This window comes from Meridianimaribacter sp. CL38, assembly GCF_004328055.1.
Taxonomy (GTDB): Bacteria; Bacteroidota; Bacteroidia; order Flavobacteriales; family Flavobacteriaceae; genus Gaetbulibacter_B; species Gaetbulibacter_B jejuensis.
Window position 1 is genome coordinate 807,400 of sequence record NZ_QKWS01000001.1, and the last position, 115,343, is coordinate 922,742.

A 115,343-nucleotide genomic window follows, 5' to 3' on the forward strand; every position below is an offset into this window, starting at 1 on the left:
TTACAGAGCAGACTGTAACTGCTACTCTACTGACACCTACTTCAATGATCACTTTAAACTTCGTAGTGAAATATCTTGGAATAAAACCAACCTACAACATCATGGTGAATGGGTAGGACCAGATAACGTAAGTGATAATGCTGATAGATTAAGAGCGCAACGTGGTGTGGCTGAAAATTTTGATGTTGGTATGCAGTTAGAATATTTCCCACTGAGTATTCGTTCGTTTCAAGCGTTTAGTTATAGGTTTGCTCCCTTTATAAGTTTAGGAGCGCATTATACCTCATCTAGTCCACAAGGAAGTACTGATTATGGTGACGGAAACATCTTTAACCAAAACAATATTTATTCCTATTGGTTTGATCCTGCAACTGATACTGAATATCCTATTAATTTAGATAAAGTCAATGCGTGGTCTGTTGTAACTAGTGTTGGTGTTAGATATAAATTAACCGAATTATCCGATTTAATGCTAGACCTTCGTTGGCAATACTATTTTAGTGATTGGATTGACGGTTTAGACCATAAACTAGACTACAACAAATACAACGATTGGTTAGTATGGTTAAACTTTGGATACATTTACTACTTAGATTAATCATTTTAAGATATATAATAAAAAAGACCAACAGTAATTGTTGGTCTTTTTTATTCTTGAAAGTTCAAACTATCCTATAGCCTGTTCTAAATCGGCAATTAAATCGGCTTCATCTTCAATACCAACGCTAAGTCTAATTAACGAATCTACTACTCCTGTTTTTTCGCGCTCTTCTTTTGGTATACTAGCATGTGTCATACTTGCTGGATGTCCAGCTAAAGATTCTACACCTCCTAAAGACTCAGCAAGCGTAAACACCTTTAATTTCTCAACAATTTTTATAGCTTCTTCATAATTGTTCCCTTTTGTGGTAAACGATACCATTCCTCCAAAATCCTTCATTTGCGACTTTGCAACTTCGTGGTTTGGATGACTCGTAAACCCAGGCCAATATACATTTTCAATTTTAGGATGATTTGCTAAAAACTCAGCAACTGCTTTACCATTTTCGCAATGACGTTGCATACGTACATGTAGTGTTTTTATGCCTCTTAATACCAAAAAGCTATCTTGAGGACCACAAACTGCTCCACTTGCATTTTGTATAAAATACAATTTTTCAGCAAGCGCTTTATCTTTTACAACTAATGCTCCCATAACAACATCGCTATGTCCACCAAGATATTTAGTTGCCGAATGCATTACAATATCAGCTCCTAAATCTAAAGGTTGTTGTAAATATGGTGTAGCAAAAGTATTATCAACTGCTAATAGCAAATTGTGCTTTTTAGCAATTGCTGATACTGCTTTAATATCAATAATATTCATCATTGGGTTAGTAGGTGTTTCAACCCAAATAAGCTTTGTGTTTTCATTTACGTAGTTTTCAATGCTAGACGCATTTTCCATTCCTACAAAATGAAATTTTATTCCAAAGCGTTCAAAAACACTTGTAAACAATCTATAACTTCCGCCATACAAATCGTTAGTTGAGATAACTTCATCTCCAGGATTTAAAAGCTTAATTACTGCATCAATAGCTGCCAAACCAGACCCAAATGCTAACCCATGATTTCCATTTTCTATACTTGCAAAAGCATTTTCAAGTGCATTACGTGTTGGGTTATGAGTTCTTGAATATTCATATCCTTTATGTCCTCCAGGAGTAGATTGTGCGTAAGTAGATGTTTGATAAATTGGAGGCATAACCGAACCATAAGCAGGATCGTGTTCTTGACCTCCATGTATTGTTTTAGTATTAAATTTCATAGTACTGAATGTCTTTCTATTTTTATAATTACAACAAATTTAACCTTTAATTCGTTGTATTCAAATCTATGTAATACCTTTATAGTATGTTTAACAAAATCCTTTTCCCTGTGAAAAAACTTAGCCTAATTATAGTAATATTCACCCTCTTTTACAGCTGTAAAAATGAAGTAACTCCTATTGAATTTTCTGAAACAGCTATTGAAAACCAAGAGCATGTTAATATTGAAATTATCTACCCAAAAGTTACATCCAAATCAGATATTGCTTCAAAAATAAATTCTGAAATAGAGCAAACCATTTCAAAAAACATAGCCTTTTTTGAAGATGATACCGAACAATTATCATTAGAAGCTTCAATTAAAGATTTTGAAAACAGATATATAAATTTTAAAAAAGAATTTGAAGACAGCTCAATTAAATGGGATGCAAATGTAAGTGGCGAAGTAGTTTACAACTCTGAAAACGTGATTACCATTGCAATTGACTCTTACACGTTTACTGGTGGAGCTCATGGCAATAGTGTTATTACTTTATTGAATTTTAACCCTAAAACTGGAGCATTATATAGTTTTGATGATATTTTTAATAATCCTACAAAAGTTACTGAACTTGCTGAAACTTATCTTGAAAAAGAATTGAATATCTCTAAGAACCAAAATACTGATGATTACTTTTTTGACGAGTTTTTTAAAATGCCTGAAAATATTGGTTTTAGCGATGAAGGCATCATCTTTTTATACAACACCTACGAAATAGCTGCTTATGCTCAAGGTGTTACTGAGTTTACTATACCTTACAGTGAAATTAGTGAGTTCTTAAAACTCTCAGAGTAATTAAATAGATTTCTTTAATGCCAAAATATAACCTAAATGCAAGCCTTCGTGGTAATTGTTAAAGGCAATGGCTTCCTCGACATTTGTTAACCTGTTTTTTGTGGTTACTGTATATTCATTAAAGGTTTGAAAGATTTTGTTGTTATAATCTTCCTTGGTTTTTTCAATAGTTGAGAAAAGTAATCCTTTTATTTCGTCAACTTCGGCTTGTGTTAAATCGCGTTCAGGTTTTGTACCTTTTCTAAACGCTTCAACAAAATCATCGTTAACAATCATTGGTAAACCCGATAGCTTATACACCAACAATTGTTGAGTAGCAATGGTGTGAGCTATATTCCAAATCATATTGTTTTTAAACCCTTTAGGTACTTTATTAAGCTCTTCTAAGGAGTAATTCTCAATAAAGGTTTTAAGAACAGCTCTGTTTTTTAACGTAATATCAAAATCCCATTCCATAGTTTAAATTTTATTTAAAAGTAATTAATTTTTGCTTCAAATCCGTTTACTTTGCAGTGTAAAACTATTAACTCATGAATAAAGTTTACTACCTAAAAACTTGTAGCACTTGCGTGCGAATTTTAAAAACGCTTAACCTACCTTCAGGTTTTATCTTACAGGATATTAAAACCGAAGAAATAACTGTTAAGCAACTCGACGAAATGAAAGCTCTAGCTGGTAGTTATGAAGCGTTGTTTAGCAAACGTGCAAAACTTTATAAAGAAATGGGCTTAAAAGACATGAGCCTTTCTGAAAAAGATTATAAACAGTACATCCTTGAGCATTACACCTTTTTAAGCAGACCTGTGATACTAGCAAATAATCAGATTTTTATTGGTAATAGTGCTAAAACTGTTGAGGCTGCAAAAAAAGCAATACATGAATAGCCGAATTTTGGCTTTAATAGCCGCTTTTATAGTTCAAGTTATTTACGGTCTTACTTTTACATTTGCTAATGATGTTATTGATGAAGGACATGTAAAACCGTTTGGATTTATCTTACTTAGAGTATTAGGAGCTGCTGTGCTTTTTTGGATTTTAAGCATCTTCGCTCCTAAAGAAAAAATTGATAAAAAGGACTTTTTAACCTTCTTCTTTGCCTCTATTTTTGGTATTGCTCTTAATATGCTTACCTTTTTTAAAGGTTTAGAATTTACAACACCTATACATGCATCAGTAATTATGACTGTTGTACCTATTGTGGTTTTGGTGCTGTCTTCTTTTTTGCTGAACGAAAAATTAACCTCTCTTAAAATTTTAGGCGTTATACTTGGGTTTGCTGGAGCTATTGTACTATCGGTTTATGGACGGTCAAAAGTTGTTGGAGACAATATTTTGCTAGGTAACTTTTTAGTATTTATTAATGCTGTGTCTTATAGTATTTACTTAATAATCATTAAAAAACTAACCAATAAATACCATCCGTTTACATTTATAAAATGGTTGTTTTTATTTGGTTTTATTTTGGTATTACCTTTTGGATATAACGAAGTATTAAGTGTTGATATTAGCACATTTACACCTTACATCTATTTCTCAATACTATTTGTTATTGTAGGCGCAACTTTTGGTACATATCTTTTAAATCCGTTAGCACTAACAAAATTAAGAGCATCAACAGTAAGTACATTTTTGTACATACAACCTGTAATTGCTGGTATTTTTGCAATACTAATGGGAAGCGATACTGTAAACACTGTAAAAATATTAGCTGCTGCTTTAATTTTTACTGGAGTGTATTTGGTTACCAAAAAGCCTAAAGCATCAGCTTAGGTTTACTGGCTTTTTACCGAACTTTCTAGTATCTTCTTTTGTTAAAACCTTAAAGTTTTTGGACTTAGGGAAAGTGTCCATTTCCTGTTTAAAGTTTTCAGGAAGTGGTGTTAACGATCTTGTTTTTAAATTAATCCAAGCACCTAAAATTTCACAATTAGCTAAGTTTTCACCTTTATGATTGTAAAAATTGTGCTCTATTTGAAAAAACATACCATCATCACTTAAGCCCATAATTTCTAAGCTTACAGTAATTGGCGTGCCTAAAAACGCTTCTTTAAAATAATAGATGTGCTCATAAAAAATTACAGGACTAATATCATACTTAGCTAAGTTTGAAAGCGAAAAGCCATGATCTTCAAAAAAAGCCACTCGAGTATGACTCATAAAGTTTACATAAGCAGAATTTGCCAAATGCCTATTAGCATCAACATCACTCCATCTAATTTCAAATTGTTTTTTATACATAACATAGGTTTTTAAGTGCTACAAATTTATTGATTTTTATTATGCAAGCATAATAGTTATTCCGCTTTTTATAATAACCCATAACTATATGTTTTTCCTTACCTTTGCTCAACTTTTATATAAATGTAGGTTCATGATACAATCAATGACAGGATATGGGAAGTCTGTAATTCAGCTTCCAACAAAAAAGATTTCAATAGAGGTAAAATCCCTTAACAGCAAAAATTTAGATTTAAATACTCGCATGCCTTCGCTTTACAGAGAAAAGGAACTTGAGATAAGAAAACAAATCGCTTCTAAACTGGTAAGAGGTAAAATAGATTTTTCGTTGTACATGGAAATTACTGGTGAAGAAACCTCTACTCAAATCAATAAAACAGTTGTGCAACAGTACATTAAACAACTTAAAGAAGTTGTTGATGGTGATGAAACCGAAATGCTTAAAATGGCTATTAGACTTCCTGATGCAGTGGCTACTGAACGTGATGAAATTGATGAAGACGAATGGAGCCAAATTGCTAAAGAAATTGATAGCAGCCTAGAAAAAATTTATCAGTACAGATTAGATGAAGGACAAGTTTTGGAAGCCGATTTTATAGAACGTGTCAATACTATTTCAAGCCTATTGGAGCAAGTTATAAAAATGGATCCTGAGCGTATTGAAGGAGTAAGAGAGCGTTTGCAAAAAGGAATTGCCGATATAAAAGAAAAAGTTGACGAAAATCGTTTTGAGCAAGAACTGGTATTTTACATAGAAAAATTTGACATTACTGAAGAAAAAGTAAGATTAAGCAATCATTTGGACTACTTTTTGAAAACATTAAAATCTAGCGATTCTAACGGTAAAAAATTAGGGTTTATCAGTCAGGAAATGGGACGCGAAATCAATACCATTGGATCAAAATCTAATTATGCACCAATGCAAAAACTGGTAGTTCAAATGAAAGATGAGCTCGAAAAAATTAAAGAACAACTCTTAAACGTATTATAATGAAGCAAGGTAAACTTATTGTGTTTTCAGCGCCTTCTGGCTCAGGAAAAACCACTATTGTAAGACATTTGCTTAAACAGCAAGAGTTGGATTTAGAGTTTTCTATTTCGGCTACTTCGCGTGCAAAAAGAGGTGAAGAAGTACATGGTAAAGACTACTATTTTTTAAGTTTTGAAGACTTTAAAAAGAAAATAAAAAACGATGAGTTTTTAGAGTGGGAAGAAGTATATCGTGATAACTTTTATGGCACTTTAAAAACCGAAGTGGAGCGTATTTGGGCCAAAGGGAAACACGTTATTTTTGATATTGATGTTTCTGGAGGATTACGCATTAAACGAAAATTCCCAGAAGAAACACTTGCCATTTTTGTAAAACCTCCAAGTATTGACGAACTTAAAATAAGACTTAAAAAACGTAAGACCGAAAGCGACGACAAAATAAACATGCGTATTGCAAAGGCATCTGCTGAATTGGCAACTGCACCATTGTTTGACAAAATTGTAATTAACGACGATTTAGATAAAGCTTTAGACGAAGCATACAAACTAGTTTCAAACTATTTAGGTATCGATAAAAAATGAAAATAGGTCTTTATTTTGGTACGTTTAACCCTATTCATGTTGGACATTTAACCATTGCCAACCACATGGCTGAATATAGTGATTTGGACCAAATATGGTTAGTAGTTACGCCTCACAATCCGTTTAAAAAAAAGAACTCTTTACTAGATAACCACCAACGTTTAGAAATGGTATATCGTGCTACTAAAGACTATACCAAACTAAAACCAAGCGATATTGAGTTTAACTTGCCGCAACCAAATTATACTATAAATACGCTTACATACTTACAAGAAAAACATCCTGATTATGAGTTTGCTTTAATTATGGGTGAAGACAATTTAAAGAGTTTCCATAAGTGGAAAAACTATGAATTGATTCTTCAAGGTCATGATATTTATGTGTATCCTCGTATTTCTGAAGGAACTGTTGAAACCCAGTTTGATGGTCACCCAAAAATTCATCATGTTGCTGCTCCAATAATGGAGCTCTCTTCTACATTTATTAGAAAATCAATAAAAGCAGGTAAAAACATAAGGCCAATGCTTCCTGAACACGTTTGGGAATATGTTGACGAAATGAATTTTTATAGGTAAAATTCCTGCGTAGGCAGGAATCTCTTAGCTTTAAGACTTATTCCATATACCTTTTGAAATTACTGGTATTACTTTAATGAAAATCTTGCGTTAATTTTTGAGATTGCCACTTTCGTGGGAATTAAAAATGAAAAAATGCATTTTCTAAATGCTCTATCGTGTAGTCTTTTTCGTTTTTTACAATTGCAATAATATCAAAACGCACTTCTACCTCTAAACCATTTACGGTTACGTATTCATCTACTGCTTTTACCAGGTTTTTAATTTGTTTTGGTTTTACAAAATCTTGCGGATTTCCAAAATCGGTAGTAGAGCGTGTTTTCACTTCAATAATGGCAAGAATAGCTTCTTTTTGGGCTATAATATCAACCTCAGCCTTGTCAAAACGATAATTGCGTTCCACAATTTCATAGTGATTTTGCAACAAAAAATCTACTGCTAGTTGTTCGCCTTTTTTACCAAGTTCGTTGTGTTGTGCCATCTTATTTAATAATTAAAATGCTATGAATCTAAGACTTCCAACTTATATCCAACACCATGAATGTTGGTTATTTTTATAGAATCGTCCTCCTGTAATTTTTTTCTCAGTTTAGAAATATAGGTATCTAAACTCCTACCAACAAACACGCCTTGGTCTTCCCAAACTCGTTTAACCAACTCATCTCGTTTAACTACAGTATTCAAGTTTTCATAGAAAATTTCAAGCAGTTCGCACTCTTTTTTGGAAAGTTGAATTTCAGAAGCTGACTTTACCAATTTATTTTGGTCAGGGTAAAACTCATATTTTCCAATAATGTAAGATTCCAACGTGTCTTCCTTGAGCTTTGGTTTTCTAAGTTTCATTAAAAACCATAAAGCCAAAATTACTCCACCAAAAAGTAATACATAGATTACCCAAGAAGTTTGTTTAAGCTCAGTAAATTGCACTTGAATTATATAACACCCAACAGGTAATGCTCTACCCATACAAGGTATAATACTGTTCTGCTCTTCATTTTTCATTTCATAGCTATACGCTACTTCATTATCTGAGCAATGCAATACTTCAATTCTATAATTATCAGGCAAATTGGCTTTTGCAAAGCTATTCTTTACTGCATCTACTAAACTATCTGGAACAATACTTAGTTCTTCTTGAAAGGTTAATTCAAATTTGTTAGTATCAATATTAGTAATTGGTAAAACCAAAGAGGTAGAATCGTTTTGAGACAGTAAAAGTGAATTCCCTACATCTCGCAATGCAATTTTAGTGATTTCAGAAAATGAATTTTCATCGCCACAAGACATTGAACAACTCAACAACAAGATAAAAAATATAGAATAAATAGTCCTTTTCATATGTTTTGTAAATAAAACATAAATATGTCAATTACTTGAGCGTTTGACACTTCTTTGACACTTTTTTTACATTCTTTAATGATAAAAGAAACCTACTCAAAAACCACTGTCGACTGCTCAGTACCAACCGTCAACTGTACTGTTCGACCCAAAAACATTGCTCTGTTATCATCTTCGTGTCCAGCAGGCATATTAAATGCAATCGGGAAATTGTAATCAGCCAAAGCATCTAAAATAAGTTGCTCAATGGATGTTCCCCAAAGCGTTGTGTTTTTACGAAGCTTGGTCATATCCCCAACAATAACGCCAGCACAATTATCAAAATAACCAGCGCGTTTTAAACTTTGTAACATGCGGTCTATATGATATTTATACTCACCTATTTCTTCAATAAATAAAATTTTTCCTGAAGTATCAATACTAGTTTCTGAACCTAACATAGTGTGTAACATGGTTAGGTTTCCTCCTACCAATTCACCTGATGCTGTTCCTACTCTGTTATAATTAGTTCCTGTTAAAGTATAGGTCAAAGTCTCTCCAAAAATTGCCGACTTAAATGTAGCAACGGTTTGTTCAAGTCCTTCAAGATCTTTTGTTAAGCTCACACACATCATAGCATGTATAGTTTCAAATCCTTGGTTATGAAACAAACTATGTAAGGCAGTAATATCACTATAACCTATAAGCCATTTGGGTTGTGTTTTAAATTTTGTGAAATCGAGTTTGTCTAAAATCCTTACAGCACCATAACCACCACGAGCACACCAAATAGCACTTATAGTTGGGTTGTCCATCGCATTTTGAAAATCTTCACAACGCTCGTTATCAGTTCCAGCAAAATGATTGTCTTGACTAAACACATGCTTGCCAACAACCACATTTAAACCCCAACTTTTAAGTAAATCGCTAGCTTGTTGAACTTCACGTTGTCTGTTTTTTAAAATTCCTGAAGGTGCTACAATAGCCACTGTATCACCTACTTTTAAATATGGTGGTTGTGTCATTTTTTGTTGAGAATACATTTCACCTGCTATAATACACAAGAGAAACAATGTTATTTTTTTTAATGCCATATTAATATTTTTTATGCCATCCTAAACCTAAGTTTAAACCTACACCAAAATAATTGAACTCTCCTAAGCTACCAAATATTTTAACCCCAAAACTTCTACCAAATGCAGTTGGTTGCCCTACAGGGATTATCCCATACAATACTCTAAACCGCTTTTTTTTAGCTTTAAAAAAATTAAAATTTAACTCAAAAGGAACAGCTATATATGATTCATTATATCTAAATTTTTCACCATCTACAGTTCTACTATACCTTAACAAATTAGAAGATACACCTGCTGAAATACTAATAGCAGAACCATTAAAAACAAACCGTTTTCCATAGAGTAAGGCAAACTCATTCAATGAATCTCCTCCAATAAATAATGGAACGATTAAAACACTAGCTAATCCTGCATCAGGGTTTGTCTCAGCAATATATGTGCTTCTAAAAGTAAATAGATCTTTATTTATTTGATAATTTGCACTAAATCCAAAAGTTAATCCGTTTACTTCATTTCCGCTATTTGAGGCGCCTACTAAAAAGTCAACATAAACTATTGGATTAGATTTTACCTCGGTAGAATCTTTTTCTTTTTGGGCAAAACTATTGCACGTAAAAAAGAATACTAAAATTACATAATAGTACTTTTTCATAGCTTTTTCTATCAAATCTAATAAAAAATAGCCCTCAAAACTCAATTGAAGGATTAAGAATTGAGAGAATAAAAAACTTAATAGTTATTTTTGCCATCAAATTAAACCTTGATATGTCAACAAATCCTAAACGATATACAATTACTGCAGCATTACCTTACACAAACGGTCCAATTCATATTGGGCATTTAGCTGGTGTGTATGTTCCTGCTGATATTTATGCGCGTTACCAACGCTTAACAGGAAACGATGTGGCCTTTGTTTGCGGTAGCGATGAGCATGGTGTTCCTATTACTATAAAAGCAAAAAAAGAAGGTGTATCACCTCAAGATGTCGTTGATAAATATCATGCCATTATTAAAAAATCTTTTGAAGATTTTGGAATTACCTTTGATAATTACTCAAGAACATCAGCGCAAATTCACCATTTAACGGCTTCAGAGTTTTTCTTGGAGTTGTATAAAAAAGGTGAGTTTATTGAAGAAGTTACCGAGCAGTTATATGATGAAGAAGCTAAACAGTTCTTGGCAGACCGTTTTGTGATTGGGACTTGCCCAAAATGTGGTAATGAAGAAGCTTATGGTGATCAATGTGAAAAATGTGGAACCAGCCATAATGCTACCGATTTAATTAACCCAAAATCGGCTATTACTGGCAATGCGCCAACACTAAAAGAAACAAAACACTGGTTTTTACCATTAGATAAGCACGAAGATTTTTTAAAAAAATGGATTTTAAAGGGTCATAAAAAAGATTGGAAACCTAATGTTTACGGACAAGTAAAATCTTGGATTGATGATGGTTTACGACCTCGTGCTGTAACGCGTGATTTAGATTGGGGAATTCCTGTTCCTGTTGAAGGTGGTGAAGGCAAAGTACTTTACGTATGGTTTGATGCGCCAATTGGTTACATTTCGGCAACCAAAGAATGGGCTGAACGCGAAGGAAAAGATTGGGAACCATATTGGAAAGACGAAAACACCAAATTGGTTCACTTTATAGGAAAAGATAATATTGTGTTTCACTGTATCATTTTCCCGAGTATGCTAAAAGCAGAAGGCTCATATATTTTACCAGATAATGTGCCAGCTAACGAGTTTTTAAATTTAGAAGGCAATAAATTATCTACGTCTAAAAACTGGGCAGTTTGGTTGCCAGAATATTTAGAAGATTTTCCTGATAAGCAAGATGTATTGCGTTATGCATTAACAGCCAATGCACCAGAAACCAAAGACAACGATTTTACTTGGAAAGATTTCCAGGCAAGAAACAATAACGAGTTGGTAGCCATTTTTGGAAACTTTATAAACCGTGTTGTTGTTTTAACCAACAAATATTACAATGGTATTGTTCCTGAGCCAAGCGACTATTCTCAAGTTGACGAAGAAACACTTGCTGCTGTAAAAGCTTATCCAGATGTTATTGCAAGCTCTATTGAGCGTTACCGTTTTCGTGAGGCAAGCCAGGAATTGATGAATCTTGCACGATTGGGTAATAAGTATTTAGCTGATGAAGAACCTTGGAAAGTCATTAAAGAAGATGAAGCACGTACAAAAACAATTATGTTTGTAGCACTACAAATAGCGTCTGCTTTAGCAACTATAAGCGAACCGTTTTTACCGTTTACTTCAGAAAAATTGAAATCTATCCTTTCTCATTCCGCACTTGATACGGAATCTTCTTGGGAAGATATTTCAACTAAAGATATTTTGCTTCCTGCAGGACATCAAATAGGAAAAGCTGAATTGTTGTTCAATAAAATTGAAGATAAAGACATTCAAGCACAATTAGATAAACTAGAAGCGAGTAAAAAGGCCAATGAAGCTGCCAATAAAGCAGCCGAACCTCAAAAAGAAGAAATCACTTTTGATGATTTTACAAAGTTAGATTTACGTGTAGGAACGATTATTGAAGCCGAAAAAATGCCGAAAGCTAAAAAACTTTTAGTTTTAAAAGTTGATACAGGTATTGACACCAGAACCATAGTTTCTGGTATTGCTGAAAGTTTTACTGCTGAAGAAGTCATAGGAAAACGCGTTACCGTTTTAGTGAATTTAGCACCAAGAAAATTACGTGGTGTTGAAAGCGAAGGTATGATTTTAATGACCGAAAGTCCTGAAGGCAAATTGGTGTTTGTAAACCCTGATGCCAACCAAGACGTTGCGAACGGTTTACAGATAAGTTAATTACACCTAATAACAGATTACAAACCTCATAGTATAAGACTATGAGGTTTTTTATTTTCAGTTAGGATGTCAATTTAAAACGCAGTGCAAATGCTCTTATGAGCAAAAAAGGTAAAATAATAATTACCGAACCCCATAAATTATTGGGTGTGAAAGTTTCAGGGAAATTTCTAACCACAAAAAGCATTAAAACAACACCTAATATTATTGACACATGAAGGATAAGCATGTTAGGTGTGAAGTTTCCAAAACTTACTTTTAAAGGCTGCTGAGTGCTATGTAACAGTATACGTTCTACAGCCACAAACACTAGGTTAATGTTAAAAAACCAATTCTGGAAAAATAAAATTCTCATGTTAATTAGTATAAGCGTATCATTGTTCCAATTGGCCATAAATGCAAAAAATACCACTATAAACACAAAATACACACCCATTTGGATAAAGGAACCGAATACAGATGTTTTTCCTTGACTTATATTCACCGCATTTTTGTTATGCTTAAAGCAAATTCTGTCAACCATAATTCTAATAAGTTCATTCCACCAAAAAAAGTAAATAATATAAAACACTGTAGTTTGCCCACTCCAAATGGATAAAGCAGTAAGCAAAATAAACACTAAAAAGTCCCATTGGGAATAATGTTTAAGTGGTTTATCTATAAGAGATGAAAAGTTATTCATTGGGTTTATTTTTCTGGATGGTTAATTGTCATAATCAAAACTCACTTCAAACAATAGATCTATAAATGAGGCTTTGTGTAAATTTATGACTTGAGAAGCCTGCACTTGATTATAAATATGCTCTGAAACATTAATATTTCCGTGATTAGTTTCAATTTGAAATTTTGTAGAACTTCGATTAGACGTTGCTTTCAATTTATCAATCACTTGAACCTTAGTAATCGTTTTTAAATAACCATTACGATTAAACTTTGCATATCTATTGTACTTAATCAACAGTTTAAATGAGTAGTATATAAATGCAATAATTAACGGAATTAGAAATATGAATATGCCTTTCCAAAGTACAAATAGTAGAATAATTATTGGGATAAGATACATTAGGTCTTTTCTAATCGTTTTAAAAAACATTTTTTTGACTAATTCAATCTCTTTAATTGTCATAGGAAAAGACTTCTCATCACGTTCGTAACGCTTTTTACTTATTGTATAATGAGACAAGGTTGTTGTGTCATTATTTTTTTCTAAAACCTTAAAGTCTAAAACTTCCTTCTTTTTAGGGCTAATTTCAATAGAAACTTTATCACCTAATCTAGCTTGGGAATACTGCTTGTAAGACACACTGTGCTCTATGTTTTCTATACTAATGTAATAGTAGGTTTGAGTACTTTTTCGTGAAGAACCATAGACATGAGAACCACCTCTACTGTGTCTAGTAGAAGATGATGTGTGTTTGTTTACCCGCTTATCATTAACAATACCCGTATAACATTGTTTTACTCCTTTTTTCAAATCGATATAAGTTCCCCAGAAAAAATAGGATATAAAGGCTCCAAAAATTAGAGCAAAAGCAGTAAAAACAAAAACAGGAATATATCCCATTTCACCAGTTGGCAACACAAATTTAAAAATGAAGAAAAAAATAGCTCCAACAAAAACACCAAATGCAATTAAAAACAAAAATTGTCGCCTGAGCATTTTTCTGTCTTGCAATGTTAGTGGCTTAATTTCATATTGATTTTGAGGTACCATAAGCTTATTAAAACGAATTTATAGCCGACAACATATCTTCAAACTTTGCTTGTACTTCATCATCATATTTGGTATCACCTATAACTTCTCCATTAGATAAGGTTGTTTTATAAAATCTAATACCTGCAATAGTATTTGTGTTTAAATCGATATCAGCTTCGGCATAAGCAATTTTATTTCCTTGCGCATCGGTTTTATAATCAAACAACAATACTTGTGTAAGTGTTAGTTTATCCTTGTGTTTTCCATAAAACTGTGTGGTTTGATTTGAATACTGCTCTAAATTAAAAGGTAAATTATCTAAAGGCGCTTCTTTGTCAAATCGTTGCATACCTTTCATGAGTCTTTTGGTTGCATTTTCGTTGTCACTTAAATCAAACTTTAGTATAAAATTCTCTAAATAAGAAGTCACTTCAAAACGTTGTTCAGATGATACATACGAAGTAATTTCTTTATTTTCAAGATAATAGTAGTTTGTAGTTATCTCTGTTTGATTTTCATTCTTTTGAGTTCTAATAGCTTTATAAAGTTTCCCTTTATTAGAGTAATAATATGTAGTGACTGTGTTGTTTTCTATAGATGTCGTTTGGTATAGTAACCCGTTTTGGTAGCTAAATGTATTATGACTACTACCATTTTTCAACTTAATGGTTTCTTCCACAAGCTGCCCTTCTCCATTGTATTTGTAAGTATGTTTTCTGTTTTCTTTTGAATTACTAAACTCAAAAACACGTTTATGTAGCTTACCTTTTTTATAAGTGTTTTTTGATGTTGACCACGTATTATCTTTTAAATTCTGAATGTGATAATTGTCTATAAATCCATCCTTACTGAATCGATACGTTGATTTCCCTATTGGTTCTTTATCAAGATTATAGCTAACAGTTTCTACTATATTAACAGGTTGTAAAAACCCATAATCTTGAGTAGTAACTTTTGGTAGCGATTGCGCTTGCAGATGATTTAAAGAGATTAAAAAAAAGCTGAAAGTCAGCAAAATGTGTTTAAGTACCATAATTTTTGTATATAATCTGTAAAAATATATGCTCAACTTATTTGTTACAATACGACATTTGCCCTACTTCTATCATTATCTTTTATATTTTTACAGCCTACAAAAAAGAAAGTCATTTTATGTCTCTACTCTCATATATTACCAAAAACACTAACCTTCCAGAATTATCAGTAAAAAACACCATTAGCTTGCTCAACGATGCGTGTACTGTTCCATTTATTTCACGTTACAGAAAAGAAGCTACAGGAAATCTGGACGAAGTTCAAATAGGTGATATTGTAAAATACAAAGAACTCTTTGAGGCGCTTGAAAAGCGTAAAGCAGCCATTTTAAAGTCACTTGAAGAACAAGATGTTTTAACATCAGAATTAGAACAAAAAGTAAACAACGCTCAAGATATTACAACACTTGAAGATATTTACTTGCCATACAAAAAAAGCCGAAAAACAAAAGCTGATATTGCTAAAGCTAACGGATTAGAACCTTTAGCTAAAATCATAATGAGTCAAAACGCTCACGATATTGAAAGCATTGCATATAAATATGTAAAAGATGCTGTTGATTCTGTAGATGATGCTCTAGAAGGCGCTCGACATATTATTGCCGAATGGATTAATGAACGTACTGATGTAAGAAACAATATTCGTTATCAATTAGAACGTTTTGCAACCATTGCAACTAAAGTTGCTAAAAAGAAAGCCACTGAAGAAGACGCTCAAAAATTCCGTGATTATTTTGATTGGAGCGAGTCGTTGAGTCGTATTCCTTCACATCGTTTGCTAGCCATTTTACGTGCCGAAAACGAAGGCTTTATTCGAGTGAAAATTGAAATTGATGATGAACGTGCTTTAGATAAAATAGCACAACGTATTATAAAATCTGACAATGCGTGTTCCGACCAAATCGAGATTGCTATAAAAGATGCATACAAGCGCTTATTGTTACCATCATTGAGCAATGAAGCATTGCAAAATGCCAAAGAAAAAGCCGATGAAGCAGCGATAACTGTTTTTGCCAAAAACCTAAAACAATTGTTGCTGGGTTCACCATTAGGCGAAAAGCGCATTTTAGCCATCGATCCTGGTTTTAGAACCGGTTGTAAAGTAGTGTGTTTAGATGCGCAAGGGCAACTTAAACACAATGAAACCATTTATCCGCATGCACCTAAAAACGATAGCACAGGCGCAATAAAAAAAATAAGCACACTTGCCGAAGCATATAATATTGAAGCTATTGCTATTGGAAACGGAACCGCTTCGCGCGAAACAGAATCACTGATTAGGCGTATTCGTTTTAAAAATGATATTCAAGTATTTGTGGTAAGTGAAGCAGGAGCTAGTATTTATTCGGCTTCAAAAATTGCTAGAGACGAGTTTCCTAATTACGATGTTACGGTAAGAGGCGCTGTTTCTATTGGTCGTCGTTTACAAGATCCGTTGGCAGAGTTGGTTAAGATTGATGCAAAATCTATTGGTGTTGGTCAATATCAGCATGATGTTGATCAAACCAAGCTAAAAACCGAACTAGATACTGTTGTAGAAAGTTGCGTGAATGCTGTTGGTGTTAATCTAAATACAGCAAGTAAAAGTTTGTTGAGTTATGTCTCTGGAATTGGCCCTAAATTAGCCGAAAACATTGTGAGTTATCGTGATGAACATGGTGCATTTTCATCAAGAACCGATTTAAAAAAAGTACCACGTTTAGGAGATAAAGCTTTTGAGCAAGGATCAGCATTCTTAAGAATTAAAGATGCAAAAAATCCGTTAGACGATTCTGCTGTGCATCCTGAAAGCTATAGTATTGTAAAAGCTATAGCAAAAAATGAAGGAAAACGTGTTTCTGAACTTATAGGAAATTCTGCCGTTTTAAATGGTATTGATTTAAAACCCTATTGTACAGATACCGTTGGTTTGCCAACACTTAAAGACATCGTAAAAGAACTTGAAAAACCAGGATTAGATATTAGAGAACAAGCCAAAGTGTTTACTTTTAATCAAAACATAAAAACCATCAATGATGTGCAGGAAGGTCAATTGCTTCCCGGAATTGTCAATAATGTAACCAATTTTGGAGCTTTTGTTGATATTGGAATTAAAGAAAGCGGCTTAATTCATATTTCAAACTTATCAGATGGTTTTGTAAGTGATGTTAGTGCGCATATTAGTTTACACGAACAGGTCATTGTAAAAGTTTTAGAGGTTGATATTCCGCGTAAGCGCATTCAATTAAAACTACATAAATCATGAATTGGATTATTTTAATTATCGCAGGATTATTTGAAGTTGCCTTTGCTTTTTGTTTAGGAAAAGTAAAAGAAACCTCAGGAAACACGTCTACCTATTGGTTTTTAGGGTTTTTATTATGTTTAGCTATTAGTATGTGGCTTTTGGTAAAAGCCACCCAAACCTTACCTATAGGAACTGCTTATGCGGTTTGGACAGGTATTGGTGCTGTAGGCACTGTTTTGGTTGGCATTTTTGTGTTTAACGAACCTGCTAATTTTTGGCGTGTCTTTTTTATTTCAACCTTAATTATCTCTATTGTTGGACTAAAATTTGTGTCTCAACATTAAGTTCTAATTTAAAATTATTCTAACATCTTTAACGCTTAAAAATGCTTAACTTTACGTAAAAAGAAAGACATTATGTTATCAAAAAAAATAGAAAAAGCGTTAAATGATCAAATTAGAGTTGAAGCCGAATCTTCTCAAATCTATTTAGCTATGGCTTGTTGGGCTGAAGTAAAAGGACTTGAAGGAGTTGCTGGTTTTATGTACTCACAATCTGATGAAGAACGTGCTCATATGCTTAAACTAGTTAGATATGTAAACGAACGTGGTGGACACGCTCATGTATCAGCCTTAAATGCACCAAATGTAACCTTTAAATCGTTTAAGGAAATGTTTGAAAAACTATTTGAACACGAAGTATTTGTATCAGAAAGCATTAATGAGTTAGTGCATATTGCGTTACAAGAAAAAGACTATTCTACTCACAACTTCTTACAATGGTATGTAAGCGAACAAATAGAAGAAGAAGCAATGGCTCGTACAATTCTTGATAAAATAAATATGATAGGAGACGATAAAGGTGGCTTGTACTTATTTGACAGAGATATTCAACAAATAACAATAAGCACAGCTGCTTCTGAAAGTCCTGAATAATTTTTAACAGTTAATTTTATTTAGAATTAATTAAAATAATTTATTTTTGCCTCATATTCTACAAGTTAGTAACCGTTGGGCAAGAAGAAAAAAGAAAAGAAACAACAGAAAAAAGCTTTAAAAACCTTACATAAAGCAGGTATTATTAATGCTAACAAGGTAAAAAGCAAATGTTGTGAAAAATATAAAAAAAGTGAAAACAAGCGTTGTGGCAAATGTCCTTGCTTTGATTTACTTAAAAAAGTTGCATAAAAGCCTCATAATAATAATGAGGCTTTTTTTATTTCTAATTCTACTTAATTCAAAATAACATTTCACACCTTATTGTAACTAACGAAACACTAATTTTTGTCTAAAAAAATCTGCTTTACTTTCCTTTTATAAACAGCAAAAAATATCTTTATGTTGATAAATTGTTAAGAAGAATATTTAACACATTTCATTTCATTTAGAATAATTTATCACTTTTACATTATCTTATTAGATACACTATAATTCGTTATTACTTATGGAAATTTTACACATTACTAAAAGAAATTTTAGCCAGAAACCTTTTGAATTAAGCAAAATCACAAACGCTATTTTAAAGGCAATGAAAGCGGTTGAAAATGGAGAATTTGGAGACGCTCAACTTATAGCAAATAACGTTTATGACGTATTGTTACAAAGGAAAAATCAGGATAAAGATTATTTACCTACGGTTGAGGAAGTGCAAGATGTTGTAGAAGATAAATTAATGGAAAGTTCTTTTCACGATGTTGCAAAAGCTTACATTTTATACAGAAACAAACAAGCTTTAAGTCGTAAGAGTAACATTTTTGAAAAACGTGTAAACTTAAAACCTTACGAGTATCCTCAATTATACGAATATGTTCCAGCAATTCGTCATTCATATTGGATACATACCGAGTTTAATTTCACAAGTGATATACAAGATTTCAAATCAAATCTTTCTGAAGTAGAAAAATCTGCTATAAAAAATACGATGCTTGCAATTTCTCAAATTGAGATTGCAGTAAAAACTTTTTGGGGAGATATTTACCATAGAATGCCAAAGCCTGAAATAGGATCTGTAGGTTCAACATTTGCAGAAAGTGAAGTAAGACATGCTGATGCATACTCGCACCTTCTTGAAATTTTAGGACTAAACAAAGAATTTGAAGAGCTAAAGAAAAAGCCAGTAATCATGAAGCGTGTGCAGTATTTAGAAACTGCATTAAAAAACGCTAAAAGTGAAAACAATCAAGAATATGCAGAGTCTGTATTATTGTTCTCATTATTTATTGAGCACGTGTCTTTATTCTCTCAATTCTTAATCATTATGGCATTCAACAAGCATAAAAATATGCTTAAAGGTATCTCTAACGTGGTTGAAGCAACATCAAAAGAAGAGCAAATTCATGGAGATTTCGGTATAGATATCATCAATATTATCAAAGATGAGCACCCAGAGTGGTTTGATGCAAGCTACAATACCATGATTCAAGATATGTGTAAAGAAGCCTATGTTGCTGAAAGCAAGATTGTAGATTGGATTTTTGAAGAAGGCGAATTAGATTTCTTACCAAAAGCAGTTGTAAACGAGTTTATTAAAAACCGTTTCAATAAATCTTTAGAAAGCATTGGTATTGAAAAAGTATTTGATATAGACGAAACACTACTTACACAAACCGAATGGTTTGATGACGAGATTATTGGTACAAAACATGGCGATTTCTTTGTAAAACGCTCTATCAATTACAGTAAAAGAACACAAAGTATAACAAGCGACGACTTATTTTAACCAGACTATTTTTTATAACCTATGGAGAACAAAACAATACACCAGCCGCAACTACAAGATCAAAAAAACACAACTGATGAACTAGTAAATGCCCGAAAAGAATTTTTAACCAACACGAAAAAGGAGGAAGGATTTGAGTGGTTAAATGAATACAGTCAACAGTTTTTAGAATCAGGATACTTAACCGAAGGTGTAACGCCCAAGCAACGTATTAGAGAAATTGCTGAACGCGCAGAACATATTCTTCAAATTCCTGGATATGCAGATAAGTTTTATCACTATATGTCTGAAGGATTCTTCTCTTTAGCATCTCCTGTTTGGTCTAACTTTGGTAAAGAACGTGGTTTACCAATAAGCTGTTTTGGTTCTCATATTGATGATGACATGGGTAATATTCTTTACACACAGTCTGAAGTAGGTATGATGTCAAAATTAGGTGGTGGTACTTCTGGGTTTTTTGGTAAAATTCGTCATAGAGGAGCTCCTGTAAAAAACAATGGGCAAGCATCTGGTGCAGTTCATATTATGCAGTTGTTTGAGTCTATGGTTGATGTGGTTAGTCAAGGTTCTGTACGTCGTGGTCGTTTTTCTCCATATTTACCAATTGAGCATCCAGATATTAAAGAGTTTTTAGAAATAGGTACTGAAGGTAACCCAATACAGCAATTAACACATGGTGTAACAGTTACCAACAAATGGATGGAAGAAATGATTGCTGGTGATGTTGAAAAACGTACTATTTGGGCAAAAGTATTACAAAGTCGTGGCGAAATGGGTTACCCTTATGTATTCTTTACAGACAATGCTAACAATGGTAAACCAGAAGTTTATAAAGATAAAAACCATAGCATACACGCAAGTAACTTATGTACTGAAATTATGTTACCATCAAACGATGATTGGTCGTTTGTATGTGTACTTTCTAGTATAAATGTATTACACTACGATAAGTGGAAAAGCACAGACGCAGTAGAAACTATGATTTATTTCTTGGATGCTGTAATAACAGAATTCATTGAAAAACTAGAAGTATATCGTGATTCTGATAACAGAGATGACCGTCAAACATTCTTGTTTATGGAGCGTGCTTACAACTTTGCAAAAGAAAACCGTGCTTTAGGATTAGGTGTTTTAGGATGGCACTCTTTATTACAGTCTAGAATGCATGCCTTTGATAGTCAAGAAGCATTTAACTTAAACCGTGAAATCTTTAAAACTATAAAAGAGCGTTCATACAAAGCTTCAGAAGAGTTGGCTGTAAAATTTGGAGAGCCTAAAGTATTAAAAGGTTACGGTCGTAGAAACACAACATTAAACGCTGTAGCACCTACAACATCTTCTGCGTTTATTTTAGGACAAGTATCTCAAGGTATTGAGCCAATATGGTCAAATATTTATGTAAAAGATATTGCTAAAATAAAAACAACAATAAAGAATCCTTTCTTGGAAAATTTATTAGAAGAAAAGGGACAAAACACAACTGAAGTTTGGAGAAGCATTAGAGATATGGATGGTTCTGTACAACATTTAGAGTTTTTAACAGAGCAAGAAAAAAACGTGTTTAAAACGTACTCTGAAATTGACCAATTAGATGTAGTTTATCAAGCATCAGCAAGACAAGAATTTATAGATCAAGGACAATCTGTAAACATTATTGTGCATCCTGAAATGCCTGTAAAAGAAATAAACAACATTCATGTTACAGCTTGGAAACTTGGTTTAAAATCATTGTACTACCAACACAGCATGAATGCTGCACAAAAATTCAAACAGAAAAAAGAATGTACAAGCTGTGAGGCTTAATCAAAATATTGAATAATAAAAAAAACCGCTCGATTGAGCGGTTTTTTTATTTTAAGATTATTTACTCAACATCAAAAGTTCATTACAAACTATTTCAGTAGTATAGTGTTTTTTACCTTCTTTGTCTTCCCAAGAGCGATTGGTAAGTTTCCCTTCAACCGCAATTTCTTGTCCTTTAGAAATATAATTCTCTACTACTTTTACAAGACCACCACGAACAATAATATTATGCCAGTAAGCGCGTTCTACTTTGTTTCCGTTTTTGTCTTTATAGCTATCATCTGTAGCTAAAGAAAATTTGGCAATTTTATTACCATCATCAAAATTTACAATTTCAGGATCTTGTCCTAATCTACCAATCAACTGTACTTTGTTTCTAAGCGTGTTCATAATTTTAATTTTTTAAATGTTAAACAGTTAATACTATCGAGTTCTTATGTTACTGAAGTGCATCCAGTATTAATTCGACACTGCAAATATGAAACAGACACCAAAATTTATTCGGTTATTAACTGTTTAAATTCGTTTGTAAATGTTTGTAGTCGTTTGTAAACGAATAATTTGTATATTGTATACAAGCTAAATCGCTATTAATAATCACTTATAAATGAAAGCATTATTAGAAACTGAACGTTTAATTCTAAGAGAGATATTACCTACTGATATTGTAGGTATGTTTGAATTAGATTCTAACCCAATAGTCCACAAATACTTGGGCAATAAACCTGTAAAGACTAAATATGATTCAGAAAAAATAATACAAAACATTATAAAACAATACGAAGAAAGAGGAATTGGTCGTTGGGCTGCTATTGAAAAATCTACAGGAGATTTTATAGGTTGGTCAGGGTTAAAACTTAATACAGGTGAAAAAGATTCTTTAAACGGAAAACAAGATTTTTATGATATTGGTTATCGCTTTATTCCTCGATATTGGGGAAAAGGTTACGCAACCGAATCGTCTATTGTTGCATTGAATTATGGCTTTAAAGTAAAACAATACGAAACCATTGTAGGAGTTGCTCTTACAGATAATATTGGCTCAAATAAAGTACTTCAAAAAATAGGATTACAACATATTGAAGATTTTGACTGTGAAGGTGAAAGAGCTTCTTGGTATGAATTAAAACTAAACGATTATGAAAAAAACTTGTCCTGAATGTGGTGAGAAAATAGTTGGCAGAATTGATAAAAAATTCTGTAGCGATGCTTGTCGGAATTCATATAATAACAGAGTGAATAAAGACAGTAAAAACTTAATACGAAACACCAACAACCGACTTAGAAAAAACTACAGAATTCTTGAAGCATTAAACCCTGAGCAAAAAACTAAAACCTCTAGAGCAAAACTTATTGAAAAAGGGTTTGACTTTAATTACATAACAAGTATTTATACAACCAAAGCAGGTACTGTTTATTACTTTGTTTACGACCAAGGCTACTTACCTATTGAAGGCGACTATTACGCACTGGTAAAGCGAGAAAGTTAAACTGTAACATTTAAAGTAAATGTCCAACTAATAGTGTATTCAACAATTAAATTTTCATGCTTCCATTTTTATCAACCTCACCATTTCTGATTATAGGTATTGTTATTCTTATTCTTAGTATAATTGGAATAACATCATACTACTTCAGTTCAAAACAAACTATACTACGAATTTTAGCAAAGACAACATATAAACCTGTAAGTAGTTTTAAAAGCAATGAATTTGTTAAGGTAAGTGGTAAAGCGTTACATGTTCAAAATCCTTTGATTGCTCCACTTAGTAAAAAAGAAAGTGTATTTTCTATTATATTAAAATTGAACAGAAGAAAAGCAATGGCAAAAATTCGTATTGGAAAACCTTAATTGAAGAAGAGCGATTTCAGGATTTCTTTATTGAGAGTAATGGCAATATGGTTATTATTAAGCCAACTCAACATCCAAAAAACTATAAAAGTCATTTAGTAATTGACAAGAAAACATCTTCAGGTACTTTTAACAATCCTACTCCAGAATTTGAATCTCTTTTAAAAAAGTATAATATAGACTCAACAGGGTATTTTGGATTCAATAAAACGCTTCGTTACAAAGAAGGTATAATTGAAATTGGAGAAACCATAACGGTTGCTGGAATAGTAAAATGGAAAAACCTTAGCGAACCTATTCCTGAATATAACTACTCTAAAATAGCAACTTTAGAAAGTGATGTTAAACAAAAAATTATAATTACAGATTTGCCTGAAACCGTTAACTTTAAAAGACATTAAGCTACTTCCAGTTATGTCCTTTTAACTGCATTGCTGCTTTTAAAATATCCTTTTGGCTAATTTGACCTACTAGCTTACCGTTTTCAACAATAGGAAAACGACGCCTTTTAGAATTTAAAAATTTATTAGCAGCATCAAACACGTTCATGTTGCCATCTATAGTCTCAACATCTCTTATCATGCGCTTTTCAACATTGTCTTGAGCCATTGGCATATTGTAATATCTGCTATCACTTATTTGCTTTAGGCAATCTCCTTCTGAAATTATACCTACAAGTTCGTTTTTATCATTAACCACAGGTCCTCCAGAAATCTTATTTCGTATTAAAGATTCAATAACTTCTTCAACTGACTGTTCTGGTTTAAAAGTTATTAAACTGGTTGACATGTAATCGCTCACTTTTAACTGTGTGCTTTCAGAAGCGTTAATTTGTTGCTTTCTGGCACCTTGAAAACTCTTAATTCCCATAACTAATTATTAATAATGTTAGTCTTAAATTTACTGATTTAAAACGACTTAACCTAACTATATTTTTATAGGAAATAATTTTGTAAATTTAGAAGACTAACTAACACGCTTTCCTATGTTTAAAAAAATTATAGCTTTTTTACTTATAATTATTGCTATTTATTGGAGCTTTTCTGCCCTAATGCCTAATAAAATAAGTCAGCTCGATGCCGATGACAATACCTTTTCTACTCAACGTGCATTGGTTCATTTAAAAGAAATTTCAAAAGCACCACATTATGTTGGTTCACCCGAACACGAAAATGTAAGAAACTACATTGTAAAAGAATTAGAAAAATTAGGTTTAGAAACTCAAGTTCAAGACGGTTACAGCTACAATAAAAAATGGGGAAGTTTAACCAAACCTAAAAACATTTTAGCACGACTAAAAGGGACTGACAACTCCAAAGCGCTTATGCTGCTTACGCATTACGATAGTAATCCGCACTCATCAATTGGGTCAAGTGATGCTGGATCTGGTGTGGTAACAATTTTAGAAGGATTAAGAGCTTACTTACACGAAGGTAAACAGCCTAAAAATGATATTATTATTTTAATTTCTGATGCTGAAGAATTAGGACTTAATGGAGCTGAACTGTTTGTAAATAATCATGCTTGGGCAAAAGACGTTGGTTTAGTATTAAATTTTGAAGCTAGAGGAAGTGGAGGACCAAGTTACATGCTTATTGAAACCAATGGAGGCAACCAAAATATGGTTAAAGGTTTTATTGAAGCAAATCCTAAATATCCTGTAGCAAACTCCCTTGCTTACAGCGTTTATAAAAAACTGCCTAATGATACTGATCTCACTATTTTTAGAGAAGATGGAGACATTGAAGGCTTTAATTTTGCATTTATTGATGACCATTTTGATTACCATACCGCTTTAGACAATTATGAACGCTTAGATAGAGAGACACTGGAGCACCAAGGTAGTTATTTAATGCCTCTACTCCACTATTTTAGTGATACTAACTTAAATAATTTAAAAAGTGATGTAGACGATGTCTATTTTAATGTACCGCTATTTAAAACTGTAAGCTATCCTAATACATGGATTTTTCCAATGCTTATTATTGCTATTGTATTATTTATTGCATTGGTATTTTATGGCATTAAAAAAAGAATGCTTAACTCAAAACATATGCTTATTGGTATTTTACCAGGAATTGCTGCTTTAGTTATTAATGGAGTAATTGGGTACTTTGGGTGGAGTGTTTTAAAAGCAATATATCCTCAGTATAATGAAATACTACATGGTTTTACTTACAATGGTTACATCTATATTTTAGCATTTACCTTCCTTTCGGCTGGTGTGTGTATGTGGTTGTACAACAAAGTATACAAACCCGAAAACACTGCAAGCTTGGTTGCTCCTCCTCTACTGCTCTGGATAGTTATTTCAGCAGTTATGGCTTTTGAGCTTAAAGGTGCTAGTTTCTTGATTATTCCTGTGTATTTTGGTTTAGTGAGCTTATTTATACTGGTAAGACAAAAACACCCTAACTTATTTTTAATGGCACTATTGCTGTTTCCTGCATTAATGATTTTATCGCCTTTTGTGAAAATGTTTCCTGTAGGATTAGGCCTAAAAACTATTATTGCTACTACTCTTTTAGTGTCGCTTATATTTTCACTTTGTATCTCGCTATTTGGGTTTTCTAGATATAAAAATAGATGGTCTTACTTATTGTTTTTCTTAGCTATTTGTTGCTTTATTTCAGCACATTTAAAATCTGATTTTAATGAAGAGCGTCCAAAACCAAATAGTTTGGTTTACATCTTAGATAGCGACAAAAACGAAGCTGTTTGGGCTACTTACGACAATATTTTAGACCCTTGGACTGAAAGCTACCTTACTGACAATCCAGACCATATAGATTCACTGTCAAAATTCACCATTGCCAGTAAGTATAAAACTCAATTTACGTTTACTAAAAAAGCTAACATTAAACCCTTAAAACACCCTTACATTGATGTTAAAAAGGATACTATTGTAGATGGTAAAAGAGAAATAAAACTATTTATTTCACCTCAACGAAATGTGAACAGGTTGGAACTTTTCTCTGATTCTACCAACGTGTTTTTATCCTTTAACGTTAACGGTTACACTATTCCTAAAGCTGAAAGTGAAACCTATGTTTTTGAAAACAGAAGGTTCAATAGGCTATTTAGTTATTTTGTTGCAGATGATAAATTTTTAGAACTTGAGTTTACTGTTCCTGAAAATCAAAGCACAAAAATTGATTTACTTGAAGCCTCATTTGATATGTTAGATAATCCTCTATTTAGAGTTCCAAAACGTCCAGCAGACATGATTCCAAAGCCATTTGTATTAAATGATGCTGTGGTTATTAAAAAAACCATACAAATTGATTAAATATTAGCAAGTTTTTAAGACCTATTCCCATATATTTTTATAGTTTTAACGCTTTAAATTTTATGACATGAAAAAGTTTTTACTTCTATCTATAACAATGATTACTCTTAGTGCAAGCGCGCAAACTAAGTCTGAGCTTGAAAAACATTTTGAAAAGTATTACAAGCAAATGACAGCACAAGGTGATATTCAAGGTATTATAAATGCCATGACTCATTTGGACGTACTTAACCCTACTCAGGCAAGAAAAGACACATTGGCATACGTTTATGCTTCTGAAGGAAGACACCTAGAAGCATTAAACACTATTGGTATTGATAAAAACCCAACAGACTCTAATATCAATGTAGAAGTAAAAGCATTATCCTTAAAAGCACTTAATCAACCTAAACGCGCTTTAGAGCATTATGAAGTCCTTTTTCAAAGACAAGCAAATGCCTATTTAGCTTATGAAATTGCCGATTTAAAAATTCAGTTAAACGATTTAGCAGGAGCAAAAACAGCTATTGAATATGGGTTAACCAATGCAACTAGCGATATGAAGCGCACTTACTACGAAATGCAAACACCTTATCAAGTATCATTAAGTGCTGCTTTAACTTACTTAAGAGCAATATTAATTTTTAACGAAGACAAAGAAGCGAATACTAATGAGGCTGTAGCTGTATTAAACAGAGCTTTAGCTACTGATCCAAACTTTAATTTAGCTAAAATTAGTAAAGAGGCTTTACAAGCAAGAGCTGCTAAGGAGTAAATAAGCTTTATTAAAGCGGCTTCTCAATATTATTTGCATCCAGTTCAAACTTCTTGTTGATTTGAAAGTTGAGATTGGACATAGCAACCAAAACCTCTTTAATATTCATTAAAACCTCTTCCTTTGGGATATTTGTTAATTCAATTGTATTGTTAAGCTTTAGAATTTTTGTTTCCAAAGCAGTAACTCTAGATTTTATAATATCTGTATCAACATTTTCAGGTGTTTCTTCTTTAAGTTGAAATACAAATGATTTAACTATAGAATCGTTAGCTGAAAAGAAAGACAAATCACCTTTTTTTAAAAACTCAACTTGCGTATTAAGCTCATGAAGTTTTTGCCAATCCATGATTTTAGTTTTAGAAGCATTACTTAAAATATAATCATCAAAAGCTAATGCTTCAATGTCATTTGAGCTTATTTTATTTGTATCTTCTGTTTTTACATCATCTGTTGTTTGTAATTCTTTTTTTGATCTAGAATTACAACTAAGCATAATAACACAACAAATGAGTAATAGTATATGGCTTAAAGCACGCATAGTATTTCTTATAGGTTTTAATACAACAAGGTGTAAATATAACTAAACTTGATGGTTTAAACATTAGTATAAAATTAGAGAATAATTTTTTGTTTTAAGTTTTAGGTACTCTTTATTCTTATTATTTTTGAACGAACAAATAATTTCAAAAAAATGCCAAAAATTTTAGTAATTGGTGCATGTGGACAAATTGGTTCTGAGTTAACTTCAAAACTAAGAGAAACCCATGGAAACAATAATGTTATTGCTAGCGATATTAATTACAACAATTTAGATGTTGTTAACTCTGGTGTTTTTGAAATTGTCGATGCCCAAGATTATGCTTCAGTTAAAATTTGTGTTGAAAAACATCAAATAGACACCATATATCTTATGGCTGCTATGTTGAGTGCTACTGGAGAAAAATATCCTATGAAAGCTTGGGATTTAAACATGAACTCACTGTTTCATGTATTAAATCTTGCTAAAGAAGGTTTTATTAAAAGTGTATTTTGGCCTTCTAGTATTGCAGTTTTTGGACCAACGACACCTAAAGACAACACACCTCAATACACAGTAATGGAACCAACAACAGTTTATGGTATTACAAAACAAGTTGGTGAGCGTTGGTGCGAATATTATAATAGCAAATATGGTGTTGATGTTAGAAGCATAAGATACCCTGGAATTATTAGTTGGAAAACATTACCTGGTGGTGGAACAACTGATTATGCCGTTGAAATTTACCATAAAGCAATTACTGACAAAACTTACGAGTGTTTTTTATCTGAAAACACAGAGCTTCCAATGATGTTTATGGACGATGCTATTGAGGCTACGGTAAAATTAATGCAAGCACCTGCTGAAAACATCAGTATTCGTTCTTCATATAATTTAGCAGCTATCAGCTTTACTCCTAAAGACATTTATAGCGCAATTAAAAAACATATTCCTGATTTTGAAATATCATATAACCCAGACTTTAGACAACAAATTGCTGATAGTTGGCCAAAATCTATTGATGACTCTGAAGCTAGAAAAGACTGGAATTGGAACCATACCTTTGATATGGAAAAAATGACTTCTGAAATGATTACCCAACTACAAAAGAAGTATCAGAGTTCTGAAAAATAATTATTAAGAAATAGCATTAAATAAAAAATCCCATCGATATCGATGGGATTTTTTTTGCTCCTCCTCTTGGGCTCGAACCAAGGACCCTCTGATTAACAGTCAGATGCTCTAACCAACTGAGCTAAGGAGGAGTGTTTCTTTTCGCTTTTGCGAGCGCAAATATATGTTATTTTTTAATTTCAACAAATTTATTTGAAAAATATTTCTATTTAAATAATGCTTTAAAGATATCGTTACCGTTTGCAAATAATACTAAAGCAATAAGAATGAAGAAACCAACCATTTGAGCACGCTCTAAAAACTTTTCACTTGGTTTTCTTCCTGATATCATTTCATAGAGTAAAAACATTACATGACCTCCATCTAAAGCTGGTATTGGCAATAAATTTAATACACCCAACATAATTGATAGAAACGCTGTAAGCGCCCAAAAATCTTGCCAGCTCCAAGTGTCTGGGAACACGTCGTAAATAGCCTTAAAACCTCCTACACCTTTATATGCTCCTGTTTTTGGATTGAATATTTTTTTAAGCTGTTCGCCATAACTAGCAACTTGGTCTTTAAACTTTAATAGTCCTGCTCCAAAACTTTCACCAAAAGTGTAATCGGTCTTAACAATATCATAATAGCCTAAGCGTTCTAAGTCATTAAGATCGCCTCCTGCTTTAATTTCAAATTTACCGTCTTCAACCTTAAGTGTCTTTGTTAATTGTTGGCCATCTCTTAAAATACCAACATCAATTGTCTTGTGTGTTGCAGTTAAAGAATCCATTATTGCATCATACTGGTCATAATACTTTAAGGATTTTCCGTTTAAAGAAACAATAACATCTTTTGGTTGTAAACCTGCAGAAGCGTTTATAGATGTATCAGGAATTTTTTCTAAGATAAAAGGATAGCGTAATGAGAAAAAACTCTTGCTTTCACTAGAACTGAATTGACCTAAAAAATCTTCAGGAAGCACAACTTCTTTAGTCTCGTTACCACTTAAAATTGTAAGTTTTTCCGCAGAAATAATTTTTCTTCTTATTTGTGATACGGTTTCAATCTCTTCGTCATTGATAGCTATAACCTTATCTCCTGTTTTTATACCTAAATCTTTCAATATTGGGTTAGTCACCATGTAACCATCCTTCACACTACTTGATGTAATATCAATATCACCATAAGCAAATGAAATAAATACATAAATAACGTAAGCCAAAATAAAGTTAACCGTTACACCACCAAGCATAATAATTAAACGTTGCCATGAAGGTTTGGACCTAAACTCCCAAGGTTGTGGTGGTTGTGCCATTTGCTCCTTGTCCATGCTCTCATCAATCATTCCTGAGATTTTAACATAACCTCCTAGTGGCAACCAACCAATACCATAAACAGTCTCTCCTATTTTCTTTTTAAATAACGAGTATTTTACATCAAAGAATAAGTAGAATTTTTCTACTCTGGTTTTAAATGCTTTTGCTGGTATAAAGTGTCCTAATTCGTGAAGCACGATTAGAAGTGAAAGACTCAATAAAAATTGAGATATTTTAATTACAAACTCCATGTATCTCTTAAAAAATTAAGCCACAAAAATAACTTTTTAACCGCATTTTGAAAACATTATGTAAACTATTCATTAGTTTTTTAACACAGATTTATTAATTATTCCTTCGTTGGTTTGAAGTTGAACAAAAAGTAATCCTGTTGAAAAAGGAGTTGTGTCAATTGTGGAGGTCCATTCGCTATTGTACAATAGTTGACCCAAGGCATTATAAACCCTTACTTCTTCTACTTGTAAAAAGTCAGGTTTTTTTATGTTTAACGTTTCAGAAACTGGACTCGGATAAATAAGTAGTTTATTATTGAATGCTTCTTCGTTAATACTCAATGATACTGTGTTGTTTCTTGAAATTAAATCGGCTTCAGGATCAAAAATAACAGTATCTACAATAAAATTAACGTTCTCATTGAAGACCTGATTGTTTGTTGTGTTATCCAATACTAAATCTAGCGTCTCACCTTCAGTCCCAATTAATCGAATAGGTACTGGAGCTTCAAAAAACGATACAGATGCATGACTTTGGGTTTGGCTTATTTCAATATCTATTTCTGTAGGTGACTGTTGCGTACAGTTTATGGTATAACTAGGATATCCTTCGTTATACAACCAATCGCTAAAAAACTCTGTTAGATCTTGTCCGCTAGTAGTTTCGATAATATTAATAAACTCTTCTGTTTTTGCATAGTCGTAGGCATGGTCTTCATCTACTAGATAAGTTTGAAGACCGCCAAAAAACTCAGTATCTCCAAGTTTTTTACGTAGCATATGCAAAACCATTGCGCCTTTACTGTAAGATAATCTATAATTAAATATTCTACTTACGCTTAGAGTATCAGCATCTGATAAATACACTGCTCCATCTGGAGCAGAAGTAATTGTATTTATGTTTTGTTGCTTCCAATTTATAAAGGCTTCGTTTCCGTCTAATTCTTCGTAAACAATACCTGACAAGTAAGTTGCGAAGCCTTCGTTAAGCCAAATATCCTTCCAACTACCACAAGTTATTTTATTTCCAAACCATTGATGTGCTAGTTCGTGTGCAATAAGATTTCGGCTAAAATTTCCCATAAATGAAACCGTTGTATGCTCCATTCCGCCTCCCCAACCAAATTGAGCATGACCATATTTTTCATCAGCAAAAGGATATTCTTCAAATAAATCAGAAAAAATATTCATTATATCAACAGTAACTGGAGTACTAGCTTGAGCGCTTGTTAAGTTTTCAGGAAACACATAATTGACAATATCAAATGGGTTACCATTGTTGGATACAGTATGCGAATACACTTCATAATTAGTAACCGCAATTGCTATTAGATATGCAGGAATTGGATGACGATGCTTATATCGTGTGGTTTTATCGCTTCCGTTTGTGGTTTGACTTATTTCCAAACCGTTTGACACAGCAACATATGCTTCGTTTGAAGGGTTAAATTGAGGCGTTGTTAAATACACATCAACAGAGTCTATCTTATCAATTAAATCTTGTTTACAAGGCCACCAACCTTTAGCTCCATAAGGTTCGGATAATGTCCATATTATTGGGTCTCCATTATGAGTTGTTTGTTCAAAAGAACCAAACCCAGAACTTATGGGATTACCAGAGTAACTTATAGTCAAAGAATCTAGCACACCTGCATTTTGTACAGCAGGAAGTGTAATTACGAGTTCGTCATCAGAGTTTTGTGTATATGATAGTGTATTACCATTATGTAACACTTGCGAAACGGTCATGTTATCAGCAAGGTCAAAAGTAATTTCGGTTAACGCTTCTTTAGCTTCAAAATAAGTAGTGACATCTCCTGAAATAAATGATACTGAAGGGTCAACATTTAACTCTAATCTATGATATTTTAAATCATAATTACCTGTATTGAGATTTGCTCTGTAGAACATTTGGTTGAGCGCTGCTTTGGCTTCAGCTTCTCTAATAGTGTTCAAAGTTTCATTAAAATCTTGCCCAAAAGCAGTAATTGAAAGGACAAAAAACAGGTAAGGTAAAAATGTTCTCATAGCTTTAATTTATCATGTTAAAAATACCACTTTTATGGGTATTGTGTCGTATTTTTGCATTCAAATCTTACGTTTTCACCTCAAAATCAAGCAAAATGCTGTCTTTTTTTAAAGAATACAAATTTTTCGGAATTGTTTTATTAATCGTTTCGGCAATTATAATTTCAATATTCTATTCTATTCTAAAACCTAAAAAAGTACTTCCTATTTATCAACCTGCAATGGTGAATTATGAAATGGTTGACAGCACTATTCAGCACCAAAAAAAGTATCATAAAATTGCAGACTTTTCCTTAACAAATCAAAACGGACAAACCATAACCCAAAACGATTACAAGGATAAAATTTATGTGGCGGATTTCTTTTTTACAACCTGTCAAACCATTTGCCCAATAATGACAGACCATATGTATAAAATACAAAAGGAAATAATTGATGATGATGAAGTAATGCTATTGTCGCATTCGGTTACTCCAAAAATTGATTCTGTTGCGCAGTTAAAACGCTATGCAAAACAAAAAGGCGTTAATGACAAAAAATGGAACTTGGTAACAGGTGACAAAAAGCAAATTTACGAGCTTGCTAGAAAAAGTTACTTAGCAGTTAAAACCGTTGGGAGTGGTGATGAGTATGATATGATTCATACCGAAAACTTTATGCTTATTGACAAAAAACGCCAAATAAGAGGTTTTTATGATGGCACAAAACCTGAAGATATTACACAATTATTAGAAGACATTGAAACATTAAAACAGGAAAAACCTTAGATTTTTGTTAAGCATTTTTTTACCCTGAATATTTCTCTTATTTTTGCTTCTTTAAAATCAATCTAAATAAGCTTGCAACACACTATAGCACATTTAAAACGTGGTCAAAAAGGAATTATAAAAGATGTTTCATCTGTTCATATTCCTTTAAAATTATTGGAGATGGGTTGTTTACCTGGTAATAGTGTAGAGCTGTTACATGTTGCGCCTTTTTCGGACCCAATGTATTTGAATATTAATGGATCGCATTTAGCTATTAGAAAAGAAACTGCTGTTCATATTTTAATTGATATTGTAATATGAGTAAGCAAATTAACGTAGCGCTTATTGGTAATCCCAATACTGGAAAAACATCGGTTTTTAATGCCTTAACAGGACTCAACCAAAAAGTTGGTAATTATCCAGGAATTACTGTCGATAAAAAAGAAGGTGTTTGCAAGTTACCTCGTGGTGTAAAAGCCCACATTATTGACCTTCCTGGAACTTATAGTTTAAACGCCTCTTCACTAGATGAAAATGTAGTTATTGAGCTACTTTTAAACAAAAACGACAAAGATTTTCCTGATGTAGCTGTTGTTGTTAGCGATGTTGAAAATTTAAAGCGTAACCTTTTATTATTTACCCAAATTAAAGACTTAGAGATACCAACTATTTTGGTAATTAACATGTCTGACAGAATGGATTATAAAGGTATTTCTTTAGATATTGAGTATTTAGAAAAAGAGCTTAACACAAAAATAGCACTAGTGAGTACCAGAAAAAATACTGGTATTTCTGAGCTTAAAACGCTCATTTCAGATTATAAAAAGCTATCTACAAAAGGATGTTTAAACGCTTCTGAAATTGACAAAGCCTATTTTGAAAACCTTCAAAACGCATTTCCAGACCAACTGTTATACAAACTTTGGTTAGTCATTACACAAGATGTTAATTTTGGCACTGTTGAAAGACAAGAGTTTGATAGTTTAGAAGATTTTAAAACCAAAAGTAAAGCCGATTTAAAACGACTTCAGCAAAAGGAAACCATTAAGCGCTATCAGTTTATAAACAATGTGCTTAAAAAAGGACAAACCATAGACCTTAAAAACGCTAAGGACCTTCGTATTAAACTAGACAGGATTCTAACGCACAAAGTTTGGGGTTATGTTATTTTCTTTGCCATTTTACTATTAATGTTCCAAGCGGTTTATAACTGGGCAGCTTACCCAACTGATTTGATTGATGAAGGGTTTGCTACTTTAGCCGATTGGGTAAAAAACACCTTACCTGAAGGCGTATTCACAAATTTATTAGCCGAAGGTATTATTGCAGGAATAGGTGGTATTATGGTATTTATCCCACCAATTGCATTCCTCTTTTTCTTTATTGCTTTACTAGAAGAAAGTGGTTACATGAGTCGCGTTGTATTTTTAATGGATCGTGTAATGCGTCGTTTTGGACTAAGCGGAAAAAGCGTAGTGCCTTTAATTTCAGGAAACGCTTGTGCTATTCCAGCTGTTATGGCTGCAAGAAATATTGAAAGCTGGAAAGAACGTCTAATTACCATATTGGTTACACCTTTTACAACGTGTTCTGCACGATTACCAGTGTATGTTATCATTATTGCTTTGGTTATTCCAGACGGACGTTTCTTAGGTTTAAGCTATCAAGCATTAACCCTAATGTCTTTATATATTATTGGTTTTTTAACTGCTATATTTTCAGCTTATATATTAAACAAAGTACTGAAAATAAAGAGCAAATCCTACTTTGTGGTTGAAATGCCTAGTTATAAATTTCCTTTGTTGAAAAATGTAGGGTTGACCGTTTTGGAAAAAACTAAAACCTTTGTGTTCGAAGCTGGTAAAATCATTTTAGCCATTTCTATTGTATTGTGGTTTTTAGCTTCGTATGGTCCTGGAGAACGATTTAACGACGCTGAAAACATAGTAAAAACTGAAAGTCCTCAACTTTCTGAAGAAGAATTGAATGATAAAATTGCTGCTCATAAACTAGAGTATAGCTATATAGGTATTGTTGGTAAAACCATTGAACCTATAATTAAGCCATTAGGTTACGATTGGAAAATTGGTATTGGACTAGTCACTTCTTTTGCAGCTCGGGAAGTTTTTGTGGGTACACTTGCCACAATTTACAGTGTTGGTAGCGCCAATGATAACGAAGATGAAGACACCATAAAAAACAAAATGGCTGCCGAAACACACAACGATGGCACAAAGGTATTCACGCTAGCTTCAGGGATTTCTTTATTGTTGTTTTATGCCTTTGCAATGCAATGTATGAGTACATTAGCTATAGTAAAACGAGAAACTAATTCTTGGAAATGGCCAATGCTACAACTTATAACTATGAGTGCTTTTGCGTATATTGTTGCTTTATTGGCATTTCAATTTTTAAAATAAGATGAACGATACTATTCAAAACATATTGGTTTTTGTTACATTAGGAATCGCAATATTATTTTTGGTCAAAAAATTTATTTGGAAGCCAAAAAAAGCGACAACTAAATCTTGTGGCAACAGTGATTGTGGCTGCAGCTAAAAACCTAAATTGGCTATAATAATTATTCTTATTGCTTATTTTTTTGACTACAAATCAAGACCTGACACTTTTATATCAGATTTAAAGTCTGGATTAATGATTTTTGGTTGTTTCGTCTTGTATGCTTTAATTTTAAGATATCAATTCAACATAAATATGTTATACATCATATTTTCTATTGGAATTGAAATAATACTCTTATTTACTATTAAGGGTTTTATAAAAAAATAGCTATTACTTATTATACTTCTTCAACCACGCCAAAGTATGTGCTACTTTACTAATCAAGTTACTAGGCTTTGCAGCAATATTGTGATACGATTCAGGAATTTCAACTAAAACGGTTTCTATCTTACGTAGCTTTAAAGCATGATATAATTGTTTAGCTTCACTAGGTGGTGTTCGTAAATCATTCATTCCAACCATAACCATTGTTGGTGTTTCAATATTTCCTACTAAAGAAATTGGTGAAAACTTCCAATAGTTTTCAAAGTTTTCCCAAGGATGTCCTGGATAACGTGTGTCTTTGTAATAAAAATAATTATCAGCAACCAACGTTTTACTAATCCAATTCATTACAGGTTTTACCACAACTGCTGCCTTAAAACGATTGTTCATTCCTATCATCCACGCAGTCATAATTCCTCCTGCACTTCCTCCAGTTACAAACAATTTGTCGTTATCTGCAATGCCTTTTTCAACTAAATAATCCACACCATCCATCACATCGTTATAGTCTTGTCCTGGATAATTGTTCTTCAATAGATTCCCGAATTCCTCACCATAGCTAGTGCTTCCTCTAGGGTTTGGATAAAACACCACATAACCATCAGCTGCATACAATTGAATTTCAGCTGTAAAACGATCTCCATAGTTTAAAATCGGCCCTCCATGATTTTCAACCAATAACGGATAGCTTTTAGAAGCATCATAAAAAGGTGGCTTTACAATCCATCCTTGAATATCTCTTCCATCAAACGTCGATTTGTACCACACTTCTTCTACTTCACCAAGTTGTCTGTGTGCTAAAACATCAGCATTTAAACTGGTAATAAGTTTTGGCGTTTTTTTATTTTGAATTACAGCCAATTCTGCAGGATATTCTGGTCGTGTTTGCGTGTAAGCAATAACACCTTTATTTGATACCGAATACGACCCAGACGCATAAGGTCTTCCTATGGTTGTGCCTCCAACATTATCAGTAAGTTTTGAAATTTTTCCTGAGGTTGTAATGTAACCTATTTTGGTATTTCCTTTTTCGTCATACATAAAGTACAAGCCTTTTCCTGAAGTGTCCCAAGTAATATCTGAAACGCTTTCATCCAAGCCAGAAGAAATAATTCTTCGGTTAGAACCATCAGTATTCATTAAATGCAAAACCGTATTTTGATGGTCTTGAACTTTGTCTAAATAGCCTAAAAATGCAACTGTTTTTCCATCTGGTGATACTTTTGGCGAATAATCTGGTCCATCTTGAGTAGTTAAAGCGATTATCTGTTGGGTATTCACATTCACTTTATAGACTTCGCTATTTCTAAATCTATATTCCCAATCGTCTACTCTATTTGCGGAGAAGTAAATCTCTTTTCCGTTAGGTGAAAACGACAAGCTTCCTCCATGACTGTAATCTCCTGATGTTAATTGACGTGCTGTTCCGCCTTCAGCAGAAATCATAAAAATATGTGTAAAGCCTGTTGGCATATAACCTCTACCATCGGCTTCGTGTTTTAGTCTATCTGTAATTCGTGCTGGTTCAGCCCATTTAGCGCCTTTAGGTTTTGATGGCATTTGTGCTACAACAGGTGGCTTTTCATCAACAAACATGGTAAATGCTATTTGTGAACCATCTGGTGACCAAGTTAGGTTTCCTGGTGATTTTTCTAATTGTGATAATTTGGCAATTTGACCAGAACTTACCCAATACATATAAATTTCGGCACCTTCATTGGTAGAACTTACAAACGCTATACGATCTCCACTTGGCGACCATGTTGCTTTTGACTCACCTACTTCTCTAGAGGTTAATTTTCGATGTGATGTTCCGTCAGTATTAATAATCCAGAGGTTGCCTCTAGAATTATCTTTCATGATATCAAATCCGTTTCTTCGGTAAACAATTTGTGTACCATCAGGTGAAATTTGAGGGTCACTAACCCATTCTAATTCAAAAACATCTAAAGGTTGAAATGGTATTTTTTCGTTTTGTGCGGTTAAACATCCAAAACTCATAACACTAATTAAGAAGACTAAAAAACGGTTCATTGCGTGTATTTAAATATTAAAAGCGAAAGTTACTAATTATTAAAATCTCTTCCTAAATTAAATATTTTAGCTATCTTTGAAAAATATTTAAGTATACTTAAATTTAATTTAAAGCAATTATAAATGTCTGTAGCTATTGAAAATTTTGTAAAGGCCATTTACAACAACAACATACAAGATCATCATGATACCAAACCTGGTAACATTGCTAAAAAACTTGGAATATCTAATGCTGCTGCAACAGATATGGCTAAGAAATTAGCCTCTAAAGATTTGTTGAAATATGAAAAATACCAAGCACTTCAACTTACCGAAGCTGGCACAAAAATGGCTCTTAACGTCGTGAGAAAGCACAGGCTTTGGGAAGCATTTTTGTTCAAACTTTTTGACATGAGTTTACATGAAATTCATCGTGAAGCAGAATTGTTGGAACACGAAACCTCCGATTTTTTAGCAAATAAAATCAGTGCTTATTTAGGCAATCCAAAATTTGATCCTCATGGTGATCCAATTCCAAATGAACGTGGTGAAATAACTACCGAAGATCATTCTATTTCGCTTTCAAATGCTGAGGAAGGAAAATCATACATTATTTCACGTTTGATGAGTGACGACAAAGAGTTCTTTGATTTTTGTGCATTAAATGGCTTAAAATATGGCAACGCTATAGTCGTGACAAAGCAGTTCAGTAAAAACAAAATGACACAAATTACCATCAACACTAACACTATTCTTTTAAATGAAGATTTTACAAACATTATCTATGTCAATGAAGCGTAATACAATTATAACAGCCTTGTTTTCTGGTATGTTATCATGTGCTGTCTATTCACAAAATGATAGTTTAAACATTGTTTCTGCTCTAGAAGGGAAATTAATTAGCTTTTCCGATGAACCATTAGTAACCGACAGACCAGACGCAACCGAGTCGTCTTCAACCGTTGGCAAAGGTGTTTTACAATTTGAAACTGGCGGAATTTATGAATCTTACGAAAACAACAACATAAAAAACGAAAACTATACCTACAACACCATGTTGATTCGTTATGGAATTCTCGATAACATGGAATTGCGCTTGGGTTGGGATTTTGTAGAAGGCATCACCAAAGTAAATGGCAACAAACTGGATAATATTACTAGCGGATTTTCGCCTTTGTTATTGGGTGTGAAAGTGGATATTACTGAAGAAAATGGATTAATGCCTGAAATTGCACTTATTGGTCATGTGTTTCCTGTTTTTAGTGCTTCAACTGACTATAGACCAGAACATACAGGAGTAGATTTTAGATTTTCATTGTCACACACATTAAGTGAAAAATCAAGCTTAGGATACAATATTGGTGCAGAATGGGGAAATGATTCTCCTGAAGCCGCTTGTGTTTACACTTTAGCTTATGGTTACAGTATCACAGACAGGTTTGGAATGTATGCTGAAGTTTATGGCGATTTACCTGAAGACCATTCGGCAAATCACTATTGGGATGCTGGCATGACCTATTTAATGTCTAATGACTTGCAATTAGACGCTTATGTAGGCACTAGCATTACTGAAGGACAAGACATTTTATTAGGCATAGGATTTAGTTACAGAGCAAAAAAATAAACCATGAAAAAAATACTATTTGTTGTAATAGCAGTAACATTGTTAGGCTGTAAAAAAGACGAAAAAAACAATAACAAACTCAATGTGGTTACCACAACAACCATGATTACCGATTTGGTTAAAAACATTGGTGGAGATAATATCAACCTTCAAGGATTAATGGGAAGTGGTGTCGATCCTCACCTTTACAAAGCAAGCGAAGGCGATGTTACCAAACTGGTAAATGCCGATATTATTTTTTACAACGGATTGCATTTGGAAGGTAAACTCGTTGAAGTCTTTGAAAAAATGGAACGAAGTGGAAAAACGCCAATTGCCTTGACTGATGTCATTGACAAATCTACCTTAATAGGTTCCGATTATTTTGCTTCAAATTACGATCCTCACATATGGTTTAATATCGATTATTTTATCAGCTTTGGAAGTGAAGTCTCTAGAGTTTTACAAGAAAAAGATCCTGAAAATGCGCAACTGTATGAGGAAAATTGGCAAAACTACTACAAGCGTCTTTTAAGCTTAAAGTCTGATATCACATTAAAGATTGAGGAATTACCAAAAGAAAAACGCATTTTAGTGACAGCTCATGATGCGTTTAATTACTTTGGAAGGTCTTACAATTTTGAAGTTGTTGGCCTACAAGGACTCTCAACAGCAACTGAAGCTGGTGTTCAAGATGTTCAAAAATTATCGGCTTTTATTATTGAAAAAAGCATTAAGGCTATATTTGTAGAAAGTTCAGTGCCAAAGCGCACAATTGAAGCACTACAAGCAGCAGTAAAATCTAAAGGTCACAACGTTGAAATTGGCGGAACTTTATATTCTGATGCGCTTGGAAATGCAGGAACTGATGAAGGCACTTATATTGGCATGTTTGAGTATAATGTAAATACTATTGTTAATGCGTTGAAATAATGAAAAAAATAGCTGTACAAGTCGATGATTTAACGGTTGCTTATAACTACAAACCTGTACTTTGGGATATTGATTTAGAAATTCCTGAAGGTGTTCTTATGGCTATTGTTGGACCAAATGGCGCAGGAAAATCGACACTTATCAAAGCCATATTAGGTATTTTAAAACCCATTGCTGGTAGTGTTTCCATTTATGGAAAACCTTATGACAAGCAACGTGCTTTGGTTGCTTACGTACCTCAAAAAGGAAGTGTAGATTGGGATTTCCCAACAACAGCTTTGGATGTTGTCATGATGGGAACTTATGGCAGTTTAGGCTGGATAAAACGTCCTGGTCAAAAAGAAAAAAAAGCAGCTCTTGAAGCTTTGGAAAAAGTGGGTATGTTGCCTTTTAAAAACAGGCAAATCAGCCAGTTATCTGGAGGACAACAACAGCGTATTTTTTTAGCACGAGCTTTGGTGCAAGACGCTTCAATATATTTTATGGATGAACCTTTTCAAGGCGTTGATGCCACTACTGAAATTGCCATTATCAATATTTTAAAGGAATTGCGAAAAGCTGGAAAAACCGTTATTGTCGTACATCACGATTTACAAACTGTTCCTGAATATTTTGATTGGGTAACTTTCTTGAATGTGAAAAAAATTGCCACAGGTCCTGTCAAGGATATTTTTAATGATGACAACCTGACTAAAACCTACGGCATTAATTATAAAGTGAGTATACAAGAGTAATATTAAAAACTGTCATCCTGAACTTGATTCAGGGTCTAAAATTAATGGATTCCGCATCAACACTTTGACAAGCTCAGTGTGATATTGCGGAATGAAAAAAAACAAAAACTAATGTCTAACCTCTAACAACAAAATCCCAATAGACTTTCTAGAATACATAGAACTCGTAATTAACGATTACACCTTAAGAACCATCACACTTGGAACCGCAATTCTTGGTGCTGTTACTGGTATGTTGGGTAGTTTTGCTGTACTCCGAAAACAAAGTTTACTTGGAGATGCTATTTCCCACGCTGCCTTACCTGGAATTGCAATCGCTTTTTTAATTACTGGAGCAAAAGACAGCAATACGCTCTTGTTAGGTGCTTTAGTAAGTGGGTTACTTGGCACGTTCTGGATTAGAGGCATCATTACCAAAACACATTTAAAATCGGATACTGCTTTGGGCTTGATTTTGTCCTTGTTCTTTGGTTTTGGAATGTTATTGCTCACCTTTATTCAAAAACAACCCAATGCCAATCAAGCTGGATTAGACAAATACCTGTTTGGTCAAGCGGCAACCTTAGTGGAAAGTGATGTGTGGTTAATGGCTATCGTGACTGGACTGTGCTTATTGGTGCTTTTACTCTTTTGGAAGGAATTCAAAATATTATTGTTTGATAAAGACTATGCAAAAACATTAGGTTTCAACACCAAAACCATTGACATCCTAATTACGAGTTTTATTGTTTTAGCTATTGTTTTAGGCTTACAAACTGTAGGTGTGGTTTTAATGAGTGCTATGTTATTAGCACCTGCTGCTGCTGCAAGACAATGGACCAATAGCTTGAGTAAGATGGTGCTTTTAGCTGCTATTTTTGGCGCCTTTTCAGGAGTGTTTGGTACTGCCATTAGCGCAAGTCAGAACAACCTATCTACTGGTCCTGTTATTGTTATTGTAGCATCAGTGTTTGTTGTTGTGTCTTTTATCTTTTCTCCAAGCAGAGGATTACTATTTCGACAAATCCGATTTATTGCCAATAGACGCGATTTGGAACAGCAAAAAACCCTAGCCTTTATGTACCATATCGCTGAAACCCATGAAGATATTTCGCATCCTCATACCATTAAAATCTTAAATAACTTCCAAGGGTTTACACGTAAAACCTTGCAAAAACTGGTTGATAAAGACTATGTCACCATTGATGGCACGATGTGGAGTTTAACCCAAAAAGGTTTTGAAAAAGCTGCTAACCTGTATAACCAACAACACAAGACCGATGAATAGCGCTCAAATTGAAATACAGCTCATTGCCAGTTTGGTTGCTGTGGCTTGCGCCATTCCAGGAACGTTTTTAGTGCTTCGAAAAATGGCAATGATTAGCGATGCTATCAGTCATTCTATTTTACCAGGAATTGTAATTGGATTTTTCATAACGCAAGACCTCAACTCGCCATTGCTTATTTTATTAGCAGCCATCACAGGAATTATTACAGTGGTTTTGGTAGAGCACATTCAAAAAACAGGCTTGGTAAAAGAAGATACTGCTATTGGATTGGTATTTCCTGCATTGTTTAGTATTGGTGTGATTATGATTGCTAAAAATGCCAACGATGTACATTTGGATGTAGATGCTGTACTTTTGGGCGAATTGGCTTTTGCGCCTTTTGACAGACTTTTTATTGCAGGAACTGATGTTGGTCCAAAATCGTTATGGATTATTGGCGCTATTCTACTTATTACCTTAGGGTTACTTTTTGCTTTTTTTAAAGAACTAAAAATAAGCACCTTTGATGCTGGATTAGCAGCTTCACTCGGGTTTTCTCCTGCTTTAATTCATTATGGACTAATGACTGTGTCTTCGGTAACTACTGTTGGTGCTTTTGATGCTGTTGGTGCTATTTTGGTCGTAGCTTTAATGATTGCACCTGCTGCAGCTGCCTATTTAATAACTACCGACTTAAAGAAAATGCTCTTACTCGCTATAATATTTGGTGTATTTAGTGCTATTTCAGGCTATTGGTTTGCGCATTGGTTGGATGCCTCAATTGCAGGCTCAATAACAACTATGGTAGGTTTACTTTTTTTAATCGCGTACTTGTTTGCACCAAGTAAAGGTTTAATAGCAGTAATGTACCGAGAAAAACAACAACGTATTGAAGTGTCTTTACTTACATTTTTACTGCATTTAAAAAACCATGACGATATTGAAGAACGTCATGTCAATCACCTCAACGAACATATCAATTGGCAAAAAGTGCGCAGTAAAACCGTATTGGATTTGGCTCAAAAAAATAACATGATTGAAATTGACAATAAGATTGTGTCACTTACCGAAAAAGGCGACGAGTTTACTTCAAAAGCAATAGATTATATTATCACAAACGAAGATGCCCAAATTGAAGACATGAAAGATGATTTCTTTTTGTTTAGAGGTTGATTATCATTTAGAGCGTAGTAAAAAATTACTACTTAAAATCGAAACCGAAGACGAAATCGCTCTTCAATACATTTAAAATCGTTTTTCCTTTTGTAGCTTTTCATACGCTTCCTGTACACGTCTAAACTTCTCTTCAGCTCCTTTTTGGTGTTCTTCTCCTAGATGCGCTACTCTATCAGGATGGTATTTTTTTGCCATTTTACGATAGGCTGCTTTAATTTCATCAACAGTAGCATCTTTAGTGATTTCAAGTATTTTATAAGCACTATCGGTACTGTTGTAAAACATGGCCTTAATACTTTCAAAATCGCGTGAACTAATACTTAAATACCCTGAAATGGTATAAATTTGTCTTACTTCATCTTCAGTAACGTGTCCATCGGCTTTTGCTATTCCAAATAAAAAATGAAGTAGTTGTAAACGCGACGCATGATCCATCATACTGCGTATTTGCATACAAACTTGTCTTGTAGAAATATTCTGCTTACTAATACTTTTAAAGAGTCTAAAGGCATTATTTGCTCGGTCTTTACCATACATATTGGTAAACTGTTGCCTTACAAAATCCAGTTCTCTTTGGTCTTGGTTACCATCGGCTTTTATAACTATAGACGCTAAAATGAGTAGACTTACTTCAAAATCGCCAGATTGTGTTTGTTTTGGTGCCTTAGTTGGTCTTGAGCTATAACGACCTTGTCTTGTACGTTTTGGTTCACTTTGTCCTAAAAGCGGACCACCATTGCCATTGGTCATAGCATCAACAATACTACCTAAAGCTAAACCTACAATTGCTCCTATTGGACCTCCAACAGACCAACCAATTGAAGCTCCAATCCATTTTGAAAAACTCATATGTGTATTTTAATTTTATAAGGGACTCAAATATACTATAGTTAGTAGTTTTTTAACAGCTTTTGTTACTGAAATTACCCATTGAAAACCTAAATGGTTCTATTTATTCTAACAACTACAATCTGTCGATTGCCTACTATTTTTCCGTATCTTTGCACAATAAATTATTAATCTTATAAAATTTACGATATATGTATCCAGCAGAATTAGTAAAACCAATGCGCGAAGATTTGACCAATGTTGGTTTTGAAGAATTACATACTGTTGAAGCTGTTGATGCTGCTTTAGCAAAAAAAGGAACAACTTTAGTAGTTGTAAACTCGGTTTGTGGTTGTGCTGCAGCAAATGCACGTCCAGGAGCAAGAATGAGTTTACAAAATGCTAAACGTCCTGATCACTTAGTAACTGTTTTTGCAGGTGTAGATAAAGAAGCTACTGATAAAGCTAGAGCTTACATGGTTCCTTTTCCTCCAAGTTCTCCAAGTATGGCTTTATTTAAAGATGGTGAATTGGTTCATATGTTAGAGCGTCACCACATTGAAGGTCGTCCAGCTGACATGATTGCTGACAACCTAGTTGATGCTTATAACGAGCACTGTTAATTTGCTACAACATTAAAGAATTATGAAAAAACCACGATATAGTCGTGGTTTTTTTGTGCATACATTTCATTGAATTACTTTTGTAATATGACAAAACTTTTAGCTTACCCTTTAACGGTTATTTACTTCATATTGTTTGGATTAACGCTAGTTATTTTTCATCCAATACAATGGCTGTGTCTTAATGTATTTGGGTATAAAGCTCATAAGATAAGTGTAGATTGGTTACAGTTTTTTATTATGCGATGCCTTAATGTTTTAGGTACTCGTTTTTCGTTTTCCAATCCGTATCAAATTAGCAGTAACCAACCAGTTATTATTATTGCTAACCACCAAAGTATGTACGATATTCCTCCTTTAATTTGGTACATGCGAAAACATCATGTAAAGTTTATTAGCAAGAAAGAATTAGGTAAAGGCATCCCAAGTGTATCGTTTAATTTACGTCATGGTGGTTCTGCATTGATTGACCGAAAAAACCCAAAGCAAGCCATAAAAGCTATTGAAGATTTTTCGCACTATATTGAAACCACCAAGCGTGCAGCTGTGATTTTTCCTGAAGGTACAAGAAGTAGAACTGGAACACCAAAACCTTTTCAAAGAAAAGGACTACTTACCTTGTTTGAGCATATTCCTTCTGCAACCATAGTTCCTGTAACCATAAATAACTCATGGAAAACCTTGCGTTATGGTAAATTTCCAATGGGACTTGGAGCTCATATTACGTTTACCGTTCATGAACCTATAATTTTAAGCGACAGTAAAGACCACATTGCACTTATTAACAATATTGAACAGACCATAACTTCTTCAGTAAAATCATGACTAATCAACAAATAATTGACGCTACTAAAGCTTATGTAAAAGAAACTCTTAAAAATGCCGAAGGAGGTCATGATTGGTTTCATACCTTAAGAGTTTACAACAACGCTGTATTGATTTCTAAAAAAGAACCTGTTGATGATTTTGTAGTACAACTTGGAGCATTACTACATGATATTGCTGATAGTAAATTTCATAATGGAGATGAAACTGTGGGTCCTGAAATGGCAAGAGTATTTTTGTTTGAACTAAATGTTGATTCCTTAATTATTGAGCATGTTGTAAATATTATAAAACACATTTCCTTTAAAAACTCCCTAAGTGGAAACACTGAATTTACATCTAAAGAATTACAAGTTGTTCAGGATGCTGATAGGTTAGATGCCATTGGAGCTATTGGTATTGCACGTTGTTTTAATTATGGTGGTTTTAAAAACAGACCGTTGTTTGATCCTTCAATACAACCCAACATGAACATGACCAAAGAGGAATACAAAACCTCAGCGGCACCTACGATAAATCATTTTTATGAAAAGCTATTGTTGTTAAAAGACAAAATGAATACCAAAACAGGACAACAAATTGCCTCTAAAAGACATCAATTTATGGAAACCTATCTAGAGCAATTTTATGCAGAATGGGATGGAGAACGCTAAATTTACTTTTAAAACACTAGAAGGCATTCCTTCTAAAAACAACTTAAATGCAATTTTAACCGTTTATAAATCTGTTTTTGAAGACTATAATATCGATTTTTTTAACGACCGAATTCAACAAAAAGAAGACCTATTAACTCTACTTTGTTATCATCAAAAGCAATTAATTGGTTTTAAAATTGGTTACAAATATAATGCTAGTACTTTTTACAGTTGGGTTGGTGGCGTTTTACCAGATCACAGAAAAAATGGTATTGGAAAACAACTATCGCAATTGCAAGAACAAGTTATAAAGCGCAAAGGTTATAATACGTTAAGAACCAAATCCATGAATCGTTTTAAACCTATGATGATTTTAAACCTTAAAAATGGCTTTGACATTAAAAGTGTTTACACAAATGAAACTGGTCAAACCAAAATAGTGTTTGAAAAGCAGCTAAATTAATTGTGGATAATACGTTTTACTTCGCCTCTATATTTTGATGCACTTTTACCTGTTACTTCCTTAAAGACTTTATTAAAGTGTGAAAAGTTATTGAATCCGCACTCATAACACACATCAGTAATACTAATTTGACTTTCAGAAAGTAGCTTGGTAGCATGCACTACTCTATACTCATTAACAAACTTAGTAAAGGTTTTTCCTGTTACCTTTTTAAAGTATCTACAAAACGCAGGTACTGTCATACTCACTTTATCAGCAATTTCATCTAAGCTTATGTGCTCAGTAAAATTTTGATTGACATGTTTAAAAATAATGTCAATTTTTGCACTATCCTGAGCTTCAGTTTCAAAAGCAAACCCATCAGCATTTAAAAGTGTATAATCTTCGGCTTTAGCTAAAGTGTGTAAAATTTCAAGTAGAACCAGTATTTTTTTAAATCCTTCTTTTTTAGCAAACCTTTCAATTTTATCGCCTAACTTTTTCTTGGTTTTAACTCCAAACAAAATACCTTTCTTAGAACGTTCAAACAAATTATTAATACGTTCCATTTCAGGAATATTAAAAAAATGTGCTCCTAAAAAATCAGGTTTAAATTGAATTAAAGTTTGCGAACCGTTAATGGTTAAACGGTCAGTAAATCCATTATGAGGTAAGTTGGGACCAATTAACAGTAATTGACTATTATTAAAATATGATAAGTGATTACCTATGTGACGTTTTCCTTTTCCTTTGTTTACGTAAATCAGTTCAATTTCAGGATGAAAATGCCAAAACGGTTTTACTTCTTCTTGAAACGTGTAGTTTTCATGTCGTCTCACAAAAATGGAACTTCCAAATTCTGGACTAATTTTTTCGAGTGTAGGTTTTCGTGTTATCATACCCATAACTTTCAATGCAAAATTACAAGTAATGAAATTAAAAACCTATTTAAAATTACCTCAATTATATACTATTTTAACAACCTATAGTTATAGTATTGTTAATAGAGTTAATTCTGTATATAAATTGGGAAAAATCGATGTTTTTAAACCTTGCGTTTCAGTGTACTTTTGAAGTGTCCAAAATTATTAACCTAAATATTTATATGTCATGAAAAAAGCAATTAAAAACAGTATCGTTATGGTAGCTATTATTGCTGCCATGGTAACCAACGCAAATGCAACTGCTACTTTAATAGTTGGTAAGGAGAAAAAAACAATGTTAGCATTAGACGATGTTAAACAAGGACAGCAACTATTAATAAAAGATGTTAATGGTATTATACTATATAAAGAAACCATAAACGCAACAGGAACATACAATAATTTGTTTGACCTTACTCAGCTTCCTAATGGAGACTACTTTTTTGAGTTGAACAAGGATGTTGAAATTAATGTCATTCCGTTTAAAGTTGTAGAAAACAGAGTAGAATTTAATAAGAGTTTAGAGTCTAAGGTCTTTAAACCAATTTTGAGAATGGAAGATAACCGTTTGTTTGTATCAAAGTTCTCGTTAAACAATGCGCCTTTAAGTTTAGAAATTCATTATGCAAATAATGAAGCTACTCATAAAGATTTTGAATTAATCTATTCTGAAAACATAGATAGCACTTCTCAAATTTTTGAACGTGTTTATAAATTAATGAAGGGTAACACAGGAGATTACAAAGTTGTAATAAAAACAGATGGAAGAGAGTTTACCCAAACCGTAAAAATGATTTAAATTGATTATTTAAATAATGTTAGAATGTTAGTTAGTAAAGCGGCAAACCAAAGGTTTGCCGCTTACTTTTTAAAACAACTTTAACTGTCCGTCTTTATACTGCTCATGCAGTTCAGTATTCAACTTTGGCATTGCCTTGTCTTTAAAGTATTTTTTACGCGCTAATCGCACTAGCATATTTATTTGTTCAGCAATTTTACCTTCTCCTCGCATGCGTGTCCCATAACGCGAATCGTTAAGATTACCACCATGACAACTTTCAATTTGGTGCAATACTTTATCTGCTCTGTCTGGTAGTGTTTTTTTAATCCAATCGGTAAAAATCTCACCAATAGCACCATTTAATCGTACAATAGTATGCGCTATAGATAATGCTCCAGCGTCAGACACTGCTTTTGCCAATGGTAAAATTTCATGACTATTTATGGACGGAATTATAGGTGCCATCATCACATTTACAGGAATGTTGTTTTGCGATAACACTTTTACTGTTTCTAACCGCTTTTTTATTGTTGCTGTTCGTGGTTCTAAAACGCGTCTTGTAGTTTCAGACAATGAGGTAATGGATATATTAACGTTGATAAGATTATCTTTTGCCAAGGCTTTTAAAAGCTCCAAATCTCTTAATATTAATGCGTTTTTAGTAATGATTGCCACAGGATGCTTGTATTTTAAAAACACCTCTAAACACTGCTTTGTAAGTTCAAACTCTTTTTCAGCTGGTTGGTAGCAATCCGTATTACCAGACATAACAATAGGATGCGCTTTCCAGCTTTTCTTTTTTAGTAGTGCTTCTAGAAGTTTAGGAGCATCTTTTTTCACCAAAATGCGACGTTCAAAATCCAATCCTGCACTATAACCCCAAAACTCATGACTGTTTCTGGCATAGCAATAAATACAACCATGTTCACAACCTTGATACATGTTCATGGAATACGCCATACCAACATCTGGACTCTCAACTTTATTAACGATGGTTTTAGGAAATACAGGTAAATAAAGTGTTTTGTTTTTATCGGCTTCTTCGCCTTCTTTAGCACAATATTCTAAAAAATCGTCTCGTATTTCATGACTGAGTTCAAAGAATTTATTGTGCACGTTTAGTTGCGCACCACGTCCTTTTATGGTAGGTTTTGGGTTCATAACCGTAAAGTATAAAGTGAGTACTTAAAAAAGTGGTGACTTAAAATTAGGAATTAATTGCCCTTAAAACTGTTAAAACCAAAATGGGTTATTAACAAACGTGAAAAAGAGCATTAAATCACTTATACTCTTGAATTTAAAAAATAAATAGTCGAAATTCGTAGGGAATGGATAAGAGAACGTGGGCTTACCTAAGATTTGTAATGCCTTTAAAAGAAACTAAGTGAATAGAAAAGCAATATTGAAATCTATATGCGGAATACTTGCGTTGATTATAGTTCTGAGCATATTAGTATACTTTTTTATGCCAAATTTTCAATTCAGAACTTTTGAAATGAATAGAACGTTCAGTATGGTTTTCGGATTAATTTCAGCCATACTCTGTATACTACTATTTATTTTAATAAAAAATACTGAAAACAGAAAAACACATAGTATTTTGAGTTTTATAAATATACTTGGACTTATTGCTTCATTTTTGACATTATTTGTGTTTTATAATAATATCGATCCTGATGTGCAGTTTAGAGATTCAGAAATTCTATTTATAAATAGACAGAATCCGAATGAAAAGATTATTCGTCAATCTTACGTGAATTGGAAAACTAATGAAAAAGAATTTATTAATAATCATGTTAAGGATATTGGAATCTTTAGAGTTTACAAATCATACGGAATAGACACTCTTAACTTGGATAAAAAATGGAAATAAAGTACGTTTCCAAAAATATTTGCCCATAACCCTTAACCAAAGACCATTTTACCCAATTAAATAGTATGAAATACATAATCTACTTTTTCGCTTTTCTTCTTTTCTTCTCTTGTAATACTAAGAAACAGGAAAAATTATCTGAAACAAAAGCTAATTTTAAATCATCAATACCTGAATCTATTGATTCAACCGCAAATAACGAAGTATCCACAAAAAAGTTTTTTACGCTTGATTTTGAGAAAACTAAAGAAAAGGTAGACGCTACTGTTATGATATTTTTCAAAGAAATTGCTCTTGGAAATATTAGTCCTGAATGGACTATTAATAACAAAGGGTATTATCAAGTAGATATGTCAAGCTATTTTAAAAAGTTAGACTCCCTAAATATTTTTGATTCTAGCTTTTATGAAGATGAATCTATCAGAATGAAACCTTGCATTGATGATCTTGAAAAAATGAAAGTAAAAAAGGACGATAACTACGATGGTATTTGGGAACCTGAAAGTTGTTTTGCCGATTACATGTATTGGCTTAATGCTCAAGAAGAACCTGAATCTTATGAGATTACCAAAGGAAAAATTGATAATGACACAATAAAAATAGAAGTTAAATATGTGAGCATTTATGGAGCAAAAACCACATATTGGGATAATGTCCTACTCAATATAGAACTAATTGAAAAGCGTAATAGACTGTTAATCTCTAAAGCCTCCATAGTAAATTTAAATAAGTAACAAGTACTAGAATGTGCCTCAACCTTTAACCAAAAACTATTGTATATTTATCAATAACCACTGGTTGTGAGTAATGCTCAAAACGATTACGGACAAAAATAAATGACAAAAAAACGAATTGATACAACTCTGCATTATATTCAATATATAGGCGCAAGAATTGCTCTTATTGGTGGAATAGGATTTCTGATTTATAGCATCTGGATTAAAGAAATCGGAGCAATTATTTTTTGTTGTTTATTTGTGATTTATACGCTGATTCTAATGAAAAGGGTTTTTGACAAACCAAATGAAATTGAATTTGACGACAGTTATATTTATTTGAAAAATGGAATTGAGCGGATTGAATTAGATAAAATTATTGAAATAAAAAATAATCGGATTATTTACAAATCAGGCGGAATTGAATCAAAATTAAAACTACCAAATTTTCATTTTATGGATAAAAAATGTGTTGAATTAAAGGAATTAATAAAAAAGAAAAAGTACTAAAACACAAAAATGTGGATAGCTCATTCTAAACTACTTCCCAGGGAAATCAGCTTTACGCTTTTCTAAAAATGCGGTAGTTCCTTCGGTAAAATCTTCGGTTCCAAAGCAGTTACCAAATTCTTCAATTTCAATAGCAAAACCATCAACACCATCTTTAAAATTGGCATTTACGGCTTTAATAGCTTTACTAATTGCCACAGAGGAGTTTCGCATAATTTTACCTGCAATTTTTTCAGCTAATGGCAATAAGTCGTCTTGTGTAGTGACATGGTTTACCAAACCATAGTTTAAGGCTGTTTGCGCATCAATCATACCAGCAGTCACTACCAACTCCATAGCACGACCTTTACCTATAAGTTGCGGTAAACGTTGCGTACCACCATAACCAGGAATAACACCAAGAGAGGTTTCTGGTAAGCCCATTTTTGCATTGTCGCTCGCTACTCTAAAATGACAAGCCATTGCCAACTCTAGTCCACCACCAAGTGCAAAACCGTTAACTGCGGCAATAACAGGAGTGGATAGGTTTTCAACAAAATCGAACAATAATTCTTGTCCTTTTTGTGCCAATTTGCTTCCGTTTTCAACATCAAAATGCGCAAACTCACTAATATCTGCTCCTGCAACAAATGCCTTTTCACCACTTCCTGTAACAATAATAACTTTAACTGCTTTGTCTTTATCAGCAGTATCAAAAGCCTCGTGAAGCTCTTGTATGGTTGCTTTGTTTAAAGCGTTGAGTTTGCTAGGTCTGTTTATGGTTATTTGTGCAATACTGTTATTGACTTGAAAAAGAATATTTTGGAAATCCATGGTTATTGTTTTGGAAAAGACACTTTAAAAGTAGTGCCTTTATTTTTTTGTGTTGTAAAGGTAATATTTCCTTTATAAGTTTCCACAATGTTTTTTACCATTGCTAATCCAAGACCCATTCCGCTTGACTTAGTCGTGAATTTTGGTTCAAAGATTTTCTCTTTATTTTCTTCGGAAATACCTACACCATTATCAGATATTGTGATAAGCACTTGGTCTTCAACCTCTGAAACATTCACCACAATTTTTTTATCTTCTTGCTCTTCAGGAATGGCTTGTGTGCCATTTTTTACAAGGTTAGTAATAACTCTTATAAGTTGGGTTCTATCAAATTTAGCTTTAATAACTTCTTTATCATAACTAAAATGAATGTACTCTTCACTAAAAATATCCAATGCTAGCTTAGTAATTTCAACCACATTAAGTACTTCATTTTTTTGAGCTGGCATTTTAGCAAAGTTTGAAAACGCCGAAGCTATAGAACTCATGGTATCAATTTGCTGAATAAGTGTTTTGCTGTACTCATTCACTTTTTTATCGATATCAGGATCGTTGGCATCAAACTTACGTTGAAAACTTTGTACGCTCAGTCGCATTGGTGTTAGCGGATTTTTAATTTCGTGAGCTACCTGTTTTGCCATTTCTCTCCAAGCTTGTTCACGCTCGCTAGTGGCTAGTTTTACTGCACTTTCTTCGAGTTCGTCAATCATACTATTGTACGATTTTACAAGCGTTTCAATTTCTTCGCTAGAGGACGCTATTTCAATTTTCTTGTTTCGCTTTTCCAGTCGTGTTTCATTCATTTTATCACTTATGGTTTTAAGTGATTTTGTAATGTATTTTGACAGCAAATACGCCAATCCAATAGCAATAAGCAACATAACCAAATACGCATACGACAAACGCTCTAAAAACTCTCTAAGCTCTTTGTTTAAGAAATCGTCATCTTCAAGATAAGGTAAATTCAATATAGCTAAAGGCTTGAACTTAGTGTCTGTAATGTACGAGTACGACGATTGATAATTCTTTCCGTTTTCAACACGTTTAATTACATATCTATGTTCGGCAGTATTAGAAATAGCATTCAGTATTTCAACATCAATGCATTTAGTTATGGTATCGTTTTTTGAAAAACTTTCTTTAGAGCTTTTTAGTATAGTTCCATCTAAATCATAAAGGTTAATTTGCAATTTATGAATGGTTGCAATCTCATGGATTTTTTCCTTAAATATCAACGGAATATTCTCAGTATTTACAGGATAAGTAGTTTCCTTTATAGTAAAGTCAATACTACTTTTTATGTTTTCTTCTTTACGCTCTAGTCGTTCTTTGTGATAGTCTTGAGCTTCTTCATTATACTGATAAATGGTAACAATAGCTATTAAAATAGAAGCCAATAATACCAATAGTATCATGGCTATAAAAATTCTAAATCGTAAGGAGAGTTTTTTTAGTTTCATGTAATAGCTTGTGAAGCTAAAGATAACAATAATCGCACCAAACCACCTAAGGTGTTTTAAAAAACAGAAAAATGCATTTAAGGCCTCTTATTTTTTTCTCTAATGCGCTTGTACATTTTAAATCCTAGCATTAAAAGTATTGCTAAAACCACCAAACCTATAACACCAAAAACCCATGAAATAGCGTTTTTTAAAATGACTAAAAACACCACAGCAAAAAGGATAAATGTTGCTCCTTCATTCCATAATCGCATAAAGTTAGAGGTCTTCCTTATATCGTCTTGCTGCAACTGTTTGTAAAACACATGCGTTTTATAATGATAGATAAAGAGTAACACTACAAATGTGAGTTTTACATGCATCCATGGTTGTTGTAACCAACTTGGTATGAGTATAAGCAACCAAACCGCAAAAATGGTAGCTAAAATAGCTGAAGGCCATGTAATGATAGTCCATAATCGTTTGGTCATTAACTTGAGTTGTTCAGAAAGAATTTCCTTTTCAGGAGATGGTTTTTGAGACGCTTCAATATGATACACAAACAACCTAGGAATGTAAAACAAACCTGCAAACCAAGTGACCACAAAAATGAGGTGTAATGCCTTTATGTAATTATAATATTCCATTAATCTTCAACAAATAGATAATTTAATTGTTTTTCGTTAAACGCTGTATTAAAAGCCCTGATTTCAGTATTTATTAATTGATTAAACGCATCTAATTGTACATTGATTTTTTTAGTCAATTCATTTTTTACAGCTACATCCTGATCAGTTGGTGCAAAATCTCCCATACCAACTAAGGCATTAAGGTGTCCCAGCTTATTTGTTAGTCTTATTGGGAAGTTTAAAGGGTCTTGTCCACTTCTATTTTGAGTTTGATATAATGCTTCTTCAATTTTAGTAAAGTCTTCTTTTAGTTTTTTGGCAGCTTCTAGCAACTCTTTTAAATCGTCATTCCCTTTATATTGCGTTTCAAAGGCTGTGAGCTGTTCTTTTATGTTTCTTATTTTTTTAATGGACTTATGTGCTTTGTCCATAGTTTTATTCACATCAGTAATAAAATCAAACTGTTTTTGCATATCTGCCTGAGAACTTTCAGCTCTTGGGTCAGCAACAATATTGAATGTTTGGGAAGTAACATTGCTGTTTACATTTAAGCTTACCTTATAAGTTCCTGGTATTGCTCTTGGACCATCAAGACTTGCCCACCATAAAATCATATCATCTAGTTTTTCGACTCCATCGTATGTCATGTCCCAAACAAACTGGTTCATTCCTTCTTTAACTTCTAATGTATTTTTCTTTTTGTTTTTAGTAGAAAACGAATTGATAGTATCTCCTTTTTGATTGAAAAACGTCAAAGACACCTCATCGTTTTCTTTATCATATTTGTTTAAATCAAAATAGGTCATTACTCCATTAGGATGATTGGTTCCTGCTGTTTTACTTCCTGTTCTATAACCAGCACTCATCCTGTAGGTGTCTTTTGGTTTGAATAATTTATTTCCTTCGGAAGAAGAACCATACAGTTGATGTAATACTGTTAAATCATCAATAATCCAAAGGCTTCGTCCTTGAGTTGCAACAATTAAATTATTATCTTTAATCGTCAAATCTGTAATAGGAACAATAGGAAGATTTAACTGAAATGGTTGCCAGTTTTTTCCATCATTAAACGAAATATACATTCCTGTTTCTGTTCCTGCATACAGCAATCCTTTTTGTTTTGGGTCTTCTCTAAGAACTCTGGTAAAATGTTCTGAATTAATTCCATCAGTGATTTTTTTCCAAGTTTTTCCGTAATCGGTTGTTTTATACAAATAAGGTGTGAAATCTCCTGTTTTATACTTTGTACCTGCAACATAACATGTACCAGCATCAAAAGCACTTGGTTCAATACTGTTAATCATCATCCATTCAGGCATTCCCTTAGGTGTAACATTTTCCCAGCTTTTTCCTCCATCTTTGGTAACATGAATTAATCCATCATCACTACCAACCCAAAGTAAACCTTCGGTAATTGGAGATTCTTGAGCAGCAAAAATGGTACAGTAATATTCTACCGAAGTATTATCTTGAGTAATAGGTCCTCCTGAAGATTTTAATTTTTCAGGATCATTTCGTGTTAAGTCAGGACTTATAATATCCCAAGATTGCCCTTCATTTTCAGTAACATGAACATGTTGAGAAAACGTGTATAGTCGGTTAGGATTATGCTTAGAAAACAGTATTGGAAAATTCCATTGAAAACGATATTTCATACCTTCAGCTCCATGTCCCATTGGGTTATCAGGCCATACGTTTATAGCTCTTACAGTACCTGTTTTGTGATTTAATCGTGTTAAAAATCCGTCATAACTTCCACCATAAACTATGTCGTTATCTTCTGGGTCTACTGCAATATGAGCCGATTCTCCACCAGCAGTTGACTCCCAATCATCTTCAGTAATATATCGTCCATCTGTTCTATGCGAAATTCTTACTGTAGAATTGTCTTGTTGTGCTGCATAAATACGATACGGAAAATGGTTATCGGTTGTAACACGATAAAATTGTGATGTTGGCTGGTTGTGATAGGTGCTCCAGGTTTCTCCACCATCATAAGTTACCTGAGCTCCTCCATCGTCTCCAATAATCATTCTATTTGGATCTTCAGGTGCTATCCATAAATCATGATGGTCTCCATGTGGTGCATTATGCGAACTAAACGTTTTACCTCCATCAGTACTTTTATGGTATCTTACGTTTAGCACATATACCACATCTACGTCTTTGGTATCGGCATAAACTCTAGTATAATACCACGCTCTTTGTCGCAAGTTTCTATCACTATTAACTTTAGTCCAAGTTTCTCCTCCATTATCACTTCTATACAAACCACCTTGATCTTTATTTTCAACCATAGCCCAAATACGTTGATTGTTTATTGGCGATACTGACACTCCTATAATACCTAAAGTACCTTCGGCAAAGCCTTTATTGATTGATATTTCTGTCCAGGTTTCACCTCTATCAGTACTTTTCCAAAGCGCAGATCCTTCTCCACCTGAACTTAAGCTGTAAGGTGTTCGTTGTACATTCCATGTGGAAGCATATAAAATTCTAGGATTGGTTGGGTCAATCAATAAGTCGACAACTCCTGCTTGGTTGTTAGCAAATAAGGTTTTTTTCCATGTTGCTCCACCATCTGTACTTTTATAAACACCTCTTTCTTGGGTTGGTTTATAGATGTTACCCAACACACCTGCATAAACGATATTATGGTTTGTTGGATCTACTGCAATTCTTGGTATATGACGAGACGTTTTTAATCCTGAAGATGTCCATGTTTTTCCTGCATCAACACTTTTCCAAATACCATATCCTGAAGATACATTACCACGAACGGTTTTTTCTCCTCCACCAACATATATCACGTTTGGGTCACTTTTAGATACTGTAATGGCTCCTATACTTCCACCAAAAAAACCATCGGAAATATTTTCCCAGCTTCGTCCTCCATCTTTTGTTTTCCAAATTCCTCCTCCTGTTGCTCCAAAGTAATATAGATTAGGTTGGTTTGGCACACCTGTTACTGCTGCACTTCTTCCTCCTCTAAAAGGACCGATTAAACGATACTCTAAAGCAGAAAAATCAGATTGTTCAAAATCTTGAGCATTAAAATTTAAGGTTGTAAAAATTAGACATAGCGAAAACAGAAAAGAGCGTTTCATTTTGGTTGGTTTTAATATCAATGTGGACTAAAAATAATAATTAAATACGGTTAATTAGATTCTGACACCAATTTTAACTTGACTTCACGATGTAAAAAGTAGGCTGTAACCAAGGTAGATAACACATCAGCAATTGGAAATGACATCCACACACCTAATTCTCCATAAAACTCTGGTAAAATAAATATCAAAGGAATAAAGAAAAAGCCTTGTCGTGTTAAGGTTAATAATAATGCTGGAGTCGCTTTTCCTATAGCTTGAAAATACGCTGCTCCTATCAACTGTACTGCAATTATTGGTGTTGCAGCAAATACCCAACGCATTGCACTAGGTGTTTGCTTAATAACTTCAGCATCGTGCGTAAATAATCTTGTAATAAACTCAGGAAACACCATAAGCAACACAAAAACCATTGTTGCTAAAATTACAGCATATTTAATAGCTGTATTAATGGTTTCTCTAACTCTACTATAAGCTAATGCACCATAATTATAGCCTGCAATAGGTAAAAATCCTTGTGTAATACCATACACAGGAAAAAGCGCAAACATGAGCATTCTACCAACTATAGCATAGGCTGTTACCGAAGTTTCTCCTCCTAAATTGAATAATATGTTATTCATAAATAAGTAAGTAATACTCACCACAGCTTGTCTTGCTAAAGTGACAAATCCAAGCGAACCAATTTCTGAAATTATACTTTTTTGCAACCTAAAATGTGATAGGTTTATTTTTAATTCGGAGTGTTTAGAAAAGAAAAACCAAATAATAAATCCTAAACATAAAACATAAGATCCAGTAGTAGCCCAAGCAGCTCCTTGCATGCCAAAATCTAAAACATTAATAAATACATAGTCTAGAATAAGGTTTCCAACTGAAGGAATCATCATTGCATACATGGCAAATTTAGGTTTACCTTCTGCTCTTATGACAGTGTTTCCCATCATGCTCAGTGCTAAAAATGGCACTCCATATAGCACAATTGTGTAGTAAATTTTAGCAGGTTCAAAAATAGCTCCTTTACCTCCAAAAGCAGGAATAATACTATCTACATAAGCTAATCCAAAAACTGCTAAAGTTGAAGTAAATAAAAGCGTTAAGGTTATTTGGTTACCAAAGGTTTTTAAGGCTTTTTCTCTATTATCAGCTCCTAACGCTCTTGATATTATTGAAGAACCTCCTACTCCAATACTCATTCCTAGAGCTGCAATAAAAAATGATACAGGCAATACTACATTAATGGCAGCAATAGCAATAGAGCCAATCCAGTTTCCTACAAATATGGTATCTACTAAAATATTTAAAGACATTACCAATATACCTATTGATGCTGGTACAGCTTGTCTAATCAATAGCTTACCTATAGGTTGCGTCCCTAAATCTGTAGCTTTTATTTTAGCCATTCATTGCTTTAGTTTTTACTTACCCAAGTATTAATCCATTTAGCCAATAGCTCAACAAACTCTTTATCATCGTTTAAACAAGGAATTGTAGTAAATTCTTCGCCTCCCATTTCATGAAAAATCTCTTCGCCTTCCATAGCAATTTCTTCAAGAGTTTCTAGACAATCACTAACAAAGGCAGGTGTAACAATAGCCATATTTTTAGTGCCTTGTTTTCCCATTCTTTCAATAGTTCGGTCAGTATAAGGTTGCAACCATGGGTCAAATCCTAATCTCGATTGAAACGATGTAGAGTAAGTACCTTCTTTAAGCTGTAATTTTTCAGCAACTAATCGTGTAACTTCCAAGCATTGATGTCTGTAACAAAACTCATGCGCTTTTGATGGTGTAACACAACAGCTTCCATCAATTTTACAATGTGATTTTGTAACATCCCTTTTTCTAATATGACGTTCAGGAACACCATGATAAGAAAACAATATGTGTTCAGGATTTTTATCTTTTAAATGAAATTGAATAGAGTTTGAAAGTACCTCAATATAATCTGGCTTATTATAAAATGCAGGAACAGATTCAATCTTTAAATTTGGAAAAAATTCCTTTTGAAGTTCATCAACCAAAACCGTAATTGTTTCGGTAGTTGCCATTGCAAACTGAGGATACAAAGGAAATAGTAACACCTCATCAACACCTTTATCTACCAACTCTTGTAATCCTTTTTTTATAGTCATACTTCCATAACGCATTGCTAATGCAATAGGAATATCAGTATGCTGTTGAATTCCTTTTTGTAAACGTTCAGAAATTACAATAAGTGGAGAACCTTCTTCCCACCAAATCTTTTTGTAAGCAGCTGCCGATGCCTTTGGTCTTGTTTTTAAAATAATTCCTTTTACTAAAGCTGCTCTTGCAGGATAAGGAATATCAATAACACGTTCGTCCATTAAAAACTCACCCAAATACTTTTTTACATCTTTTGGGTTTGGACTATCAGGAGAACCTAGATTTACAAGTAAAACGCCTTTCATAAATCAATTTTAATTATTTAGCAATTGTGTTCTAACGGTTTCTGGAACAATTTTGTCCACTAACATTTTAAGTGCATCGTCATTGCCTAAAAACTTCCATCCTTGATATTGAGGATCCTTAATCGCATACATTGTTGCACTCATTTTTATAATTAACGACATCGTGTCTAAATCATCAGTAACATTATCTTCACCAAATTGGGTTTGCATGGTGGATTTCATAAACATTAAAAATCCTTTTTTGTCTTCTTGGGTTTGGTTGTCTTCTGTTAAGAAGGTCATTTTCATTTTACTATCATAAAAAACGGCTGCGTATGCAATATCATCCACTTCCATTTTATCTGAAATTTTAGTAATATCATTAGCCAAAAATTCAATACGCATATCCTTTGCGTTAAACATTTGTTCCATACCTAATTTCATTTGAGCTCTTGGAGCCATATCAAATATTTTTGGATACATGTAGTCTAAAACACCATCAAAATTTTGAGTTGTCATATTGTTGAAATACACATTGACTTCTTTGGTGATTACCTCTTTATGAGATTGAGAAAATGTTGAAAAAGATATAAGGTAAAAAAGGGCAAGCGTTAAAAAGTGCTTCATTATTAAATTTGTTTTTAGCAAAAATACGACAGTATTATTCAAGTTTTAGGTTAATGACATTAAATACTTTTTTGGAGTTGTTCCATACTTTTTCTTGAAAGCTGAAATAAAATGGCTTGCAGTACTGTACCCAACTTTAAGTCCTACTTCGTTAACATTATTGTTTCCAGACTCTAGTAATTTTCTAGCAACTTCCATTTTATAATCAAACAAAAAACTAAAAACTGAATCGCCATAAATTTCTTTAAAACCTTCTTTTAGTTTCTTTAAGCTAAGTTGAATTTCATCAGCTAACTCTTGCAGTGTTGGAGGCTCTGTCATACGAGCAATAATGATATCTTTAGCTTTTCTAATTTTTATCACATTGGTTTCATCTACCAAAAATGGACATTGTTCAATATTTGCATCTTCACTTCTATTGAAATACAAACTTAAAAGTTCATAAGCTTTCCCTTTAAAGTAAAGATTTTTGATTGACTTATTAAGGTTGTAATGAATAAGTTGAGTTAACACAACAGCCATTGATGGTGTAATTTTTCCATCTTTATAATATTTTTTATCCTTGTTATCATCACTTAAAAACGTAATATAATCGGCTTCTTGAGAAAACAAGCTATGGAATTTTTTAATAGAAATTAAAACCGAAACCAACCAACTATCAGGATTACTTTTAAGGTGAATAGGCAAATCGCGTTGAGGATTGTAAAGCAACAACGAATTTTCATCTTTAATCTCTAAGGTGTAATTTCCGTTGTTAAAAATAAAATTACTTGAGCCTTTTAAACAAAAGTGAAATTGTATAAAACTACTATCTATTTCTCGCTCAAGTGTTTCAACCTCATCATTATTGTTTTGATAAGTAAGCACATAAAAATCTTTATCAATTTCAACTTCGTTAAAAGACCCTTTAGCGATATTTTTTATGGTATTAAAACTTGAATTCATTTTAATATTATTTAGATTGATTCTAAACTAAAAGCTTTAAAAGCACTGTTAATTCTACAAAAATATGACAATTATCACATTTTATTAAAAAACTACGTTAAAAAACCACAAGCGATACTTATTGTTCTTTGAGCGTTATTTTTTTGTCGATGATACTTATATTTTTGTTTTCATATTTTTCCAAATAGATTTAATGGAATACAATAATAAATCAAAGACGACCTACTTTTATGCTATTGGCTTAAGCTACAAAAAGGCTGATGCTGAAATTAGAGGACATTTTAGCTTAGACGAACAAGGTAAGCAAGCCTTGTATCAACAAGCTAAAATCAATGGAGTTGAAAGCTTAATAGTTATTTCTACATGTAACAGAACCGAAATTTACGGTTTTGCTGAACATCCATACCAATTAATAAAATTGCTTTGCGACAACACAAAAGGTACTGTTGAAGAGTTTCAAAACGTTGCCTATATCTACAAAAATACCGAAGCTATTTCTCATATTTTTAGAGTAGGTTGTGGACTGGACAGTCAAATTCTTGGTGATTTTGAAATTATAAGCCAATTAAAAGTTAGCGCAAAATCTGCTAAAAAAGAAGGGTTGCTTAACGCCTATTTAGAGCGTTTGGTAAATGCAGTAATACAAGCCAGTAAACGTATTAAGACCGAAACTGATATTTCTTCAGGAGCAACATCGGTTTCTTTTGCTTCAGTTCAATATATTTTGAATAATGTAAGTGATATTTCAAACAAAAATATATTGCTTTTTGGAACAGGAAAAATAGGTAGAAACACTTGCGAAAACCTTATTAAACACACCAAAAACGAACACATTACATTAATTAACCGAACAAAAACCAAAGCCGAAGAAGTTGCTGGAAAGTTTAATGTGTTGGTTAAAGATTATGCTAATCTTCAAGAAGAAATAAACGCATCTGACATATTAATTGTAGCAACAGGAGCACAAAACCCAACGGTTGACAAACACTTAATACAAAGCAAAAAACCTTTGTTAGTTTTAGATTTATCTATCCCAAAAAATGTTGACAGTAATGTAAAAGACTTGAGCAATATTACATTAATACACCTCGACGATTTATCTCAAATTACTGACGAAACGCTTGAAAAACGTAAAGGTCAAGTTCCTTATGCCGAAACCATTATAGAAGAGATTAAAATTGAATTCAATAATTGGCTAGAAACAAGAAAATTTGCACCAACCATAAAAGCATTAAAACACAAGCTCAACGATTTTAAAATTGCTGAACTAGATTCGCAACGTAAAAAATTAGTCGATTTTAATGAAGCACAAGCTGAACTCATCAGCAACAATATTATTCAAAAAATAACCAATCATTTTGCACATCATTTAAAAGATGATGGCATTTCTACCATTGAAAGCCTTGAATTAATTAAAAAAGTATTTCAGTTAGAAGAACCTTCAAAAAACCATGTCTAAACTCATTAGAATTGGAACTCGCGATAGTGAACTTGCACTCTGGCAAGCCAAAACTGTACAACAACAACTAGAACAATTAGGACACAAAACTGTACTTGTACCTGTAAAGTCAACTGGCGACTTAGTGCTTGACAAACCATTGTATGAGCTAGGAATCACTGGTGTTTTCACTAAAACATTGGACATTGCTATGCTTAATGGAGATATTGACATTGCTGTTCATTCTCTAAAAGATGTACCAACAATTTTACCTAATGGTATTGTACAAGCTGCTGTTTTAAAACGTGGTAATACTAAAGACCTTTTGGTATTTAAAAACAATGAAGAGTTTTTATCACAAAGAGAAGGTGTTATCGCAACAGGAAGTTTACGCAGGAGAGCGCAATGGCTTAACCGCTATCCAACTCACAACGTTGTAGATTTAAGAGGAAATGTAAATTTAAGACTTCAAAAACTTGAAAACAACGATTGGAATGGAGCCATTTTTGCTGCTGCAGGATTAGGACGATTAGGGATAAGACCTGAAACTTCAATCAATCTAGACTGGATGATTCCAGCTCCAGCACAAGGTGCGATAATGGTAGTTGCATTAGACGATGACGAAGAAACTAAAACCATTTGCCAACAAATAAACCACGAAGATACTGAAATATGCACCACTATTGAACGTCAGTTTTTAAGACTACTAGAAGGTGGTTGCTCTGCTCCAATTGGCGCATTAGCAGTTATCAAAAATGAAGAAGTTCATTTTAAAGGTGTATTGTTAAGTCCTGACGGAAGCAAAAAAATTGAAGTTTCACGTTCAGAAAAATTAGGCAACCATCATGACATTGCACAATATGCAAGCGATTATATTATTGAGCGTGGTGGCAAACGTCTTATGGACGATATTAAACATTCAGGCAAACCTACAAACATCTATTCTACCAAGTCTTTAACCGAAGACCAACGTTTTCTGTTTAATGAAAATTTAGTGGTCGAAAGTAACGATGCCATTAAAATTAGCTTGAATAGAATTCCGCCTACTGTTTTAAAATCACCAATAGAAAACGTGATTATCACTAGTAAAAATGCAGTAGAAGCTATTTTAACCAATTGTCCAGCTGAAGAATTAAAATTTAAAAACATTTATTGTGTTGGTCGTCGTACCAAGCGATTAATAGAGCAAAGAATAGGAAAAGTTACCCATTCTGAAAAGAATGCTAAAGCTTTAGCTGAATATATGGTTGAATTTATGGATGGCACTGAAGCTACATTTTTTTGTAGTGACATAAGACTTGATGATTTACCAAATATTTTAAACGAGCACCAAATAAAACTTAACGAAGTTGAAGCCTACCAAACAAAATACGATGCTTTAAAAGTTGATAATGCTATTGAAAGTGTCATGTTTTATAGCCCTTCAACAGTAGAGAGTTTTATACAGCAAAACAACGCTGAAGTTGTTGCGTTTTGCATTGGAGAAACCACAGCTAAAGAAGCACAAAAGCATTTTAAAGATGTTCGTGTTGCAAAAGTGCCAACTGTTGAAAGCGTTATTGAATTGGTGAATGAGTATTTCCTGCGAAAGCAGAAATCTTAAAACATAAAGTTACAATTAAACTAAATTCCTGACAATCCAGGAATAACATAAATATGGAAAACAACATTAATAAGATACCTTCTTCCGAAGGTATTCGCAACGATTTATTCTTAAGAGCATTAAAAGGAGAAACTGTTAACCGTCCTCCTGTATGGATGATGCGTCAAGCAGGACGTTATCTTCCTGAATTTATGGAAATAAAAGCTAAGTACGATTTCTTTACACGTTGCCAAACACCTGAGTTAGCAAGTGAAATTACCGTACAACCAATCCGAAGGTATGCTATGGACGCTGCAATTTTGTTTTCAGATATTTTGGTTATTCCTCAAGCTATGAACATTGAGGTACAAATGAAACCTAATTTTGGTCCGTATTTACCTAATCCGGTTCGCTCTCAAAAAGATGTCGATAATGTTATTGTTCCTGACGTAACCATTGCATTAGATTATGTTTACCAAGCTATAAAAGCCACCAAAGAAAAGTTAAACAATGAGATTCCTTTAATAGGTTTTGCGGGTTCTCCTTGGACCATTTTATGTTATTGTGTACAAGGTCAAGGCAGCAAAAATTTTGATAAAGCTAAAGAGTTTTGTTTTACCAATCCTATTGCTGCGCATCAATTACTTCAAAAAATTACCGACACTACTATTGCTTACTTAAAAGAAAAGGTAAAAGCAGGTTGTAATGCAGTTCAAGTATTTGATTCTTGGGGAGGCATGCTGTCTCCTGTAGATTATCAAGAATTTTCATGGCAATATATTCAGCAAATTATTGATGCATTAAAAGACGATGCTCCTGTTATTGCCTTCGGAAAAGGTTGTTGGTTTGCGCTTAATGAAATGTCAAAATCTGGTGCTTCGGCTTTAGGAGTAGACTGGACATGTTCCGCTAAAAATGCACGCTACCTAACAGGTGGAAATATTACACTACAAGGAAATTTTGATCCTTCAAGATTATTGTCTCCTCCTGCTGAAATTAAAAAAATGGTGCAGCAAATGATAAATGAGTTTGGAAAGGATAAATATATCGTAAATTTAGGTCATGGTATACTACCAAACATTCCTTTAGATAATGCTAAAGCGTTTGTTGATGCAGTAAAAGAGTATCATGTTTAAAAACATAGCAAAAGGCATACAAGCATACTTTGGAGCTTTGGGTTTAATTTCAAAACTTAAGCTCTGGAAATATTTTGCTATTCCTATGGCTATTAGCTTATTTACTGCAATAGTTATAGGACTTTCTGCTTATGGGCTTTCTGATAATTTAGGGTTTTACATCTCAAAAATTTGGGTTTGGGATTGGGGAAAAGAAACTTTTACTACAATTAGTAATGTTATAGGTGGTCTTACTATTATTGTCTTAGGGCTTATTTTATACAAGCATATTATTATGGCATTGTCTGCGCCTTTTATGAGTCCTGTGTCTGAAAAAATTGAAGCTTACTTACTTAATATTGAGGAGCATTCTCATAGAAACACTTCGTTTAAGGAGCAACTGTGGAGAGGTATTAGAATTAACCTCAGAAACCTATGTATGGAGCTCTTACTTACCATTCCTATTCTTCTTATAAGTTTTATTCCTGTAATAGGGTTCTTGTCTAGTATTATATTGTTTTTAGTACAAGCCTACTATGCTGGATTTGGAAACATGGACTATACCTTAGAACGTCATTTTAAATATGCCGAAAGTTTACGTTTTGTTCGTAAAAATAGAGGTGTTGCCATAGGTAATGGTATTGTGTTTATGCTGTTTTTGTTAATTCCTGTTTTGGGAGTTATTTTGGTATTACCGTTTTCGGTTACAGCAGCTTCAAAAGAAACCGTTTCTATTTTAAAAGCCAATAATCATATTTCATCAAACGCTTAAAAATGGTATTGGTTACTGACATATTTAGATTAGAAACATTACAACCCTCAGACGCTTCAAACTTAAGCAGATTAATGATTTCTAACGGAAAACGATTTCAAAAGTATTTACCAATAACACTATCTCAGAATATTTCTGAAGACGCTTCAAAAGACTATATCAAAAAAAAGAATAGTGAAATACAGAATAAAACCGAATTCACTTTTGCCATAAAAGATAAAGACTCCAATGCTATTGCTGGCTTAGTGATTTTAAAACACTTGGATTATCAATCTAAATTAGGTGAATTCGCATATTGCTTAGGAAGCAAATATTCTGGTAATGGCTGGATGACCAAAAGCATTAAAGCAGTAACAAATTTTGCCTTTTCAGAATTACAATTAAACACGTTGCAAATAGTAGTACATAAAACTAATACCGAAAGTGTAAATGTCGCTGAGCGTTCTGGATTTACTTGGGTTAAAACCTTACCAAAAGAGTATGTTTCTGGGAAATCTACTCTAGATATGGAACTTTATGAATTGCATAAAGAAGCCATTTAAAACAATAATTATGAAAGATAAATTCTATCAATATATACAAGATTTACAAAACACTATCACCTCAAAACTCGAGACTATTGATGGTGTTGCTCAATTTAAAGAAGACCTTTGGAAACGACCTGAAGGTGGTGGAGGACGCACTCGTGTTATTGAAAATGGAGCTGTTTTTGAAAAAGGTGGCGTAAATATTTCTGCTGTTCATGGTGCTTTACCAGAGAGCATGCAAAACTATTTTGGTGTAAAAGATGCCGACTTTTTTGCTTGCGGATTGAGTTTAGTGCTTCACCCAAAAAGCCCAATGGTTCCAACGGTTCATGCCAATTGGCGATACTTTGAAATGTATGACCAAAACGGAAATATTGTTGACCAATGGTTTGGTGGCGGACAAGATTTAACACCATACTATCTCTTTGAGGAAGACGCAAAACATTTTCACCAAACTTGTAAAACGGCTTGCGACAAACACAATGCAGAGTTTTACCCAAACTACAAAGCACGATGTGATGAATATTTTTACAACACACATCGTAACGAAGCACGTGGTATTGGTGGGTTATTCTTTGATTATTGCAAAGCAACAGATGAAATGAGCATGGAAAATTGGTATGATTTTGTAACCGAAGTTGGCAATAGCTTTTTAGAAGCTTACGTTCCAATTGTTGAAAAACGCAAACAGCTTCCATACACTGAAACTCAAAGAAATTGGCAAGAAATAAGACGTGGTCGTTATGTAGAGTTTAATTTGGTGCACGATAAAGGCACGTTGTTTGGACTAAAAACAAATGGTCGTATTGAAAGCATCTTAATGAGCTTACCACCTCATGTGCAATGGATTTATGACCATCATCCTGAAACAGGAAGTGAAGAAGAAAAACTAATTAAAGTATTACAAAACCCTAAAAATTGGGTTTAAAGAGCTTAAAACTTATACTTATGTTCCCACTAAGAAGAAACCGAAGACTTAGAACCAACGAAGCTATTCGAAGCCTAGTTAGAGAAACTATAATTTCACCAAATGATTTTTTAGTACCACTTTTTGTGGTTGAAGGTAAAGGTGTAAAAGAAGAAATTGCTTCTATGCCAAATTACTTTAGGTATAGTTTAGACCTTTTGGAAAACGAGGTTAAAGAACTGTGGCGTTTAGGCTTAAAATCAGTATTGTTGTTTGTAAAAGTTCCTGACAACCTTAAAGACAACAAAGGTACGGAAGCGTTAAACCCTAACGGACTTATGCAACGCGCTATAAAAACAGTTAAAAACGCTTGTCCAGACATGTTGGTAATGACTGATGTTGCTTTAGACCCTTATTCTGTTTATGGACATGATGGTATAATTGAAAACGGTGTTATTCTTAATGATGAAACTGCTGATGTTTTAGCTGAAATGAGCTTATCTCATGCTGAATCAGGCGCAAATTTTGTAGCACCAAGCGACATGATGGATGGTCGTATTTTAACCATTCGCGAAGCTTTAGAAGATAATGGGTTTACAGATACTGGGATTATGAGTTATTCTGCTAAATATGCTTCGGCATTTTATGGACCTTTTCGTGATGCTTTAGATTCTGCTCCTGTGGATATTCAAAATATTCCAAAAGACAAAAAAACCTATCAAATGGATCCTGCTAACCGTTTTGAAGCCATTAGAGAAACCGAAATGGATATTGATGAAGGTGCAGACATAGTCATGATAAAACCAGGTTTATGTTATTTGGATATTGTTCGCGAAATCAAAAATGAAGTAGATGTTCCTGTAGCTGTATATCAGGTTTCTGGTGAATATGCTATGCTTAAAGCAGCTGCAGAAAAAGGCTGGTTAGACCACGATGCTGTTATGATGGAGCAAATTACTGCCATAAAACGCGCTGGTGCTGATGTTATTGCGTCTTATTTTGCTAAGGATGTTGTGAAAATTTTGAATAAGTAATATTATTCTTTTGAAAATATAGCTTTACCTAGTTTTTTGTATTCAGCTTCTTGCATGAGTTCGCCTTCAACTGGTTCTTCTATAATTTCATATTCATTGTTTTCTAAATCAATGCTTGTGGCTTTAATTAAAAACCTATTTCGTTTTGCTTCCAAAACCAATCCAGGTAAACCATTAATTCCTTGTGGTCCATGTTTTACATTAAGTTCAGGAGCATACCATACTTCAAGTTTAGAGTCTTCTGATACAGCTTTATAACAAACATATCCTAAAATTTCCTTAGTCTCTTTTGTGAGTTCCCAAGGCTTTTCTTCGTACTTAATTCGTTTACGCTCAAAATACACATCTTTCTGTGAAATATTCCAATCTCTACTCCAATCGGTATAGTATAACGATTCTCCTCCTGCAAAAATCCAAGTTAAGTTTAAGTTAGCCTTTGAAATAGTTATTTGACCATCAGTAGTATTCCATCCAGGAATTTCAATTTTAGGCTCTACAGAGTATAACGCAAGACTATCGTTAAATACTAAATACGTTTCAACAGGATGCGACCCATGAATGAGTTGTAATGCATCATATTTAGCTTGGTCTTTTATGTCTTCAGTAGGTTTTTTAATACTATCTTTATTCATACTAGCCAAATAGGTAATCTTCCCTTTGGTTTGAGATACTATTGCTCCTGAAGTCAAAAACAATAAAATATAAAACAGGTTTTTCATACTTCAATTTATGAAAAATAATTTAACCCTTAATTTAAATATTCTATTTCGTAACTTCGCATTAATCAAACTAAAACACACTAATGGGTTTACTCATACTTTACGCTCTCGTATCTATTTTCTTTTCCTTTTTATGTTCAATACTAGAAGCTGTGCTTTTAAGTGTAACACCAACGTTTATTAATATTAAAAAGAAAGAAGGCAAAGCCTATGCGCTTACTTTAGAAACCTTTAAAAAAGATGTTGACAAGCCTCTTATTGCCATACTTACGCTTAATACTATTGCACATACTGTAGGTGCAATTTTAGTTGGTGTACAAGCCAAAGTTGCTTATGCCGAACTTTACGGAAGCAACCCTAGTACTGTTTTTGGACTTACAATTACCGAAGATGTAATGGTTGGTATTGTATCTTCTATAATGACGGTTTTAATTCTTGTAGCTTCTGAAATTATACCAAAAACCATTGGTGCAACTTACTGGAAACAACTTGCAAACTTTACCGCAAAAGCCTTAAACGTTTTAATTTTTCCATTAAAATGGACAGGAATTTTATGGTTATTACAACTTACCACAAAACTTATTGGTGGCAAAGGCCATGGTAGTGTTTTAAGTAGAGAAGGGTTTCTTGCAATGACTGATATTGCGCACGAAGAAGGCGTTTTTCATGAATCTGAAAGTAAAGTAATTAGAAATCTTTTGACCTTTAAAAACGTAATGGCAAAAGATGTAATGACGCCTAGAACTGTGATTAAAACAGAAAATGAAAACACGACTATCTCGTCTTTTTTTGCTGAAAATCATAACATTCGCTTTTCAAGAATTCCAGTATACACTAACGATCCTGATAATATTACAGGATTAGTTTTAAAGGACGATGTCTTTAAAGAAATGGCCTTTGATAATGGCGACAAAAAGCTGTCTGACATTAAACGAAACATTATTATAGTTGGTCGCAGCCTACCAATTCCTGATCTTTTTGAAAAACTTATTGAAAGTAAAAACCATATGGCATTGGTAGTTGATGAATATGGAAGCGTAAGTGGTTTAGTAACCCAAGAAGATGTTATTGAAACTTTACTTGGTTTAGAAATAATGGACGAAAGCGACAATGTTCCTGACTTACAACTACTTGCCAGAAAAAGTTGGGAAACAAGAGCAAAACATCTTGGGCTTTTTGAAGACACTAAAGACGACAACCAATAATGGAAGCATGTATCATCAAAACACCTTTGGGTTACACCAAAATAACTGGTGATAATGATGGTATTGCAAGTGTAACGGTTTTAAATTCTAAAGAGCAAATCTCTGATATTATTCCTGAGCCTTTAGAGGACTGCGTGTATCAGCTTAACGAATATTTTGAAGGCAAACGACAGGTTTTTGATTTAAACTTAAATCCTCAAGGTACCGATTTTCAAAAAACAGTTTGGGAAGCCCTTTTAACTATTCCGTATGGAAAAACGATGTCTTACCTTGAACTTTCAAAACAACTTGGAGACGTCAAAGCCATTAGAGCTGTGGCTAATGCTAATGGTAAAAATCCATTATGGATTATTGTTCCATGTCACCGAATTATAGGAACTGATGGCAGTTTAACAGGTTATGCTGGAGGACTTCATAGAAAACAATGGCTTTTAGAACACGAAAGTCCTTATAAACAACAATCGTTATTTTAAATTTTTAGTTATATTTAAATATTAAATAATCACTGAATGAAATTCCTCAAAAAACTCCTTAAATGGGTTGCTATTCTATTTGGTTTACTCATAATTACACTTTACGTCACTGATACTGATTATCTTTTAAAAGCTGTAAGAACCATTTATATGAAAGGTCATACAACTGCTTATCTAGAAGATTATAAACATTTTGACAATAAACCTCTAGATACTGGAACACCTCAGCCTTGGCCAAATCACAAAGACTATAACTCAGTAAAAGAAACTGAAACCCTTAAAAATGTTAATGCTCAAAACGGTACGATTGCTTACGTTATTATAAAAAATGACAGTATTTGGTTTGAAAACTATTATGATGGTTTTGATGAAGATTCTAAATCCAACTCTTTTTCTATGGCAAAAAGTTATGTGTCTGCTCTATTAGGAAAAGCGATTATGGATGGTTACATAAAAAATCTTGACCAACCTGTTTGCGATTTTATACCAGAATTTTGTGAAGGCGAAGCTGCAAAAATGACCGTTGGCGACTTATCTAGTATGGCTTCAGGAACCAACTGGGACGAACGTTACTACTCTCCTTTTTCAATAACTACTCGTGCGTATTTTGACGACGATTTAACCAAAGTTATGACAGGTTTAAAAGTAGTTAGAGAACCTGGTACATCTTATAAATATGCCAGTGGTGATACTCAAATGCTAGCTATTGCAATAGAACGTGCATCTGGAAAAAAATTATATGACTATCTAACCGAAAGTTTTTGGGAACCTTTAGGTAGCGAAAACCAAGCACTTTGGCAAGTTGATAGTGAAGACCATGATTTAGTAAAAGCCTATTGTTGTATAGCAAGTAATGCTAAAGACTTTGCAAGAATGGGTAAATTGTATAAAGACCATGGTAAATGGAATGGGAAGCAGTTATTGGATTCGGCATTTATAGCTAAATCCATTACGCCTCGTTTTGCTGAAAGCCCAGAGTATGGATATGGATGGTGGTTAAAAACAGTTGGCGATAAACACTTTTTTATGATGCGTGGTCATCTAGGACAATATGTTATTGTTGAACCAAATGACAATGTTATTATAGTTCGTTTAGGACACTCTAAAGGTCCTGGAGATGCTATAGCGTCTTTTACACCTGATATTTCAGCGTATATTGATGAAGCCTATAAAATGTTAGAACAATAAATTATGATTAGTAAACTAAATCTTGAAAACATTCTCTTTTTGGATATTGAAACTGTTCCAGAGACACCTCGTTTTTCAGATTTAGACGATACTAAGCAAGCTCTTTGGGAAGCAAAATCGAGATACCAAAGACAAGACGAATACACTGCTGAAGAATTTTATGATCGCGCAGGAATTTGGGCAGAGTTTGGTAAAATAGTTTGCATATCAGTAGGCTATTTTAAAATGCAAGGAGATGTTAGAACCTTTAGAGTAACCTCTTTTCATGGTGATGAGATCAAAATTTTAAAAGATTTTAAAAACTTATTGATTACTCATTTTAGTCAAAATAAGCATTTGCTTTGTGCTCATAACGGAAAAGAATTTGATTTTCCTTACATAGCAAGACGAATGATTATTCATAATATAGAATTACCTTATAAACTCAACCTTTTTGGAAAAAAACCTTGGGAAGTACCTCATCTTGATACTCTTGAACTTTGGAAATTTGGTGACTACAAAACCTACACTTCTTTAAAACTTTTAACCAATGTTTTAGGTATTCCTTCGCCTAAGGATGATATTGATGGTAGTGAAGTTTACAGAGTGTATTATGAAGAAAATGATATTGACCGAATTGTCACTTATTGTGAAAAAGATACGATTGCAGTAGCACAAATATTACTTCGATTACGTGGTGACGAACTGCTGCATGATAATGAGATTATTCATATTTAAAAATTGTAAAAAATAAAAAAGTCCGAATTTTAAATTCGGACTTTTTTGTTGGTACACTTATTTTACTCTTTAATAAATCGTTTTACAACAATTTTATCTTCAATAGTAAACCTAACTTGATAAACAGCTCCTTTTAAATTTGAAACGTCAATTTTATTGTTGACTACCTCTCCTTTAGCTACTGTTTGACCAATAGTATTGTAAATTTCATATGCAATATTGTTATGACTAGTTTGAATATTTAACACATTACTTTTTACTGGGTTAGGATACAATTTAATATCATCAAAAACATCTGCTATATCTTCTCCTTTTGAAGTCTCAGTTTTAGCACTTGTTGCTGTTGTTAAATTAATAGCATCTATTGCTAAATCGGCTTGCCAAGTACTAGCTACAAATCTGTTAAAGCGTAATTGAATACTTTCACCAATATATGCAGATAAGTTTACCGTTTGTGATTGCCAAGAGTTACCTTGATTACCTGATTGACTCCATAGACTAGTCCAACTAGCTCCATTGTCATTACTAACTTCTAAGTCAATAGTTCCCATATCAGCAGCTCCATACATGTGATATTGAAAACTAAACGAAGCTGATACAACTGCACTTAAATCAAAACAAGGTGATGTGATAATTGCTCGTTTATTAGGGTAACCCGTATTTTGACCCGAAGCCTCAACATAGATATAGTAAGACCCTTGAGCAGCACTTGATGGTCCTGTACCACTAGATGGAGTTCCATTTGCATCAACTGTCCAATCTAAATCGTCAGAAGAAGATTGACTCCAAGCTCCAATTGTGTTTTCAAAACTTTCAGAATAAGGATAAGAGCTAATACCACTAACACAACCGTTACCTCCTGTGCTTCCACTTTCAGATAAACTAATATCATCAACAGCAACATCAGCTTGCCATGTTCCGCCTACAAAACGATTAAAACGTAATTGAACTGCTGAACCTACATAACTTGAAAGGTCTATACTAGCAGTTTGCCATGCATTTCCTTGGTTTCCTGATTGATTCCAAATACTACTCCAAGAATTTCCACTATCAGTACTAATTTCTAAATCAAGAGTTCCCATATCAGCAGCTCCATACATATGATATTTAAAACTAAACGTAGCATCAGATAAACTACTTAAGTCAAAACAAGGTGAGTTTAATATTGCTCGTTGATTTGGATAATTAGGGCTAGAAGCCTCAACATACACATAGTAAGATCCTTGGAAAGCGCTTGAAGGTCCTGTATTGCTTGATGGTGTTCCATTTGCATCTACTGTCCAATCAACATCATCGCCAGTTGATTGTGTCCATGCACCTAAAGTATTTTCAAACCCTTCGGTATAAGGGAAAGACGTAATTCCTCCTGAACAGCCATCAGGTGCTTCGGTTACAGTAACAGTTCTAGTAACTTCTGCAGCGGCATTACCTGCAGCATCACTAACATTATACGTTACTACATAAGTACCAACAGAACTTGTATTTACCACATCTCCTCCAATAACAATATTTGCTGTAATATCGCCATCAACATTATCAGTAGCAGTAGCTCCTAACTCACTATATGTTGAACCCTCTACTAAATTAATTATTGAAGCTCCATTAAGTGTTATAACAGGCGCAACTGTATCTGGTCCTGAACCTTGAATCACAACTGTATAATCTTCAACTTCACCATAGGTAAACGACTCACATGCAGTTGGAACTCCATTATATTTCATAGACACGCGCATTCTTGTTGCGTTTTCTACTGCATTTGTTGGAATAGTAAATGCTCCAGAAACTGGTGTTGTTTGTGTTGGTGATTGTGTCCACACTTGCTCTCCTGCATCATTAAAATCTCCATCTCTATTGTAATCTATCCATACCGAATATGCTTCGTTATAGGTTGTTCCTGTCCAAGTTGGTGTTACAGTAATTGTATATTGACTTCCCTTAGTTAAGGTAGTTGAAATACTAGTAAAATCTGAATAGAACTGAGCACCTGAGCTATTGTCAATTGTGTTTAGCTGTACTCTACTTATGTATTCATCGTTTACATTTGTACTTGCAGAGGAACAGTATGTAATCTGTACATCTTGAGTAGTAACATTAACTGTATTACTTTGCGAAGACATATTTCCAGCTGCATCTAACGCAGTAACATAAAACGCATACGTTGTGTTAGGACTCAATCCATTTGCTTGATAGCTTGTTGAAGGCGTAGATGCTATTAAGCTTCCATCTTGATAAACATTATACGCAGTTACACCTACATTATCTGTTGAAGCATTCCAGCTTAAATCTGTTGATGTATCTGTTGTATTTGATGCAGTCAAACTTGTAGGTGCTGTTGGTGCCTGAGTATCTGGTGGGCTTAAAGTAGTTACATTTGCTGTATTACTAGCACTAGATTGATTACCTGCTAAATCAAAAGCAACCACATAAAATGCATAGGATGTACTCGCTGTTAAACCTGTTACTTGATAGCTTGTACTAGTAACTGTAGCTATTACACTTCCGTCTTGATACACATCATACCCTGAAACACCTACATTATCAGTTGAAGCATTCCAACTTAAGTCTGTTGTAGTTTGAGTTGTATTGGACGCTGTTAAACTTGTTGGTGCAGTTGGTGCTTGGGTATCTGGTTGTACTAACGTTGTTACATTAGCTGTATTACTTTGTGAAGAGGTGTTACTTGCAGCATCAAATGCAGCTACATTAAAACTATACGATGTTTCTGGTGATAAGCCTACAGCTTGATATGTAGTTCCTGAAACTGTTGCAATATTAACTCCGTCTTGGTATACGTAATATCCAGCAACACCAACATTATCTGACGAAGCGCTCCAACTTAAATCTGTTGTGGTTTGTGTTGTATTAGACGCTACTAAATTTGTTGGAACTGTTGGTGCTTGTGTATCTGGTGGGTCTAAGGTAGTTACGTTAGCTGTATTACTATTATTCGATTCATTTCCTTCAGCATCAAAAGCAACCACATAAAACGCATAAGTTGTACTAGCCGTTAATCCTGTAACTTGGTAATTTGTACCAGTAACTGTTGCTATTACACTTCCATCTTGATAGACATCATAACCTGTAACTCCAACATTATCGGTTGAAGCATTCCAGCTTAAATCTGTTGTAGTTTGAGTTGTATTTGAAGCAGTAAGACTAGTTGGTGCACTAGGAGCTTCAACATCTGGTCCTGAACCTTGAATAATAACTGTGTAATCTTCAACTTCACCATAAGTAAACGACTCACATGCAGTTGGAACTCCATTATATTTCATAGACACACGCATTCTTGTTGCGTTTTCTACTGCACTTGTTGGAATAGTAAATGTTCCTGAAACTGGTGTTGTTTGGGTTGGTGATTGTGTCCACACTTGTTCTCCTGCATCATTAAAATCTCCATCTCTATTGTAATCTATCCATACCGAATATGCCTCATTATACACAGTTCCTGTCCATGTTGGTGTTACAGTAATTGTATATTGATTTCCCTTAATTAAGGTAGTTGATATACTAGTAAAATCTGAATAGAACTGAGCTCCTGAGCTATTGTCAATTGTGTTTAGCTGTACTCTACTTATATATTCATCATTTACATTTGAGCTTGTAGATGAACAGTAGTTTAATTGCACATCAGTAGTTGTGAAATTAATAATACTACTATAAGACGATGTAGCGTTATCAGGACAGACACTTCTTAGTCTTGCATCATACTGCGTTAATGTAGCTAAACCAGATAAGTTAGTAGATACTCCATTTACAGATAAGGTTGTCCATGTTGACGCTCCAGTTTCCCTATACTGAACATCGTAAGACGCTCCAGGAACTGCATCCCAGCTTAATGTTGCTGAGTTAGAGCCTATATTTGATGCTGATAACCCAGTTGGAACTGTTGCATTACAAACCACTTGTCCTGCAATTGTAAAATTGCTGTTTGAGATATCAAAAAATATATTATTTGAACCTCTAACCATAACTCTGTTTTGATTTCCTTGGTTATTAGGAACTATAATATCATGTGAACCATCGTTTGGAACACCAGATGCTAACGAAATTGGATAAGTGTCTCCGCCATCAGTGGATAAGAAAATATCAACATTAGCAGTATTAACTCCATTTCCGGTTGTACCTGCAACATCCCAAGTTACGGTTTGAGTTGTACCTGCGTTCCATGTAACATTAGTATTTGGTGAGTTAACCACAAATGGTCCTGCGTTACTGTTTACAGAAACAACCATGTCGTCACTATTATTAGTTCCTCCTCCTATTTGATTATCTCTAACGGTCAATCTAAAATTTAAAGTTCTTGCTACATTAGGTACCGCTTCCCATTGCCACGATGTATTACCTGCTTTTATGGTAGATAATCTTGGAAAGTATCTTTTATTATCAGTTGTTGGGTTATATGATCTAAACGCAACTCCACTAGTTGCATTAACACTTGGATAAGTTGTAGATGCATTGTTTTCATCATATTGTTCCCAGCAATAGGTTAGTACATCTCCAGAATCAGCATCGGTTGCTGAACCTTCTAATACAAATGGAGTTCCTCTTGGAATAGTATAATTAGCTCCCGCATTTACAACCGGAACAGCATTACCTGTATTTGTATTTGTTTGGCAACTTGTAGATTTAATATAGTCTGTTACCTGCTCAATTGAAACTGCATGGAAATAAGGGTCACTATTTGATTGTACGTCTGTTGCACCTGTAATTCCTGCATAACCCATAATTGTTGAACCACTTCCTGGTTCCATTTGTGCATTTGTGCCTTCATTTCCATTGAAAGTCCAAGTGTGATTTGCCCCAAACTGATGCCCAATTTCATGAGCAACATAATCAATATCAAAAGGATCTCCTTCAGGATCAGTTCGCGATGTAAATGCACTACCTTTTTGACCATTTACACAAACACAACCTATACATCCTGCGTTTCCATTATTAGAAGCTCTTGCAAATAAGTGACCTATATCATAATTAGATTCTCCTATTACACTAGTAAGGGTAGACTGTAACTGACTGTTATAACTTCCATTACTATATGGATCAGTATTAGCGTTTGTATAGATTACGTCGTCATTATTGCCAATTAAAACCATATTAACATTAAAGTCGTTTTCAAAAACACCATTAACTCTAGTCATAGTTGCGTTTATTGCTGCCAATGCTGAAGCCTTTGTACCACCATGATATTGTGTGTACTCTCCAGTAGCAGAAACCGCAAGCCTATACGTTCGTAGTATACCATCATCGGCATTTCTCATAGCCATTTGAGGGTTTTGACCATTTAAACTAGAGTTCATTTGTGCTGTAACTTCACATTCAAAATCATCTGAAAAATCAATTTTATCTGCTCTTTTATAAACTGTATAATATGATAAATCGTCAGTTATAGCTTCAATAAATGTTGCATATTTATCAGCAGCTAATCTCATAGATTGAAAGCCTAAATGAGAAACACTAAATCGTATTGTTAAAGAAGGATCCTCAACACCTTTTCCTATATAAGATTTAATGTTAGGATACTTTGCAGCTAACTCTGGACTAAAGACAGGAGCTTCAAATATTTTAAAGCGTTCGAGTTGTCCTTCAGAATTAGGAAAAGATAAAACAACACTTGATGAATTTAATGAAGAAGACCTTAATGGTGCTCTTTTAAGCGCATGTTTTAAACTTTCAATGTCTAAAACATAGCTATTTGCTCTAGGCAAATTTGCTTTTGAAGGTTTGATCTTTTCACTATTATTAAGTGATTGTTTTTGCCATAAAGATTTGTTTTGAGCCATAGCAATGCTCATACTCATTGTAAAAATGAGCAAAAGTAATTTTACTTTCATCATTTAGGGATTTAAGGGTTATTGATAGCTTTTTTTATTAATTATTTGTTCAAAATAATATTAAAATTCAAAAAATTAACTGTTTTGTTGATAACTTCGTAATAAAAATTGATTTTTACGGTTTTTCCGTAATTCATCACAAGAAATGTCTTACATATTTCAATAAGCTATCTTAAACCTCAAAATTTCATCTTAAAATTTGATTACATTTACACATGTCCAAATCAAAATTACTTTCGGTTAACGACTTGTCTATCTCATTTTCTTCAAATTCAGGAGAAAAAGACATTATCAAACACATTTCGTATACGCTTTATGAAAATGAAATTTTAGGAATTGTTGGAGAGTCTGGTTCTGGAAAATCAGTGTCTTCTCTAGCTATTTTAGGGCTTTTGCCTAATAAAATATCCAAAATAACTTCTGGTGAAATTGTATTTAATAATCTTGATTTAACACAATTAAAACCAAAAGCTTTTGAACATATTAGAGGCAATGATATTGCTATGATTTTTCAAGAACCAATGAGTTCGCTAAACCCTTCTATGACTTGTGGCAAGCAGGTTTCTGAAATTATTTTAAAACATACCTCGCTTTCAAAAGCTGAAGCTAAAGCAGAAACTTTATCTCTTTTTGAAAAAGTAAAACTGCCATTACCTGAACGTGTGTTTAGCGCATATCCTCATGAAATTTCTGGTGGACAAAAGCAACGTGTAATGATAGCCATGGCTATTGCATGTAAACCCAAAATACTTATCGCTGACGAACCTACAACAGCTCTAGACGTTACTGTTCAAAAAGAAATTATTAAACTCTTAAAAGAGCTTCAAAAAAACGAAGGTATGAGCATTATTTTTATTTCTCATGATCTCGCTTTGGTCTCAGAAATTTCGAACAGAATTGTTGTTATGTACAAGGGTGAAATTGTTGAGCAAGGTAATGTTAATACAGTCTTTAAAACACCAGAACACATTTACACAAAAGCATTAATAAATTCTAAACCTTCATTGGATGTTAGACTTAAAACCCTACCAACCATTAGTGATTTTATTAATAAAACTACTGATTATACAATTGTATCTACTGAAGAAAGGCAAAAAACTCACAAGAATATCTATTCAAAACCTCCATTGCTTGAAATAGTTAATTTGGAAAAAGAGTATTTCTCAAAATCTGGATGGTTTTCTAAGCCTACAACTTTTAAAGCGGTTAATAATGTAAGCTTTAAATTGTACAGTGGAGAAACTTTGGGACTTGTTGGAGAATCTGGTTGCGGTAAGTCAACATTAGCAAATGCCATTTTATTATTAGACAAAGCATCAGCTGGTAAAATCCTATATAATGGAGTTGACATTAATACCTTATCAAAATCTAAAATCAGAGCTCTTAGAAAAGACATCCAAATTATTTTTCAAGACCCTTATGCTTCGTTAAATCCTAGACTACCTATTGGTAAAGCCATAATGGAACCCATGAAAGTGCATCGTATAGGAACTTCAAATAATGTAAGGAAAGAGAAAGTAATGGACTTACTAGAAAGGGTTGGTTTAGATAATGATTCTTTTTATAAGTATCCACATGAGTTTTCTGGTGGGCAACGTCAACGAGTAGGTATTGCAAGAGCTATAGCATTACAACCAAAGTTAATTATCTGTGACGAATCGGTTTCGGCTTTAGATATTTCGGTTCAAGCACAGGTATTGAATCTTTTAAACGAGTTGAAAGAAAACTTCAACTTTACATATATTTTTATTTCGCACGACTTATCTGTAGTGAAATATATGTCAGACCAATTAGTGGTTATGAATAAAGGTGAAATAGAAGAAATGAATGATGCTGATGAAATTTACAACTCTCCTCAGAAAGAGTACACAAAAAAATTAATTCATGCCATCCCAAAAGGGTTATAGCATGAATATTTTTTTGGTTAACGCTAAGATGTTTCTCATTAATCTTAACGTGCTTTGAAAGGTTGAAAAAATCTTGCTTTCAAAAAAAGTAGGTCTTGGTAGATTTGGGGCTACATTTTTCATAAGTAGAAATTTATGATAGATTTGGGGGAAATCATAAATTAAGTTTATGACAGATTTGGTTAATTATTTAGTTTCGATTTGGTTTTGCTAATATGAAATAAACTTTTGAATAAATCGGCTTAAATACATAAAAAATCGATAAAAAACATAAATTTTTAACATTTAAACGATTGTCTGAAGATTTTTCTTACAAATATAAGTTGTAAAAAAATAAAGCCACTTAAAAAAGTGGCTCAATTTATTATAGTTTATATTGAATTTTAAACGTCCATTTCAGGAATATCTCCTTCAACAATTAAACGACCTTCGGTTGCATTTTTAATAGCTTCAACCGAAACACCTGGAGCTCTTTCTAAAAGTTTAAAACCTTCATCGGTTACTTCCAAAACAGCCATATTGGTCACAATCTTTTTTACGCAGCCCACTCCTGTTAGTGGTAATGAACATTTTTTTAGAAGTTTAGATTCACCTGCTTTATTAGTATGCATCATTGCTACAATAATATTTTCGGCACTTGCAACAAGATCCATTGCGCCTCCCATACCTTTTACCATACGTCCAGGAATTTTCCAATTGGCTATATCTCCATTCTCAGCAACTTCCATAGCACCAAGTATTGTTAAATGAACGTGCTTACCTCTAATCATTGAAAAACTAGTAGCAGAGTCAAAAAAACTAGCTCCTGGTAGTGTGGTGATAGTTTGCTTTCCAGCGTTTATAATATCAGCATCTTCATCGCCTTCAAAAGGAAAAGGTCCCATACCTAAAACACCATTTTCACTTTGAAATTCAACCTCAATATCATCTCTTACATAATTGGCAACCAAAGTTGGTATTCCAATACCAAGGTTAACATAGTAACCATCTTGCACTTCTTTTGCTATGCGTTTTGCAATTCCGTTTTTGTCTAACATAATTAATCTCTTTGTCTTACTGTGCGTTGCTCAATTCGTTTTTCATAGTCTTTTCCTTGGAAAATGCGCTGTACAAAAATTCCAGGGATATGTATTTGGTTTGGATCCAATTCTCCAATAGGTACCAGCTCTTCAACCTCAGCCACAGTTATTTTGGCTGCACCACACATTACTGGGTTAAAGTTTCTTGCTGTACCTTTAAAAATTAAGTTACCAGCCTCATCACCTTTCCAAGCTTTTACAAAAGCAAAATCGGCTTCAAAGGCTTGTTCTAGCACATACATTTTTCCATTAAACTCTCTTGTTTCCTTGCCTACAGCAACTTCGGTTCCATAACCTGCAGGAGTGTAAAATGCAGGAAAACCAGATTGAGCAGCTCTACAACGTTCAGCTAAAGTGCCTTGAGGAATAAGCTCAACTTCGAGTTCTCCAGTTAGCATTTGGCGTTCAAACTCATCGTTTTCTCCTACATAAGAAGACACCATTTTTTTTATTTGATGTTTTTGAAGTAATAATCCCAATCCAAAATCGTCAACACCTGCATTGTTAGAAATACAAGTCACACCTTTTACATTGCGTTTAACCAATTCAGAAATACTGTTTTCAGGAATACCACAAAGCCCAAAACCACCAAGCATAAATGTCATATTATCAGAAACACCTTTGAGCGCTTCTGTGACATCTGCAACTTTTTTATTTATCATTTTTAAGAATATTTTCTACCGAAAAATACAAAATAAAAAAGCCATTCTAAAATGAATGGCTTTTGATTTTTTTAAAAGTTTATGACTCCATCTAAATCCTCATCAATGGACTGACTTGCACCTTCATCGGGTTGATAATTGTCACAATCAACTTGTATGGATAATTCATTAGGTTTTTCAAAATTACCTTTAGAAATTCCTAGCTCAGGATTTTCATAACAACTCTTCATATACAATCCCCAAATTGGCAATGCCATAGACGCTCCTTGACCATAGGTAATGGTTCTAAAGTGAGCTGCTCTATCTTCGGCACCAACCCAAACACCTGTTACTAAATTTGGGACCATTCCCATAAACCAACCATCACTTTGGTTTTGTGTAGTTCCTGTTTTTCCAGCAATTGGGTTATCAAATCCATAAGGATAACCTGTGATTATTTCTTTATATACTTGAGTATTTCCTGCCCAAGTATGTCTTAATCTAGTACCCGAACCACCTTGGGTAACTCCTTCCATAAGATTAACAGTTACATAGGCTACTTCTTCACTTAAAACGTCTTTAGACTCTGGAGTAAACTGAAATAATACTGTGCCATTTTTATCTTCTATTCTGGTCACCAAAACAGGCTTGTTATAAACTCCTTTATTTGCAAAGGTTGAGTATGCTGCAACCATTTCATAAACACTTAAATCTGGTGTTCCTAATGCAATTGCAGGTACTGGTAAAATCTCTTCTTCAACGCCTAAGTTTTTTGCCATATCAATAACTGGTTGCGGACCAACTTTATCCATTAGTCTTGCAGTAATAGTATTTGTAGAATTGGCTAAAGCGTTCTTTAATGTTTTAAAACCTCCATATTTTCCATCAGAATTTTTAGCAGTCCAAGGCTCTGGATTTCCATACTTATTTGCTTCAATTGTAATTTGGGTATTTGGAAGCGTGTCACAAGGTGAAAGGTGCAATTGGTCAATTGCTGTAGCATATACAAAAGGCTTAAAAGTTGAACCTACTTGACGCTTTCCTTGTTTTACATGGTCATACTGAAAGTGTTTATAATTAACTCCTCCAACCCATGCTTTTACATGTCCTGTTTGAGGATCCATAGACATCATACCTGTATGCAAAAATGATTTGTAGTAACGCATAGAGTCTATTGGTTTCATGATGGTATCAATTTCTCCTTTCCATGAAAACACTTCCATTTGGGTAGGTTTATCAAAAGACTCGATAATTTCTTTATCAGATTTTTTCAAATCATACTTCATGTGTCTCCATCGTTCTGACTGACGCATACTACGTTTCATTAAAGCATCAATCTCATCCAAATCTAATTCTAAAAAAGGAGCTGTTGGGTTTCTATCTGGTGTGTTTTGATGGTCAAATTCAGCTTGCAGCCTTGGCATGTGCTTTTGCACAGCGTCTTCGGCATACTGTTGCATTCTAGAATCTATTGTGGTATAAATTTTTAATCCGTCGTTGTATAAACTCCACTTTTCACCGTCTGGTTTTGGATTATCTTTAATCCACTGCTTCATAAAATCCCTTAAGTATTCTCTAAAGTAAGTCGCTATTCCTGCATTGTGGGTTTCTGGAGTGTAATCTAAATCTAATTCTGTTTTTTGTAATGAGTCCTTTACTGTTTCATCAATAAACTCATATTTATTCATTTGAGCTAAGACTACATTACGTCTATTTTTAACTCCAACAGGATTTCGCCTAGGATTGTACAATGATGAGTTTTTGAACATTCCTACCAACATTGCAGACTCTTTAAGGTTTAAGTCTTGTGGCTCTTTTCCAAAATAAATTCTTGATGCACTTCTTATACCATCAGCATTATTACCAAAATCATAAATATTGAAGTATTGAGCGATGATTTCTTCTTTAGTATATTGACGTTCTAATCTTGTAGCAATTATCCATTCTTTAGCTTTTTGCAATACACGCTCTATAATGTTTTTTGAACCTTCTCCATGAAATAACTGCTTCGCTAATTGCTGCGAAATTGTACTTGCTCCTCCTCCACTTCCAAGTTTTATTGCAGCTCTTAATGTTCCTCTAGCATCAATTCCTGAATGGTCATAAAAACGCGCATCTTCGGTTGCAATTAAAGCATCAACCAAGTTTTTTGGTAGCTCGCTATAATCAACAGGTGTACGGTTGTCGTCAAAATAGAATTTACCTAGGGTTTTTCCGTCAGAAGAAATAATTTCGGTTGCTAAATTTGTTTTAGGGTTTTCTAAAACCGTATGATCAGGCATTTCACCAAAAACGCCCCAAGATGCTAATAGAAATATTAAACCTATTGAAAGGATTCCTCCTAAAAATACGATCCAAAACCAACGTATATACTTTGAGAAATCGTTCGTTTCTTGCTTTTTTGAAGCTGCTTTTTTAGCCATAATCAATTAGTATTTGAATGTTCTATTCTAAATCCTACTTCAGTAATTCCCTCTAGATTTTCTACTCCATCAACTTTACCGTTTTCTCTCATTGCTTGCTGAATTTTAACCGTATATTCTCCTACTTCATTAAATACAAATGGTTTTTCATAACCTTTATACCAAAGTTTATTTTCTTTAACATCGGTAAATCCTTTTCCTAAAAAAGTGCCATCTGGAGCAGTCATATCATACTCTAGAGTATCTTTTTGAACCTTACCGTTTGGGTAGTTCATTTCAACAATAAGAAATAAATTACTGTACTTATAACTATTGTTGTTTCTTAAATTAAGAAATAAATTATAAGTATTGGTTGAATCTGGAGGTGTTACATTAAACGAAACTAATGAGTCTTTATTCCATTGGTTAGGTACAGTTTGGTACTCATCAAAAACAAGGTTAGAATCGCATGAGTAACAAAGGATACTCATTATAAGTGCAATACAACTATTTTTTAGCATTATTTCGAGACTTGTTATTTCGTTTTTGTTTCCCTCTATTATTTCTACGTTTCTTTTTGCGTTTTGGACTATCAAAGCGTGTTAAACTATCTTGACCAACAACGTTTTCAAAAGCAACTTTAGTATCTTCAAGTAGTTCAACCGCATATTCTTCAAGGCTTGCAACCTTTTGCTTTTTCTTATTTTTTTCTATGATTTCATTAGCTTGGTCAGTAGTGAGCTTATGCCAATTCATCCATTCGCCTTCATAGGCATACCACATATGACCTTTAAAAATATCAGTTTTTTGACAAACCGCTGTTCCTTTTTCTGTATGAAGTTTAATTTCAGTTTTAGGAAATTGTTTAAGCGCTTCTAGATAAGCGTCTAATTCATAGTTTAAGCAGCATTTTAACTTTCCGCATTGTCCTGCTAATTTTAATGGATTAAGCGACAACTGTTGGTAACGTGCTGCTGAAGTACTTACAGACCTAAAATCTGTCAACCAAGTTGAGCAGCATAATTCTCTACCACAAGAGCCAATACCACCAAGTCTTGCAGCTTCTTGACGAAAACCTACTTGCTTCATCTCAATACGTGTTCTAAACTCTTTAGCAAATACTTTTATAAGTTCTCTAAAGTCTACACGCTCTTCAGCAGTATAGTAAAACGTAGCTTTACTGGCATCTCCTTGATATTCAATATCAGAGATTTTCATTTTTAGCTTTAAGTCAATCGCAAACTGTCTTGCTTTAACTTTCATAGCTTCTTCTTTATCTCTTGCAGAAGACCAAACATCAATATCTTTTTGGTTGGCTTTGCGGTAAATTTTTAAGACTTCTTCTTCGTCATTAATGTCAACCTTTTTTCGCTTCATTTGAATTCTTACCAATTCTCCTGTAAGCGTTACCATACCTATATCATGTCCTGACTTAGCTTGAGTAGCAACTATGTCTCCAATACTTAATGTTAAGTTCTCAGTGTTTTTATAATATTGCTTTCTTCCATTTTTAAACCTAACCTCAACACCAATAAAAGGTTCTTCTCCATTAGGTAAAGACATATTCGCCAACCAATCAAAAACAGTTAGTTTATTGCAGCTATCTGTTCCGCATGTTCCATTATTCTTACATCCTTTTGGTTGACCATCTTTACCAGTTGAGCAACTGTTACAAGCCATATTTTTGATATATATATTGATTCTGAAAAACACGTTCTTCAGAAGGAAATTAAAAAATCGTTTAAGTTGTAAATATAAGATTATTATATCGACTTAAAAAGCACTATTTAACCGAGTTTTAATTAAACTCAATTTCATAGTTAAGTCTATTAGACAGTGACTTAAGTTGTTTTTTAGACCTAAAAATATTTGAAAACAGTGTTTGACTCCAGTTTATTTGTTTGGAAAACTCATTAAAACTTACTTCTCTCCAATTAAAGCCTTCTTTCCAAAACTTTTGAGGCGAAATGTAGCAAAATGTATAGTCAAACACAAAGCTAGATTGATTTTCAGAATTTAAACCCGTTAGTGTATTAGGTGCTAATAGAGTTATGTTATTTGTTTTACAAACCTCTTTTATGCTAGCTATTACCTCAGGATAGTCCTGAGTTAATGACGAAATGTCAAAATCATTATACTCTGTATTTCCTATTTTTTGAATAGGTCGTATTTGAAGAATATCAAAACTATTTGGATTAAAGTGATTGAAAAACTCTTTTAGCTCGTAAAAATTGTCTTTATTGAATGTATAATTAATTCGAACCTTAAAATTATATTTAGTTTTCAACTTAGCAAAAGCCTTAAATGCATTGTGAAACTTTTCATAGCTGGCTTTTTTCATAAAGCCTTCATAGGTTTCTTTAGTGACTCCATGCAATGAAATAGTAAACTCATTTAAGCCTGCTTTAACAAGTTCTTCAATCTTTTCTTCGGTCAATAAATTCGCATTTGTAGTTAACGAAATATAAGGTACATTATATTGTTTACCCAATGCTACAATTTTTGGTAAATCCTTAAAAAGTGTTGGTTCGGTTCCACAACCTATTTGAAGTTTTAAAGCTCTATTAAAAATTGTGTCTGCGACAAGCTTTAAGTCTTCTTCCTTAAATTGGCCTTTAAGAGTTTTTACATAGTCGGCATCTGTAAAATAGCACATTTTACAACGTAAATTACATGCCATTACAGGGTCTAAATTGACAGCCAAATAACGTTTGTTAAGCTTATGCAACAAATAGATCCAAAAAAATTTTATTCTATGATCTTCAATTTTTCTGTTAAGTTGTAAAAGCCTATACGTATTCATTTATACTTTTTTGCCTATAGTCTCAAAAATATTGCGCAAATCTTTTTTAAACGGTAAATGGTCTGCTCTTCCTTTTTTGAAAATATCATTGCTATTGCCTTGTCCTTTACGTAATGCTTTTTGTTCTTCATGTGGTAAACGGTTTATTTCCATACATGTTGTAGAGCAGCAGTTTTCCATTTTTTCTTTACAAGCATCACATTGAATAAATAGTAAATGACAAGCTTCATTAGCACAGTTAGTGTGCATATCAGCAGGTTCACCACACTGATGGCATTGCGCTATAACATCATCACTTATACGTTCTGAACGTCTTTGATCAAACACAAAATTTTTACCAATAAACTTATTTTCAAGCCCTTTTTCTTCAACTTGTCTTACATAATTTATAATACCGCCTTCTAACTGATAGACTTGCTTAAAGCCTTTATGTTTGTAATATGCACTAGCTTTTTCACATCTAATTCCACCAGTACAATACATCACTAGCTTTTTATCTTCCTTGTGCTCTCTTAAATCTTCTTCTATTAGGTCTAAAGATTCTCTAAAGGTATCCACATCTGGAGTAATGGCATTTTTAAAATGTCCTATTTCACTTTCGTAGTGGTTACGCATGTCTACCAAAACAGTATTAGGGTCTTCAATAAGCTCGTTAAACTTTTCAGCTTCAACATGAACTCCTTTATCAGTAACATCAAAAGTATTGTCGTTTAATCCATCAGCTACAATTTTGTCGCGCACTTTTACCTTCAGCTTTAAAAACGCATAATTATCGTGTTCAATTGCAATGTTTAAACGTACGTTTTCAAGAAAAGTTATGGTATCTAAATGCGTTTTAAAAGCATCAAAATTATCTGCAGGAACAGAAAGTTGTGCATTAATACCTTCGTGTGCAACATAAATTCTTCCCAAGACGTCAAGATCGTCCCAAGCTAAAAACATGTGATTTCTAAAAAGTTGAGTGTTGCCAATTTTGGCGTATTTGTAGAAAGAGATCGTTAAGCGTTCTTTTCCCGCTTTTTCAATAAGTTCTGCTCTTTCTTTAGCACTTAAGTTATTGTACAGTTGCATGCTATACTATTTTTTTAAGGTTAAAGATTAATTTTGGGCAAAGGTACTATTTTTTAAGGATTAGCCTTATTAAAATGCAAAAAGCACTTTATGGTTTTCATAAAGTGCTTTTAGTAGACTAACTCGTTATTAATATTTTTTCATTTAAAAATCCAAAATATAACACGAGTTAACCTCCATCGGCTTTACAGTTACTATTTATATGTATAGCAACTGAAACACCTAATGCATTGTTTACAATTGTTTTTTTAAAGAATTTCATAGCAAGATTTCCCTTAATTATTAAGTAGATGCAAAAAGTGTAAAAAGGTTGCGTCGTATGATTGAAAAAAATCAAAAGTTATCGTATTTTAGCATGATTAATTTAAGAAAAACACTGTGTAGATGAGTACTGAAAAAGACGCTAAATTAAAAGCACTTAAGCTTACTTTAGATAAACTAGATAAAGCCTATGGAAAAGGGACTGTAATGAAAATGAGTGACCAAGCGGTTGCGGATGTTGATTCTATCCCTTCTGGTTCATTAGGGCTTGACATTGCATTAGGAGTTGGTGGTTATCCAAGAGGTAGAATTATTGAAATTTATGGTCCGGAATCTTCTGGTAAAACAACCTTAACGTTACATGCTATTGCTGAAGCTCAAAAATCTGGAGGTATTGCTGCTTTTATTGATGCTGAGCATGCTTTTGATAGATTTTACGCTGAAAAATTAGGTGTTGACTTAGAAAATTTAATCATTTCTCAACCTGACAATGGTGAACAAGCACTTGAAATTGCCGACAACTTAGTGCGTTCTGGAGCTATTGATATTATAGTAATTGATTCTGTTGCGGCTCTTACACCAAAAAGTGAAATTGAAGGGGAAATGGGTGACTCTAAAATGGGACTACACGCACGATTAATGTCTCAAGCACTTAGAAAACTCACAGGCTCTATCAGTAAGACTAATTGTACAATGATTTTCATTAACCAATTACGTGAAAAAATTGGTGTTATGTTTGGAAACCCTGAAACTACAACTGGTGGTAACGCTTTAAAATTCTATGCCTCAGTTAGATTAGACATTAGACGCTCTACTCAAATTAAAGAATCTGACGGAAATGTTTCTGGTAATAAAACACGAGTTAAAGTGGTTAAAAATAAAGTAGCTCCACCGTTTAAAACTGCTGAATTTGATATTATGTATGGAGAAGGAGTTTCAAAAGTTGGTGAAATCTTGGATATAGCTGTTGAACATGAAATTATAAAGAAAAGCGGTTCGTGGTTTAGTTATGATGACACCAAGCTTGGTCAAGGTAGAGATGCTGTAAAAAACCTAATTAAAGACAATCCTGAACTTATGGATGAACTCGAAGAGAAAGTTAGGAATACCATAAAAGAAGCTAATTAAAACTTAAAAATCCCTTAAAACGGGATTTTTTTTATTTTTTAACGCAACCTTTTTACACTTTATGTATCTACCTTTTGAAAAAGGTATTACCCAAAACCAAATTTAACTATGAAAAAAATATTATTTCTATTTGTTTTTATCCTATCACTAACGTCATGTTCGCTAGAAGATGATGCTCCCTCATTTTACTATGAGATATTACCTATAGAGAGTGTGGATATGCCAGAAGAATTTGTATTAGGTGAAACTTACACAATATATGTGAGCTACTACAAACCATCAGGCTGTTATGTGTTTAATGACTTTTATTACGATAGTGAGTTAAACCAACGAACTATTGCTGTCATAAACACAGTATACCCAGAGCAAAACTGTACCCAATCAGCTACTTTAGAGGAAGTATCCTTTAACTTTATGGTAAACAGTAATGGTACTTATGTGTTTAGATTTTGGCAAGGTGAAGACGAAAATGGTAACGATTTGTACTACATAGTAGAAATTCCTGTTGTTGAGTAATTAATTTGGACTAACTAATACCTTTATAATGTGAGTTTAGAGCAACTCATAGAACATTGTAAAAAAAATGATACTAAAGCTCAAAGTCAATTATATAAGCTCTATTCGAGCAAACTATTTTCGCTTTGCCTTAAGTACTCAAGAAATTATGTAGAGGCAGAAGACAATCTGCAAGATGCTTTTGTGACTATTTTCAACAAAATATCACAATATAAAAGTAAAGGTTCTTTAGAAGGCTGGATGAAACGAATAACTATTAACACTGCGTTACAAAGGTATAGAAGTGTTGGTGTTTTTGATATTGTTAATGAAGAGCAAATTGAAGATGTTAGTGTAGAAATTGATGAAGACGCAGTAACTATTGACTTTTTACTAATCATTATTCAAGAGTTACCAGATCGTTATAGGTTAGTATTTAACCTTTATGCTCTAGACGGTTATTCGCATAAAGAAATAGCAGAGATGCTAAACATATCAACAGGAACCTCAAAATCTAATCTTGCCAGAGCAAGATTGATTTTAAAAGAAAAGATTGAACAATACAAGGCGAGCATAAACTCGCAAACATTATAATGAGTGAAAAAAAGAACATAGACAGACTTTTTCAGGAGAAGCTCAAAAACTTTGAAGCCACTCCTAATGATGCTGTATGGGAAAACATTCAGGCTAACTTAAATAATAAAAAACGTAAACGCAGAGTTATTCCTATTTGGTGGAAAGTTGCAGGTGTTGCAGCATTTTTAGTGCTGTTATTTACTGTAGGTAATAGTATCTTGTCAGATTCTAGCACTACAAACACACCTTCTGAAATTGTAGATACTGAAACTCCTAATGGAGCTTCAAACAACGAAGATTCTAACAAAGACAATAGTAATTTTGAAAACAACAGCACCTCAATAAGTAATACCTCTGAAGTTGCAAATGAAAACACCAGTACTTTTGAAGAAGATAAAAATAAAACATCAAAAGTTATAAGTGATAACTCATCAAATTCAACATCTAAAGTAGCAAGCTCCAACACTACCAAAGACATCAATTATAAAACTCAAGAAAATCAAAAGCATTTTTCTAAAAATCAAAACAACCCAACTACCAATCCAAATAAAGCAACTACAGTTGCCCAAAATGATACTAAATCATCAAATAGCAATCAAAAGCCTGAAAGCCATTTGAAAAACAAAGAAGACTTAGATAATCTTATAAAAGGAGCTAAAGATTCTGAAACTACTGTTGCTCAATCATCAACTAAGGACAATAATAGTGATACAGCAGAGGACAATGATCCTAAAACTAATGCTATAGATGAAGAAAACGAAAATACAGAAGACAAAACTATAGAAGACGCTATTGCTGAAGCTAATAATACAAATGAAGAAGAAAAAGAAGAATCGAAACTAAACAGGTGGAACATTTCTCCAAATGTGGCGCCTGTTTATTTCAATTCACTAGGTAAAGGTTCTGCTATTGACGAGCAGTTTGTGGACAACTCCAAAACTGGTGAAATCAGCATGAGTTATGGTATTAACGGTAGCTATGCGTTTAACGATAAACTAAAAGTAAGGGTTGGTGTAAATAAAGTAGATTTAGGTTATGGCACAAACAATGTTATTGCCTACCAAAACATTGACTCTATGAGTGCTAGGTTAAGCAATGTAAAACTTAACAATAGTGCCTCTAACAATACACTAATAAGCGCTCAAAGTTTAAACAATGTTCACTCACCAGAACTTATAAAAGCTCAAGCAAATAGTTCCATCGATCAGCAATTTGGGTTTATAGAAGTTCCTATTGAATTGGAGTACACATTGTTAAATAAAAAGGTAGGAATTAATGTTATTGGTGGTTTCAGTACGTTGTTTGTAAACAAAAATGAAATTTATGCTGTTAATGAAAATGGTAGAACTCTTATAGGTGAAGCTACTAATATAAAAGACATGAGTTATAGTGCCAATTTTGGATTAGGAATGAACTATAACTTATCAGAAAAAGTAAAAATAAATCTTGAACCTATGTTCAAGTACCAAATAAATACGTTCTCTAACAGTTCAGGCGATTTTCAACCTTACTTTATTGGCGTATATACAGGTTTAAGTTATAAGTTTTAGGTTTTTTTAGTTGGTTAGATTAGTTATTGCAAACTCGCAATGATGACTAAAAGCTGCTCTGTGCCAAGGGCAGCTTTTTAGGTTTTATGATACTTTGATAACTGATTTAAAATAATGCTATGCGCTTTAGAATTCAATGGTTTTGTTGCGTCAACTTTAAGTCCATTAGTGATTAAAAACTTATGTACTTTAACTCTCATTTTCCCTGGTCCTCCACTAAAAAAAGTATAAGAAAATCGTTTTTTATTATCAGCAAAAGTTAAAGGTACAATTGGTATTTGATGGTTAATAGCCATTCTAAAAGCGCCATCTTTAAATTCATCTAAAACAATACTTTCATCAGGAACACCACCTTCAGGAAAAATACAAATACTCATACCTTGTTTGAGTCTTCGTTGCGCTCTTAAAAAAACTGCTTTTCGGCTTTTTTCACTACTTCTGTCTACTAATATACTTGTACGTTTATAGAAAAATCCAAACAAAGGTATTTTAGCTAATTCAGCTTTTCCAACAAACACAAATGGATTTTTAACAGCCACTAGCATTAGCATAATGTCTGTCATAGAGGTATGGTTAGCAATAAACATATAGCTTTTTCCTTTTTCAGGTGTTTGCTCTCTTTCAATTTTGTAATTGAAACCCATCCCAATTAAAATAAACTTAGCCCAAATGCGTGCTAACTTGAAAAAAAATGGATACCAAGACTCTTTTAAGATAGAAATTAAAAGTACAGGAAAGAGCACAATTATAGGTAGTGCTACTAAAATGTAGAACCAAATCCTGTATAAAACCCAAAAAATGTACTTAAAAATTTTCATAAGCCTCAAAACTACTCAAATTAATTCAACAATTCTACTAAAAAAATTACCTTTGCTGACGATATAATCAAGTTTAATTTAATGAGATTCTCCCTTAAGCGGGAAGTTGATATGGCAAGAATTTTAACAGGAATACAAAGTACAGGAACTCCACATTTAGGTAATATTTTAGGTGCAATTATACCAGCAATAGAAATGGCAAACGATCAAAAAAACGAATCGTTTTTATTTATTGCTAATATGCACACACTTACACAAATAAAAAATGCTGAAGAATTACGACACAATACCTACTCTGTTGCAGCAACCTGGTTAGCCTTTGGGTTAGATGTTGAAAAAACTGTGTTTTACAGACAAAGCGATGTACCGCAAGTAACCGAACTAGCTTGGTATTTAGATTGCTTTTTTCCTTATCAACGTTTAAAATTAGCGCATGGTTTTAAAGACAAAGCTGATAGGTTAGACGATGTAAATGCTGGTTTGTTTATGTACCCAATGCTTATGGCTGCTGATATTTTATTATACGATGCCAATATTGTTCCTGTTGGAAAAGACCAACTACAACACCTTGAAATGACACGTGATGTAGCGACTCGTTTTCATACTAAAATGGGTGAAACTTTTATTTTACCAGAGGCTAAAGTTCAAGAAAGTACCAAACTCATTCCTGGAACCGATGGTGAAAAAATGAGTAAGAGTAGAGGTAATTTTATCAATATTTTTTTAGCTGATAAAAAGTTGCGTAAACAAATTATGTCTATTGAAACGGATAGCACACCTCTTGAAGAGCCAAAAGACTGGAAAACTTGTAATTGTTTTGCGATTTATAGTTTACTAGCTACTGAAAGTCAAATAGAAACCATGAAAGCCAATTATGAAAAAGGTGGTTATGGTTATGGACATGCTAAACAGGCTTTGTTTGAATTAATTATTGAAAAATTTGCGAAACAACGTGAGCAATACAACTACTATATGAATAACCTTAGCGAAATTGATAAAGCACTTGCTTTAGGTGCTGAGAAAGCCAAAGTAGTTGCTGACGATGTTTTAAAAAGAGTTAGAGAAAAAGCTGGTTATTAAATAACCTCAAACAGCTTTCCTGGTAAAGGTCTTATCACGCCTTTTAGCTCCATATTTAGCAACGTACTGCTTACTTTAAAAATAGGCAAATTACAGTTAATGGCTATGACATCTAGTTGTTGCTTTTCGTTTTCTTTTAGGTAATTATATATTGCTTTTTCTGTAGTATCAAGTTCAACAAACAATTGCTTTTGTACTGCTGGCTTTTTTTCGCCTTCTAACTGCCAATTTAATATATATGGAATATCTAATGGTGTAGTTAATGTGTGTGCTTTTTGATATTTAATCAAATTATTGCAACCTACACTTTGCAAATCGGTAGTTCTTCCAGGAACAGCAAATACATCTCTGTTATATGAACTTGCAATATCAGCAGTAACCAAGCTACCTCCTTTTTCTGCAGATTCAATAACTATAGTAGCTTCACTAAGTCCTGCTATAATCCTGTTGCGTTTTAAAAAATTGGTTCTGTCAAAAACGTCAGTACTCCAAAAATCGGTAAAAAACCCACCATGCTTCTCAACATCAACCATATATTTTTTATGGGTTTTAGGATAAATTTGATTTAAACCATGAGCTAAGCAGCCTATGGTTTGCAAATTATGTTGTAATGCTGCTTTTTGGGCAGTAATATCTGTTCCATAAGCAAACCCTGAAACGATTACAGGATTAAAAACTGCTAATTCTTCAACTAGCTTTTCGCAAAACGCTATACCATATGTAGTAATTTTTCTTGCTCCAACAATGCTAATAATGCGTTTTTCTTTAAGGTTGATATTTCCAGACTGAAACAACACAATTGGTCCATCAATACAATGTTTTAAACGTTCTGGATAATAGTTATCCATAAAATATAAGCAAGCAATATTGTTGTCTTCAATAAATTTAATTTCATTTTCAGCAGCTACAATATGCGATGAATTAAACAAATCACTAATTGTAGCACTACCAATACCATCTATTTTTAAAAGGTTTTGCTTCTTTTCTTTTAAAACAGCTTCAGCAGAACCACAACTTTTTATAAGCTTCTTAGCGGTAATATCACCAATATTTGGTACGTGTTGTAACGCCAATGTATAAATTAATTGTTCGGTATTCATAACTATCACGCTGGTTTTGAACCTACAATAAACTAAATTTTAAAGTGTTAATAAATAGTTAAGCCGAATTTTTATTCGCATACAAAAATTTTTAACTTTGTTTTTATGCAATTGGAAACCTACATAAGTGATTTGTTATACAGATATGATTGTGTAACTATACCAGAGTTTGGAGCGTTTTTAACCAAAAGCGTTTCTGCAAAAGTACATGAGTCTACTAACTCGTTTTACCCTCCAAAAAAAGTATTATCTTTTAACGAACAACTACAACATAATGATGGTTTATTATCATCTTATATTGCTGAGGTAGAAAAAATCCCTTATGAGGTTGCTTCTCAAAAACTAAACAAGCACGTTAAATCTATTAAATCGTATTTGGTTCAAGGTGAAACTTTAACCTTTGATAATATTGGTGAATTGGTTTTAAATGCTGAAGGAAAAATTGTTTTTGACCCTTCTTATCACATTAATTACTTAACTGATGCTTTTGGTTTATCTCAATTTGTATCAAATCAAGTTACTAGAGAAGTATACAAAGAAGAAATTGAAACTATTGAGAACGTCATTCCAATTACCGTAACTCCTGAAAAACGCAAATCTAGACCATATTTAAAATATGCTGCCATTGCTGTTCTATTTTTAGGTCTTGGTGGTTTTGTAGCTTCTAACTACTACATTAATGAAATAGAATCTCAAAATCAATTAGCACAAGAAGAAGCTAACACCCAACTAGACAACAAAGTACAAGAGGCTACGTTTGTAATTGAAAACCCATTACCTGCTGCAACACTAACTGTTGAAAAACAACAAGGCAACTACCACATTATTGCTGGTGCTTTTAGAGTTGAAGAAAACTCTGATAAGAAAGTAGCGCAATTAAAAGCACTTGGTTATAAAGCTAGAAAAATTGGTGTTAACAAATATGGTTTACACGAGGTAGTATATTCTAGTCATGTTGATAGGCTTGAAGCTCTTAAAACCTTGCGTGACATAAAAAGAACTCACAATCCTGACGCTTGGTTATTAGTAAAAACATTAAACTAATATTTTCTTTCTTTAGTTTTTAAAAGCACCTTACCTTTGCATTCAAATTCATAGACATGAAAGCAAAGACACCCAATGCATCTAAAACTGTAATGACCGACTTGGTACTTCCAAGTGAAACCAATCCATTAAACAACCTTTTTGGAGGAGAACTTTTAGCTCGTATGGATCGTGCTGCTAGTATTGCTGCAAGACGCCACAGCAGACGTATTGTAGTTACTGCTTCGGTTAACCATGTGGCTTTTAATAGGTCAGTACCATTAGGGAGTGTTGTGACTGTTGAGGCTAAGGTATCAAGAGCTTTTAAAACATCTATGGAAGTTTATATTGACGTTTGGATTGATGATAGGGAGTCTGGAATTAAAACCAAAGCTAACGAAGCTATATACACTTTTGTAGCTGTAGATGAAACTGGAAGACCTGTATCTGTTCCTGAAATTGTTCCTGAAACCGATTTAGAAAAAGAACGCTTTGATGCTGCTTTAAGACGTAAACAGTTAAGTTTAGTACTTGCAGGAAAGCTAAAACCAAACGACGCAACTGAACTTAAAGCATTGTTTGAGTAATTAGTTTTTTGGGTTCCCTATCAAGTACAGAATGATAGAGTTTACAAAATGCTATCACATTTGTAAATCCTAAAATAGTTTTCAAAATGCTATCACATTTTGTAAATCCAGCTTGCAGGATTTTGAGTTTGGGAATCTTTGTAAACTCCAAAACCTAGCATAGTTTCACCTGTATTTTTATTGGTAAACACCTCTCCTATTTCTTGTTTGGTAGTAATTTTATCGCCTTTTTTGACGTAAATTTTTGATAGGTTTTTATAAACTGTAATGTAGTTACCATGCCTTATCATAATTACAGGGTTAGCATTTGGTATGACTAAAATTTCAGAAACTTCACCATCAAAAACTGCTCGCACTTTTGCACCTTGTTCGGTTGCAATTCTAACTCCAGGACTATTAAACGTTACAGTTCTGTCAATTGGTGATGGTTGATTACCATAACGTACTTTAACAACTCCTTTTTCAACAGGCCAAGGTAATTGTCCTTTGTTAGATTGAAAGTTAGCAGCCAACTGTTTAGCTTCAGCAGTTAATGCAAACCCTTTAGATGTGGTAGATTTTCCTGCTTTTTTATTAGACGCAGCAATAGCTTCTTTAATTAACCTGTCAATCTCTTTGTCTATTTTATCTATTTCCTGCTGCTTTACTTTTATTTGAGACGCATATTTACTCATGTTTTGGCGTATAGAAGCCATAAGTGTTTCGTGCTCTTTGAGTTCTCCTTCCAACTGCTTTTTGGCAATTCGGTTTTCTTCAATAAGCCTTTGCTTGTCTTCTCTTTGTTGTATTAAAGACGTATTTAATTCTTGTAAACGTGCAGTTTTTGATTTAATCGCTTCGCCTTGTTCTTCTTGGTAATTTCTATATTGCTTTAAGTATTGTAAACGCTTATAAGCTTGCTGAAAATTATCTGCCGATAACAGAAACATGATTTTACTTTGCTCTGACTTGCTTTTATAAGACTTTACAATCATTGCAGCATAATCTGCTTTAAGCTGTTTTAATTGCTCTCTAAGGCTGGAAATTTCATTTTGGTTATCGTTGATTTCCCTAGTTAATAAATTGGCTTGGTCATTAGTAATTTTAATCAGGTTTTTTCTAACATTTACCTTGTAGTTAAGGTCCTCTACCAATGAAATTACTGACTTTTCCTTTTTCTTATCAGAAAACAGCAACGCATTTAATTGCTTTAATTCATTTTGATATTTCTTACGTTGCGCTTCGAGTTCCTTTTGCTTATCACTTTGCGCAAAACCGAAACCAATGTTCATAAAGAAACATATCATTACTATTAAGGTTGGCTTACTATACATGTTATAATATTATTTCTTTAAACCCTGAAGGTATTTTAAATGGAAAACGTACTTCTTCATTAAGCGACACTGATTTGTACTCCAAATCAATAGTGACTTCACTGGTTGCTTCAACTGCAGAAATGTGTATATTTTCTGGAACAATTTGACGTTGTACTTCCTGATAGGATTTATAATCTACTTGCAACATACGTTGCTGTAATGGTTGATACAGTTGTTGAGAATCCATTTTAAAATGTCCTGGATTAATTAAGTAAAACAGCTCTAATACTGCTTTTTGATTTTTAGGCTCAAGCACATAAGATTCTTGATGAGTTGATGCTTTGTAGGTGTCATCTTTTAGATTATAAATAGCTTCTCCCACAAGTAGGTTTTGAACCTTTTTAAAATCTAATTCTACTCCTAAAATATTACTTAGCAAGGTGTAGTCACCATCAAAATACTGATTGTTTATTTTGTCGTAAAACTGAACTCTATCTGGTGTTATCATGGCTCTAGCTAAACCCAAAGTAGCACTCAACCAGATGGTTTCATCTTTTTTTATTCTAAGGTTTACTGTATAGCCTTGAGAGTCGTCACCTTGAGTATAGTCTATTTTTACTTTGGCTTGCAAGGTTTTAAATCGGATTTCCTGTTTAGAATTTTCTCTAATAAGTTGTTTTGCAGTAATGCTTGTATTAAGCGTTCCAGTTTCAGTAACGCTTTTGGTTGATTTACATCCATAAACAGCACATACCACAACTGTAACAACTAATATTTTAATTTGCTTCATCATAGATTTTCAGGAACATTATTGTTGACCACCAGCAATAGCTTGGGCTTTTTTAGCAAACGTTTCAGATTTTGATATATTATTATTCAATTTATATGCAGTGCTTAACTGCGTGTAAAAATCGGCTTCCATTTTAGGATCATCAATAATATAATCTAATCCTGTTTCTAAACTTTCAATTGCTTGCTTTGGTTGCTTTAACTTATTGTTTGCAACACCATTTATAAGGTAGAATATGGGTTGTGCAGGATAAAGTTCTAACGCTTGGTTACTCTTAACAACTACTTTATCATTCTGATTAAGTTCTAACTGAAGTAACAATACATCTTTAATAATGTTGTAGTTGCTAGGTTCTTGCTTTAAAGCTTCCTCATAGTAGCTTAGTGCTTTGGTTTTATCTCCAGATTTTAAGTAGTACTGACCTAATTCTAATAGTGTTTTTTTGCTTTTATCATTGTCCACCAAAGCTGTAACATCTACTAATTGCGATTCGTACTCAGGATGTTTAGACACAAACTCTACAAAATCGTTAAACACTTTAGTTTTTGCCTCAGGATTAATCGATGCACTTGTAAGTACAATTTTCATAGAGTTAATGGCATTTTGAGTGTCATTATCATTTAAATAAAACTTATATAATGCAAGATGAACCAATTGCGATTCTGGATTGATTTCTAAAAGGCGTTGCGCTGTATCAAACGCTTTTTGTGTGTCTCCTATTTCGCTATATCTGTACACGAGTTTTAAATAATTGTCTTCGTTTTGAGGATTATTTTTAACTCGGTCTTCAAGATTTTCAATGCGATCGTCATCATTCCCTGTTATGTTATAGATTTGATTTCGCATATAATCTCTATTCTGACTAATCCCAAATTCTTCATCTAACTCATCAAGAAGTTTTATAGCGTCTTTATACTTTTCGGCTTTTATGTATAATCCTGCTAGGTCTTCTTTGTAGTCTGGATGGTATTTAACAAGCTGCTTAACGGTTTTTACCGCTTTGTCAACATCATTCTGCTGAATGTAAACATCATAAAGCTCGTCCATGTACCACTCGTTTTCTGGTGACTTTGAAATGGCTTTTCTTAGAGCATCTTCAGCAGCTCCAAAGTTTTTAAGCTTATTATAGTTTTTACCTAACTCGAAATACAAAGCAGCATCAGAATCGTCAATTTTTATGCATTTTAAAAGAGCATCTACTGCACGTTGGTAGTTTTCAATACCTTTTTGCTTTAGGGCTTCAAAAAATAATTCTTGATATGCATCTTCGACATTACCTAAATCATCGTCTGGTCGTTTGTTAAAATCGACTTGAGCAATACTAGTTTGTGGAATAAAAAATAGTCCAAATAGTATGGCAACGATGTAGGTATTGTATTTCATTATTAGTGTTTCTTTGCTTTGTCTTGAATGCTATTGCAATTGTTATTCCAAACTTAGGTTTAAAAGATTCCTGTTTTCACTGGAATTTATTCCAAAACCGAATAATCTCCAATACTAATGGTTTTAAAGTTTCCGTCATAGGAAACATGATTACCAATCATAGCATCCTCTAAATTAGCATTTTTAACGGTTGTATGCGTTTGAATTAAGCTATTTTTAACGGTTGAATTTTCAATAACGCAATTATTGCCAATAGAAACGTTTGGACCTACTGTTGTATTGTTTAACACCACGTTTTCTCCTATAAAACAAGGCTCTATGATTTTTGAATTGTGAAGTGTCACAGAATCGCTAATTAGGTGCTCACCATCATTTTTAAGAAAATTGAGCATTTTACTATTGGTTTGAACCGTTACAGGTTTGTTACCACAGTCCATCCATTCATCAACGGTTCCTGTTTTAAAGACTTTTCCTTCTGCCATCATGCGTTTTATACCATCATTTATTTGGTACTCGCCACCATTCATAATATTTTCATCAAGAACTTCTTGTAGTTTGCTTTTTAAAACACCTACATCTTTAAAATAGTAAATACCAATAACCGCTTGGTCACTAACAAATTCTTGAGGTTTTTCAACTAGTTCAATAATTTCGTTGTTAGTGTTAAGTTTTACAACTCCAAACGCTTGAGGGTTTTCAACCTGTTTTGTCCAGATTACAGCATCAGCTTCAGGATCTAAATTAAAATCGGCTCTTATTAATGTATCAGCATAGGCAATAACTGCAGGTCCTGAAAGTGATGCTTTAGCGCTCATTATCGCATGTCCTGTCCCTAAAGGTTGATCTTGCCTATAAATTGACGCTTTAGCACCTAAATCGGTCGCTAATGCAGTTAAACTATCTACAACATCGTCGCCAAAAAAAGCAGGATCCCCTAAAACAAAAGCGACTTCTTCAATTGGTTGTTTTAAAATTTTAGCAATATCTTTTACTAATCGATGTACTATTGGTTGTCCAGCAACAGGAATTAATGGTTTTGGAACTGTTAATGTGTGCGGACGAAGTCGAGAGCCTCGACCAGCCATTGGTACTATTATTTTCATATTACTGCCTGCGAAAGCAGGTATCTTTTTTGTGTTAAACTTAATTCCTATAAAAGTAGGAGTCTCTTTATTCTCTTAGTTTGTTAAAATTTAGATTCCAATTGGCACTAATATCTATCCAATTAGGATTCATTTCTTCTATCAATTCAATTTTCCAATTTCTTTTCCATTTTTTGAATTGTCTTTCTCTCTTTTCAGCATCTTTTCCATTTTCAAACTCTTCAAAATAGACAAGCATAGTACAATTATACTTGGCTGTGAAAGATTTTGGGTAAACTTTTAGTTTATGTTCTTTTACCCTTTCTTCAATATTATCAGTAACACCAATATACAAAACTCCATTAGCTCTATTGCTCATTATATACACATACCACAGTTTCATACAATTGCTAAAAGAGATTCCTGCGTTCGCAGGAATTTATTTCGTCCCTGTACTTCCAAAACCACCTTCACCTCTTGAGGTTTCAGAAAGTTCTTGAACTTCTTCCCATTCTGCACGTTCGTGTTTTGCAATAACCAATTGTGCAATACGCTCACCATTTTGGATAGTAAAATCTTCATTAGATAAGTTTACCAAAATAACTCCTATCTCTCCTCTATAATCAGCATCAATAGTTCCAGGAGCATTGAGTACTGTAATTCCTTTTTTGGCTGCTAAACCACTACGTGGTCTTACTTGAGCTTCATAACCAATAGGAAGTTCCATAAATAACCCTGTACCTACAATACTTCTCTCTAATGGCTTTAAGGTTCTAGATTCAGATAAATTAGCACGTAAATCCATTCCAGCTGATGCAATGGTTTCGTAGTTAGGTAAAGCGTGGTTGGATTTGTTAATTATTTTTATGGTCATTGTTTTCTTTTTAAGAGTTGTTTGATTTGTTCTTTTTCAGAAACAAATACTATCGCCAAAAATAATAAAACTAAGCCTGTATTTAGGTAATAGTTGCTATTGGTTTTTAATACTATTATTGACATTACTACTGCTAGAATTAAGTATAGAGCTATCTTTTTTAAATCATACGGAACTGGGTAATGCTTTTGTCCTAAAATATATGACAATAACATCATAACAGCATAAGCTGCTAGAGTTGCCCAAGCGGAAGCCATAAACCCAATTTTAGGAATCATTATATAATTGAACCCAATTGTGATTATAGCTCCTACGATTGATAAATACATTCCGTAGCGCGTTTTATCAGTTAACTTATACCAAATAGCAAGGTTGAAATAAATACCTAAGCACAGGTTTGCTAAAAGCACTATAGGAACAATATCTATTGCTATCCAGTAACTTTCATCTCTAACAATAAGTTCTTTGAATATATTGAGATAAGCTACTATAAAGACCAACATGAAACTTCCAAAAATCACAAAGTATTTCATTATAGTCGCATAAGTTTCTTTTGCATTGTGTTCTTTAGCATGATTAAAAAAGAACGGTTCTGCTCCTAACCTAAATCCTTGAATAAAAATGGTCATAAAAACTGCAATTTTATAGCAACCACTATATGCTCCATTAATATCTTTTCCTAACAATTCTGGTAAAAGCCATTTATCAAAATTCTCATTAATTACATAGGCTAGTCCAGCAACCATTATTGGCCAACCATAATTGAGAAGTTGTTTAAAAACTGTCGTGCTAAATTGAAGCTTTGTCTTAAAAAAGTAAGGTGACAGTAACAATAGCGTTACTATGCTCGCTACAAGGTTAGCAATGAATATGTACTTTACTAAGTTGCTACTGTCATAACTAGAAAACTCTATTCCAAACTCTGGTATTGCCCAAAGAAAAAAGAAGTTTAGCGCAACATATATGAGTATATTAGAAAGTTTTATTGAAGCAAACCTTATTGGTCTTCCTGTTGCTCTTAAATACGCAAAAGGCACTACAACAAGTGTATCTAAAACCAATACACCCAATAACAAATTAAAGTAGGTTTGGTCTAAATTTACTAGCTCTGAAAGTTGTTGATTAAAACTAAAGACAATTGCAAAGAACAAGACAGTAGAAACTACTAAACTTATTAATGCTGTAGAAAAGACCTTGTGCTTTTCTTCACTTTTACTAAAAAACCTGAAGAAAGCAGTTTCCATACCATAAGTTAGCAATACATTAAAAAAAGCAGCATACACATAAAACGTTGTGTTGTCAGAATAACTTGTGGTTTCTAAAGTATCGGTATGTAGTGGCACTAAAACAAAGTTCATTAATCTAGGTAAAACTGTTGCTAAACCATAGATAATAGTGTCTTTAAAAAACTTTTTTAATGCGCCCAAGAGTGATTTTTTACTCTGCTAAAGATACTGTTTTAAAAAAGGAAATGCAATGTCAATCTGATTGGGAATTTGGAGGTCCGTTTTCATAATAAATACCTTCGTTTTCTACAAGGTTACTTATTTTAAAATATTTTTTTTCTCCATTTTCTCTATAGCTTACCACACATTCTCTATTAGAAATTTTGAATGGAAATTCCTTAATTAATGCTAGTTGATGACCTTCGGAAATTGGGTTGCGTTTAATTAATCTTGAAACGTATTTTCCTTTAACAGGTGTTAATGCTCCTTTTAAGTTTCTAAAATAAATACTATCAATAACTACATTATTGTTAGGCGTTAAGTTGGCAATATGAAAATCGATACCTTCACTTCCTATTTTAATATTGGATATCCATACCTGATAATAGGCTCTGGTATACTGAAAAGGTGCTTGCTTTTGTAACTTATAAGCATTTGAGCATCCCATTAAGGTAATAATGAGAAACAGAAGGATTGGTTTAAGAGGTCTCATAGGTTAAGATTTTAAGATTTGGGATTAGTCCCTTTTGGGAGGAGGACTTGGGTAATTTAACGTAGGTTTTTCAATAATATTTGAAATCTTATAATAGTTTGTCTTTCCGTGTTGTTTGTAAGTTATAACACATTCGTCATTTTCAAGTTTAAAAGGCAGTTGAGATGGTAAATAAGGCAATTGATTTTTATGCTCTTCGTTCATTTCGCTACTTAATACAATGTCTTTGTTTTGTATAGATTTAAACCTGCCAACATAAACTAAAGTGTCTTTCTCTAAGCGTTCAAGCTTTACTCCTTGTCCTCTAAAATAGATACTGTCCAATACGATTTTATCTTCTTTTACAGTGATAAAAACGTTTGTACCTGATCCTCCTTCTTTTACACCAGCATTCCATGTTTGATAGTAGACCTCTCCAAAGTTAACTGGAGCCTTTTCTTGCAGTTTTTGCGCACTAGAACATTGATAGAATCCTAACATAACTAATAAAGCTATTAAATATAAAGTGTGTTTTATTAATCTCATTTCTAAAACTTAACGATTATAAAGATACTATTTCAAAATCAATGCCATAAAAAAACCTCACCGATTTGGTGAGGTTTCTTTTGTATTATGAGATGCTGAAACAAGTTCAGCATGACAGTATTTAGTTTTATTCAAAACACATTTGACTGCGTCTAATTGTTTAATGCTTCAGCACCACCAACAATTTCAAGGATTTCGTTGGTAATTGCAGCTTGACGTGCTTTGTTATAAGTTAACTTTAATTGATCTCTTAACTCAGTAGCATTATCAGTTGCTTTGTGCATTGCAGTCATTCGCGCTCCATGTTCAGACGCAAATGAGTCTCTTACACCTTTATACAACTGTGTTTTTAATGACTTAGGAATTAATTGTTCAACGATTTCAATTTTTGAAGGTTCAAAAATATAATCTAAGTTTACATTAGCATCAGCTTCAACAGGAACAATTGGTAAAAACTGTTCAGTCATTACTTCTTGCGTTGCAGCATTTTTAAACTTGTTGTAAACAATATCAATCTTATCATACTCTCCTGCTACGAATTTATCCATAAGCATTTGAGCTATCTCAGCAACGTTATCAAAAGTTAAATCGTCAAAAACTTCACTCTTATTAGCAATAACTTTATTGGTCTTTTTAAAAGCATCATTTGCTTTTTTACCAACAGCTACATAAGATACTTCTTGATTTGCGTATGTTTCAGAAGTTAGTTTGCTTACAGCTTTAATGATATTTGAGTTGAAAGCACCACACAAACCTCTGTTTGAAGTAATAGCAACGATTAATACTTTTTTAACTTCACGTTGATCAGAAAACTTGCTTCCTGAGTCTGCATCTAAAGTTGCACTTAAACTTTGTAAAAGTTCAGTTAACTTATCTGCATAAGGTCGCATTGCAGTAATAGCATCTTGTGCTTTCTTTAACTTTGCAGCAGATACCATTTTCATAGCACTAGTAATCTGCATCGTTGAAGATACCGAAGATATTCTATTACGTATTTCTTTTAAGTTTGCCATATTGTAAATATGAACTCACTTGCGTGAGCGTAATTATTATGCTTTATATTTAGCTGATAATTCTTTTGCTACAGTACTTAATGTATCTGTAACCTCATCAGTTAATTTACCTGCTTTTAAAGTAGCTAACACGTCGCTGTGTTTTGCTTTTAAGAACTCAATATAATCAGTTTCAAATTCTTTTACTTTTTCTACAGGAACATCTCTTAATAAGTTTTTAGAACCTGCATAGATGATAGCTACTTGATCTTCTACAGTAAATGGATCGTTTTGAGCTTGCTTTAAGATCTCAACGTTACGTTTACCTTTTTCAATTACATTAAGAGTTGCAGCATCAAGGTCAGAACCAAACTTAGCGAATGCTTCTAGTTCACGGAACTGTGCTTGGTCTAATTTTAATGTACCTGCTACTTTTTTCATTGATTTAATCTGAGCCGAACCGCCTACACGAGATACAGAGATACCTACGTTAATTGCTGGACGCACACCAGAGTTGAATAAATCAGACTCTAAGAATATCTGACCATCTGTAATAGAAATTACGTTAGTTGGGATATATGCTGATACGTCACCTGCTTGAGTTTCAATAATTGGTAATGCTGTTAAAGAACCACCACCTTTTACGATTGGCTTTAACGACTCTGGTAAGTCATTCATGTCCTTAGCAATAGCATCATCAGCAATTACTTTAGCAGAACGCTCTAATAAACGAGAGTGTAAGTAGAAAACGTCTCCTGGGTACGCCTCACGTCCTGGTGGACGACGTAATAATAAAGATACCTCACGGTAAGCTACCGCTTGCTTAGATAAATCGTCATAGATAATTAAAGCTGGACGACCAGTATCTCTAAAATACTCACCAATTGCAGCTCCTGCGAAAGGTGCATATACTTGCATTGGAGCAGGATCTGATGCGTTTGCAGCAACAATTGTTGTATATGCTAAAGCGCCTTTATCTTCTAAAGTTTTAGCAATATTTGCTACAGTAGATGCTTTTTGACCTACAGCAACATATATACAGTATACAGGCTCACCTGCATCATAAAATTCTTTTTGATTTAAGATGGTATCAATACAAACTGTTGTTTTACCAGTTTGACGGTCACCAATTACCAACTCACGTTGTCCACGACCTACAGGAATCATTGCATCAATAGATTTGATACCTGTTTGTAATGGTTCGTTTACTGGCTGACGGTAGATAACACCAGGAGCTTTACGCTCTAATGGCATTTCATAAGTATCACCAGAGATAGCACCTTTACCATCAATTGGGTTACCTAAAGTATCAACCACACGACCAACAATACCTTCACCTACGTTAATAGATGCGATACGTCCTGTACGCTTTACTGTAGAACCTTCTTTAATTTCTTTAGAAGGACCTAATAATACGATACCTACGTTATCTTCTTCAAGGTTTAGTACAATACCTTCTAATCCGCCTTCAAATTCTACTAATTCTCCGTATTGCGCATTTGAAAGTCCATAAGCACGTACAATACCATCACCAACAGTTAATACTGTTCCTACTTCATCTAATGAAGCACCTGCTTCAAAACCTGAAAGTTGTTGTTTTAAGATTGCTGATATTTCAGCTGGTTTTACTTCTGCCATCTTATTATTTATTTAAGATAAAACTATCTTTAGTTTAATGTAAATTCTCTTTTTAGTTTGTTTAATTTATTTGCAATACTTGCATTGTATTGAATGTCTCCAACACGTAAGATAAAACCACCTAAAATGCTTTCATCTACAATATTTTCAACTTCAACTTCTTTTCCTGTAAGTTCTTTTACTTTAGCTAAAACTTTTACTTTTAAATCATCAGTAATAGGCACAGCAGTTGTAACTTTTGCAACTTGTGTTCCTTTTAACTCGTCGTATAACTGATTGTATTTAGAAGCTGTTTCGCCTATAAGAGAAATTCTTTTGTTAGCAATCAGTGTATCAATTAAATTACTTGTAACTGAGTTTGTGTTTTTAAACACCTCTAACAATACTTCTTTTTTTATCGAAGACCTTACAATAGGACTTTGAAGCATGTTGCTTAAATCTTTGTTTTCTGCAATAGTGTTTACTATAAGCTTCATATCATTATTTACAGCATCTGCTGTGTTTTGATCTGATGCTAAGCTTAAAACTGCTTTTGCGTAACGTACTGCTGCTCTTGCTCCTGCCATTTTCCTAATACTAAACCCTTTTTAAGGAAAGGACTTTTATTGTTTAGTTAATACTTGTTTTAGTTTAATGTTGCTTCACCTAACATAGACTCAACTAATTGTAATTGTTTGTCTTTGTTAGATAGTTCTTCACGAACTACTTTTTCTGCAATTTCTAATGATAAACCTGCAACATGGTTTTTAAGCTCTGCCATTGCAGCTTTCTTTTCGCTTTCAATTGCAGCTTGTGCTTGCTCAATCATTTTGCTAGCCTTAGCTTGTGCATCTTCTTCAGCATCTGCAATAATTTTGGCTTTAATCTCACGTGCTTCTTTTAACAAAGCTTCACGTTCGCTACGAGCTTCTTGTAAGATACGCTCATTATCTGCTTTAAGGTTTTCCATTTCCTTACGAGCGTTTTCAGCTGATGCTAAAGCGCTTTTGATACCTTCTTCTCTATCTTCTACTGCACCAAGAATAGGTTTCCAAGCAAATTTTCTTAAAACAAAAAGTAAAATTACAAATGTAATTAACGACCAAAATACGAGTCCAAAATCTGGTTTTATTAAATCCATGGTTTTATGTCTTTATAACTTAAATTTTAAAATAAACTACAAAAGCAGCCAACCGCTACTTTTGTAGTTTCTTGTTAATCATTAAACGATTAATGCTGCAACAACACCAAATAAAGCTACTGCTTCTACGAAGGCTGCTAAGATTAGTGCTGAAGTTTGGATTTTTCCTTGGATTTCTGGTTGACGAGCCATAGCATCCATAGCTGATCCACCGATTCTTCCAATTCCCATTCCAGCTCCAATTGCTGCTAAACCAGCTCCAATTGCTGCGATTCCTGTAATAGTCATAATATAAAATTTAAATTAATTAATGTGCTTCTTCTGTTGCCATACCAAAGTATAGCGCTGATAATACTGTAAAAATATATGCTTGTATTGCAGTTACTACAATTTCTATAATCCCAATAAATAATGAGAACGCTATAGATACTGGTGCAACAGCAATGGTTTCAAAAATGAATATTAACGACATTAAAGCTAGTATAATAATGTGGCCAGCAGTAATGTTTGCAAACAAACGAATCATTAATGAAATTGGTTTTACGAACATACCTACAATTTCAATAGGCATTAAAAATATTTTCATTGGTACTGGTACACCAGGCATCCAGAAAATATGTTTCCAGTAATGTTTGTTTCCGCTAAATGTTGTTATTAAAAATGTGCAAAATGCTAAAGAAAACGTAAACGCAATGTTACCACTAAGGTTAGCGCCATTTAAAATTGGAATTAAACCGAAAATGTTGTTAATCCATATAAAGAAAAATACAGTTAACAAGTATGGCATAAAACGCTTGTACTTGTGCTCACCAATCATAGGCTTTGCAATCTCGTCTCTTACAAATACAATAAGAGGCTCCATGAAACTTGCAATTCCTTTTGGCACGTAGTTACCTGATTTTTTGTACTGTTTTGCAGTAGTAAGGAAAATGAAAAGCAATACAATAACTGAAACCCACATCATAAAAACGTTTCTTGTTATTGAAAAATCCCAAGGACGCTCAGCATTAATAGGATGATGTTCTGCATCGTATTTTACTGTTGTTTCACCATCATTTAATCGGTAAATTTTTTCATGAACATTTACAAAACGTTGCCCATCTTTTTCAACAACTACTTCTCCATTATAATCGTGGTGAAACTCTGAAGACATAAATGTTGTTAATCCACTATCAGTATAAAGTATAATAGGAAGTGGGATAGAAATTGGGTGTCCATTGATATCTATGATGTGCATACCGTAAGCGTCTTTTACGTGATGCAAAATCATCTCTTTAGGATTGAATTCCTCTTTGTTCTCAGAATGAGCATCTTCTGAAGCATAACCAAAAAATGATACGGTTAAAAACAGAACAGAAAATAGTGCGCTTTTAAAGGTGTTTAATGTCATTGTGTATTACTTAAAAATACCTTGCTTTAAATTCCGTGCAAATGTACGTACATTATATTAATTGTCCAACACTATTTTAAGGATTATTTAAACCCTAGATTTTTTCGGCGAAACAACTCATTTTTAAGGGGTTTTCTGAAGAAACTTTGTAAGTGAAAAGACTTCAAAAAATAAATACAGAAAGTAAGGAATAAAGAAATTGAAAACATCGGGTTGTCTATTCTCTTTATCAGAAAGCAGAAGAGGCAATAAAAACACAATAGCTAATATCATTTTTAAAAATGTACTCATCATAAACACATTAAAAACCTCAGTCTTTCCACTAGAGTATTTATAGTTTATTACTGTATAAAGCAACGTAGTGATAACAAAATGAAACACATAGATTTGCCAAACAGGGAAGAAAAAAGAAATGTCTGTTGCAAAATATGATAATAGATAGCTATGTAAACCAAAAAGTACTAGCGTAAAAATTATGTTTTGTACTAAAAAAGAAAGTTGCCTAGATTTAAAAGCTGAATTCATAACTTAATTGTCTTTTGAATTTGCAATAATACGTCTTATTACAAAAACAATTGATACAATTACAGATACAAATGATAATACAATTGTATAAAGGTTGTGTTCGTTTGGGAATTTTTCGTCAAGTTTGACACCACAAAAAGTTCCTATTGCAATAATAGCAGCCATTTGAATAACTAAACCTGAAAGTTTAGCATAAGCATTAAGCTGATTGCCCTTGTCCTTGCTTTTCTTGTGCTGGTCGTTGTAACTCGCCACCTTTACTTAGTTCTTTAATTGCTCCTTTCATTGCGCATGTAGCATTAAAAGTAGCTCCAGGTTCTACAGCAAGTTTACCAACCTCAACTTCACCTTCTACAAAAGCAGAGGATTTTAATGATAAGGTGTCTGAAAGAATAAGCTTTCCTGAAAATTTCCCTTCGATATCTGCATTAGAACTTTTTAGAGTTCCGTTAATGACTCCTGTTCTTCCTAATACAACTTTACCAGGTGTTTTAATATTACCCTGAACAGTACCTTCAATCCTAAAGTCACCATCGCTAATAATATCACCTGTAATTGTGGTGCCTTTAGCAATGCTATTTTGTTGTGAAATTGTTTCTGTTGCCATCCTTCCTCTTTTTTGATCCGAAAACATAGGTTAAATTTTATTGAGATTCTAGGTATTCATTTATGTTTTTGTGCATTTGTACTATGGCATAGTTAGGCGAAGATATTGCAAAGTGCTCTTTTACAATTTTATGCTTATTTTCTTCAAGTATTTCGGCAAAACCTGAAGCTCCTTCAACGCTTTTTAAACCATGAACTACTACAAATTTAGTGTTTTCATCATAAACATCAACTGATGTGGTTAAATCAAAATAACTAATATTTGACACAGCCTTATTGAGTTTTTCAACAAACTCCTTAATGTCCTCATCGGCATTAAACCTGTAAATTACATTAAAGTTTTTAGCTGTTGCATTATCTACAAACTCCTTTTTAGAGAGCACAGGAATTACTTTGGTCATTATTTCCTGCGCTTGTTTTCCTTCTTCGGAATTTGGATAGTTAAGCGACACATAATTTACTCCTTCTTTATAAGCTTCAAACCCATAAAGCCTACCTCTTGCAGATGCTTTAAGTAATTCAAACTTAGGCACTATAATATCACCTTCAAAAAGCTTTATATTCTCTTCACAGCCATTGATGACCTCAGCATATTCTTGTTCTGTAAATAATTGATAAAGGCTCTCATATAAGCTTTCAGGACTATTCTCATCTTTTGAAAATTCTGACTGAGGATTCAGCAGTATTTCAGCATATCTAGAGTCAGGATAATTAGCAATAATATCGTTTTTAGCTATTTCGGCTTCATCGTTTAAATTTAGCTCTTCGTAAATTTTATATAAATTATACTTAGAAGGTAAAATCAACCGTTCTTCAGGATTGTTTTTCAACAATTGTTGAAGCTTGTCTTTTGCTAATACATATTCCTTGAACTTTTCTTTATAGATTATTCCTAATTGATAGTATGCGAAATTGCGTTCCTTAGCTAAACTATCTAATACTTTTTGATCGGTTGGAATTTTAGCAATGTAAAACTCAGGGTTGTAAATTTCTTCTTCTGAAGCACCTTGAGTTATGTCGGTATTTTGTTGCGAAGTTGTTGATGCGCCAATTCCTGCTGATAATCTCCAATTATCTTTAAGAGTTCGGTCTCCCCAAGTTTTTGCAAACTCGCTTTTTCCATAAGCCACAGTTGTGGAATTGTAAAAGTAAAAAGTTTCTCCTCCACTTTTATTTGTTGCAAACTTGCTGTTTGATGATTTTGAATTAAGATCGTTTGAAGCTGCTGCTGCAGATAATTTTCGTTCAGCAATTTCTTTTCTTTCGGCTTCTTCCTCTGCTTTAGATTTTAAGTCATCAGTAAATGCCTTAAAAAGCGCTAGTCTATCTTCGTCAGACATATTTACTAAATCCAGAATACTGTCGTTACGTTGCGCAATATCTTCGTAATGAATAACGTCTTCAAGGTTATCTCTCTTACGTTTAATAATTCTGTAAGGTTTAGAATTTAATACCATATTACTCATGGTGCTGTCATAATATGCTCCTGCAATACTATACTCAGCTCTATCGAAACTCATGTCTCCTAAAATGGAATAATCAAATGCTTTTAGCTGCTTGTCTTGACTGTTGGTTCTAAGTGATTTGTTATAGTAGTATTCTGCAATACTATCAGAAGTTTTTCCTCTGTAATACTCGCCAATGTAATAATAGATTTTATCTAAAAAAGGCCTGTTTTCTCTGTTTTCTTCTAAGTCGACCAAATACTCTTCAAACTCTAATACATTTTCGTCGTTAGCATCAAAATTCTTTATTTTTTCCAAATGCGCATTTATGTAATACGGTCTTGGAATTTTTCTGTGCATATCAATGATTTTGTCAAAGGCTAAGTTTGCACTATCCTTTTTTCCAAATTCATTATACAACTGCCCAACAATGTAATTGTAACGTGCTTTTTCGTTATGTTTTTTTGCTATTTCAGCAGCTAAATTTAACCTTGTTAAAGCACTGTCTTTAGCTTTAATGTTTATATAAGCTTGACCAAGTATTGCATTAGCATCAGCTAAATCTTGGTCTTCTAATTCTTCTTGTTCTAAAAGGCGTTTAAGGTTTTTTATTGCTAGCTCATTGTTTTCTAACCTTATGTTTGCCTTTTCGCGCCATATTTTTGCAGTATTGATTTTATCACTAGCAGGATACTTGTAGAGAATATAATTAAAGGCTTCTAATGCAGGTACAAAACGCTGATCAAAATATCTTGCTTTCCCAAGCAACAAATAAGCTTCATCAATTTGCGGATTGTATTCTTTTCCTTGAATATTCATTCCGTGTTTTTGAATTGCCTTTATGGCTTTTTCTTCGGCACGTTCAAAATCCTGATTTTTAGATTGACCCGGAAGCACCACTTCTTCAAGGTCTTCCATACGTTCTACCTGAAGGAGCTCCCAATAATTATCAGTAAAAGCATTATCGACACTTTCTCTACCTTTTTCTAGAGCGATGTCACCATTGTAAAGAATATTGTACTTTGTTCCTAGTGCATGAAAGTTTCTGTTTAAAAACTTATTTTTTTTACGAGAACAAGATGTTACAAGTAATACTGCACAACATAGGATCAATATAGTTCTAAAAGATGTGTTCAACGTTGGTTGTATTTGGTTTATAGATAACTAAAAACAGCTACATATATTATGTATTGCTGTAAAAATAAGCATCTTTTTGAATTATATTGAAAAAACGGATGGTTTTTAAACGGTTTCCGAACCCGAGAAATGTGCTTCCAGCTCTTTTAATGTGGCTTCACTAGTAACTAAGTCTTTCACTACTTCTCCTTTTTCGAGTACAACTATACGTTCGCAAACATCGGTAACATGAAGTAAATCATGACTAGAGATTAAAACCGTAATACCTTGTTTTTCGGCTAGGTTTTTAACTATAGCTTTTAGTCTTATTTGTGTCGTTGGATCAAGGTTTGCAAAAGGTTCATCTAAGATAATAACT

Annotated in this window: 115 protein-coding genes and 1 tRNA gene (2 of these 116 only partly in view); 57 read left to right on the plus strand and 59 right to left on the minus strand. The window is 33.4% G+C overall.

All coding sequences use genetic code 11. From position 1 onward, the window contains the following. Window positions 1-598, plus strand: the 3' portion of a protein-coding gene (locus DMZ43_RS03640) for a glutamate dehydrogenase (RefSeq protein WP_131506261.1). The gene continues 209 nt to the left of window position 1, outside the view; 598 of the gene's 807 nt are visible here — the last part of the coding sequence; its start codon lies off the left edge, out of view; it ends in the stop codon at window positions 596-598. A gap of 69 nt (window positions 599-667) precedes the next feature. Here the strand turns inward: DMZ43_RS03640 and DMZ43_RS03645 are convergent, their stop codons facing one another. Further along, window positions 668-1,846 (minus strand): cystathionine gamma-synthase, encoded by a 1,179-nt coding sequence (locus DMZ43_RS03645; protein ID WP_255421383.1) that lies wholly within the window; start codon window positions 1,844-1,846, stop codon window positions 668-670. Between the two features lie 71 nt (window positions 1,847-1,917). On the opposite strand from DMZ43_RS03645, the gene DMZ43_RS03650 reads away from it, so the two are divergent. Beyond that, window positions 1,918-2,643 carry a DUF3298 and DUF4163 domain-containing protein gene (locus tag DMZ43_RS03650; protein WP_161566727.1) on the plus strand — a complete coding sequence of 242 codons (726 nt, stop codon included), beginning with the start codon at window positions 1,918-1,920 and terminating at the stop codon, window positions 2,641-2,643. Here DMZ43_RS03650 and DMZ43_RS03655 read toward each other — a convergent pair whose 3' ends face one another. Continuing rightward, window positions 2,644-3,099 (minus strand): DinB family protein, encoded by a 456-nt coding sequence (locus DMZ43_RS03655; RefSeq protein WP_131506264.1) that lies wholly within the window; start codon window positions 3,097-3,099, stop codon window positions 2,644-2,646. A 74-nt stretch (window positions 3,100-3,173) separates the two neighbouring features. On the opposite strand from DMZ43_RS03655, the gene DMZ43_RS03660 reads away from it, so the two are divergent. Both DMZ43_RS03660 and DMZ43_RS03665 read left to right on the plus strand, forming a co-directional pair. Continuing rightward, window positions 3,174-3,527, plus strand: a complete 354-nt coding sequence (locus DMZ43_RS03660; protein ID WP_131506265.1) for an arsenate reductase family protein — start codon at window positions 3,174-3,176, stop codon at window positions 3,525-3,527. Next, the gene (locus tag DMZ43_RS03665) at window positions 3,520-4,413 is read left to right on the plus strand and encodes a DMT family transporter (RefSeq protein ID WP_131506266.1); all 894 of its coding nucleotides are present in this window, start codon (window positions 3,520-3,522) and stop codon (window positions 4,411-4,413) included. Before DMZ43_RS03660 ends, DMZ43_RS03665 begins: the two co-directional genes overlap by 8 nt. On the opposite strand, the gene DMZ43_RS03670 is transcribed toward DMZ43_RS03665, so the two are convergent. After that, window positions 4,405-4,881 (minus strand): thioesterase family protein, encoded by a 477-nt coding sequence (locus DMZ43_RS03670; RefSeq protein ID WP_131506267.1) that lies wholly within the window; start codon window positions 4,879-4,881, stop codon window positions 4,405-4,407. The two genes, DMZ43_RS03665 and DMZ43_RS03670, sit on opposite strands and share 9 nt — an antisense overlap. 133 nt (window positions 4,882-5,014) lie before the next feature. Between DMZ43_RS03670 and DMZ43_RS03675 the strand changes: the two genes are divergently transcribed. Genes DMZ43_RS03675 through nadD form a run of 3 tightly spaced genes read left to right on the plus strand, consistent with a single transcriptional unit; the run spans window position 5,015 to window position 7,028 of the window. Further along, on the plus strand, window positions 5,015-5,872 hold the full coding sequence (locus DMZ43_RS03675) for a YicC/YloC family endoribonuclease (RefSeq protein WP_131506268.1): 858 nt from the start codon (window positions 5,015-5,017) through the stop codon (window positions 5,870-5,872). Continuing rightward, window positions 5,872-6,453 (plus strand): guanylate kinase, encoded by a 582-nt coding sequence (gene gmk, locus DMZ43_RS03680; RefSeq protein ID WP_129759631.1) that lies wholly within the window; start codon window positions 5,872-5,874, stop codon window positions 6,451-6,453. Before DMZ43_RS03675 ends, gmk begins: the two co-directional genes overlap by 1 nt. Continuing rightward, complete coding sequence (nadD, locus tag DMZ43_RS03685) at window positions 6,450-7,028, plus strand: nicotinate (nicotinamide) nucleotide adenylyltransferase (protein WP_131506269.1); 579 nt, start codon at window positions 6,450-6,452, stop codon at window positions 7,026-7,028. The genes gmk and nadD overlap by 4 nt, the downstream gene beginning before the upstream one ends. A 121-nt stretch (window positions 7,029-7,149) precedes the next feature. Here the strand turns inward: nadD and DMZ43_RS03690 are convergent, their stop codons facing one another. From DMZ43_RS03690 to DMZ43_RS03705, 4 genes are all read right to left on the minus strand, one after another. Beyond that, entirely contained in the window at window positions 7,150-7,509 is a 360-nt protein-coding gene (locus DMZ43_RS03690) for a YraN family protein (protein ID WP_131506270.1), read from the minus strand. Window positions 7,510-7,529: 20 nt separating this feature from the next. Next, on the minus strand, window positions 7,530-8,366 hold the full coding sequence (locus DMZ43_RS03695) for a winged helix-turn-helix domain-containing protein (protein WP_131506271.1): 837 nt from the start codon (window positions 8,364-8,366) through the stop codon (window positions 7,530-7,532). Window positions 8,367-8,458: 92 nt separating this feature from the next. Further along, the gene (locus tag DMZ43_RS03700; RefSeq protein ID WP_187347840.1) at window positions 8,459-9,439 is read right to left on the minus strand and encodes an LD-carboxypeptidase; all 981 of its coding nucleotides are present in this window, start codon (window positions 9,437-9,439) and stop codon (window positions 8,459-8,461) included. A 1-nt stretch (window position 9,440) separates the two neighbouring features. Next, window positions 9,441-10,073, minus strand: a complete 633-nt coding sequence (locus DMZ43_RS03705; protein WP_131506272.1) for a hypothetical protein — start codon at window positions 10,071-10,073, stop codon at window positions 9,441-9,443. A 113-nt stretch (window positions 10,074-10,186) separates the two neighbouring features. On the opposite strand from DMZ43_RS03705, the gene metG reads away from it, so the two are divergent. Then, window positions 10,187-12,259 (plus strand): methionine--tRNA ligase, encoded by a 2,073-nt coding sequence (gene metG / locus DMZ43_RS03710; RefSeq protein ID WP_131506273.1) that lies wholly within the window; start codon window positions 10,187-10,189, stop codon window positions 12,257-12,259. Between the two features lie 61 nt (window positions 12,260-12,320). On the opposite strand, the gene DMZ43_RS03715 is transcribed toward metG, so the two are convergent. From DMZ43_RS03715 to DMZ43_RS03725, 3 genes are read right to left on the minus strand one after another with little or no spacing between them, the layout of a single operon-like run. Continuing rightward, complete coding sequence (locus DMZ43_RS03715) at window positions 12,321-12,941, minus strand: hypothetical protein (protein ID WP_131506274.1); 621 nt, start codon at window positions 12,939-12,941, stop codon at window positions 12,321-12,323. Window positions 12,942-12,962: 21 nt separating this feature from the next. Then, entirely contained in the window at window positions 12,963-13,973 is a 1,011-nt protein-coding gene (locus DMZ43_RS03720) for a sodium/proton-translocating pyrophosphatase (protein ID WP_161566728.1), read from the minus strand. A 7-nt stretch (window positions 13,974-13,980) separates the two neighbouring features. Further along, window positions 13,981-14,988, minus strand: coding sequence for a hypothetical protein (locus DMZ43_RS03725; protein ID WP_131506276.1), 1,008 nt, complete (start codon window positions 14,986-14,988; stop codon window positions 13,981-13,983). 119 nt (window positions 14,989-15,107) lie between these two features. Between DMZ43_RS03725 and DMZ43_RS03730 the strand changes: the two genes are divergently transcribed. The 6 genes from DMZ43_RS03730 to DMZ43_RS03750 all read left to right on the plus strand — a co-directional run bounded on the left by DMZ43_RS03730 (window position 15,108) and on the right by DMZ43_RS03750 (window position 21,737). Continuing rightward, a complete protein-coding gene (locus DMZ43_RS03730) occupies window positions 15,108-17,234 on the plus strand; it encodes a Tex family protein (RefSeq protein ID WP_131506277.1) in 2,127 nt (708 codons plus the stop codon). Continuing rightward, complete coding sequence (locus DMZ43_RS03735) at window positions 17,231-17,560, plus strand: multidrug efflux SMR transporter (protein ID WP_131506278.1); 330 nt, start codon at window positions 17,231-17,233, stop codon at window positions 17,558-17,560. The genes DMZ43_RS03730 and DMZ43_RS03735 overlap by 4 nt, the downstream gene beginning before the upstream one ends. Before the next feature lie 72 nt (window positions 17,561-17,632). Beyond that, entirely contained in the window at window positions 17,633-18,151 is a 519-nt protein-coding gene (locus DMZ43_RS03740; RefSeq protein WP_129759643.1) for a ferritin, read from the plus strand. Window positions 18,152-18,226: 75 nt separating this feature from the next. After that, on the plus strand, window positions 18,227-18,403 hold the full coding sequence (locus tag DMZ43_RS14925; RefSeq protein WP_187347841.1) for a hypothetical protein: 177 nt from the start codon (window positions 18,227-18,229) through the stop codon (window positions 18,401-18,403). Window positions 18,404-18,659: 256 nt separating this feature from the next. Beyond that, the gene (locus tag DMZ43_RS03745) at window positions 18,660-19,934 is read left to right on the plus strand and encodes a ribonucleotide-diphosphate reductase subunit beta (protein ID WP_129759644.1); all 1,275 of its coding nucleotides are present in this window, start codon (window positions 18,660-18,662) and stop codon (window positions 19,932-19,934) included. Between the two features lie 21 nt (window positions 19,935-19,955). Next, a complete protein-coding gene (locus DMZ43_RS03750; protein WP_131506279.1) occupies window positions 19,956-21,737 on the plus strand; it encodes a ribonucleoside-diphosphate reductase subunit alpha in 1,782 nt (593 codons plus the stop codon). A gap of 57 nt (window positions 21,738-21,794) precedes the next feature. Here the strand turns inward: DMZ43_RS03750 and DMZ43_RS03755 are convergent, their stop codons facing one another. Beyond that, window positions 21,795-22,127 (minus strand): single-stranded DNA-binding protein, encoded by a 333-nt coding sequence (locus DMZ43_RS03755; protein ID WP_129759649.1) that lies wholly within the window; start codon window positions 22,125-22,127, stop codon window positions 21,795-21,797. A 217-nt stretch (window positions 22,128-22,344) separates the two neighbouring features. On the opposite strand from DMZ43_RS03755, the gene DMZ43_RS03760 reads away from it, so the two are divergent. Genes DMZ43_RS03760 through DMZ43_RS03775 form a run of 4 tightly spaced genes read left to right on the plus strand, consistent with a single transcriptional unit; the run spans window position 22,345 to window position 23,990 of the window. Further along, window positions 22,345-22,896 (plus strand): GNAT family N-acetyltransferase, encoded by a 552-nt coding sequence (locus DMZ43_RS03760; protein WP_131506280.1) that lies wholly within the window; start codon window positions 22,345-22,347, stop codon window positions 22,894-22,896. Further along, a complete protein-coding gene (locus DMZ43_RS03765; protein ID WP_131506281.1) occupies window positions 22,877-23,227 on the plus strand; it encodes a hypothetical protein in 351 nt (116 codons plus the stop codon). The genes DMZ43_RS03760 and DMZ43_RS03765 overlap by 20 nt, the downstream gene beginning before the upstream one ends. A gap of 56 nt (window positions 23,228-23,283) precedes the next feature. Continuing rightward, entirely contained in the window at window positions 23,284-23,589 is a 306-nt protein-coding gene (locus DMZ43_RS03770) for a hypothetical protein (protein WP_131506282.1), read from the plus strand. Continuing rightward, entirely contained in the window at window positions 23,589-23,990 is a 402-nt protein-coding gene (locus tag DMZ43_RS03775) for a hypothetical protein (RefSeq protein WP_238155777.1), read from the plus strand. The genes DMZ43_RS03770 and DMZ43_RS03775 overlap by 1 nt, the downstream gene beginning before the upstream one ends. A gap of 1 nt (window position 23,991) precedes the next feature. Here DMZ43_RS03775 and DMZ43_RS03780 read toward each other — a convergent pair whose 3' ends face one another. Next, the gene (locus tag DMZ43_RS03780; protein WP_131506284.1) at window positions 23,992-24,459 is read right to left on the minus strand and encodes a CBS domain-containing protein; all 468 of its coding nucleotides are present in this window, start codon (window positions 24,457-24,459) and stop codon (window positions 23,992-23,994) included. A gap of 115 nt (window positions 24,460-24,574) precedes the next feature. Here DMZ43_RS03780 and DMZ43_RS03785 point away from each other — a divergent pair, with 115 nt between their 5' ends. Together DMZ43_RS03785 and DMZ43_RS03790 are read left to right on the plus strand one after the other, a co-directional pair. Further along, on the plus strand, window positions 24,575-26,878 hold the full coding sequence (locus DMZ43_RS03785) for a M28 family peptidase (RefSeq protein ID WP_131506285.1): 2,304 nt from the start codon (window positions 24,575-24,577) through the stop codon (window positions 26,876-26,878). 67 nt (window positions 26,879-26,945) lie between these two features. Further along, window positions 26,946-27,632, plus strand: coding sequence for a hypothetical protein (locus DMZ43_RS03790; protein ID WP_131506286.1), 687 nt, complete (start codon window positions 26,946-26,948; stop codon window positions 27,630-27,632). Window positions 27,633-27,642: 10 nt separating this feature from the next. On the opposite strand, the gene DMZ43_RS03795 is transcribed toward DMZ43_RS03790, so the two are convergent. Continuing rightward, window positions 27,643-28,173, minus strand: a complete 531-nt coding sequence (locus DMZ43_RS03795; protein ID WP_131506287.1) for a hypothetical protein — start codon at window positions 28,171-28,173, stop codon at window positions 27,643-27,645. Between the two features lie 153 nt (window positions 28,174-28,326). Between DMZ43_RS03795 and DMZ43_RS03800 the strand changes: the two genes are divergently transcribed. Then, on the plus strand, window positions 28,327-29,286 hold the full coding sequence (locus DMZ43_RS03800; protein ID WP_131506288.1) for an NAD-dependent epimerase/dehydratase family protein: 960 nt from the start codon (window positions 28,327-28,329) through the stop codon (window positions 29,284-29,286). A gap of 57 nt (window positions 29,287-29,343) precedes the next feature. Here the strand turns inward: DMZ43_RS03800 and DMZ43_RS03805 are convergent. The 3 genes from DMZ43_RS03805 to DMZ43_RS03815 form a co-directional block, all read right to left on the minus strand. After that, window positions 29,344-29,417 (minus strand) — tRNA-Asn (locus DMZ43_RS03805). Window positions 29,418-29,491: 74 nt separating this feature from the next. Continuing rightward, on the minus strand, window positions 29,492-30,835 hold the full coding sequence (gene rseP / locus DMZ43_RS03810) for an RIP metalloprotease RseP (RefSeq protein WP_129759665.1): 1,344 nt from the start codon (window positions 30,833-30,835) through the stop codon (window positions 29,492-29,494). Between the two features lie 72 nt (window positions 30,836-30,907). Next, window positions 30,908-32,845: a M1 family aminopeptidase gene (locus DMZ43_RS03815; RefSeq protein WP_131506289.1), complete on the minus strand. Its 1,938-nt coding sequence runs from the start codon at window positions 32,843-32,845 to the stop codon at window positions 30,908-30,910. Between the two features lie 95 nt (window positions 32,846-32,940). Here DMZ43_RS03815 and DMZ43_RS03820 point away from each other — a divergent pair, with 95 nt between their 5' ends. The 3 genes from DMZ43_RS03820 to feoB all read left to right on the plus strand — a co-directional run bounded on the left by DMZ43_RS03820 (window position 32,941) and on the right by feoB (window position 36,014). Beyond that, on the plus strand, window positions 32,941-33,612 hold the full coding sequence (locus tag DMZ43_RS03820; protein WP_131506290.1) for an SCO family protein: 672 nt from the start codon (window positions 32,941-32,943) through the stop codon (window positions 33,610-33,612). 72 nt (window positions 33,613-33,684) lie between these two features. Further along, window positions 33,685-33,915: a FeoA family protein gene (locus tag DMZ43_RS03825; protein WP_129759668.1), complete on the plus strand. Its 231-nt coding sequence runs from the start codon at window positions 33,685-33,687 to the stop codon at window positions 33,913-33,915. After that, complete coding sequence (gene feoB / locus DMZ43_RS03830; RefSeq protein ID WP_131506291.1) at window positions 33,912-36,014, plus strand: ferrous iron transport protein B; 2,103 nt, start codon at window positions 33,912-33,914, stop codon at window positions 36,012-36,014. The genes DMZ43_RS03825 and feoB overlap by 4 nt, the downstream gene beginning before the upstream one ends. Before the next feature lie 373 nt (window positions 36,015-36,387). Here the strand turns inward: feoB and DMZ43_RS03840 are convergent, their stop codons facing one another. Continuing rightward, on the minus strand, window positions 36,388-38,415 hold the full coding sequence (locus tag DMZ43_RS03840; RefSeq protein ID WP_131506293.1) for a S9 family peptidase: 2,028 nt from the start codon (window positions 38,413-38,415) through the stop codon (window positions 36,388-36,390). 123 nt (window positions 38,416-38,538) lie between these two features. On the opposite strand from DMZ43_RS03840, the gene DMZ43_RS03845 reads away from it, so the two are divergent. The 6 genes from DMZ43_RS03845 (at window position 38,539) to DMZ43_RS03870 (ending at window position 44,084) form a co-directional block, all read left to right on the plus strand. Beyond that, window positions 38,539-39,195 (plus strand): metal-dependent transcriptional regulator, encoded by a 657-nt coding sequence (locus DMZ43_RS03845; RefSeq protein ID WP_131506294.1) that lies wholly within the window; start codon window positions 38,539-38,541, stop codon window positions 39,193-39,195. Beyond that, window positions 39,155-40,018: a transporter gene (locus DMZ43_RS03850; protein WP_238155764.1), complete on the plus strand. Its 864-nt coding sequence runs from the start codon at window positions 39,155-39,157 to the stop codon at window positions 40,016-40,018. Before DMZ43_RS03845 ends, DMZ43_RS03850 begins: the two co-directional genes overlap by 41 nt. Window positions 40,019-40,021: 3 nt before the next feature. After that, window positions 40,022-40,930, plus strand: a complete 909-nt coding sequence (locus DMZ43_RS03855) for a metal ABC transporter solute-binding protein, Zn/Mn family (RefSeq protein ID WP_131506295.1) — start codon at window positions 40,022-40,024, stop codon at window positions 40,928-40,930. Beyond that, window positions 40,930-41,664 carry a metal ABC transporter ATP-binding protein gene (locus tag DMZ43_RS03860; protein ID WP_131506296.1) on the plus strand — a complete coding sequence of 245 codons (735 nt, stop codon included), beginning with the start codon at window positions 40,930-40,932 and terminating at the stop codon, window positions 41,662-41,664. The genes DMZ43_RS03855 and DMZ43_RS03860 overlap by 1 nt, the downstream gene beginning before the upstream one ends. 139 nt (window positions 41,665-41,803) lie before the next feature. Beyond that, window positions 41,804-42,931, plus strand: a complete 1,128-nt coding sequence (locus DMZ43_RS03865; protein WP_131506297.1) for a metal ABC transporter permease — start codon at window positions 41,804-41,806, stop codon at window positions 42,929-42,931. Continuing rightward, the gene (locus DMZ43_RS03870) at window positions 42,924-44,084 is read left to right on the plus strand and encodes a metal ABC transporter permease (protein ID WP_131506298.1); all 1,161 of its coding nucleotides are present in this window, start codon (window positions 42,924-42,926) and stop codon (window positions 44,082-44,084) included. The genes DMZ43_RS03865 and DMZ43_RS03870 overlap by 8 nt, the downstream gene beginning before the upstream one ends. Window positions 44,085-44,156: 72 nt before the next feature. Here the strand turns inward: DMZ43_RS03870 and DMZ43_RS03875 are convergent, their stop codons facing one another. Continuing rightward, the gene (locus DMZ43_RS03875; RefSeq protein WP_129759681.1) at window positions 44,157-44,936 is read right to left on the minus strand and encodes a TerB family tellurite resistance protein; all 780 of its coding nucleotides are present in this window, start codon (window positions 44,934-44,936) and stop codon (window positions 44,157-44,159) included. 191 nt (window positions 44,937-45,127) lie between these two features. On the opposite strand from DMZ43_RS03875, the gene DMZ43_RS03880 reads away from it, so the two are divergent. The 4 genes from DMZ43_RS03880 to DMZ43_RS03895 all read left to right on the plus strand — a co-directional run bounded on the left by DMZ43_RS03880 (window position 45,128) and on the right by DMZ43_RS03895 (window position 47,461). Beyond that, complete coding sequence (locus DMZ43_RS03880; protein WP_129759682.1) at window positions 45,128-45,538, plus strand: BrxA/BrxB family bacilliredoxin; 411 nt, start codon at window positions 45,128-45,130, stop codon at window positions 45,536-45,538. A gap of 87 nt (window positions 45,539-45,625) precedes the next feature. Beyond that, window positions 45,626-46,363, plus strand: a complete 738-nt coding sequence (locus DMZ43_RS03885; protein ID WP_131506299.1) for a 1-acyl-sn-glycerol-3-phosphate acyltransferase — start codon at window positions 45,626-45,628, stop codon at window positions 46,361-46,363. Continuing rightward, complete coding sequence (locus DMZ43_RS03890; RefSeq protein ID WP_131506300.1) at window positions 46,360-47,016, plus strand: HD domain-containing protein; 657 nt, start codon at window positions 46,360-46,362, stop codon at window positions 47,014-47,016. Before DMZ43_RS03885 ends, DMZ43_RS03890 begins: the two co-directional genes overlap by 4 nt. Then, complete coding sequence (locus tag DMZ43_RS03895; RefSeq protein ID WP_161566729.1) at window positions 47,003-47,461, plus strand: GNAT family N-acetyltransferase; 459 nt, start codon at window positions 47,003-47,005, stop codon at window positions 47,459-47,461. The genes DMZ43_RS03890 and DMZ43_RS03895 overlap by 14 nt, the downstream gene beginning before the upstream one ends. Here DMZ43_RS03895 and DMZ43_RS03900 read toward each other — a convergent pair. After that, entirely contained in the window at window positions 47,458-48,339 is an 882-nt protein-coding gene (locus DMZ43_RS03900; protein WP_129759686.1) for an AraC family transcriptional regulator, read from the minus strand. The genes DMZ43_RS03895 and DMZ43_RS03900 overlap by 4 nt on opposite strands. Before the next feature lie 211 nt (window positions 48,340-48,550). On the opposite strand from DMZ43_RS03900, the gene DMZ43_RS03905 reads away from it, so the two are divergent. Continuing rightward, the gene (locus tag DMZ43_RS03905) at window positions 48,551-49,162 is read left to right on the plus strand and encodes a hypothetical protein (protein ID WP_129759687.1); all 612 of its coding nucleotides are present in this window, start codon (window positions 48,551-48,553) and stop codon (window positions 49,160-49,162) included. A gap of 69 nt (window positions 49,163-49,231) precedes the next feature. Here the strand turns inward: DMZ43_RS03905 and DMZ43_RS03910 are convergent, their stop codons facing one another. Next, entirely contained in the window at window positions 49,232-50,305 is a 1,074-nt protein-coding gene (locus tag DMZ43_RS03910; RefSeq protein WP_131506302.1) for a PA0069 family radical SAM protein, read from the minus strand. Between the two features lie 334 nt (window positions 50,306-50,639). On the opposite strand from DMZ43_RS03910, the gene DMZ43_RS03915 reads away from it, so the two are divergent. The 3 genes from DMZ43_RS03915 to DMZ43_RS03925 all read left to right on the plus strand — a co-directional run bounded on the left by DMZ43_RS03915 (window position 50,640) and on the right by DMZ43_RS03925 (window position 52,243). Continuing rightward, window positions 50,640-51,017, plus strand: a complete 378-nt coding sequence (locus DMZ43_RS03915; RefSeq protein ID WP_131506303.1) for a hypothetical protein — start codon at window positions 50,640-50,642, stop codon at window positions 51,015-51,017. A 65-nt stretch (window positions 51,018-51,082) separates the two neighbouring features. Further along, window positions 51,083-51,751: a hypothetical protein gene (locus tag DMZ43_RS03920; protein ID WP_131506304.1), complete on the plus strand. Its 669-nt coding sequence runs from the start codon at window positions 51,083-51,085 to the stop codon at window positions 51,749-51,751. Between the two features lie 102 nt (window positions 51,752-51,853). Beyond that, entirely contained in the window at window positions 51,854-52,243 is a 390-nt protein-coding gene (locus DMZ43_RS03925) for a hypothetical protein (protein ID WP_131506305.1), read from the plus strand. Between the two features lie 30 nt (window positions 52,244-52,273). Here DMZ43_RS03925 and DMZ43_RS03930 read toward each other — a convergent pair whose 3' ends face one another. The 8 genes from DMZ43_RS03930 to DMZ43_RS03965 all read right to left on the minus strand — a co-directional run bounded on the left by DMZ43_RS03930 (window position 52,274) and on the right by DMZ43_RS03965 (window position 62,213). After that, window positions 52,274-53,056, minus strand: a complete 783-nt coding sequence (locus DMZ43_RS03930) for an enoyl-CoA hydratase/isomerase family protein (protein ID WP_131506306.1) — start codon at window positions 53,054-53,056, stop codon at window positions 52,274-52,276. Window positions 53,057-53,058: 2 nt separating this feature from the next. Beyond that, the gene (locus DMZ43_RS03935; RefSeq protein WP_131506307.1) at window positions 53,059-54,516 is read right to left on the minus strand and encodes a HAMP domain-containing sensor histidine kinase; all 1,458 of its coding nucleotides are present in this window, start codon (window positions 54,514-54,516) and stop codon (window positions 53,059-53,061) included. A 77-nt stretch (window positions 54,517-54,593) separates the two neighbouring features. Beyond that, window positions 54,594-55,142 carry a CopD family protein gene (locus tag DMZ43_RS03940; protein ID WP_131506308.1) on the minus strand — a complete coding sequence of 183 codons (549 nt, stop codon included), beginning with the start codon at window positions 55,140-55,142 and terminating at the stop codon, window positions 54,594-54,596. Further along, window positions 55,142-58,231: a glycosyl hydrolase gene (locus tag DMZ43_RS03945; RefSeq protein WP_131506309.1), complete on the minus strand. Its 3,090-nt coding sequence runs from the start codon at window positions 58,229-58,231 to the stop codon at window positions 55,142-55,144. The genes DMZ43_RS03940 and DMZ43_RS03945 overlap by 1 nt, the downstream gene beginning before the upstream one ends. 50 nt (window positions 58,232-58,281) lie before the next feature. Next, the gene (locus tag DMZ43_RS03950) at window positions 58,282-59,634 is read right to left on the minus strand and encodes an MATE family efflux transporter (RefSeq protein ID WP_131506310.1); all 1,353 of its coding nucleotides are present in this window, start codon (window positions 59,632-59,634) and stop codon (window positions 58,282-58,284) included. 8 nt (window positions 59,635-59,642) lie between these two features. Next, the gene (gene hemH / locus DMZ43_RS03955) at window positions 59,643-60,662 is read right to left on the minus strand and encodes a ferrochelatase (RefSeq protein WP_131506311.1); all 1,020 of its coding nucleotides are present in this window, start codon (window positions 60,660-60,662) and stop codon (window positions 59,643-59,645) included. 9 nt (window positions 60,663-60,671) lie between these two features. Then, window positions 60,672-61,268, minus strand: a complete 597-nt coding sequence (locus DMZ43_RS03960; RefSeq protein ID WP_131506312.1) for a hypothetical protein — start codon at window positions 61,266-61,268, stop codon at window positions 60,672-60,674. 45 nt (window positions 61,269-61,313) lie between these two features. Continuing rightward, the gene (locus DMZ43_RS03965; RefSeq protein ID WP_129759697.1) at window positions 61,314-62,213 is read right to left on the minus strand and encodes a helix-turn-helix transcriptional regulator; all 900 of its coding nucleotides are present in this window, start codon (window positions 62,211-62,213) and stop codon (window positions 61,314-61,316) included. Window positions 62,214-62,406: 193 nt separating this feature from the next. Here DMZ43_RS03965 and hemA point away from each other — a divergent pair, with 193 nt between their 5' ends. From hemA to hemB, 7 genes are read left to right on the plus strand one after another with little or no spacing between them, the layout of a single operon-like run. Beyond that, window positions 62,407-63,672: a glutamyl-tRNA reductase gene (gene hemA, locus DMZ43_RS03970; RefSeq protein WP_131506313.1), complete on the plus strand. Its 1,266-nt coding sequence runs from the start codon at window positions 62,407-62,409 to the stop codon at window positions 63,670-63,672. Then, entirely contained in the window at window positions 63,665-65,254 is a 1,590-nt protein-coding gene (hemC, locus tag DMZ43_RS03975) for a hydroxymethylbilane synthase (RefSeq protein ID WP_131506314.1), read from the plus strand. The genes hemA and hemC overlap by 8 nt, the downstream gene beginning before the upstream one ends. Before the next feature lie 53 nt (window positions 65,255-65,307). Next, window positions 65,308-66,369 (plus strand): uroporphyrinogen decarboxylase, encoded by a 1,062-nt coding sequence (gene hemE / locus DMZ43_RS03980; protein WP_131506315.1) that lies wholly within the window; start codon window positions 65,308-65,310, stop codon window positions 66,367-66,369. Then, window positions 66,362-67,120 (plus strand): EI24 domain-containing protein, encoded by a 759-nt coding sequence (locus DMZ43_RS03985; RefSeq protein WP_131506316.1) that lies wholly within the window; start codon window positions 66,362-66,364, stop codon window positions 67,118-67,120. Before hemE ends, DMZ43_RS03985 begins: the two co-directional genes overlap by 8 nt. Window positions 67,121-67,122: 2 nt before the next feature. Continuing rightward, a complete protein-coding gene (locus DMZ43_RS03990) occupies window positions 67,123-67,662 on the plus strand; it encodes a GNAT family N-acetyltransferase (protein ID WP_129759702.1) in 540 nt (179 codons plus the stop codon). Between the two features lie 10 nt (window positions 67,663-67,672). Further along, entirely contained in the window at window positions 67,673-68,575 is a 903-nt protein-coding gene (gene hemF / locus DMZ43_RS03995; protein WP_131506317.1) for an oxygen-dependent coproporphyrinogen oxidase, read from the plus strand. A gap of 20 nt (window positions 68,576-68,595) precedes the next feature. Then, window positions 68,596-69,588, plus strand: a complete 993-nt coding sequence (gene hemB / locus DMZ43_RS04000; RefSeq protein WP_131506318.1) for a porphobilinogen synthase — start codon at window positions 68,596-68,598, stop codon at window positions 69,586-69,588. Between the two features lie 2 nt (window positions 69,589-69,590). On the opposite strand, the gene DMZ43_RS04005 is transcribed toward hemB, so the two are convergent. Further along, window positions 69,591-70,307, minus strand: a complete 717-nt coding sequence (locus tag DMZ43_RS04005) for a GLPGLI family protein (protein WP_131506319.1) — start codon at window positions 70,305-70,307, stop codon at window positions 69,591-69,593. Window positions 70,308-70,390: 83 nt separating this feature from the next. Here DMZ43_RS04005 and DMZ43_RS04010 point away from each other — a divergent pair, with 83 nt between their 5' ends. From DMZ43_RS04010 to DMZ43_RS04025, 4 genes are read left to right on the plus strand one after another with little or no spacing between them, the layout of a single operon-like run. Next, window positions 70,391-71,512: a CNNM domain-containing protein gene (locus DMZ43_RS04010; RefSeq protein ID WP_129759706.1), complete on the plus strand. Its 1,122-nt coding sequence runs from the start codon at window positions 70,391-70,393 to the stop codon at window positions 71,510-71,512. Further along, window positions 71,512-71,985, plus strand: a complete 474-nt coding sequence (locus tag DMZ43_RS04015) for a methylated-DNA--[protein]-cysteine S-methyltransferase (protein ID WP_131506320.1) — start codon at window positions 71,512-71,514, stop codon at window positions 71,983-71,985. Before DMZ43_RS04010 ends, DMZ43_RS04015 begins: the two co-directional genes overlap by 1 nt. 36 nt (window positions 71,986-72,021) lie before the next feature. Then, the gene (locus DMZ43_RS04020) at window positions 72,022-73,173 is read left to right on the plus strand and encodes a serine hydrolase (RefSeq protein WP_131506321.1); all 1,152 of its coding nucleotides are present in this window, start codon (window positions 72,022-72,024) and stop codon (window positions 73,171-73,173) included. Window positions 73,174-73,176: 3 nt separating this feature from the next. After that, the gene (locus DMZ43_RS04025; protein ID WP_131506322.1) at window positions 73,177-73,890 is read left to right on the plus strand and encodes a 3'-5' exonuclease; all 714 of its coding nucleotides are present in this window, start codon (window positions 73,177-73,179) and stop codon (window positions 73,888-73,890) included. Window positions 73,891-73,952: 62 nt separating this feature from the next. On the opposite strand, the gene DMZ43_RS04030 is transcribed toward DMZ43_RS04025, so the two are convergent. Continuing rightward, window positions 73,953-79,727: a reprolysin-like metallopeptidase gene (locus DMZ43_RS04030; RefSeq protein ID WP_131506323.1), complete on the minus strand. Its 5,775-nt coding sequence runs from the start codon at window positions 79,725-79,727 to the stop codon at window positions 73,953-73,955. Between the two features lie 212 nt (window positions 79,728-79,939). Here DMZ43_RS04030 and DMZ43_RS04035 point away from each other — a divergent pair, with 212 nt between their 5' ends. Beyond that, window positions 79,940-81,631, plus strand: coding sequence for an ABC transporter ATP-binding protein (locus DMZ43_RS04035; protein WP_131506324.1), 1,692 nt, complete (start codon window positions 79,940-79,942; stop codon window positions 81,629-81,631). 383 nt (window positions 81,632-82,014) lie between these two features. Here the strand turns inward: DMZ43_RS04035 and DMZ43_RS04040 are convergent, their stop codons facing one another. The 7 genes from DMZ43_RS04040 to DMZ43_RS04070 all read right to left on the minus strand — a co-directional run bounded on the left by DMZ43_RS04040 (window position 82,015) and on the right by DMZ43_RS04070 (window position 89,627). Next, on the minus strand, window positions 82,015-82,668 hold the full coding sequence (locus DMZ43_RS04040; RefSeq protein WP_131506325.1) for a 3-oxoacid CoA-transferase subunit B: 654 nt from the start codon (window positions 82,666-82,668) through the stop codon (window positions 82,015-82,017). Between the two features lie 2 nt (window positions 82,669-82,670). Next, window positions 82,671-83,372 carry a CoA transferase subunit A gene (locus tag DMZ43_RS04045; protein ID WP_129759713.1) on the minus strand — a complete coding sequence of 234 codons (702 nt, stop codon included), beginning with the start codon at window positions 83,370-83,372 and terminating at the stop codon, window positions 82,671-82,673. A 71-nt stretch (window positions 83,373-83,443) separates the two neighbouring features. Then, complete coding sequence (locus DMZ43_RS04050) at window positions 83,444-85,774, minus strand: penicillin-binding protein 1A (protein ID WP_131506326.1); 2,331 nt, start codon at window positions 85,772-85,774, stop codon at window positions 83,444-83,446. Window positions 85,775-85,776: 2 nt separating this feature from the next. Continuing rightward, entirely contained in the window at window positions 85,777-86,274 is a 498-nt protein-coding gene (locus DMZ43_RS04055) for a gliding motility lipoprotein GldH (RefSeq protein WP_131506327.1), read from the minus strand. Continuing rightward, complete coding sequence (locus tag DMZ43_RS04060) at window positions 86,261-87,433, minus strand: regulatory iron-sulfur-containing complex subunit RicT (RefSeq protein WP_129759716.1); 1,173 nt, start codon at window positions 87,431-87,433, stop codon at window positions 86,261-86,263. The genes DMZ43_RS04055 and DMZ43_RS04060 overlap by 14 nt, the downstream gene beginning before the upstream one ends. Window positions 87,434-87,551: 118 nt before the next feature. After that, window positions 87,552-88,556, minus strand: coding sequence for a radical SAM protein (locus DMZ43_RS04065; protein ID WP_131506328.1), 1,005 nt, complete (start codon window positions 88,554-88,556; stop codon window positions 87,552-87,554). After that, the gene (locus DMZ43_RS04070; RefSeq protein ID WP_131506329.1) at window positions 88,557-89,627 is read right to left on the minus strand and encodes a rhodanese-related sulfurtransferase; all 1,071 of its coding nucleotides are present in this window, start codon (window positions 89,625-89,627) and stop codon (window positions 88,557-88,559) included. Window positions 89,628-90,011: 384 nt separating this feature from the next. On the opposite strand from DMZ43_RS04070, the gene recA reads away from it, so the two are divergent. The 4 genes from recA (at window position 90,012) to DMZ43_RS04090 (ending at window position 93,637) form a co-directional block, all read left to right on the plus strand. Beyond that, complete coding sequence (recA, locus tag DMZ43_RS04075) at window positions 90,012-91,016, plus strand: recombinase RecA (protein ID WP_131506330.1); 1,005 nt, start codon at window positions 90,012-90,014, stop codon at window positions 91,014-91,016. Between the two features lie 108 nt (window positions 91,017-91,124). Then, complete coding sequence (locus DMZ43_RS04080) at window positions 91,125-91,532, plus strand: membrane lipoprotein lipid attachment site-containing protein (RefSeq protein WP_131506331.1); 408 nt, start codon at window positions 91,125-91,127, stop codon at window positions 91,530-91,532. Window positions 91,533-91,562: 30 nt separating this feature from the next. Then, window positions 91,563-92,105 carry an RNA polymerase sigma factor gene (locus DMZ43_RS04085; RefSeq protein ID WP_131506332.1) on the plus strand — a complete coding sequence of 181 codons (543 nt, stop codon included), beginning with the start codon at window positions 91,563-91,565 and terminating at the stop codon, window positions 92,103-92,105. Further along, window positions 92,105-93,637 (plus strand): hypothetical protein, encoded by a 1,533-nt coding sequence (locus DMZ43_RS04090; protein WP_131506333.1) that lies wholly within the window; start codon window positions 92,105-92,107, stop codon window positions 93,635-93,637. The genes DMZ43_RS04085 and DMZ43_RS04090 overlap by 1 nt, the downstream gene beginning before the upstream one ends. A 77-nt stretch (window positions 93,638-93,714) precedes the next feature. Here the strand turns inward: DMZ43_RS04090 and DMZ43_RS04095 are convergent, their stop codons facing one another. Further along, window positions 93,715-94,455: a 1-acyl-sn-glycerol-3-phosphate acyltransferase gene (locus tag DMZ43_RS04095; RefSeq protein ID WP_131506334.1), complete on the minus strand. Its 741-nt coding sequence runs from the start codon at window positions 94,453-94,455 to the stop codon at window positions 93,715-93,717. A gap of 111 nt (window positions 94,456-94,566) precedes the next feature. On the opposite strand from DMZ43_RS04095, the gene trpS reads away from it, so the two are divergent. After that, window positions 94,567-95,535: a tryptophan--tRNA ligase gene (gene trpS, locus DMZ43_RS04100; RefSeq protein ID WP_131506335.1), complete on the plus strand. Its 969-nt coding sequence runs from the start codon at window positions 94,567-94,569 to the stop codon at window positions 95,533-95,535. Here the strand turns inward: trpS and dprA are convergent. Next, entirely contained in the window at window positions 95,532-96,635 is a 1,104-nt protein-coding gene (dprA, locus tag DMZ43_RS04105; RefSeq protein ID WP_131506336.1) for a DNA-processing protein DprA, read from the minus strand. The genes trpS and dprA overlap by 4 nt on opposite strands. A gap of 105 nt (window positions 96,636-96,740) precedes the next feature. On the opposite strand from dprA, the gene DMZ43_RS04110 reads away from it, so the two are divergent. Then, a complete protein-coding gene (locus DMZ43_RS04110) occupies window positions 96,741-97,679 on the plus strand; it encodes an SPOR domain-containing protein (protein WP_131506337.1) in 939 nt (312 codons plus the stop codon). 56 nt (window positions 97,680-97,735) lie between these two features. Continuing rightward, on the plus strand, window positions 97,736-98,245 hold the full coding sequence (locus tag DMZ43_RS04115; protein WP_129759727.1) for an acyl-CoA thioesterase: 510 nt from the start codon (window positions 97,736-97,738) through the stop codon (window positions 98,243-98,245). A 92-nt stretch (window positions 98,246-98,337) separates the two neighbouring features. Here DMZ43_RS04115 and DMZ43_RS04120 read toward each other — a convergent pair whose 3' ends face one another. The 20 genes from DMZ43_RS04120 to DMZ43_RS04215 form a co-directional block, all read right to left on the minus strand. After that, a complete protein-coding gene (locus tag DMZ43_RS04120; RefSeq protein WP_238155766.1) occupies window positions 98,338-99,531 on the minus strand; it encodes a murein hydrolase activator EnvC in 1,194 nt (397 codons plus the stop codon). Between the two features lie 28 nt (window positions 99,532-99,559). Beyond that, window positions 99,560-100,333, minus strand: coding sequence for a DUF4292 domain-containing protein (locus DMZ43_RS04125; protein ID WP_238155767.1), 774 nt, complete (start codon window positions 100,331-100,333; stop codon window positions 99,560-99,562). 15 nt (window positions 100,334-100,348) lie between these two features. Further along, window positions 100,349-101,713, minus strand: a complete 1,365-nt coding sequence (locus tag DMZ43_RS04130; protein ID WP_131506340.1) for a lipopolysaccharide assembly protein LapB — start codon at window positions 101,711-101,713, stop codon at window positions 100,349-100,351. Between the two features lie 86 nt (window positions 101,714-101,799). Beyond that, window positions 101,800-102,816 (minus strand): sugar phosphate nucleotidyltransferase, encoded by a 1,017-nt coding sequence (locus DMZ43_RS04135; RefSeq protein WP_131506341.1) that lies wholly within the window; start codon window positions 102,814-102,816, stop codon window positions 101,800-101,802. Window positions 102,817-102,883: 67 nt separating this feature from the next. Further along, window positions 102,884-103,198: a GIY-YIG nuclease family protein gene (locus tag DMZ43_RS04140; protein WP_238155768.1), complete on the minus strand. Its 315-nt coding sequence runs from the start codon at window positions 103,196-103,198 to the stop codon at window positions 102,884-102,886. 36 nt (window positions 103,199-103,234) lie between these two features. Further along, window positions 103,235-103,669, minus strand: a complete 435-nt coding sequence (dut, locus tag DMZ43_RS04145) for a dUTP diphosphatase (protein WP_129759731.1) — start codon at window positions 103,667-103,669, stop codon at window positions 103,235-103,237. Then, on the minus strand, window positions 103,666-105,096 hold the full coding sequence (locus DMZ43_RS04150; RefSeq protein WP_131506342.1) for an oligosaccharide flippase family protein: 1,431 nt from the start codon (window positions 105,094-105,096) through the stop codon (window positions 103,666-103,668). Before DMZ43_RS04150 ends, dut begins: the two co-directional genes overlap by 4 nt. Window positions 105,097-105,148: 52 nt before the next feature. Continuing rightward, entirely contained in the window at window positions 105,149-105,607 is a 459-nt protein-coding gene (locus DMZ43_RS04155) for a hypothetical protein (RefSeq protein WP_131506343.1), read from the minus strand. A gap of 24 nt (window positions 105,608-105,631) precedes the next feature. Continuing rightward, window positions 105,632-106,132, minus strand: a complete 501-nt coding sequence (locus DMZ43_RS04160) for a hypothetical protein (protein ID WP_131506344.1) — start codon at window positions 106,130-106,132, stop codon at window positions 105,632-105,634. Window positions 106,133-106,284: 152 nt separating this feature from the next. Further along, window positions 106,285-107,145: an ATP synthase F1 subunit gamma gene (atpG, locus tag DMZ43_RS04165; RefSeq protein ID WP_129759735.1), complete on the minus strand. Its 861-nt coding sequence runs from the start codon at window positions 107,143-107,145 to the stop codon at window positions 106,285-106,287. 36 nt (window positions 107,146-107,181) lie between these two features. Beyond that, the gene (gene atpA, locus DMZ43_RS04170) at window positions 107,182-108,762 is read right to left on the minus strand and encodes a F0F1 ATP synthase subunit alpha (protein ID WP_129759736.1); all 1,581 of its coding nucleotides are present in this window, start codon (window positions 108,760-108,762) and stop codon (window positions 107,182-107,184) included. 29 nt (window positions 108,763-108,791) lie between these two features. Continuing rightward, complete coding sequence (atpH, locus tag DMZ43_RS04175; RefSeq protein ID WP_131506345.1) at window positions 108,792-109,328, minus strand: ATP synthase F1 subunit delta; 537 nt, start codon at window positions 109,326-109,328, stop codon at window positions 108,792-108,794. A gap of 59 nt (window positions 109,329-109,387) precedes the next feature. Then, window positions 109,388-109,882, minus strand: coding sequence for a F0F1 ATP synthase subunit B (locus DMZ43_RS04180; RefSeq protein ID WP_129759738.1), 495 nt, complete (start codon window positions 109,880-109,882; stop codon window positions 109,388-109,390). Window positions 109,883-109,963: 81 nt separating this feature from the next. Next, complete coding sequence (gene atpE / locus DMZ43_RS04185; protein WP_007647348.1) at window positions 109,964-110,170, minus strand: ATP synthase F0 subunit C; 207 nt, start codon at window positions 110,168-110,170, stop codon at window positions 109,964-109,966. A 19-nt stretch (window positions 110,171-110,189) separates the two neighbouring features. Next, entirely contained in the window at window positions 110,190-111,272 is a 1,083-nt protein-coding gene (atpB, locus tag DMZ43_RS04190; protein ID WP_129759739.1) for a F0F1 ATP synthase subunit A, read from the minus strand. Between the two features lie 123 nt (window positions 111,273-111,395). Beyond that, complete coding sequence (locus DMZ43_RS04195) at window positions 111,396-111,797, minus strand: hypothetical protein (protein ID WP_129759740.1); 402 nt, start codon at window positions 111,795-111,797, stop codon at window positions 111,396-111,398. Window positions 111,798-111,800: 3 nt separating this feature from the next. Further along, a complete protein-coding gene (locus tag DMZ43_RS15085) occupies window positions 111,801-112,052 on the minus strand; it encodes an AtpZ/AtpI family protein (RefSeq protein ID WP_129759741.1) in 252 nt (83 codons plus the stop codon). Further along, window positions 111,997-112,404: a polymer-forming cytoskeletal protein gene (locus DMZ43_RS04205; protein WP_370450260.1), complete on the minus strand. Its 408-nt coding sequence runs from the start codon at window positions 112,402-112,404 to the stop codon at window positions 111,997-111,999. Before DMZ43_RS04205 ends, DMZ43_RS15085 begins: the two co-directional genes overlap by 56 nt. A gap of 37 nt (window positions 112,405-112,441) precedes the next feature. After that, window positions 112,442-114,985: a tetratricopeptide repeat protein gene (locus tag DMZ43_RS04210; RefSeq protein ID WP_131506347.1), complete on the minus strand. Its 2,544-nt coding sequence runs from the start codon at window positions 114,983-114,985 to the stop codon at window positions 112,442-112,444. A gap of 105 nt (window positions 114,986-115,090) precedes the next feature. Beyond that, window positions 115,091-115,343 carry the 3' portion of an ABC transporter ATP-binding protein gene (locus DMZ43_RS04215; protein WP_131506348.1) on the minus strand. The gene runs 455 nt beyond the window's last position, so the window shows 253 of its 708 coding nt (coding positions 456-708); the start codon falls outside the window, past its right edge — the gene reads right to left on this strand; it ends in the stop codon at window positions 115,091-115,093.

Bases quoted from the DNA above. Each gene is read 5' to 3' on its own strand.
- hemC (WP_131506314.1), top strand. From the start codon at position 63,665: ATGTCTAAACTCATTAGAATTGGAACTCGCGATAGTGAACTTGCACTC.
- atpA (WP_129759736.1), bottom strand. From the start codon at position 108,762: ATGGCAGAAGTAAAACCAGCTGAAATATCAGCAATCTTAAAACAACAA.
- DMZ43_RS03785 (WP_131506285.1), top strand. From the start codon at position 24,575: ATGTTTAAAAAAATTATAGCTTTTTTACTTATAATTATTGCTATTTAT.
- DMZ43_RS03895 (WP_161566729.1), top strand. From the start codon at position 47,003: ATGGAGAACGCTAAATTTACTTTTAAAACACTAGAAGGCATTCCTTCT.
- dut (WP_129759731.1), bottom strand. From the start codon at position 103,669: ATGACCATAAAAATAATTAACAAATCCAACCACGCTTTACCTAACTAC.
- DMZ43_RS03905 (WP_129759687.1), top strand. From the start codon at position 48,551: ATGAAAAAAGCAATTAAAAACAGTATCGTTATGGTAGCTATTATTGCT.
- atpB (WP_129759739.1), bottom strand. From the start codon at position 111,272: ATGACATTAAACACCTTTAAAAGCGCACTATTTTCTGTTCTGTTTTTA.
- DMZ43_RS04060 (WP_129759716.1), bottom strand. From the start codon at position 87,433: ATGGCTTGTAACAGTTGCTCAACTGGTAAAGATGGTCAACCAAAAGGA.
- DMZ43_RS03885 (WP_131506299.1), top strand. From the start codon at position 45,626: ATGACAAAACTTTTAGCTTACCCTTTAACGGTTATTTACTTCATATTG.
- DMZ43_RS03705 (WP_131506272.1), bottom strand. From the start codon at position 10,073: ATGAAAAAGTACTATTATGTAATTTTAGTATTCTTTTTTACGTGCAAT.
- recA (WP_131506330.1), top strand. From the start codon at position 90,012: ATGAGTACTGAAAAAGACGCTAAATTAAAAGCACTTAAGCTTACTTTA.
- DMZ43_RS03920 (WP_131506304.1), top strand. From the start codon at position 51,083: ATGAAATACATAATCTACTTTTTCGCTTTTCTTCTTTTCTTCTCTTGT.
- hemH (WP_131506311.1), bottom strand. From the start codon at position 60,662: ATGAAAGGCGTTTTACTTGTAAATCTAGGTTCTCCTGATAGTCCAAAC.
- DMZ43_RS03945 (WP_131506309.1), bottom strand. From the start codon at position 58,231: ATGAAACGCTCTTTTCTGTTTTCGCTATGTCTAATTTTTACAACCTTA.
- DMZ43_RS03965 (WP_129759697.1), bottom strand. From the start codon at position 62,213: ATGAATTCAAGTTTTAATACCATAAAAAATATCGCTAAAGGGTCTTTT.
- DMZ43_RS03795 (WP_131506287.1), bottom strand. From the start codon at position 28,173: ATGCGTGCTTTAAGCCATATACTATTACTCATTTGTTGTGTTATTATG.
- DMZ43_RS03770 (WP_131506282.1), top strand. From the start codon at position 23,284: ATGCTTCCATTTTTATCAACCTCACCATTTCTGATTATAGGTATTGTT.
- DMZ43_RS03750 (WP_131506279.1), top strand. From the start codon at position 19,956: ATGGAGAACAAAACAATACACCAGCCGCAACTACAAGATCAAAAAAAC.
- hemF (WP_131506317.1), top strand. From the start codon at position 67,673: ATGAAAGATAAATTCTATCAATATATACAAGATTTACAAAACACTATC.
- DMZ43_RS03670 (WP_131506267.1), bottom strand. From the start codon at position 4,881: ATGTATAAAAAACAATTTGAAATTAGATGGAGTGATGTTGATGCTAAT.
- DMZ43_RS03875 (WP_129759681.1), bottom strand. From the start codon at position 44,936: ATGAGTTTTTCAAAATGGATTGGAGCTTCAATTGGTTGGTCTGTTGGA.
- DMZ43_RS04010 (WP_129759706.1), top strand. From the start codon at position 70,391: ATGGGTTTACTCATACTTTACGCTCTCGTATCTATTTTCTTTTCCTTT.
- dprA (WP_131506336.1), bottom strand. From the start codon at position 96,635: ATGAATACCGAACAATTAATTTATACATTGGCGTTACAACACGTACCA.
- DMZ43_RS04140 (WP_238155768.1), bottom strand. From the start codon at position 103,198: ATGAAACTGTGGTATGTGTATATAATGAGCAATAGAGCTAATGGAGTT.
- DMZ43_RS03840 (WP_131506293.1), bottom strand. From the start codon at position 38,415: ATGAACCGTTTTTTAGTCTTCTTAATTAGTGTTATGAGTTTTGGATGT.
- DMZ43_RS04130 (WP_131506340.1), bottom strand. From the start codon at position 101,713: ATGAAATACAATACCTACATCGTTGCCATACTATTTGGACTATTTTTT.
- rseP (WP_129759665.1), bottom strand. From the start codon at position 30,835: ATGGAGTTTGTAATTAAAATATCTCAATTTTTATTGAGTCTTTCACTT.
- DMZ43_RS04080 (WP_131506331.1), top strand. From the start codon at position 91,125: ATGAAAAAAATATTATTTCTATTTGTTTTTATCCTATCACTAACGTCA.
- DMZ43_RS03675 (WP_131506268.1), top strand. From the start codon at position 5,015: ATGATACAATCAATGACAGGATATGGGAAGTCTGTAATTCAGCTTCCA.
- DMZ43_RS03820 (WP_131506290.1), top strand. From the start codon at position 32,941: ATGCTGTCTTTTTTTAAAGAATACAAATTTTTCGGAATTGTTTTATTA.
- DMZ43_RS03860 (WP_131506296.1), top strand. From the start codon at position 40,930: ATGAAAAAAATAGCTGTACAAGTCGATGATTTAACGGTTGCTTATAAC.
- DMZ43_RS04135 (WP_131506341.1), bottom strand. From the start codon at position 102,816: ATGAAAATAATAGTACCAATGGCTGGTCGAGGCTCTCGACTTCGTCCG.
- DMZ43_RS03780 (WP_131506284.1), bottom strand. From the start codon at position 24,459: ATGGGAATTAAGAGTTTTCAAGGTGCCAGAAAGCAACAAATTAACGCT.
- DMZ43_RS03740 (WP_129759643.1), top strand. From the start codon at position 17,633: ATGTTATCAAAAAAAATAGAAAAAGCGTTAAATGATCAAATTAGAGTT.
- DMZ43_RS03960 (WP_131506312.1), bottom strand. From the start codon at position 61,268: ATGAAGCACTTTTTAACGCTTGCCCTTTTTTACCTTATATCTTTTTCA.
- DMZ43_RS03735 (WP_131506278.1), top strand. From the start codon at position 17,231: ATGAATTGGATTATTTTAATTATCGCAGGATTATTTGAAGTTGCCTTT.
- DMZ43_RS03760 (WP_131506280.1), top strand. From the start codon at position 22,345: ATGAAAGCATTATTAGAAACTGAACGTTTAATTCTAAGAGAGATATTA.
- gmk (WP_129759631.1), top strand. From the start codon at position 5,872: ATGAAGCAAGGTAAACTTATTGTGTTTTCAGCGCCTTCTGGCTCAGGA.
- DMZ43_RS03880 (WP_129759682.1), top strand. From the start codon at position 45,128: ATGTATCCAGCAGAATTAGTAAAACCAATGCGCGAAGATTTGACCAAT.
- DMZ43_RS04065 (WP_131506328.1), bottom strand. From the start codon at position 88,556: ATGAATACGTATAGGCTTTTACAACTTAACAGAAAAATTGAAGATCAT.
- DMZ43_RS03915 (WP_131506303.1), top strand. From the start codon at position 50,640: ATGAATAGAACGTTCAGTATGGTTTTCGGATTAATTTCAGCCATACTC.
- DMZ43_RS03950 (WP_131506310.1), bottom strand. From the start codon at position 59,634: ATGGCTAAAATAAAAGCTACAGATTTAGGGACGCAACCTATAGGTAAG.
- DMZ43_RS04020 (WP_131506321.1), top strand. From the start codon at position 72,022: ATGAAATTCCTCAAAAAACTCCTTAAATGGGTTGCTATTCTATTTGGT.
- DMZ43_RS03855 (WP_131506295.1), top strand. From the start codon at position 40,022: ATGAAAAAAATACTATTTGTTGTAATAGCAGTAACATTGTTAGGCTGT.
- trpS (WP_131506335.1), top strand. From the start codon at position 94,567: ATGGCAAGAATTTTAACAGGAATACAAAGTACAGGAACTCCACATTTA.
- DMZ43_RS03755 (WP_129759649.1), bottom strand. From the start codon at position 22,127: ATGAACACGCTTAGAAACAAAGTACAGTTGATTGGTAGATTAGGACAA.
- DMZ43_RS03800 (WP_131506288.1), top strand. From the start codon at position 28,327: ATGCCAAAAATTTTAGTAATTGGTGCATGTGGACAAATTGGTTCTGAG.
- DMZ43_RS04015 (WP_131506320.1), top strand. From the start codon at position 71,512: ATGGAAGCATGTATCATCAAAACACCTTTGGGTTACACCAAAATAACT.
- DMZ43_RS04110 (WP_131506337.1), top strand. From the start codon at position 96,741: ATGCAATTGGAAACCTACATAAGTGATTTGTTATACAGATATGATTGT.
- DMZ43_RS04055 (WP_131506327.1), bottom strand. From the start codon at position 86,274: ATGCTAAAAAATAGTTGTATTGCACTTATAATGAGTATCCTTTGTTAC.
- DMZ43_RS04160 (WP_131506344.1), bottom strand. From the start codon at position 106,132: ATGAGATTAATAAAACACACTTTATATTTAATAGCTTTATTAGTTATG.
- DMZ43_RS03660 (WP_131506265.1), top strand. From the start codon at position 3,174: ATGAATAAAGTTTACTACCTAAAAACTTGTAGCACTTGCGTGCGAATT.
- DMZ43_RS03655 (WP_131506264.1), bottom strand. From the start codon at position 3,099: ATGGAATGGGATTTTGATATTACGTTAAAAAACAGAGCTGTTCTTAAA.
- DMZ43_RS03730 (WP_131506277.1), top strand. From the start codon at position 15,108: ATGTCTCTACTCTCATATATTACCAAAAACACTAACCTTCCAGAATTA.
- atpG (WP_129759735.1), bottom strand. From the start codon at position 107,145: ATGGCAAACTTAAAAGAAATACGTAATAGAATATCTTCGGTATCTTCA.
- DMZ43_RS04050 (WP_131506326.1), bottom strand. From the start codon at position 85,774: ATGGCTAAAAAAGCAGCTTCAAAAAAGCAAGAAACGAACGATTTCTCA.
- DMZ43_RS04035 (WP_131506324.1), top strand. From the start codon at position 79,940: ATGTCCAAATCAAAATTACTTTCGGTTAACGACTTGTCTATCTCATTT.
- DMZ43_RS03985 (WP_131506316.1), top strand. From the start codon at position 66,362: ATGTTTAAAAACATAGCAAAAGGCATACAAGCATACTTTGGAGCTTTG.
- DMZ43_RS03700 (WP_187347840.1), bottom strand. From the start codon at position 9,439: ATGGCATTAAAAAAAATAACATTGTTTCTCTTGTGTATTATAGCAGGT.
- DMZ43_RS03850 (WP_238155764.1), top strand. From the start codon at position 39,155: ATGAAGATTTTACAAACATTATCTATGTCAATGAAGCGTAATACAATT.
- DMZ43_RS03690 (WP_131506270.1), bottom strand. From the start codon at position 7,509: ATGGCACAACACAACGAACTTGGTAAAAAAGGCGAACAACTAGCAGTA.
- hemE (WP_131506315.1), top strand. From the start codon at position 65,308: ATGGAAAACAACATTAATAAGATACCTTCTTCCGAAGGTATTCGCAAC.
- DMZ43_RS04180 (WP_129759738.1), bottom strand. From the start codon at position 109,882: ATGGATTTAATAAAACCAGATTTTGGACTCGTATTTTGGTCGTTAATT.
- nadD (WP_131506269.1), top strand. From the start codon at position 6,450: ATGAAAATAGGTCTTTATTTTGGTACGTTTAACCCTATTCATGTTGGA.
- DMZ43_RS04025 (WP_131506322.1), top strand. From the start codon at position 73,177: ATGATTAGTAAACTAAATCTTGAAAACATTCTCTTTTTGGATATTGAA.
- hemB (WP_131506318.1), top strand. From the start codon at position 68,596: ATGTTCCCACTAAGAAGAAACCGAAGACTTAGAACCAACGAAGCTATT.
- atpH (WP_131506345.1), bottom strand. From the start codon at position 109,328: ATGGCAGGAGCAAGAGCAGCAGTACGTTACGCAAAAGCAGTTTTAAGC.
- DMZ43_RS03665 (WP_131506266.1), top strand. From the start codon at position 3,520: ATGAATAGCCGAATTTTGGCTTTAATAGCCGCTTTTATAGTTCAAGTT.
- DMZ43_RS03935 (WP_131506307.1), bottom strand. From the start codon at position 54,516: ATGAAACTAAAAAAACTCTCCTTACGATTTAGAATTTTTATAGCCATG.
- DMZ43_RS03930 (WP_131506306.1), bottom strand. From the start codon at position 53,056: ATGGATTTCCAAAATATTCTTTTTCAAGTCAATAACAGTATTGCACAA.
- DMZ43_RS03900 (WP_129759686.1), bottom strand. From the start codon at position 48,339: ATGATAACACGAAAACCTACACTCGAAAAAATTAGTCCAGAATTTGGA.
- DMZ43_RS03925 (WP_131506305.1), top strand. From the start codon at position 51,854: ATGACAAAAAAACGAATTGATACAACTCTGCATTATATTCAATATATA.
- DMZ43_RS04115 (WP_129759727.1), top strand. From the start codon at position 97,736: ATGAAAGCAAAGACACCCAATGCATCTAAAACTGTAATGACCGACTTG.
- DMZ43_RS04120 (WP_238155766.1), bottom strand. From the start codon at position 99,531: ATGATATGTTTCTTTATGAACATTGGTTTCGGTTTTGCGCAAAGTGAT.
- DMZ43_RS03990 (WP_129759702.1), top strand. From the start codon at position 67,123: ATGGTATTGGTTACTGACATATTTAGATTAGAAACATTACAACCCTCA.
- DMZ43_RS03720 (WP_161566728.1), bottom strand. From the start codon at position 13,973: ATGGTACCTCAAAATCAATATGAAATTAAGCCACTAACATTGCAAGAC.
- DMZ43_RS03765 (WP_131506281.1), top strand. From the start codon at position 22,877: ATGAAAAAAACTTGTCCTGAATGTGGTGAGAAAATAGTTGGCAGAATT.
- DMZ43_RS03870 (WP_131506298.1), top strand. From the start codon at position 42,924: ATGAATAGCGCTCAAATTGAAATACAGCTCATTGCCAGTTTGGTTGCT.
- DMZ43_RS03845 (WP_131506294.1), top strand. From the start codon at position 38,539: ATGTCTGTAGCTATTGAAAATTTTGTAAAGGCCATTTACAACAACAAC.
- DMZ43_RS04005 (WP_131506319.1), bottom strand. From the start codon at position 70,307: ATGAAAAACCTGTTTTATATTTTATTGTTTTTGACTTCAGGAGCAATA.
- DMZ43_RS03715 (WP_131506274.1), bottom strand. From the start codon at position 12,941: ATGAATAACTTTTCATCTCTTATAGATAAACCACTTAAACATTATTCC.
- metG (WP_131506273.1), top strand. From the start codon at position 10,187: ATGTCAACAAATCCTAAACGATATACAATTACTGCAGCATTACCTTAC.
- DMZ43_RS03790 (WP_131506286.1), top strand. From the start codon at position 26,946: ATGAAAAAGTTTTTACTTCTATCTATAACAATGATTACTCTTAGTGCA.
- DMZ43_RS04090 (WP_131506333.1), top strand. From the start codon at position 92,105: ATGAGTGAAAAAAAGAACATAGACAGACTTTTTCAGGAGAAGCTCAAA.
- hemA (WP_131506313.1), top strand. From the start codon at position 62,407: ATGGAATACAATAATAAATCAAAGACGACCTACTTTTATGCTATTGGC.
- DMZ43_RS03745 (WP_129759644.1), top strand. From the start codon at position 18,660: ATGGAAATTTTACACATTACTAAAAGAAATTTTAGCCAGAAACCTTTT.
- DMZ43_RS04205 (WP_370450260.1), bottom strand. From the start codon at position 112,404: ATGGCAACAGAAACAATTTCACAACAAAATAGCATTGCTAAAGGCACC.
- DMZ43_RS03725 (WP_131506276.1), bottom strand. From the start codon at position 14,988: ATGGTACTTAAACACATTTTGCTGACTTTCAGCTTTTTTTTAATCTCT.
- feoB (WP_131506291.1), top strand. From the start codon at position 33,912: ATGAGTAAGCAAATTAACGTAGCGCTTATTGGTAATCCCAATACTGGA.
- DMZ43_RS03890 (WP_131506300.1), top strand. From the start codon at position 46,360: ATGACTAATCAACAAATAATTGACGCTACTAAAGCTTATGTAAAAGAA.
- DMZ43_RS04195 (WP_129759740.1), bottom strand. From the start codon at position 111,797: ATGAATTCAGCTTTTAAATCTAGGCAACTTTCTTTTTTAGTACAAAAC.
- DMZ43_RS04030 (WP_131506323.1), bottom strand. From the start codon at position 79,727: ATGATGAAAGTAAAATTACTTTTGCTCATTTTTACAATGAGTATGAGC.
- DMZ43_RS04040 (WP_131506325.1), bottom strand. From the start codon at position 82,668: ATGTTAGACAAAAACGGAATTGCAAAACGCATAGCAAAAGAAGTGCAA.
- DMZ43_RS03815 (WP_131506289.1), bottom strand. From the start codon at position 32,845: ATGAGAACATTTTTACCTTACCTGTTTTTTGTCCTTTCAATTACTGCT.
- DMZ43_RS03695 (WP_131506271.1), bottom strand. From the start codon at position 8,366: ATGAAAAGGACTATTTATTCTATATTTTTTATCTTGTTGTTGAGTTGT.
- DMZ43_RS04095 (WP_131506334.1), bottom strand. From the start codon at position 94,455: ATGAAAATTTTTAAGTACATTTTTTGGGTTTTATACAGGATTTGGTTC.
- DMZ43_RS04045 (WP_129759713.1), bottom strand. From the start codon at position 83,372: ATGATAAATAAAAAAGTTGCAGATGTCACAGAAGCGCTCAAAGGTGTT.
- DMZ43_RS04070 (WP_131506329.1), bottom strand. From the start codon at position 89,627: ATGCAACTGTACAATAACTTAAGTGCTAAAGAAAGAGCAGAACTTATT.
- atpE (WP_007647348.1), bottom strand. From the start codon at position 110,170: ATGACTATTACAGGAATCGCAGCAATTGGAGCTGGTTTAGCAGCAATT.
- DMZ43_RS04125 (WP_238155767.1), bottom strand. From the start codon at position 100,333: ATGATGAAGCAAATTAAAATATTAGTTGTTACAGTTGTGGTATGTGCT.
- DMZ43_RS03940 (WP_131506308.1), bottom strand. From the start codon at position 55,142: ATGGAATATTATAATTACATAAAGGCATTACACCTCATTTTTGTGGTC.
- DMZ43_RS04155 (WP_131506343.1), bottom strand. From the start codon at position 105,607: ATGAGACCTCTTAAACCAATCCTTCTGTTTCTCATTATTACCTTAATG.
- DMZ43_RS03910 (WP_131506302.1), bottom strand. From the start codon at position 50,305: ATGAACCCAAAACCTACCATAAAAGGACGTGGTGCGCAACTAAACGTG.